The sequence below is a fragment of the Kitasatospora sp. NPDC059160 genome (genome assembly GCF_042755465.1).
GTDB lineage: Bacteria > Actinomycetota > Actinomycetes > Streptomycetales > Streptomycetaceae > Kitasatospora.
Genome location: NZ_JBHZCN010000025.1, coordinates 1 through 93544, shown reverse-complemented (window position 1 = coordinate 93544; position 93544 = coordinate 1). Strand labels below are relative to the sequence as shown.

The following is a 93544-nucleotide window of genomic DNA, read 5'->3' as shown; positions in this document are numbered from 1 at the left end:
GGTGTGCGGGCGTGGCTGATGCGTCACAGCGGGCTCCGCCCGGGAGGGCCCGGAACGCGCCGCGGCCCCGTCCGGGAGTCCCGGACGGGGCCGCGGCGCTCGGCGCCCTACCGCTGCTCGGCGCCGCCGGGCCGCGGCTCAGCGCTTGGGCCGGCCGATCAGCTGGCCGATGTTGTCCAGCAGCGGGATCTCCAGCCACGGGTTCGGCTGCGCGACCAGGGTCAGCAGCACGATCGAGGCGCCCAGGAAGGCCAGCACGATCACGTCGGTGAAGCGGCTGCGCACGGCCAGCATCCCGACCTCGGGCAGCACCAGCCGCAGCACCGCGCCGAGCAGCACGCCGGTGCCGAGGATCAGCAGCCCGTACTTGAAGCCGTCCTTGAAGTCGGCGAGCCAGGTGACCGCGAGGCCGGCGCCGACCACCGACAGGACCAGCGTTATCGGCCACTGCCGGACCGGCAGGGCGTGGTCGCGCCCGAGGGCCGGGGCGGCCCCCTCGGGCGGCAGGGTGCCGGTGGTCTTGACCGGCCGTTGCCGGGACCGCGCCGGACGCGGTTCAGTCATGCTCGCCGTCCCTCGGGGGTCAGACGCCGGCGCGGCGCTCGGCCGCCTCGACGATGTTGTTGAGCAGCATCGCGCGGGTCATCGGGCCCACGCCGCCGGGGTTCGGGGAGATCCAGCCGGCCACCTCGGCCACCCCCGGGTGCACGTCGCCGACGATCTTGCCCTCGCTGCGGCTGACGCCGACGTCCAGCACCGCGGCGCCCGCCTTGACGTCCTCCGGCTTGACCAGGTGCGGCACGCCCGCGGCGGCCACGATGATGTCGGCCTTGCGCAGGTGCGCGCCGAGGTCCCGGGTGCCGGTGTGGCACAGGGTCACGGTGGCGTTCTCGCTGCGGCGGGTCAGCAGCAGGCCGATCGAGCGGCCGACGGTGACGCCGCGGCCGACCACGACGACCTCGGCGCCGTCGATCTCGACCTCGTGCCGGCGCAGCAGCTCGACGATGCCCAGCGGGGTGCAGGGCAGCGGGCCCTCGATGCCCAGGGCCAGCCGGCCGAGCGAGGTCGGGTGCAGGCCGTCGGCGTCCTTGTCCGGGTCCATCAGCTCCAGGACCGGGTTCTGGTCCAGGCCCTTGGGCAGCGGCAGCTGGACGATGTAGCCGGTGCAGGTCGGGTCGGCGTTGAGCTCGCGGACGACGTCCTCGACGTCCTGCTGGGTGGCGGTGGCGGGCAGCTCGCGCTGGATCGAGGCGATGCCGACCTCGGCGCAGTCCTTGTGCTTGCCGTTGACGTACCAGCGGCTGCCCGGGTCGTCGCCGACCAGGACGGTGCCGAGGCCGGGCGTGACGCCCTTCGCCTTGAGGGCCGCCACGCGGGCGGCGAGTTCGGACTTGATCGCGGCGGCGGTGGCCTTGCCATCGAGAATCTGGGCAGTCATGACCCCATTCTCCCGGATCGCGGCCGCCTCCCGTACCGGGGCCGCCCCGGCGACCGGACGGGCACGGAAGGCCCGCACCACGTTGCGGTTGCGCCACAGTCTCCGCACCACGCCCACAACCGGCTGGACAGCGCGCTGCCGTCCGGTTGACGATATGCGGGCATCCCCTGCCGCGACCGGGCCCGGTGACGGGCCGACGGTCCCGCAGCAGGGCGTACCCGGGGGAAAGAGCCAGTGATCCGACCACAGCACACCGCGCAGCCAGACCGCCACGGCGCCCTCACCGCGCCGTGCCCGTCCTCGCGTTCGATCACTGGCCCGTCACAGCACTGAGCCGGCCGCGCCCGTCACCGCCGCCGGGCTGTCACCGCGCTCCGATACCGTCCCGTTCCGTCGGCGACCCGACTCGCCGGCCGCAACCGGGCCCTCCGCCGTCCCGTCCCCGCGTTCCCGCAACTGCCCGGAGGCATCCATGAGTTACCCGCCCGACCCGAACAACCCGTACGGCCAGCAGCCGCCCGCGCCGGGCTACGGCTACCCGCAGCAGGCCCCGCCGCAGCCCGCGCCGGGCTACGGCTACCCGCCCCAGGCGGCCCCCGGTTACGGCTACGCGCCGGCCGTGCCGCAGTCCATGCCGGGCCTGGTGACGACCGCCCGGGTGCTGCTGTTCATCGTGGGCGGTGTGCAGGCGATCCTCGCGCTGGTCTACCTGCTCATAGGCGCCGCCGCCAAGGACGTCACCAACACGGCCAAGGCGACCACCAGCGACAACCCGTTCACCGCGCTGGGCGACGCCGCCGCCGGCATCCTGATCGTCGTCGCGGTCCTGTTCGCGCTGTTCGCCGCGCTCTCCATCACGCTGGGCGCCAAGTTCGGCAAGGGCGGCAACAACGTCCGGATCACCACCATCGTGTACGGCTCGCTCGGCAGCCTGGTCGGCCTGCTGATCCTGGCGGGCGCCGTCAGCGCCGGCACCGCCATCGGCTATGTGATGGCCGGTCTGTGGCTGGCCATCAGCATCATCTGGATCACCGCCATGTGCACCCAGGAGGGCTCCGGCTGGTTCAACCGGCCGCGCTACTGAGCACACGGCACGACCACGACGAAGCGGCCCGGCCCCTCGACCGAGGGACCGGGCCGCTTCGTGCCGCTCAGTGGAAGAAGTGGCGGGCGCCGGTGAAGTACATCGTCACGCCGGCCTCCCGGGCCGCCTCGACGACCTGCTCGTCACGGATCGAACCGCCCGGCTGGACGATCGCCCGGACACCGGCGGCGATCAGGATCTCCGGGCCGTCCGGGAACGGGAAGAAGGCGTCCGAGGCGGCGTACGAGCCCTTGGCCCGCTCGCCGGCCCGCTCGACCGCGAGCTTGCAGGAGTCGACCCGGTTGACCTGGCCCATGCCGACGCCGACCGAGGCGCCGTCCTTGGCCAGCAGGATCGCGTTGGACTTGACGGCCCGGCAGGCCCGCCAGGCGAAGGCCAGCTCGGCCAGCTCGGCCGCGGACAGCGCCTCGCCGGCGGCCAGCGTCCAGTTCGCCGGGTCGTCGCCCTCGGCCTGCACCCGGTCCGCGTCCTGGAGCAGCACGCCGCCGGAGATCGGGCGGACCTCCTGGTGGTTGGCCGGGGCCCCGGGGGCGACCAGCACCCGCAGGTTCTTCTTCCGGGCCAGCACCTCGACCGCGCCGTCCTCGTACCCGGGGGCCACCACGACCTCGGTGAAGATCGGGGCGATCTGCTCGGCCAGCTCGACGGTGACCGGGCGGTTGACCGCGATCACGCCGCCGTACGCGGAGACCGGGTCGCACTCGTGCGCCTTGCGGTGCGCCTCGGCGACGTCGGCGCCGGTCGCGATGCCGCACGGGTTGGCGTGCTTGATGATCGCGACGGCCGGCTCGGCGTGGTCGTACGCGGCGCGGCGGGCGGCGTCGGTGTCGACGTAGTTGTTGTACGACATCTCCTTGCCGTGCAGCTGCTGGGCACCGGCCAGGCCGCCGGTGCCGTCGCTGTACAGCGCGGCGCCCTGGTGCGGGTTCTCGCCGTAGCGGAGCACGTTCTGGCGCTCCCAGGTGGCGCCCAGGAACTCGGGGAACCGCTCGTCGCTGGGGGCGTAGCCGGCCTCGAACCAGGAGGCGACGGCCACGTCGTAGGCGGCGGTGTGGGCGAACGCGGCACCGGCCAGGCGCTTGCGGGTGGCCAGGTCGAAGCCGCCCTCGCGGACGGCGGTCAGCACGTCGGCGTAGCGGGCCGGGTCGACCACGACGGCCACCGACGGGTGGTTCTTGGCGGCGGCGCGGACCATGCTCGGGCCGCCGATGTCGATCTGCTCGACGCACTCGTCCGGGGTGGCGCCCGAGGCGACGGTGGCCTTGAACGGGTAGAGGTTCACCACGACCAGGTCGAAGGGCTCGACACCGAGCTCGGCCAGCTGCGCGCGGTGCGACTCCAGGCGCAGGTCGGCGAGCACGCCGGCGTGCACGCGCGGGTGCAGCGTCTTCACGCGCCCGTCCAGGCACTCCGGGAAGCCGGTCAGCTCGGAGACCTCCGTCACCGGGACGCCGGCGGCGGCGATCCGGCCGGCGGTGGAGCCGGTGGAGACGATGGCGACCCCGGCGGCGTGCAGGCCCTGGGCCAGCTCCTCCAGACCGGTCTTGTCGTACACGCTGATCAGCGCGCGACGGATCGGACGGATGTTCTCCGAAACGGGGGGCGTGGTGGAGCTCGCGCTCATGCCGGGATCCATACCTTTCGGTCCTCGATGCGGTGACCTTCGCGGGCCAGCCGGCCCACGACGTCGACGAGCAGCTTGCGCTCGACAGTCTTGATGCGCTCGTGCAGCGCGTCGCCGCCATCGGCGTGGTCGGCGTCGAGCACCTCGACGACGCCCTGCGCGATGATCGGCCCGGTGTCCACTCCGGCGTCGACCAGGTGGACGGTGCAGCCGGTGACCCTCACCCCGTACGCGAGCGCGTCGGTGACGCCGTGGGCGCCGGGGAAGGACGGCAGCAGTGCGGGGTGGGTGTTGACGATCCGCCCCGCGAAGGCCGCGATGAACTCGGGGCCGAGGATCTTCATGAAGCCGGCCGTGACCACCAGGTCGGGCTGGTGGGCGGCGACGGAGGCGGTCAGCGCGCGGTCCCAGTCGGCCCGGTCCGCGAAGTCCTTCACCCGGTGGACGAAGGTCGGCAGGCCCGCCCGCTCGGCACGCTCCAGGCCGGCGATCCCGTCCCGGTCCGCGCCCACGGCCACGATCCCGGCGCCGTACGCCGGGTCGGCGGCGGCGTCGATCAGGGCCTGGAGGTTGGTGCCGGAGCCGGAGACCAGCACCACCAGGCGGGCCGGTCCGGGCGTACGGGGCGGGAAGAGCTGGGCGGGGGCGGCGGCCACTGCGCGATTCTCCGTAGGTCGGGCGCCGCCCGCTGGTACGTCCACCGGCGGTGGGGCCACTACGAACGGCAGGTCGAGCGAGGGGGAACACCAGGAGAACCCGCCGCGACGCGGGACCGGGGGAACCCGTGGGAGCTGCTGACCGTCACCACGATAACGGCTGGTCGGAGGCCCCCTGCACCCTCCCTCCGGCGCTACGCGCGTAGTTGAGACGGGGATCTCCTCGGGCCCTCCGCACCGGAGTTGCGGGCGACCGGCCCCGGTACGGGCAGGCCCCCGACGGGCCCTCGAACGCTTGCGGGATCATTGGGGCGGAGGAGACCGCCCCCGAGCGCGACCCTCCGCACGAGCCCCGACCGAGAAGGAACGGCTGAACCCATGAGCAGCGGCGACGACACCGACGAGCGCAACCCCTTCGCGCCGCCGCCCGCGGACGCCCCGGACCAGCCGTGGCGGCCGCGCAGCCCCTGGCCCGGCCAGGGTCCGGAGGGCGACGGCGGCCAGGCCGGCGGTCCCGGCGGCGACCGCCCGCCGCACCCCCAGCAGTGGGGACCGGGCCCCGGCGAGGGCGGGCCCGGCCGTCGCCCCCAGGGTCCGCAGCCGCCCCGGCTCGACCTGGCGAACCCGGCCCACCGCAAGGCGCGCAACGCCGCGCTGGCCGGACCGTTCGCGCTGGTCTGCCTGTTCACCGGCTTCCACTGGATCGCCCTGCTGGCCGGCGTGCTCGGCATCGTCTGGGGCGTCGGCGCGCTCCGGGCCGGGCGGACCGCGACCGCCCCGGCTCCCGCGGCGGCACCGGCCGGGGCCTACGGCCAGGCCGGCCCGTACGGTCAGACCGGCCCCGTCGGTGCCCCGGCGCCGAACCCGCTCACCCCGGCCGCGCTCGCCGGGATCCTCACCGGCGCGATGACCGTCATGGTCGCCACCTCGGTGATCGGGCTGAGCGTCCACTACCGGGACTACGTCACCTGCGTGCGGGACTCGCTCACCAACGTCGGCGCCGAGAACTGCGACCGGTACGCGCCGCAGTGGTACGTGGACTTCAGCGGGAACGCCGAGTAGCGGGAACGCGCCGAGTAGCGGGAACGCCCAGGAGCGGGAACGCCGAACGGCCGGCCCGACCGGGGTCAGTCGGCGGGGCGCCGGCCGGACAGCCTCAGCACGAGGGCGTGGGCACCGGCGCGCAGCCGCAGCGCGCTCCCGCGCGTCCGGGTCGCGAGCCGGGCGTAGGCGCCCGCGACGGACGCCGGGGCCCGGGCCAGGTCCCCGGCCGGAGCCCCGGCCAGGTCGTCGTCCAGTGCCTCGGCCGGGTCCTCGGCCGGGGCGGGGCCGAGCGCGCGGTACCGCACCAGCAGGGCGCCCGGCACCGCCACCAGGGCGAGCCAGCCCGCCGCCGCCAGGCCCGTCCACCACGGCACCGGCCCGAGCCGGGCCATCCGCTCGGCCGCCAGCGCCCCGCCGGACAGCCAGCCCAGCACCGTCGCCCCGGTGCCGAGCAGCAGCGCGGCCGCCAGGGCCGCCGTCGCCGTCGCCGCGGGCGGCCACGGTCCGCCCCCGCCCGCCGGGGAGGGCCGGCCCACAGCCGCCCGGCCCAGCAGGAGCGCGGGCACCAGCCCCGCCAACAGCGGGAGCAGCAGCGCGGCCAGCCGCCAGCCGCCCGGGCCCTCCTGGGGCAGCAGGGCGAACAGCGGGAACTCCGGCACCGCACCGAGTTCCGTCCCGCCCGGCGACACCAGCGACCCGGCGCCGACCTCGAAGCCCGGGCCCAGCGCGTAAGCGGCGCCCCACAGCACCGCGTTCGGCAGCAGCACCACGGTGACCAGCAGCAGCCCGACCAGCGCGGCGGGCCCGCCGCCGAGCAGCGCCATCCCGCGCCCGCCCCCGGCCACCGCGTCCAGCACCGCCGCCACCGCCACCAGCAGCCCGCCCGCCGCGAGCAGCCCCGCCGCGGCCGCACCCGCCGCCCGGCACACCGCGGGCGTGCCCCCGGTCGGCCGCCAGCCCGGCGGGAGCCGGTCGAACAGCGCCTCGGCATGGATCCGCGCCGCGCCCCCGGCCCCCTCCGTCCCGGCGGCTCCGCCGGACCGTGCGCCCGCCGCCGTCGCCAGCCCGGCCACCAGGCCCACCACCAGCAGGTCCGGCAGCACCCGGCTGCGGAACAGCCCGGCGCCCGCGCTGTGCAGCGCCACCACGACCGCCACCGCGCAGTACCCCGCCCAGAGCGCCAGCGGGCCGCCCCAGCGCGAGCGCAGCCCCCGCCGTGCCGCCACCCCGGCCCCCGCCCGGTACAGCCGCACCACGGCCAGGGCCCCGAGCAGCAGCGGAGTGACCGTCAGCGGGGCGTCCGCGCCGCCGCGCAGGACCGGCGCGCCGTGCCCGAGCAGCCAGAGCGCACCCGCCAACCGGGTGGCACCGGCCGCATCGGAGTCCGCGTACGGCGTCGCCACCCAGAGCCCGAGGACCGGCACCCCGACCACCGCGAGACCGACCAGCGCCGTCCGCACCCCCGCCAACAGGTCGGCCAGCGCCGGGCGTCCACCCAATTCGCCGGGCACTTCCAGGAGCGGACGGCCCATCAGCTGCGTCATGCGCCTCATGGTGCCAAGGCGACTCGCCATGCTCCGTGAACCGGCAAACCGCCGCCGTGTCCCAGATTATTGTCTTATGCGCCTTTTCAGACCCTGCCCCCAAGCCGCCGCCGCCCCGGCCCGGAGCGTCTGATGACCACGCCACCCGCCCGTGCCACCGATCCCCTGCGGAAGCTGACCCCCCGTGAGGCCCAGGCCCTCACCCACCTGGCCGCCGGACACGGCCTCGATCACACCGCCGCCGCACTCGGCGTCACCACCGCGACCGCCCGCAGTTATCTGCACCGGGCCATGCGCAAACTCGGCTGCCCCACCGAAGCCGCCGCGATCGCCCTGCTCAGGACCGCACCCCCGACCGGCCCGGGCCGGCGCCCCCCGGCCGCCCCCACCGGCACCGACCGTACGCGAGTGGCCCCCACTGCCCCGGGAGAACGCAGCGGCATGACCAAGACCACCCCGACCGGCGGGAAGCCCGGCACCGACAGCGACCGCCGCCACCGCTCCCCCGGCGTCGGCAGCGGACCCGGCACCGGCCCCGGCCGGTCGACGGCGCACGGCGAGCCCGGCACCCCGGCGGCCTCCGGGCCGGGCCAGCAGTCCGGCCAGCACCAGGGCCAGCCGCAGGGCCCGTCCGCGCGCCCCGGGCCCGCCCCGGGCAAGCCCGAGGGTCGGCGCCGTCGTCCCGCGGACGGCACGCGCGGCCCACAGGGGGCCGGGCGCAAGCCGGGCACCCCCACCGCCCCCACCGCCGCCGCGGTCACCGCCCCGACCGCCGCCCCGGGCCCGGCCGCTCCCCAGCCACCTGCGGCCGCCCGGCCCGCGGCCGCGTCCGTGGCCGGTCCCGGTTCCGGTTCCGGTTCCGCCCCCGGCGGGCGCGACGCCGCCGACTCCCGTGAACGGATCAGCGCGGCCCTCAGCGAGGCGGGCCACGGACGGGACCTGACGGAGAGCTTCGAGGAGCTGTACGAGGCCGCGCACACCCGGCTGGTGCAGCAGGTGTTCCTGCTGACCGCCTGCCGACACCGCGCGGTGCACTGCGTGCGGCGGGCGTTCGGGGAGGCCCGGCAGGACTGGGGCGGGGTGGTCGGCTCGGGCGATCCGGAGGGCTGGGTGCGGGTGCGGGCCTGCGAGCTGGCGCTGTCGCCGTGGCGGCGCGGCGGCCCCCGGCGGGTGCACGCGTGGACGCTGCCGCACCGGCGGATCCGGGTCCGGCCGGCCGACGAGGCCCAGTCGGTGCTGCCGGACCACGACCGGCTGACCGACCGGGACAAGGCGCTGTTGAAGGCCCTGCGGCGGCTGTCCCGGCCGCAGCGGCGGGCGCTGGTGCTGCACGACGGGCTGGGGCTGCCGGCGGCGGCGGTCGCGGTGGAGGTGGAGTCGACCCGGGCGGCCGCCGAGGGGCGGGTGTGGGCGGCGCGGGCGGCGCTGGCGCAGTGGGTGCCGGAGCTGGTGGGGCCGGACCCGGCGGCGCCGGGGTTCGCGGACGGGCTGAGCGGGCTGCTTCACCGGGCGGCGGTGCGGGGCTGCCCGGAGCCGCACCGGGCGCCGGTGCCGGTGCTGCGGGCCAAGCACCGGATGGGCACGGCCGCCCGGACGGGCGCGGCGGTGCTGCTGACGGTGGCCGTGGGCGGGGCGACGGTGGCGACGCTCTCCGGGCTGCGTCCGGCGGCGCTGTTCCACCGGCCGGAGCAGCCGGTCCCCGCGCTCTGCGTGCCGGCCCCGACGGCGGAGGTGGAGGCCCCGGGCGTGCCGCTGCTGCCGGGCGGGGCGCCGAACGGCATCACCAGCCTGTGGTGCAGTCCGACGCCGGGGCTGGAGGCGGTGGTGGCGGAGCCGCAGGCCCAGGCGGTCGCGCGCTGGGAGCTGCCGGCCGCGGCCCGGGGCGTGGCCCCGCCGCCGCAGCAGGACCCGGCGGTGTGCCCGACCTGGTCGCCGCTGCCCTGCGCCACCGGTCCGGGGCACTGACGCGCCGACGGCACCGGGAACGGCGAGCGCCCCCGCCCACAGGGGCGGGGGCGCTCGGCGCGCGGGTGACCGGGATCAGCCCTTGGCGGCGATGATCTCGCGGGCCAGGCGGGCGGTCTCGGACGGCGTCTTGCCGACCTTGACACCGGCGGCCTCGAGGGCCTCCTTCTTCGCCTGGGCGGTGCCCGAGGAGCCCGAGACGATGGCGCCGGCGTGGCCCATGGTCTTGCCCTCGGGGGCGGTGAAGCCCGCGACGTAGCCGACGACCGGCTTGGTGACGTGCTCGGCGATGTAGGCCGCGGCACGCTCCTCGGCGTCGCCACCGATCTCACCGATCATGACGATGATCTCGGTCTCCGGGTCCTCCTGGAAGGCCTTGAGGGCGTCGATGTGGGTGGTCCCGATGACCGGGTCACCGCCGATGCCCACGGCCGAGGAGAAGCCGATGTCGCGCAGCTCGTACATGAGCTGGTAGGTCAGGGTGCCCGACTTCGAGACCAGACCGATCTTGCCGGAGGTGGTGATGTCGGCCGGGATGATGCCGGCGTTCGACTGTCCGGGGCTGATCAGGCCGGGGCAGTTCGGGCCGATGATCCGGGTCTTGTTGCCCTTCGAACCGGCGTGCGCCCAGAAGGCGGCGGTGTCGTGCACCGGAACGCCCTCGGTGATGACGACGGCCAGGCCGATCTCGGCGTCGATGGCCTCGATGACGGCGGCCTTGGTGAAGGCCGGCGGCACGAAGAGGACGGAGACGTCGGCGCCGGTCTCCTTCATGGCCTCGGCGACGGAGCCGAAGACCGGGATCTCGGTGCCGTCGACGTCGACCGTGGTGCCGGCCTTGCGCGGGTTGACACCGCCGACGATCTGGGTGCCGGAGGCGAGCATGCGGCGGGTGTGCTTCATGCCCTCGGCGCCGGTCATGCCCTGGACGATGACCTTGCTGTCCTTGGTAAGGAAGATAGCCATGGTGTTAAGTCCCCTTCCTTACTTGTTGGCCAGCTCGGCGGCGCGGTCAGCGGCGCCGTCCATGGTGTCCACGCGCTGGACCAGCGGGTGGTTGGCGTCGTCGAGGATCTTGCGACCCAGCTCCGCGTTGTTGCCGTCCAGGCGGACGACCAGCGGCTTGGTGACGTTCTCGCCCTTGCTCTCCAGGAGCGCGAGGGCCTGCACGATGCCGTTGGCGACCGCGTCACAGGCGGTGATGCCACCGAAGACGTTGACGAAGACCGACTTGACGTCGGGGTCGCCCAGGATGATCTCCAGGCCGTTCGCCATGACCTCGGCGGAGGCGCCGCCACCGATGTCCAGGAAGTTGGCGGGCTTGACGCCGCCGTGGTTCTCACCGGCGTAGGCGACCACGTCGAGGGTGCTCATGACGAGGCCCGCGCCGTTGCCGATGATGCCGACCTGGCCGTCGAGCTTGACGTAGTTCAGGCCCTTGGCCTTGGCAGCGGCCTCCAGCGGGTTGGCCGCGGCCTTGTCCTCGAGCGCCTCGTGCTCGGGCTGACGGAACTCGGCGTTCTCGTCCAGGGAGACCTTGCCGTCGAGCGCGATGATCTTGCCGTCGCCGGACTTGATCAGCGGGTTGACCTCGACGAGGAGGGCGTCCTCCTTGATGAAGACGGTCCACAGCTTCTGCAGGACGTCGGCGACCTGGTCGGCGACCTCGGCCGGGAACTTCGCCGCGGCGACGATCTCGGCGGCCTTCTCCGGGGTGCAGCCCTCGTTGGCGTCGACCGGGATCTTGGCGAGCGCCTCGGGGTTCTGCTCGGCGACGACCTCGATCTCCACGCCGCCCTCGACGCTGGCCATGGCCAGGAAGGTGCGGTTGGTGCGGTCCAGCAGGAACGAGACGTAGTACTCGTCCTTGATGTCCGCGGTCTGGGCCAGCATCACCTTGTGAACGGTGTGGCCCTTGATGTCCATACCGAGGATCGCCTCGGCCTTGGCGACGGCGTCGGCCGGGTCGGCGGCGAGCTTCACGCCACCGGCCTTGCCACGGCCGCCGACCTTCACCTGAGCCTTGACGACGGCGCGTCCGCCGAAGCGCTCGGCGATGGCGCGAGCGGCTTCGGGGGTCTCGATGACATCACCGTCAAGCACGGGCACGCCGTGCTTGGCGAAGAGGTCCCTCGCCTGGTACTCGAACAGGTCCACGTGTGTTCGTCCTTGTTCGTGGTCGCGGATTGTGTCTCTACGAGCGTGCCACGGCAGGATCTTCGCTGCGGGTCGTCGAAGCGGTGCGGGTACGCAGAGGTACGGCCTTGCGGCCCACACAGCCACGGGCGCACACGTCAATCAACACGCGCGTCACGTCCGTCTGGCAGGTTATCCCCGTGGGACGGGACTGTTCCGCCCGGGGCCTGTCCGCCATGGGTGAGAACCGTCACAGATCGGCCTCCGGCCGTCGACGGCACCCGCGGTCCACCGATCGAGTGATTCACACGTTCGAGTGAAGTCGTCACCCCCCGGTCAAAGCTCCCGGTCAGGGGCTCCCGGTCAGGGCTCCCCGTCGGCCGCCCCCGTCGGGTGCTGCGGGATCGGACGCTTCTCGATCGCCGCCGCCATGATCCCGGGGAAGGCGTCCGGGGTGCAGGCGAAGGCCGGGGCGCCGAGCGCGGCCAGGGCGGCGGCGTGGGCGTGGTCGTACGCGGGGGCGCCCTCGTCGGACAGCGCGAGCAGCGCGACGAACTGGACGCCCGCCGCCTTCATCGCGGCGACCCGCCGCAGCATGCCGTCCCGGACACCGCCCTCGTACAGGTCGCTGATCAGCACCACGACGGTCTCCGACGGCCGGGTGATCCTCGACTGGCAGTAGGCGAGGGCCCGGTCGATGTCGGTGCCGCCGCCGAGCCGGGTGGCGAACAGGACGTCCACCGGGTCGGTCAGCTGCTCGGTGAGGTCGACCACCGAGGTGTCGAAGACGACCAGCCGGGTGTCCAGGCTGGGCATCGAGGCGAGCACCGCGCCGAACACCGCGGCGTGGACGACGGACGGCGCCATCGAGCCGGACTGGTCGACGCAGAGGATGACGTCCTTCCTCACCGCCCGCCGGGCCCGGGCGTGGCCGACCAGCCGCTCGGGCACGACGGTGCCGTGCTCGGGCAGGTAGTTCCTCAGGTTGGCCCGGATCGTCCGGTCCCAGTCGATGTCCCGGTGGCGCGGCCGGTTCACCCGGGCGCTGCGGTCCAGGGCTCCGCCCAGGGTGGTCCTGGTCCGGTCCGCCAGTCGGCGCTCCAGGTCGGCGACCACCTTGCCGACCACGGCCCGGGCGGTCTCCCGGGTGGTCTCGGGCAGCGCGTGCCGGAGCGACAGCAGGGTGCCGACCAGGTGCACGTCCGGCTCGACGGCCTCCAGCATCTCCGGCTCCAGCAGCAGCCGGTCCAGGCCGAGCCGGGTGATCGCGTCCTGCTGCATCAGCTGGACGACGGTGGACGGGAAGTACTCCCGGATGTCGCCCAGCCAGCGGGCCACCTGCGGGGCCGAACCGCCCAGCCCGGCCGCGCGGCGGCCGCCCCGGGGCGGCCTGCCGCCCTCCTCCGGCGCACCCCGGTAGAGCGCGGCGAGGGCGCCGTCCATCGCGGCGTCGCGACCGCGCAGGGTGCAGCCGGTCCCGTCGGCCGCGCCGCCGAGCACCAGGCGCCAGCGGCGCAGCCGTTCGTCGGTCGGGGTCGCTGCCATCGGGTCCTCCTGGTGCGGCGGGCGGGTCGGGGGCGGGCGGGGTCAGGTGTCGCGGCCGGCGGGCTGGCGGGGGATCCGCGGGCGGACGCCGAGCAGGACGGCCAGCACCGGGACGGCCGCGTCGGCGCGGTCCGGGTCCAGTGCGTCGCCGGTCCCGGGCGCCGCCGGGGCGGCGTCCAGCGGACCGGCCGCGACCCGGGCGCCGATGGTGGTGCGCACGCCCGCCTCCAGCCCGGCGAAGGTGCGCCGCAGCAGTGGCAGGACATCGGTGAACACCTCGCCGCCGACCCCGCAGAGCCACTCGTCCAGCAGGGCGAGCAGCCGGGGGTCGTGCAGCAGCAGGGCGCCGCCGCCGGCGAGGAAGCCCTCGACCCAACCGGCCGCGTCGGCCGGGGCGTTGGCCGTCGACAGCACCAGCCGGAGCCGTCGGCCGACCTCCTCCGCGTCCAACCGGCCGTCGTCGAGCAGCAGCCGGACGGCGCGGCCGCGCAGCAGGCCGGGGACGCCGGTGGCCGGGGAAGCGGCGGGCTCGCGGCGGGCCAGCGAGCGCAGGGCGGTGGCCCAGCGCTCGGGCAGTCCGTCGGGCAGTCCGTCGGGGGCCCCGGCGGCATCGGCGGCAGCAGCGGTACCGGCAGCGGCGGGGCCGGCGGCGGCCGGGCCCGGGCCGAGCAGGGCGATCGCGCCGTGCACCTCGTCGATCCGGGCCCGCATCGCCGCCGCCCCGTCCGCGTCCAGGCCGACGCAGGCGGGTGGCAGCCCGACGCAGACCCGCTCGGCCAGCCCGGCCGCGGCCCCGGCCAGCGCGCCGTGGTCGGTGCCGCGCACGTCGCCGTAGCGCAGCGCCCGGACCAGCGCCGGCAGCGCGGCCGCCAGGTGCGCGACATCGGTGTCCAGGGCCGCGCAGTCCGCCAGCACCCGCATCACCGCGGGCAGCGCACCGGACAGCCCGGCCAGCAGGCAGGTCTCCACCAGGCCGGTCAGCTCGGCGAGTTCGACGGCGGCGCGGGCGGTGCCGACCGCCTTGCCGACGGCGGCCTGCTCCACCGTGGTGCCCCACTGGGCGGCCTCGGCGATCCGGACCGCGAACTCCGGCTGCCAGCAGAGCCGCCAGCTCTCCCGGAAGGTGCCGGTGGAGTGGACCGGGGACCGGGCCGGCACGCCCCACCCGACGCCCAGCAGCCGCAGCCGGTGCAGCAGCCGGGAGCGGGCCGCGTCGGTGTCCTTGCGCAGGTCGAGGTCGAGGTCCCGGGGCGCGGCCTCCGGTCTGAGCCGCAGCGAGCGCTGCAGCCGCGCCAGGTCGCGCTGCAGCGGCACCGCCGGTGCGCCGTCCGGCACCTCGCCGAGCGCGTCGCCGACCACCAGGCGGTCCCGGACGAGTTCCAGCGCGACGTCCGAACCCTCGCAGAGCACCGCGCGGACGGCGTCCAGGGTCTCGGTCAGCCCGGCGAGCGGGCGGCCGCGCAGCACCGCGAGGGTCTCGGCGAGCCGGACCGCCTCGATCACGTGGGCGGAGGAGACCGGGTGGTCCTCGGCGCGCAGCAGGTCGGCGGCCCGGGTGAGCCAGCGCGGCACCGGGTCGCCCTCGGTGCTGAACAGGTGGTGGTACCAGCCGGGCGACCGGACGCCCGCGCCGTAGCCGGCGGCCTGGGAGAGCCGGCGGTGCGTCCACGGGATCCAGGTGATGTCCGCCCGCACCCTCTTCGGCAGCCCGGCGAGCAGGGCCCGGTCGTGCGCGACGGTGGGCGCGGTCGCCAGCGCGGGCACGTGGAAGGCGCCGCAGACCACGGCGATCCGGCGGTGACCGGCCCGCCGGGCGGCCCGGATCCGCTGACGCATGTGGGCCTCCCGCAGTTCGTCCCGGCGGGACTCGCCGAGGCCCTCGGCGCGCAGCGCCGCCATCGCCTCGGCGACGGCGGCGAACGGTGCCAGCGCGTCCGCGCCGGGGGCGCGGTGCTCGACCACGTCCTCCCACCAGCGCTCCGGGTCGTCGTGGCCGGCGGCCCCGGCGAGCAGCGCCAGCGGGTCCGCGGGCGGTTCCTCGGCGGCCTCCCCGCCCTCCTCGGCCGGGTCGTCCGCCCGGTCCCAGGGCCGGTCCCCCGCGGCCGGTACGAAGGCGTACCCGGCGGGCAGGTCGATGAAGTGCACCGGCAGGCCGTGGTCCACCGCGTACCGGATCGCCACCCACTCCGGGGAGAACGCGGCGTACGGCCAGAACGCGGCCCGCGACGGGTCGTCCACCGCGTGGGCGAGCAGGGCGACCGGCGGCACCAGGTCCTTCCCGGCCGCCAGGTGGACGACGGCGTCGGCCTCCACCGGGCCCTCGATCAGCACCGCGTCCGGCCGCCACTGCGCCAGCGCGGCCGCCACCGCCCGGGCCGAGCCGGGGCCGTGGTGCCGGATGCCCAGCAGGGCGACCTCCGAGGTCACGCCGTCACCTCGCGGGCCGCGCGGTAGAAGTCCTTCCAGCCGTCGCGCTCGCGCACCACCCCTTCGACGTACTCGCGCCACACCGCCCGGTCCGCCACCGGGTCGCGGACGACCGCGCCGAGGATGCCGGCCGTCACGTCCCCGGCGCGCAGCACGCCGTCGCCGAAGTGGGTGGCCAGGGCCAGGCCGTTGGTCACGACCGAGATCGCCTCGGCGGTGGAGAGGGTGCCGCTCGGGGTCTTGACCTTCGTCCGGCCGTCCACGGTGAGACCGGCCCGCAGCTCCCGGAAGACCGTCACCACGCGCCTGATCTCCTCGGCGCCGCCGGGCAGTTCGGGCAGGTCGAGGGAGCGGCCGAGCTGGTTGACCCGGCGGGTGACGATGTCGACCTCCTCGTCCAGCGAGCCGGGCAGGGGCAGCACCACGGTGTTGAAGCGGCGGCGCAGCGCGCTGGACAGCTCGTTGACGCCGCGGTCCCGGTCGTTGGCGGTGGCGATCACGTTGAAGCCGCGCACGGCCTGCGTCTCGCCGCCCAACTCCGGTACCGGCAGGGTCTTCTCGGACAGGATGGTGATCAGGCCGTCCTGCACGTCGGCCGGGATGCGGGTGAGCTCCTCGATCCGGGCGAGCTTGCCGTCCGCCATCGCCCGCATCAGCGGCGAGGGCACCAGGGCGTCCCGGCTGGGGCCTTGGGTCAGCAGCCGGGCGTAGTTCCAGCCGTACCGGACGGCCTCCTCGGGGGTGCCCGCGGTGCCCTGCACCAGCAGCGTGGAGTCGCCGCTGACCGCGGCGGCCAGGTGCTCGGACACCCAGGTCTTCGCGGTGCCGGGCACGCCGAGCAGCAGCAGCGCGCGGTCCGTCGCCAGGGTGGTGACGGCGACCTCGACGATCCGGCGCGGACCGATGTACTTGGGGGTGATCCGGGTGCCGTCCGGCAGCTCGCCGCCGAGCAGGTACGTCGCCACGGCCCACGGCGAGAGCTTCCAGCGCTCGGGGCGCGGGCGGTCGTCCTGGGCGGCCAGCGCGGCCAGTTCGCCGGCGAACGCGTCCTCGGCGTGCTGCCGCAGAACGTCGGTCATGGGGGCTCCTTGAGGTCGGCCGCCGGGCCCGCGGGTGCCCCGGTGGTGAGGTGAACGGAGGGAGCCAGGTCGGCGTCCCGGCCTGTGGAAACCACCTTGCAACGCGGCACTGACAACCGCCGGACGGGCGCCGGACGGGCCGTCAGCCACTGTCAGTGCCCCCGCCTACCGTCGGTCGCATGGAGGAACGCTGGAGCACCGAACACGTCCTGTCGCTGGCCCCTGACGCCACGTCGCGCAAGGCCGCGGGCGAGCTGTCCGCGCCCGCGCCCTGGACCGGCACGGGCACCGACGGCGCCGCCCTCTGGGGCGAGTGCCGGGGCGGCGGCCGCACGCCGTACCGCACCGTGATCGAACTCGCCACGCCCGCCTACCGGTGCAGCTGCCCCGGCCGGAAGCTCCCGTGCAAGCACGCGCTCGGACTCCTCCTGCTGTGGAGCGGCGCCCCCGAGGCCGTACCGGCCGGCGAGCCCGCCGACTGGGCGGCCGAATGGCTGGAGGCCCGGCGGGAACGGGCCGAGAAGCGCGCGAGCGCCCCGGCCGACCCGGAGGCCGCCCGCCGCCGGGCCGAGCGGCGCGGCGCCCGGGTCGCGGCCGGCGCGGCCGAACTGCGGCTGCGGCTCGCCGACCGGATCCGGCACGGCCTGGCCGACCAGTCCTCGGCCGGCCCCTGGGAGGAGGTCGCGGCCCGGATGGTCGATGCCCAGGCCCCCGGACTCGCCGCCCGGGTACGGGAGTTGGACACCCTGCCGGAGGACCGGCTGCTGGAGGAGTACGCGATGCTGCACCTGCTGGCCACCGCCGCCACCCGGGTCGACGAGCTGCCGGCCGCGCTGGCCGCCACCGTCCGCGCCCGGGTCGGCTACACCCTGGACGCCGCCGAGGTGCTCGCCGGCCCGACCGTACGGGACCGCTGGCTGGTGCTCGGCAGCCGCACCGTGCCGATGGAAGGGGCGACCGACGAGCGGCTCACCACCCGCCGGGTCTGGCTGCGCGGCGCCAAGACCGGCCGCCCCGCCCTGCTGCTCGCCTTCGGCCGCCCCGGCCGGGCCCCCGACCTCGCCCTGCCCACCGGCCACCTGCTGGAGGCCGAACTCGCCTACCACCCCGGCGCCCGCCCGCTGCGCGCCGTGCTCGGCACCCGCTACGGCGCCCCCGGGCCGGGCCCGGCCGCCCCGCCCGCCGGGCTCACCGTCGCCGAGGCGGTCGCCGGGTACGGCGGCGCGGTGGCCGACGACCCGTGGCTGGACAGCTGGCCGACCGTGCTCGCCGGGGTCGTCCCGGTCCGCGCCCCGGACGGCTGGCACCTGACGGACGGCCACCACACCGTCCCGGTACGGCCATCGGCCGTCCCCGAGGCCGCCCTGTGGCGGCTGGCCGCGGTCTCCACCGGCCGCCCGCTGACGGTCTTCGGCGAGTACGGCCACCAGGGTTTCGCCCCGGTCACCGCCTGGACCGCCGAGCACCGCCCGGTCGGCCTCACGTCCGTCTAGGCCCTGTCCGGCCGATCCCGCCGGGCGCGCCCCAAGGAGAACCCGACGTCCCAGGAGAACCGACGATGACCCTCACCCAGGACCCGTGGGAGCCGCTGCGGACCAGCGCCCTGCTCGGCACCGACCGGCGGCCGCTGCCGCCCACCGCGCTGCCGCTCGCCGAGGCCGTGGACCCGTCCGATCCGGCCACCGCCCTGCTGGAGCTGGCCGCGCTGGCCACCGTCCGCCGCCGGGCCGGCGCCCTGCCGGTACCGGCCGCCGGGCCGCCCGGGCCGCCCGCCCCCGAGGACCCCCGCCCCGAACTGCCCGAGGCCGCCGCCCGCCGGCTGGCCGTCCTGCTCGGCGGGCGCACCGGCGGCACCGGCGGCGCCACCCTGGCCAACCTCGCCGAGCTGCTGCCGCAGTGGCTCGCCGCCGCCCGGGCCGCGGGCCTGCGGCCGCCCGCCGCGCTGATCCCCGGACTGCTCGACGCCGCCCGGGCCCGCAGCGAACTGCGCTCCGACGCCGTCGCGCTGGCCGGCCCGCCGGGCCGCTGGCTGGCCGCGCAGAACCCCGACTGGCGGTTCGTGCTGCGCACCACCGCCGCCGGGCCGGCCCGGCGACCGGCGGACCCGGGCACCCCGGCCGACCCGGCGGACCCGGCCGACCACCGGCTGTGGCACGAGGGCCTGTTCGCCGAGCGGGTCACCCACCTGACCCTGCTGCGCCGCCACGACCCGGCCGCCGGACTGGAGCTGCTGCGCAGCACCTGGCCCACCGAGCGCGCCGAGGACCGGCTGCTCTTCCTGGACGCCCTCCAGGACGGCCTCTCCCCCGCCGACGAGCCCTTCCTGGAGGCCGCCCTGGGCGACCGCAGCAAGAACGTCCGCGCCACCGCCGCCGAACTGCTCTCCACCCTGCCCGACTCGGCGCTCGCCCGGCGGATGGCCGAGCGGGCCCGGGCCGCCGTCCGGCTCGCCGACAGCGGCACCCACCTGCTGGTCACCCCGCCCACCGAGTGCGACGAGCGGATGCAGCGCGACGGCATCGCCCCCAAGTCCCCCACCGGGCGCGGCGAACGTGCCTGGTGGTTCGGCGAGTTGGTGGCCGCCGCGCCGCTGTCGGTCTGGCCGGCCGACACCGGTCTGACGCCCGGGCAGCTGCTCGCGCTGCGGGTCGGCGACAGCCTGGACGAGACCAGCAGCAGCTGGGCCGACGACCTGCGGGAGGCCTGGGCGCGCGCCGCCGTACGCCAGCACGACGCCGACTGGGCCCGCGCCCTGCTCGGCCCGGCCCCCGCCCCGCCGACCCGGGGCGCCGGGCGGGCCCGGGGCGCGCGGGTGACCGGCGCCCCGGCGAAGCTGCTGGCCGTGCTCCCGCCCGAGGAGCGGGCCGCCTGGACGGCCGCCTTCGTCGAGGTGCACGGCCTGGCCGAGGCCTTCCAACTGCTCGGGGCCTGCGCCACCCCGTGGACGCCGCCGCTGTCCACCGCCGTGGTGACGGCGCTGGCCCGGGCCGCCGCCTCCGGCGCGTACCCGTGGAGCCACAGCGGGGTGCTCGGGATGACGGAGCGCGCGCTCGCCCCCGGGACGGCCGCCGCGGTGGAGGAGCTGGCCGCCGGGGCCCCGCCCGACTCCGCCTGGTCGGAGACCTTCGCCCGGCTGGCCGGGACCCTGCGCTTCCGGGCGGCGATGCTCGACGAACTGACGGTCACGCCGGGTTGACGCACCGGCGGGCCGGGCAGCCGGTACGGCCGGGCGGGCAGCACGGCCGTACCGGAGCGCGCCCCGGGAACGCCCGAGCGGGCCGGTCCAGGACGGACCGGCCCGCTCGGCGCGCGGCGGAGCTCAGCCGGCGGTCCGCAGGTTGGCCTCGACCCAGGCGACCACGTCCCGGGTGGTGGTGCCCGGGGTGAAGATGTCGGCGATGCCCATCGCCTTGAGCTCGGCGATGTCCTCGTCCGGGATGATCCCGCCGCAGAAGACCTTGATGTCCTCGGCGTCCCGCTCCTTCAACAGCTCCAGCACCCGGGCGCACAGGGTCATGTGGGCGCCGGAGAGGATCGACAGCCCGATGCCGTCCGCGTCCTCCTGGATCGCGGTGTCGACCACCTGCTCGGGGGTCTGGTGCAGCCCGGTGTAGATGACCTCCATACCGGCGTCGCGCAGGGCGCGCGCGATGACCTTGGCGCCACGGTCGTGACCGTCGAGCCCCGGCTTGGCGACCACCACACGGATCGGCCCCGACACACTCATCACTGCCTCCTGGACCTCGTCGTCCATCATCCGACCGGGCTTCGTGGGCCCACGGTGCGGTTGACGCGGTTAACGCTCGATAACCAACCAACCTGAGGGGAGATTAGCGCCACCCGCCCCGGTTGGCCGAGCCACCTCCCAAGAGGAGGGCAAAGTCACAGCGCCGGGCCTTGCTACCAGCGGGTACGCCCGTCGACGGGCCCCCGGACACCGCGCGGACCCCCGTGCGCCCCCTTGACAACCGGCGGTTTTTCCGGGGTGTCGGCCGTGGGGCTACAGTCACGCCTGTTTACCTCGCCCGACGACGTGACCGAGGCCCACCGAGGAGGCAGCCCCCGATGGCTCCCGAAGCAGCCGCCCGCCCCACCCGTGCGGAGCTGCGCCTCGCCGCCCGCGAGCAGTCCCGCGCCCAGCGCCGCGGCGCCGCCAAGGCGGCCACCCGGGCCGCCCTGTTCCGGGTCGCGGTGCCCTCGGTGGCCGCGCTCGGGGTCGCCGGGGCGGCGGGCGCGGCGGTGGTCCAGGAACAGGCCGACCGGGCGCCGGCCCAGGCCTCGGCGCCCGACGCCCCCACCGGACCGGCCGCAGCGCAGAGCGCCCGGCAGGCGCTCGCCCACACCGACCAGGACCAGGCCTCGCGCGGCGACGCCCGCGGGCCGCTGACCGGCACCCAGCCCGGCGACGGCACGCCCACCGCCACCCCGACCGCCCAGCCGACCCCCGAGCCGGTCAAGCCCAAGGTGGTCATGCCGGTCGCCCGGCACGGCCTGGGCGAGCTGTTCGGCGCCTCCGGCGAGCACTGGGCCAGGCGGCACACCGGCATCGACTTCCCGGTGGACGGCGGCTCCGAGGTGTACGCCGTCACCGACGGCACGCTCCGGACGCAGTGGAACCCGTTCTACGGCTACATGTCGATGCTGAAGATGCCGGACGGCACCGAGGCCTGGTACTGCCACCTGCGCAGCTACAAGGTCCGCAAGGGGCCGGTGAAGCAGGGCGACGTGATCGCCTTCGTCGGCAGCAGCGGCAACAGCACCGGACCGCACCTGCACTTCGAGATCAGGCCGAAGGACAGCGGGCCGATCGACCCGCTGCCCTGGTTCCTCGCGAACGGGCTGGACCCGAGGTAGCCCCCGGGGCCCGCCGCGGACGCCCTACAGCTTCTCGACCGGCGCGTAGCGCAGCACCAGCCGCTTGCGCCCGCCCGAGCCGAAGTCCACCTCGGCCTGCGCGTTGTCGCCGGCGCCCGTCACGCCCACCACGGTGCCCAGCCCGAAGGTGTCGTGGGTGACCCGGTCTCCGACGGCGAGCGAGGCGACCTCGCGCTCCACGACCTTGCCGCCGCGCCGCACCGACTGCCCCCAGCCCGCCTTCGGCGCGGCCGAAGCGGACGACGAGGACCGCGAACTCCCGCCCCCGGACGAGGACTTGCCCCAGGAGGAGCCCGAGGAGAAGCCGCGCTGGACCGGCGCCTGGGCCGCCCCCGTCCGCTTCCACTCGACCAGCGCCCCCGGGATCTCCTCCAGGAACCGCGAGGCCGGGTTGTAGGCCGGCTGCCCCCAGGCGCTGCGCAGCACCGAGCGGGTCAGGTAGAGCCGCTCGCGGGCCCGGGTGAGGCCGACGTACGCGAGCCGGCGCTCCTCCTCCAGCTCCTTGACCTGGTTGAGCGCCCGCATGTGCGGGAAGATCCCGTCCTCCATGCCGGTCAGGAAGACGACCGGGAACTCCAGGCCCTTGGCGGTGTGCAGGGTCATCATCGTGATGACGCCCTGACCCTCCTCGTCGTCGTCCGGGATCTGGTCGGAGTCGGCGACCAGCGCGACCCGCTCCAGGAAGTCGGCCAGCGAGCCGACCGGCGGCGCGCCGTCCTCCCCGGCGTCCGGCCGCTCGCCCGGGTCCTGCTCGTACTCCAGCGCCACCGACGCGAGTTCCTGGAGGTTCTCCACCCGGGTCTCGTCCTGCGGGTCGGTGGAGGCCTGGAGCTCGGCCAGGTAGCCGGTCTCCTCCAGGACGGCCTCCAGCACCGCCGCCGGGCCCGCGCCCGACTCGACGACCTGGCGCAGCCCGGCCATCAGGACGTTGAACTTCTTGACGGCGTTGGCCGAGCGCGCGGCCATCCCGTACGCCTCGTCGACCCGCACCAGCGCCTGGGCGAAGGAGATCCGCTCCCGGGCGGCCAGCGCGTCGACCATCGCCTCGGCCCGCTCACCGATGCCGCGCTTGGGCACGTTGAGGATCCGGCGCAGCGGCACGGTGTCCTCCGGGTTGGAGAGCACCCGCAGGTAGGCCAGGACGTCCCGGACCTCCTTGCGCTCGTAGAAGCGCACCCCGCCGACCACCTTGTACGGCAGGCCGACCCGGATGAACACCTCCTCGAACACCCGGGACTGGGCGTTGGTGCGGTAGAAGATCGCGACGTCGCCGGGCTTGGCCTCGCCCTTGTCGGTGAGCCGGTCGATCTCGTCGGCGATGAACTGGGCCTCGCCGTGCTCGTCGTCCGCGACGTAGCCGACCACCTTCTCGCCGTGGTCCCCGGCCGTCCAGAGCTTCTTCTCGCGCCGGTTGGCGTTGCGCTCGATGACGGCGTTGGCGGCGCTCAGGATGGTCTGGGTGGAGCGGTAGTTCTGCTCCAGCAGGATCGTGGTCGCGTTCGGGTAGTCCTCCTCGAACTGGAGGATGTTGCGGATGGTCGCGCCGCGGAAGGCGTAGATCGACTGGTCCGCGTCACCGACCACGCACAGCTCGGCGGGCGGCACCTCGGCGAGGTGCGCGGCGGCCGGGTTCACGAACTCGCCGTCCACGGTGCGCCTGGGGGCGGCGGCGACCGAGCCCCCGCTCAGCTCGCGGACCAGCATGTACTGGGCGTGGTTGGTGTCCTGGTACTCGTCGACCAGGATGTGCCGGAACCGGCGGCGGTAGTGCTCGGCGACGTCCGGGAAGGCCTGCAGCAGGTTCACCGTCGTCATGATGATGTCGTCGAAGTCGAGCGCGTTGGCCTCGCGCAGCCGCCGCTGGTAGAGCGCGTACGCCTCGGCGAGCTTCTTCTCCATCGGGTTGGCGGCCTGGTCGGCGAAGGTCTCCTCGTCGATCAGCTCGTTCTTGAGGTTGCTGACCTTCGCCGTGAAGGACTTCGGCGGGAACTGCTTGGGGTCCAGGTCGAGGTCGCGGCAGACCAGCGACATCAGCCGCTGGGAGTCGGCCGAGTCGTAGATCGAGAAGCTGGAGGTGAAGCCCAGCAGCTTGGACTCGCGGCGCAGGATCCGCACGCAGGCGCTGTGGAAGGTGGACACCCACATCGCCCGGGCGCGCGGGCCGACCAGCGCCTCGACGCGCTCGCGCATCTCGCCCGCGGCCTTGTTGGTGAAGGTGATCGCCAGGATCTCGCCCGGCTGCACCCCGCGGGCGCCCAGCAGGTGGGCGATCCGGTGGGTCAGCACCCGGGTCTTGCCGGAGCCGGCGCCGGCCACGATCAGCAGCGGCGAGCCGGCGTGCAGCACGGCCTCGCGCTGGGGGTCGTTCATCCCCTCCAGCAGCTGCGCCGGGTCGACCACCGTGCGCGCGGCGCCGTTGCGGTACCAGGCGTCCCGCTCGGCCTCGGCGGCGCCACCCGGCTGATTGAAAGCAGTCGTGTGGAACAGCCCGTCCGGGATCGCCTCCTCGTACGCGTCGTACGGGACTTCGTCCTCGTACGGCGGGGGCTCCTCGTCGGCGGCGTCGACGGGCACGGCGGGCTGCTTCGACCCGGCGGCGGGTGCCTCGAAACCGGGGAGCGGGAGGTCGTCAAAGAGGCTACTCATGGCAATGACGAGTCTATGGCCACCCACCGACAAGCCCGCCCGCCCCGGGGGATCCGGGGCGGGCGGGCTCGGCCGGCAGGTCAGACCAGGCGGCGGGCGGTGGCCCAGCGGGTGAGCTCGTGGCGGTTGCTGAGCTGGAGCTTGCGCAGGACGGCGGAGACGTGGCTCTCGACGGTCTTCACCGAGATGAAGAGCTGCTTGGCGATCTCCTTGTAGGCGTAGCCGCGGGCGATCAGCCGCAGCACCTCGCGCTCGCGCTGGGTGAGCCGGTCCAGGTCCTCGTCCACCGGCGGGGTGTCGGTGGCGGCGAAGGCGTCCAGGACGAAGCCGGCCAGCCGGGGCGAGAAGACCGCGTCGCCGTCGCCGATCCGGAAGATCGCGTCGACCAGGTCGGTGCCGGTGATGGTCTTGGTGACGTAGCCGCGGGCTCCGCCGCGGATCACGCCGATGACGTCCTCGGCGGCGTCCGAGACGGAGAGCGCCAGGAACTTCACTCCCCCCTGCTCGCCCATCACGCCGGCCGAGCGGCGCAGCACCTCGACGCCGCCGCCGCCGGGCAGGTGGACGTCGAGCAGGACGACGTCCGGCCTGGTCTCGGCGACCACCCGGACCGCCGAGTCCACGTCGTCGGCCTCGCCCACCACGTCGATCCCGGTCACGTCGGTGCGGCCGATCTCGGCCCGGACCCCCGTCCGGAACATCCGGTGGTCGTCCACCAGCACGACCCTGGCCGTCCGCCCCGGCTCTGCCTCAGTCATTCGTTCTCTCCATCTCCAGCTCGACCTCGGTGCCGCCGCCCGCCGCCGGCCGCACCCGCGCGGTGCCGCCGTGCCGCTTCATCCGGCCGATGATCGACTCCCGTACGCCCATCCGGTCCTCGGGCACCGTGTCGGGGTCGAAGCCGGGTCCGTGGTCGCGGATGAACACCGACACCGTCCTCCCCTCCACCTCGGCGTAGACCTGGACCGGTCCCCCGCCACCGTACTTGGCCGCGTTGACGGTCGCCTCCCTCGCGGCCTGCATCTGTGCCGCGACTTTCTCGTCCATCGGGCAGTCGCCGACGATGACCAGCTCGACCGGGACGCCGTGCCGGTCCTCGACCTCGGCGACGGCGGCGCGCAGGGTCTCCGCCATGGTGTCCGGCGCGGCCTCGGCGGCGGCCTCCGGGCGGTACAGCCACAGCCGCAGCTCGCGCTCCTGGGAGCGGGCCAGCCGGAGCACCTCCTTGGGGTCCTCGGCCCGGCGCTGGATCAGGGTGAGGGTGTGCAGCACCGAGTCGTGGATGTGCGCGGCGATCTCGGCGCGCTCCTGGGCCCGGATGCGGGCGGTGCGCTCGGCGCCGAGGTCCTGCCAGAGCCGCAGGCCGTACGGGCCGAGCAGCACCAGCACGCCGGCCAGCACGGCGAGCGAGGCCTCGATCACCGAGCCGAGGGTGGAGCCGCTGCCCTGCATGGCGAGCAGCGCGATGGTGCCGACCACCGCGAGCAGCACGCCCGCGCCGACCCGGGTGTAGGCGCTGCGGCGCTTCTCGCCCTCCTCGATGCCGAACCAGCGCTGCCAGCGCGAGTCGTCGGCCTGCCGCCAGACCAGCGCGACGCCGACGCCGATCGCCAGCAGCGGCCAGGTGTACGGCTTGGCGGTCTGCCAGCCGAGCACGTTCAGCAGCGCGATCAGGCCGATCACGACCATGACCAGGGCGGCGAGCTGGCCGATGCCGCCCTGCCCGGTCCGGCCGCCGGGCCGGGTGCCGGCCTCGCCCTCGCCCTCCGCGGCGGTGGCGGTGGCGGCCGCGACCGGCTCGCCCTGGAGCGCGTGCTGGAGCAGTTCGCGCAGCCGGCCGACCCACCCGCCGCCGCCGCCCGACTTGGTCACCGGGGTGCCCGGCCGCAGCCAGGGCGAGGTCGGGACGTAGACGCCGTTGACGTTCACCCAGTGGGTGCCGCCGCGCTGCGAGGGCTCGCCGATGCCGATCGGCACCACGAACCAGAACGCCGCGTACAGCAGCGCCCCGATCCCCTGCGCGAAGAACAGCAGCACGAAGGCCAGCCGGACCCAGCGGACGGGCAGCCCGAGGTGCACCGCCAGGCCGTGCGCGACGCCGCCCAGCATCCGCCCCTGCGGGCTGCGGTAGAGCCGGCGGTAGGGCGGCCGACCGTCGGCGGGCGCGTTCGGGTCGGCGCCGGCCGGCGCCGCGGCGTCGGGGGCGAGGGGGCGGGGATCGGTACCGGGTGCTGCCACGTCACCGATGGTTCCACGCGGGCGCCTCCGGGCGCATCAGGGTGGTGCCCCCCAGTCCTCTCAGGGAGAAGTCAGGGTAGGGACAGGGCCCTACCCGGTTGGGTCCGCCCGCCCGCTGCCGGAAGGATGGTGCCCATGACCGAGGACCACATCCAGGAGGCCGGGCCCACCGCCCCGCCGGAACCGGAGCGCCCGCCGCTCACCAGGACCGAGCACCACCGCGTGGTGGCCGGCGTCTGCGGCGGCCTCGGACGGCACCTGGACATCGACCCGGTGGTGTTCCGGGTGGTCACCGTGGTGCTCTGCCTCTCCGGCGGCCTCGGACTCTTCCTGTACGGCCTGGCCTGGCTGATCGTCCCGACCGAGGCCGGCGAGGGCAAGGGCCGCGGCGGGCGCACCGAGCTCCAGCGGGTACTGACCGGCCGGGTCGACGGCCAGTCGATCGGCGCGGTCCTGCTGACCGTGATCGGCACCGGGGTGTTCTTCTCCTCGATGGGCGACGGCGACCAGCTGTTCCCGCTGCTGCTGCTCGGCGGCCTGGTCTTCCTGGCGGTGCGCTACGACCCGGAGCGCCGCCGCGGCGGCTTCCGGGGCCGCGGCCGCCGCCGCGGCGGCCCGTACGACCGGCACTTCCCCGATGCCGAGGGCCAGGGCTGGCCGTCGGACGAGGCCCGGGCCCGGCACGCCGCCGCGCAGGCCGCCGGGACCGTCCCCGCCGACTCCCCCGCCCCCGGCCCGAGCGGCTACCTGTGGGACCCCCGCCACCCCGAGCGCAACCCGTACGGCGCCACCGACCAGGGCGGCACCCCGCCGCCCGGTGCGGGCCCCAAGGTGCCGCCGCCGGGCGGCCCGGCCCAGGCCTGGTGGCAGCGGGCCGACCTCCCGGCCGGCGACCCGCTGCGCAAGGAGCGTCCGGAGCGGCGCGAGCCGGCCGTCGTCCGGCACCCCAAGGAGCGCTCGCCGCTCGGCTTCTTCGGCTTCCTGCTGGCGATCGGCGCCGCCACCGCGGTCTGGTCCGCCTCGGTCGGCCACACCGACGTCACCAGGCTGAGCACCGTGGTGCTGGCCACCGGGCTGCTGGTGATCGGCCTGACCCTGCTGCTGGCCGCGAAGTTCGGCAAGGCCCGCAAGCTCGCGGTGCTGGGCCTGCTGACCACGCTGGCGCTGGCCTTCGCCGGCCACTCGCCGCACACCGTGCAGGACGCCGTCGGCGACCGCACCTGGACGGTCGCCGCGGCCACGGACCTCAAGGACCGCTACAACCTCGGCGCCGGCAACATCCGGCTGGACCTCTCCCGGCTGGACCCGGCCGGCGGCACCGTCGCCACCAAGGTCGACCTCGGGGCCGGCGAACTGGTGGTCACCGTGCCGGCCGACGTCACGGTGGACCTGGTCGCCCGGGTCGGCCTGGGCAACGTGACCGTCCCCGGCGGCCAGGGCGGCGGCACCGGACGGCACGTCTACCAGCTCGGCCCGGTGGACGGCCGCCCGTCCAAGGGCACCATCGACCTCCAACTCGGCATCGGCATCGGCGACATCAAGGTGGTCCAGCAGTGAGGAAGCACCGGCTCGACCTGTTCTCGCTGATCGCGGGCGGGCTGTTCACCGTGATCGCCGTGCTCTACCTGGTGGCGGCGCTCAACGACCGGTCGGTGAACGGACGCGTCGTCGTCCCGGTCACCTTCATCGTGCTCGGCGTCGGCGGCCTGGCCGGCGCGGTCGCCGCGGTGGCCCGGCGGGGCCGGCCGGACCGCGACGAGTAGGGCGTGCCGTGCGGCTCAGCTCTGCTGCGGGCCCAGGGTCAGCTTGTCGCCGTTCCGGCTGACGGCGTAGCGGGGCAGCGGCTTGACCGCCGGGCCGTTGACCACGGCGCCGGTCGCGGCGTCGAAGCGGGAGCCGTGGCAGGGGCAGTACAGCTGGCCGTTCTTCGGGGCGTCCACCGCGCAGCCGGAGTGGGTGCAGACGGCGGAGAAGGCGCAGTACTGGCCGGCCTTGGGCTGCACGATGTAGACGCCGTCCCCGGTGGCCGGGTCCTTGACCTGGGCCGAGCCGCCGACCGGCACGCTCGCCGCGGCGACGCTGGGGGCGGGCGCGGCGGGCGCCGTCGCGGTGCCGCCGGTGGCCGGGGCCGCGGACTGCTTGGGCGCGGCCTTGCCGCCGCGGCCGAAGGTGCGGGTGAGCGAGCCGGTCAGCAGCCCGGCGCCGCCGATCGCGACCGCCGCGATGCCGCCGTCCACCAGCGCCCGGCGCTTGACGTGCTCCTCGGTCAGCCCGCGCTCGCGGTCCCGGCCGGCCCGGCGGGCGAGGTAGCCGTCCACCGACAGGTACGGCGTGCCGGCCAGCAGCAGCGGGGTCCAAGCCATCAGGTAGCCGAGGTCGTTGCCGAGGTAGTACGGCGAGACGTTCCAGCTGACGGTCAGCCACAGGCTGAGGTTGATCAGCGCGCCGCCGAGCGCCGCGATCCGGCCCCAGAGGCCGAGCAGGGTGCCGAGGCCGACCGCCAGTTCACCGAAGGCGATGGCCAGCGCGGACAGCGTCGGCGAGTCCAGCGCGGGGCCGAGCAGGAAGCCGATCGGGCTGCCGCCCGCCTTGGCGGCCTGCGTCTGCGAGACGAAGGAGGCCGGGTCGCCGGCGCCGGCCAGGAAGTGCGCGTCGGAGAGCTTGTCCAGGGCGGCGTAGACGAAGGTGACGCCGAGGAACAGCCGCAGCGGCAGCAGCGCGTACCTGGACGCGAACGCCCGCCGCTGGGCCGCCCGGTCGGCCCGGCCGGCCGGCCCTCCCTCGATCGCCTCGGAGTCGCTGACCTCCGACATCCCGCACACCTTCCCTCGCGGCCTGCCACTCCCTGACAGGTCCGGTCCGCATTCTGCCCGCTCCTGCACGCTTTCGGTGGGACGTACCGGGGCCGGGGCCGAGAACGGCCGCGCCGCCGTTCCCTTCACTACGGGAACGACGGCGCGGCTGTTCAGGCTTCGCGGGGAGTGCTCACTCCCACTCGATGGTGCCCGGCGGCTTGCTGGTGACGTCGACGACGACGCGGTTGACGTCGCGGACCTCGTTGGTGATCCGGGTGGAGATCTTCGCCAGCACGTCGTACGGCAGGCGCGACCAGTCGGCGGTCATGGCGTCCTCGGAGGAGACCGGACGCAGCACGATCGGGTGACCGTAGGTGCGGCCGTCGCCCTGCACGCCCACGCTGCGCACGTCGGCGAGCAGCACGACCGGGCACTGCCAGATCTCGCGGTCCAGGCCGGCCGCGGTCAGCTCCTCGCGGGCGATCGCGTCGGCGTCGCGGAGCAGGTCCAGGCGCTCCTGGGTGACCTCGCCGACGATCCGGATGCCCAGGCCCGGGCCCGGGAACGGCTGGCGCTGGACGATCTCCTCCGGCAGGCCCAGCTCCTGGCCGACCATCCGGACCTCGTCCTTGAACAGCTTGCGCAGCGGCTCGACCAGCTGGAACTGGAGGTCCTCGGGCAGGCCGCCGACGTTGTGGTGGGACTTGATGTTGGCGGTGCCGGTGCCGCCGCCGGACTCCACCACGTCCGGGTACAGGGTGCCCTGGACCAGGAAGTCGACCGACTCGCCGTTGGCGCCGGCCTCGGCCACGATCTCGGCCTGGGCCTGCTCGAAGACCCGGATGAACTCGCGGCCGATGATCTTGCGCTTCTCCTCGGGGTCGGTGACCCCCTTGAGCGCACCCAGGAAGCGCTCCGAGGCGTCGACGACCTTGAGCTGGACGCCGGTGGCGGCCACGAAGTCCTTCTCGACCTGCTCGGTCTCGCCCTTGCGCATCAGGCCGTGGTCGACGTAGACGCAGGTCAGCCGGTCGCCGATGGCCTTGTTGACCAGGGCCGCGGCGACCGCGGAGTCCACGCCGCCGGACAGGCCGCAGATCGCGCGCTTGTTGCCGACCTGCGCGCGGATCAGGGCGATCTGCTCCTCGACCACGCTGCCGGTGGTCCAGGTCGGGGCGATGCCGGCGCCGCGGTAGAGGAAGTGCTCCAGGATCTGCTGGCCGTGGTCGGAGTGCAGCACCTCGGGGTGGTACTGGACGCCGTACAGCCGGGCCTCGTCGTTCTCGAAGGCCGCGACCGGGACCACCTCGGTGGACGCGGTGACGGTGAAGCCCTCGGGGGCGGCGGAGCAGGCGTCGCCGTGCGACATCCACACCGAGTGCTCCGCCGGGACGCCCTCGAACAGGGTGGAGCCGGTGCGGGAGACCTTCAGCGGGGTGCGGCCGTACTCGCGGGCGCCGCTGTTGTCGACGGTGCCGCCCAGGGTCTTGGCCATCAGCTGGAAGCCGTAGCACATGCCGAAGACCGGGACACCGGCCTCGAAGATCGCACGGTCGAGCTGCGGCGCGCCCTCTTCGTAGACCGACGACGGACCGCCGGAGAGGATGATCGCCTTGGGGTTCTTGGCGAGCATCTCGGCGACCGGCATGCTGCTCGGCACGATCTCGCTGTAGACCCGCGCCTCACGCACCCGACGGGCGATGAGCTGGGCGTACTGGGCACCGAAGTCGACCACCAGGACGGTGTCGTTGTCCGGCACGGACTGGACGGGAATTGCAGAGGACACAGACGGCCTTCCGGCAGCGGTATCAGCGGTATCGAGGTGTCGCGCGCAGCCGCCTCCCCGACGGAGGGCAGCGGCGGCGGACGGGTGTGGGTGTCTGGACACCGATTCTACCGGGCTGTCCGGTTTCACTCGTCTGCACGTCCAAAGGACCGTGACCGGGCGGGGCCGCCCTTCGTTGCTTCTGACGACCGCACGAGTGCGCCGCGTCCGCCAGACGCGCCGCCACCGCCCCGACCGGGGCACCGCCGTGCGGGTGCAGGACCACGCGTGGAGCTTCACCCCAGTCCACCGGCGCATGTGGCGCCGCCGCCCCGGCCCGCCGGGGAGCGGCTCCGTGGGACCGTGCGCGGGTGCCGCGGCCGGCCAGCAGGGGACAGCGACCCCGGCCGCGACTGGGCCGAGAGGTGGGACGGCCGGCTCCCCGGGGACGCCCGGGACCGGCCGTCGCACCGCCCTTCGATCCGCCCTTCGATCCGGGCCGCGCCCCGGGCGCACCACCCCCGCCGTCCCGCGCTGCTACGCGCGTCCCCGTGCGCCGCAACCCCCCAGATCACTACTCACCGTGATCATTCGACGCGGTGCCGCCGGTAAATGGACTGTGCCGAACTGTGCCGAATCGGTTGCAGAACGGCCCCTCCGTCCACCACGATGCTCGGTGTGACCGGTTCTCCCGGCGGCCGGCAGGCCTCCCGTGGGGCCCCGGACCATGGCCTCCGCAGTCGCCGTCCGGAACGACGACAGCGGTCGTCACCTCACGCTCCGTGAGCAAGGGACCGGCGCAGACCTGCCCGCCGACCACGCCGCACGGAGCCGCGCGTCCCGCGCCACCGGCCACCCACGCCGGCGCCGCACGGGCGCACCACGAGCCGACCGACCCGACGGCGCTCCTCCCCCGGCGCCGTCACCCCCCAGCACCGGCGCAGCCCTGACGCCGCGTGCTGAGCGACAAAGGGCCCCGTTCCCCCGCGGGGCCCTTTGCCCTTTCCGCGGCACGCTTCTCCGCCGCGCGCTTCCCCGCCGCGCGCCGGCCCTAAGGGTGGTCGCGCCAGACCGTCGGGTCCACCGGCTCCTCGCCCGGCCGCGCCTCGGCGGGGGCCGGGGCCGGCGGCACCTCGTGCGAGCCGATCACCTCGCTGACCCCGGCCACCGCCGACGCCTCCGCCACCGGCGCGTCCGCCACCGGCCCGGGCGGCGGCGCCTGGGCCGGCACCGCTCCGTAGGGCGGCCCCGCCGGGTGCGGCGCCTCCGGCGGCACCGTCCCGTGCGTCCCGTACGCCGCCGAGCCGTACGGCGCCGAGCCGTACAGCGCCGCGTCGCGACCGCCGAGCGCCGCCAGCAGCGCGGGCACCAGCAGCGCACCCACCGCCGCCCAGACCGCGCTGGCCACCAGCACGCCGAGGAACACCAGGCCGACCGAGGTGTCCTGGGTGGTGACCGAGCGGTTCGAGCCGCCCCAGCCGCTGGAGTCCGGTGCCAGGAAGGACATCGCCGAGCTGGTCAGCCCGCCGGACGCCGCCGTCAGCCCGGTCAGCAGCACGGCGTACACCACCGCCAGCCGGACCCGGTCGGCCGCGTCCAGCCGCCGCCGGTGGGCCGTCCAGCCGAGCAGCACCGCCCCGGCGAGCGCCAGCAGGGCGGCCCAGCGCCAGTCGGCGCTCTGGTCGTGCAGGTCGAAGAAGGAGAACTCCGTCCGGCGGCCGCCGGGATCGCCCCAGCCCGGGGCGTCCCCGCCCAGGCTGGTGCCCGCCCGGAGGGTCGCGCCCGAGCCCAGGCCGAGCAGCCCCAGGCCGAGGTTGGGCAGGAAGGCCAGCGAGACCGCCGTCTGCCAGCCCCGGTCGCTGTTGGCCGCGACCAGCACGAAGGCCGTCACCGAGGCCAGGCCCAGGGTCAGCGCCAGCGCCTGGCCGGCCGTCAGCGCCGCGACCGCCCAGCCGCGCACCGAGCGGTTGCGCCAGGCGGCCCAGCGCAGCGCGTCGGTGCCGTAGACGGCGAAGGCCAGCAGCCCGCCGAGCAGGACGGTCCAGCCGACCGCCCAGAGCCAGCCGGAGCCGGTGCTGTACGTCGGCTTCCCCAGGCTCAGCGCGGTGCCGTAGTAGTCCGGGTTCCGTGCGGCCGTCGCGGGCTGCCAGCTGGTGCTGCCGACCAGGCCGAGCACCGCGGTCACCAGGCCGAGCACCACCGCCGTGCGCAGCGCCTCGCCGCCGGCCTGGCCGCGGGTCAGCTGGGTGCCGTCCGCCTTGCGCCGGCGCCGCCCGGCCCGCAGGCCGAGCCAGAGGGCCAGGCCCCACAGGACGGTGACGGTCATCGGCACCACCCAGAAGGTGACGTCCAGGCCCTCCGAGCGGCCCCGGCCGACCGGGCTCCGGAGGCCGAGCCGGAACGGCGCCCCGAGCGCGTTCAGCGCCATCGCCAGGGTGGCGAGGAGGCGGTCGCCGAAGTCGGGCGTCGGGAAGGTCCGGTCGTAGGTGTAGTCGCTCGGGATCGCCGCGACCAGCGCGGCCAGCAGCAGCACCAGGGTCGGGGCGACGGCGGCCCGCAGGGCGGGGCGCCAGTCCGGGCCGGCCAGCAGCCGCCGGCCGGGCGAGGACGGCTGGTACGGCCGGCCGGCGCCCCAGCTGCCCAGCGCGGGCGGGCCGCCGACCGGCGGGTACCCGGCGCCCGGCGGGTACCCGGCGCCCGGCGGCGGGGGGTACCCGGCCGGCGGCACCGGCGGCGCGGCAGGCGGTACCGGCGGTCCGAGCGGCACCAGCGGCGCGGCAGACGGCGGGGGCGGCGGCGCCCACGGCCGACCGCAGGAGCCGCAGGCGGGCGCCCCCACCACCCGAGTCGCGCCGCACGATGCGCAGTTGGCCATGGCCGCAGTCCCCCCGCTCGACGAGTTCCTGGTCCCCCAGGGAGCCCGTTTATCCCATCGGACCCGAACGACTGTCAACCGGGAAGCGGCACAGGTGGGTTGGCCCCCCCGGGCGGGTTCAGCCCTGCTTCTTCGGGACCTCCGGGACGGGCAGCAGCGGCAGTCGCAGCGCGCCGAACGCGCCCTCCGGCACGGCCGGCCGCACCGGTGCGACCGGCGCGACCCGGTGGTAGGACCCGCCCTGCTCCGGGCGCCGGTCGGCCTCGCCCTTGTTGGGCCACATCGACATCGCGCGCTCGGCCTGCGCGGTGATGGTGAGCGAGGGGTTGACGCCGAGGTTGGCGGAGACCGCCGAGCCGTCCACCACGCTGATCCCCGGGTACCCGTACAGCCGGTGGTACGGGTCGACCACGCCGGTCTCGGGGGCGTCGCCGATCGGGCAGCCGCCGAGGAAGTGGGCGGTCATCGGGATGTCGAAGATCTCGCCGACGGTGCTGCCCGCGAAGCCGTTGATCTCGTCGGCCAGCGCCTGGGCGCCCTTCTCGGCGGCCGGGATCCAGGTCGGGTTGGGGGTGCCGTGGCCCTGGCTGGAGGTGAGCCGGGGCTTGCCGAGCGGGCCCTTCTTGAGCGAGACGGTGATCGAGTTGTCGAGCGACTGCATCACCAGGCCGATGATCGTCTTCTCGGACCAGCCGCGCTGGTTCATCGACCGGGCGAAGGTCACCGGGTGGAGCGCCGAGTTGCCCAGGTAGCGCAGCCAGCGCGGGCCCTTCCCACCGCCCTTGACCTGGGCGATCGACAGCGCGCCCATCGCGTTGGAGCCCTTGCCGTAGCGGACCGGCTCGATGTGGGTGTTGGCGTCCGGGTGGATCGAGGAGGTGATCGCCACCCCCTTGGTGAAGTCCGCCTTGGCGCCGTAGCGCCGGTCGGTGGTCTGCGCGCCCACCAGCGCCTCGGAGTTGGTGCGGGTCAGCTCGCCGAGCCGGGCGGAGATCCGGGGCAGGTGGCCGGCGTCGCGCATCCGGTGCAGCAGCGACTGGGTGCCGTAGGTACCGGCCGCGACCACCACCCGGGCCGCGGTGAGGGTCCGCGCGCCCGCCTTGACCCGGTCGGTCCTCGACCGGGAGTCGGTGCGCCGCACGTCCACCGCGAAGCCGCCCCCGGACTCCCGGATCCGGGCCACGGTGGTGAGCGGGTGGATCTCCGCGCCACCCTGCTCGGCCAGGTACAGGTAGTTCTCGGTGAGCATGTTCTTGGCGCCGTGCCGGCAGCCGGTCATGCACTCGCCGCACTCCACGCAGGCCTTGCGGGCCGGGCCGGCCCCGCCGAAGTACGGGTCGGCGACCTCCTCGCCGGGCGCGCCCTTGGCGGTGCCGTCGGTGTCCTTGCCGTCCCCGAAGAAGACCCCGACCGGCGCCATGTGGAAGGTGTCCCCGACGCCCATCTGCTCGGCCGCCGCCTTGAGGTGGACGTCGGACGGCGTGACGGTCGGGTTCAGCCGGACCCCGAGCATCCGCTGCGCCTGGTCGTAGAACGGCGCCAACTCCTGCTGCCAGTCGGTGATGTGGCGCCACTGGCGATCCTCGAAGAAGGCCTTCGGCGGCACGTACAGGGTGTTGGCGTAGTTCAGCGAACCGCCGCCGACCCCGGCGCCGGCCAGGATCAGCACGTTGGCCAGCAGGTGGATCCGCTGGATGCCGTACAGCCCGAGCTGCGGCGCCCACAGGTAGTTCGGCAGGTCCCAGGAGTTGCGGGGCAGTTCGTCCCGCTCGAAGCGCCGCCCGGCCTCCAGGACGGCGACCCGGTAGCCCTTCTCGGTCAGCCGCAGCGCCGCGACCGAACCGCCGAAGCCGGAGCCGACCACGACCACGTCGTAGTCGAACTCCGCCGCACCGCCGGACTCCACCATCTGCCTCTGCTCCTCGGGGTCGAAAAAGGGGGTCGGACCGGTCGGGGGAACCCCGGCCGGGGGCACCGCTACTTGAACCGCAGCGCCTTGAGCGCCCGCAGCCCGCCGGTCATCACGGCGGCGAACTGCTTGTCGTCCAGGCCGAACGAGGGCGCGATCGGCATCAGCCGCTGGGTCGAGACGGTCTGCGCCTCGGTGAACCGCAGGATGCCGTCGGCGCCGTGCCGCCGGCCCAGACCGGAGTCGCCCATGCCGCCCATCGGCGCGGCGACCGAGCCGTAGGCGGCCGCGTAGGCCTCGTTGACGTTGACCGTCCCGGTGCGCAGCCGGGCCGCGACCGCCCGGCCGCGCCGCAGGTCCCTGGTCCAGACGCTGGAGTTCAGGCCGTACGGCGTGGAGTTGGCGGCGGCCACCGCCTCCTCCTCGGTGTCGAAGCGGTAGACCGAGACGACCGGGCCGAAGGTCTCCTCGCCGCACACCGCCATCTCCGGGGTCACCCCGTCCAGGACGGTGGGTTCGTAGAAGTACGGGCCGAGGTCGGGCCGGGCCCGCCCGCCGGCGAGCACCACGGCACCGGCCTTGACCGCCTCGTCCACGTGCCGGGTGGTGGTGTCCAGCTGCCGGGCGGAGACCAGCGAGCCCATGTCGGCGCCGTACGCCAGACCGCCGCCCAGCCGCAGCGCCTTGGTGCGGGCGACGAACAGCTCCAGGAAGCGGTCGGCCACCGAGCGGTGCACCAGCAGCCGCTCGATCGAGATGCACAGCTGCCCGGCCGAGGAGAAGCAGGCCCGGACGGCGCCCGCGGCGGCGGCCTCCAGGTCGGCGTCGGAGAGCACCAGCATGGCGTTCTTGCCGCCGAGTTCGAGCGAGGCGCCGACCAGCCGGGCGGCGGCGCGCTGGGCGACCTCGCGGCCGGTGCGGGTGGAGCCGGTGAAGGAGACGTAGTCGGCGTGCTCCACCACGGCGGGGCCGATCACCGGGCCGTCGCCGATCACCACCTGCCACAGGTCGGCCGGCAGCCCCGCCTCGATCAGCAGTTCGCGGGCCCACAGGCCGGTCAGCGCGGTCTGGGTGTCGGGCTTGTTGACGACGGCGTTGCCGGCCACGAAGGCGGGCAGCAGGTCGCCGACGCACAGCTCCAGCGGGTAGTTCCACGGCGAGATGTGGCCGATCACGCCCTTGGGGCGGCGGGCCTCCACGGTGTGGGTGAGCACCGGCAGCGCACCGCCGCGGCGCCGGTCCTTGAGGTAGCCCTGCGCGGCGCGCCCGTAGTGCCGGGCGGCCATGGCGACGGCCAGCACCTCCTCGAAGGCGTGCAGCCGGGCCTTGCCGGTCTCCGCCTGCACCAGGTCCAGCACCTCGTCCTGCCGCTTGAGCAGCAGGTCGTGGAAGCGCAGCAGGACGGCGGCCCGGCGGCGCACCGGCAGTGCGGCCCAGGCCGCCTGGGCGCGGCGGGCCAGCTGGAAGGCGACCTCGACGTCGGCCGGGGTGGACTGCGGCAGACCGGCCAGCCGCTCACCGGTCAGCGGGGCGACGGTCTCCACCAGACTGGGCTCGCCGGTCGCGGTGACCCCGCCGGCCAGCCGCTCGACCAGGGACCGGGGCACGGCCGTCGCGACGGTCCGGCCCCCGCCGGGGGCGGCCGGGTTGCCGTCCGCCGGGGCGGCGCCGGAGTGTTCGGTGGCCACTGCATCTGCTGTGAGGTCCGACATACGGCGCAGCCTAGGCCTTCGGGCCCCGGTGCGGTACCCGTCGGTAACAAGAATCTGCCGCAGTCGGGCGAAAGCGGGGCGCTCCGCCCGTACGGCCCGCTCCCCCCTCCCGGGCCCAGCGGGTCGGGCTCAGCGGGTCGGGCTCAGCGGGTCGGGCTCAGCCGGTCGGGCTCAGCGGGTCGGCGTGAAGTGGTTGAGCACCGTGGTGAAGCGCTGCTCGGCCTGCTGCCACTCGCCGTCCTTGTCCGGGCTGGACGCGTAGACCGCGTAGGCGGTGCCGTCCTCGTCGATGAACTCGGTCTCGATCGCCCGCCGGCGCCCGCCCTCCTTGGCCGCGTAGCTGAACTCCCAGGTGGCCGCCTCGTGGCCGTTGACCACGGAGCTCGCCATCCGGAGCTGCTTGTAGTCCTTGAGCGACTTGGAGACGCTGCCCTCCATCTGCCGCATGTGGTCCAGCGGCTTGACGGACTGGCCGACGGTGACCGCGAACTGCAGGTAGTGCACCCGGTTGTCGGGGCTGTAGAAGATCTGGTTGGCGTCGGTGCCGAGGCTGCGCTGCCAGGCCGGACCGCCGGTCGGCAGCGGGAAGCGGAAGCCGGCCTGGTCGTCGACCCAGCGGTAGCCGGCCGGTGCGGGCGCCCCCGGGGCGGGGGTGCCGGTCTGGTCCGGTTCGGTGGGCCCGGCGGTGTCGGGCTGGGTGGTCGGGGTGGGGTCGGCGGTCGAGGAGCCGACCACGTGCCGGGTCGCGAGGAAGGTCGCCGCGGCCGCCAGCAGGCCGACCGCCACCGCGACGGCGACCAGCTTCATCCAGTTGCGGCGCTTGGCCGGACCGCGCACGGGCGCACTGGGGTGCGCGACCGGCGCGCCGACGGCGGTGTGCGCTCCCCCGGGGGCTTCGGGCCCGACCGGGGGTACGGTGGCCGCCACCGCGGTCCCGGCCGGTCGCGGGTCCGTCGGCGCCTCCGAAGCGGCCGGGGCGTCCGAGCCCTCCGGCGCCGAGGCCACCGTCCCCTCCGGCCCGGCCGGGCGGTCCACCACCGGCACCGACTGGGTGGGCGTCCGCACCGGGCCGACCGTCGACCCGACCGTCTTGAGCCCCATGGTGTGCCCGGCCTGGACCTCGGCCAGCATCCGGGCCGCCTCGTCCGCGTTCGGCCGGTCGGCCGGGTCCTTGGCCATCAGCGCGGCCAGCACCGGGCCGAGCGGACCGGCCCGGCGCGACTCCGGCAGCGGCTCGTCGACCACCGCGGCCAGCGTGGTGATCGGCGAGTCCCGGCGGAACGGCGACTGGCCCTCGACCGCCGCGTACAGCGTCGCCCCGAGGCCCCACAGGTCGGAGGCCGGCCCGGGCCGCTCGCCCTGGGCGCGCTCCGGGGCCAGGTAGTCCGGCGAACCGACCAGGTCACCGGGCCGGGTCAGCTCGGTCGAGCCCTCGTACTTGGCGATGCCGAAGTCCAGCAGCACGACCCGCCCGGTGCCGCGCTCCAGCAGCACGTTGGCCGGCTTGACGTCCCGGTGCAGCACGCCCAGCTGGTGGCCGCGGTGCAGCGCGGCGAGCACCTGGCTGCCGACCTCGGCGGCGGCCCGCGGCGGCAGGGTGCCGTCCTGGCTGATCACGTCGGCCAGCGAGCGGCCGTCGACCAGCTCCATCACGATCCACGGCCGGCCGTCCTGCTCCAGCACGTCGTGCACGGTGATCACACCGGGGTGCTTGATCCGGGCGGCGGCGCTGGCCTCGCGCTTCATCCGGGTGTGCAGGATCTGCAGGTCCTCCTCGGGAAGGTGGTTGACGGTCAGCTCCTTGACCGCGACCTCGCGGTCCAGCATCCGGTCCCAGGCCCGCCAGACCGTCCCCATCCCGCCCCGGCCGAGCCGCTCACCGAGCTCGTACCGCCCGGCCAGCAACCGCTCCGCCTCGGCCGCTTCCGGCCGGTCCTGCACGCCCATCGGCGACCGCTCCCCCTCTCCGCTTCCACCCGCGCCACGACGGCCGAACGACCGCCGCAGACCGCTGTTCGAACAAATCCCACGGACACATTAGGCGCACCGTGCCGAGCCCGGTAATCTCGCCCACCCGCCGGACCGGCGGACCGGCGCGAACCGGGGCCGTCAGCCTGCGAACAGGACCACGGCGACCACGGCCAGCACCAGCAGCAGGAACACTCCTCCGACCAGCAGCGGACCCAGCAGCGCCGGGCGTATCCGGGGGCTCCTCGCACTCCCCGCCCCGGTCTCCGGCGCCGCCGCCGGCCGGGCGCGCCGCCGACGCAGCGGCACCAGCGGCGCGTCGGGCTTCAGTTCGACCTCCCGGGCCGCCCGCTCCCCGTCGGCCGGCTCCGGCGCACCCACCAGCAGCGCCGCCAGCTCCTCCCGCAGCTCCGCGGCGGTGGGCCGCAGCGTGGGGTCGGGCTGCACCAGCCGCTCGACCGCCGGCGCCACCGGCCCGCAGACCACGGAGGGTTCGCGCCGCCCGTCCCGCACGGCCGTCACCAGCTCGGGCACGCCGAGCTCCGGGAACGGCGAGCGCCCGGTGACCATCCGCTGCAGCAGCACCCCGAGCGCCCAGCAGTCCCCGGCCGGGCCGCCGTCCAGCGGCCAGCGCTCGGCCACCGGACCGGCCAGGGTGGCCCGGACCTCGTAGCGGCGGCGCCCGCCGGGCCCGCCGAGGTCCTCGGCCAGCGCCTCCTGCGCCACCCCGTCCAGCAGGCCGCCGAGCATCGCCGCGCCGTCCTCGCAGACCAGCACCGACTCGGCGGTCACATTGCCGTGGGCGAGCCCGGCCTCGTGCAGCGCCCGCAGCGCGCCGGCCAGGTCGGCGGCCAACTCGGCCGCCCGGTAGGGCGGGAGCGGTCCGGCGGTGAGCAGTTCGGCCAGCGTCCGGCCGGCCGGGCGCTCCTCGACCGTCCACAGCAGCTCGCCCTCGACGAAGGCGCCGACCCCGCGCAGCAGCCGCGGGTGCCACGACGGGGCGGCCGCGCCGACCGCCGCCACCCGCCGCACCAGGCGGTCCCCGTGCCCGGAGTTCGGCTCGTCCGGGTCCTGGCCCGCCGTCAGCAGCGCGGGCAGCTCCACAGCGCGCAGCAGGACCGTTTCACCGGTCCGCTCGTCCACCGCGCAGGCGCGCAGCAGTTCGGGACGGTCCGTCAGCCGGTACCGCCCCGCCAACAACTGGCCCGGGCCGCCTCGCATGCCAGTTCCTCTCGCTCACCGAGCAGCCTACTGATCGGCTCCTTTACGCTCGGCCCCATGGACTGGACCGATCTGATCGACACCGCCTTCAAGATGGCGGGCAACAGCAACCAAGCCAACCGGGCCGAGGCGGTCCGCACCGTCGAGGCGTCCGTCATCGGGGGCGAGAAGCCCGTCGCCTCCACGGCCGGGCGCCATCCCGACCACTTCCGCAAGGGGGTGCTGGTCCTCACCACCCACCGGCTGCTCTTCCTGAAGGACGGGAAACCTCCGGTACCGGTTCCGCTCGCCGCCGTCACCGACGCCACCGTCGCCCGGACCAAGCTCAACGGCGAGGTGCTGACCGTCGTCGCGCTGACCGGCTCCCACCGCTTCGAGGACGTGGCGAAGGCCGAGGTCTTCGCCGAGCAGGTCCGCGAGGCCGCCCGCCTCGCCCGTACCTCCCCGCCCGCCCCGGCACCCGCTCCCGGGTCCCCGGCCGGCGAACAGCTCATCGGCCAGCTGGAGCGCCTGGCCGCCCTCCGGGCCTCCGGCGCGCTCACCGACGAGGAGTTCACCCTCGCCAAGCAGCGCCTGCTCGGCTGAACCGGACCTACGGCGCCGGCTGGAAGGTGTTGAAGACGACGTCCCGGGCCGGGGCCTGCGCGGCCCACTGCGCGTCCGGGACGATCCAGTAGATCGAGTAGCCGTACTTGGCCGGACTGCCCGTCACGAAGCCGCGGTTGAGCGAGTGGCTCTTGGGCGTGCCGTTGGTCCACTCCCAGTCCGCCGCGTTGGTCCACTGCCGGTAGGTGATCGCCGCCAGGTTCACCCGCTGGTAGTTGGTCACCTGGCCGCGCACGTTCGGCTCGGACTCCTGCCAGTCGGCCAGGGCGCTCTCGCCGGGCGTGGTGGTCCACTCGATCCGCAGCTGGCTGCCGTCGGCGGAGTTCTTGAAGATCCGCCGGTTGGCCTCCGACCCGGCCGGCTGCAGCCAGTCCGGCAGCACGACCGAGAAGCCGCTCGGGTCCTGGTACGCGTGGAACCCGGCCGGCACCGCCCCACCGGGCGGGGTCGGCGCCGGGTCGCTCGACGCGGACGACGCCGACGGCTGCGGCTGCGGCTGTGCCGGGGTGGTGGCGGCCGGCGGCGGCACCGCGGCCGAGGACGGCGCCTCGGTGGGCGTGCCGCCCGGAGCCGGCGCACTGCCCGTCGCCGCCGGCCCCGCGCTCGGCGTGGCCTCCCCGGTGGTCGCGGCCGGCGAGGTGGCGCCCGCACTGTGCGTGCCGGCCCCCTTCGCCCCGGTGTCCCCGCTACCGACCGCCCGGACCACCGCGACGATCCCGGCGATCAGCAGCAGCACGACCACCACGGTCGCGATGGCCAGCCGCCGCCGCCCCTTGCGCGGATCGGCCCCGGCCGCCTGGGTCGCGCCCATCGTCCACTCACTGGTCACCGGCCGGATCGGCTCGGTCGCCGGCGCCGACGCGGCCGGATCGGCCGCCTCGGCCGGCCCGGCTGCCTCCGCCACGGGCTCCACGGCCTTGGCCCGGCTCCCCACCCGGACCGTCCCCAGCAGCCCGCCCACGGTCCGCTTCGGCGTCTCCTCCGGAGCCGGGGCCTCCGGCGCGGCGCCCTCCCCGGCGGCGTCCTTCTGCTCCGCCTTCTCCCCGCCCGCGACCGGCACCGCGTGCTCGGTGGTCGACTCCGCCCGCGCGGTCGCCTCCGCCACCACCCGCTTGAGCATGGAGCGGGTCTGCGTCGCGTCCAGCCGCTTCGCGGGGTCCTTCTCCAGCAGCCCCTCGATCACCGGCAGCAGCGGCCCGGCGTTCACCGGCGTGGTCAGGTCCTCGGTCATCACCGCGGTCAGGGTGGCCAGCGCCGACCCCCGGTCGTACGGCGGCCGCCCCTCGACCATCGCGTACAGCGTCCCGCCCAGCGACCACAGGTCGGCCGGCGGACCGGGCTTCTGCCCGCGCGCCCGCTCCGGGGATATGTACGAGGGCGCGCCGACCAGCATCCCGGTGGACGTCACCGAGGCGTCGCCCTCGACACTGGCGATCCCGAAGTCGGTGAGCACGACCCGGCCGTCCTCGCCGATCAGCACGTTGGACGGCTTGACGTCCCGGTGCAGGATGCCCAGCGCGTGCGCCGCGATCAGCACGCCCAGCACGTCCAGCGCGATCTCCGCCGCCCGGGCGGGCGCCAGCGGCCCGTCCTCCCGCACGACGTCGGCCAACGAGCGGGACTCGACCAGCTCCATCACGATCCACGGCCGGTCGTCCTCGTCGACGACGTCGAAGACGGTCACCGCCGAGTTGTGCCGGATCCGCGCGGTGGCCTTCGCCTCGCGCAGCGTCCGGACGATCAGCCGGTGCTTCTCCTCCTCCTCGACGCTGGCGTTCATCCGCAGTTCCTTGACCGCGACGGTCCGGCCCAGCATCTCGTCCTCGGCGCGCCAGACAGTGCCCATGCCACCGCGTCCGAGCACGCCGTTCAGCCGGTAGCGGCCGGCCAGGAGGCGGCCGGTGGAACCCTGCGCCTGGGTCATTCGGAACGTTCCCCCATGTGCTGCTGGCGGTCGTGGTGACGGCGCGTCGGCCCGGCCCGGGCCCGAACGCCCAAGCCTCCATCATCCCCTGTCCGGGAAGGTGGCGGCCACCCGCCCCCCGTCCCAAGCCGGGACGAACCGGAACGGGTGCGACGCTCCGTGCCCGATCTGTGATCGAAAACTCGCCATGATCTGCCCGGAGCGCTGCTACCGTTCGGCAGCTCATCGTTTTTCCGGGGGGACTCGATGCCCATGACCGCACCCGCACCGGGCGCTGACGGCCCGTCGCCACGCCCGCGCACCGCCCAGCACTTCTCGGTGGCCCCGGTCCTGGACACCCCCGAGGGCTACGTCGCCCCCGGCATGCCCGGCGTCCCGGTCACCGGCTACACCCCCGACACCCCCGCCCCCCGCCGCGGGGCCCCCCGCCGCCGCACCGCCCTGGCCCTCGCCCTCGCCCTGCTCGCCACGCTCCTCGGCGGCCTCGCCTACGGCTGCGCGCCCCTGCGCGCCGCCGACAGCCTCGGCTGGCTCACCATCGCCCAGGCCGGCCTGGTCGCCCTCCCCCTCGGCCGCCTGGGCGGCCGGAACCCGCTGCTCCCGCCCCTGGGCGCCCTCCTCGCCGCCGGCGCCCTCCTGCTCGGCCAACTCACCCAGCACCTGCGCCTGCTCCTCGCCACCACCCCCACCCCCCACCCGCTCCTCCCCCAGACCCTCACCGGCTGGCGCGGCGACCTCCGCCCCCTCGACCTGGCCTTCTACGCCATCGCCCTGATCGGCGGCTTCCTCCTCACCCGCCGCTCCGCCAACGGCACCTGATCCCCACCCCCGGGAACACCGACGGCCCGCTCCCCCCGGAGGGAGAACGGGCCGTCGGCCGGGGACCGGACCGTCAGCGGTGGTCCAGCGCCGGGTTGACCGTCACCTCGACCCGCTGGAACTCCTTCAGCTCCGTGTAGCCCGTGGTGGCCATCGCCCGCCGCAGCGCCCCGAACAGGTTCATCGTCCCGTCCGGAGTGTGCGAGGGCCCGGTCAGGATCTCCTCGGTGCTGCCGACCGTCCCGAGGTCGACCCGCTTCCCGCGCGGCAGCTCCTCGTGGACCGCCTCCATCCCCCAGTGGAAGCCCTTGCCCGGAGCGTCCGTCGCCCGCGCCAGCGCCGCCCCGATCATGACCGCGTCGGCACCGCAGGCGACCGCCTTCGGAATGTCGCCGCTGTACCCGACGCCGCCGTCCGCGATCACGTGCACGTAGCGCCCGCCGGACTCGTCCATGTAGTCCCGACGCGCGGCCGCGACGTCCGCCACCGCGGTCGCCATCGGCACCTGGATCCCGAGCACGTTCCGGGTGGTGTGCGCGGCGCCCCCGCCGAAGCCCACCAGCACGCCGGCCGCGCCGGTCCGCATCAGGTGCAGCGCGGCGGTGTACGTGGCGCAGCCGCCGACGATCACCGGAACGTCCAGCTCGTAGATGAACTGCTTGAGGTTCAGCGGCTCGGCGGCGCTGGAGACGTGCTCGGCCGAGACGGTGGTGCCGCGGATGACGAAGACGTCGACCCCGGCGTCCACGACGGCCTTGGAGAACTCGGCGGTCCGCTGCGGGGAGAGCGCGGCGGCGGTGACGACGCCGGAGTCGCGGACCTCCTGGATCCGCTGCTTGATCAGCTCGGCGCGGATCGGCGCGGAGTAGATCTCCTGGAGGCGGCGGGTCGCGGTGGCCTCGTCGGTGATCGAGGCGATCTCGTCCAGCAGCGGCTGCGGGTCCTCGTAGCGGGTCCAGAGGCCTTCGAGGTTCAGCACGCCCAGGCCGCCGAGGCGACCGATGGCGATGGCCTGCTGCGGCGAGACCACGCTGTCCATGGGGGCGGCCAGGAACGGCAGCTCGAAGCGGTAGGCGTCGATCTGCCAGGCGATCGAGACCTCCTTCGGGTCACGCGTACGCCGGCTGGGGACGACGGCGATGTCGTCGAAGGCGTACGCCCGGCGGCCGCGCTTGCCTCGCCCGATCTCGATCTCAGTCACTTCGAGCCCTTCTGGTTTGTTGCTCATGCCCGCCGGGTCACCCCGGCCGCCCCCAGTATCCCGTACCAGCGCTGGTGGCGCCCCGACGGCCCGGTCCCCGGACGCGCGGAAGGGCCCGCCGTGGCGGGCCCTTCCGGGGTCGAGCGGGTCAGCGCGACGAGTAGTTCGGCGCCTCGACGGTCATCTGGATGTCGTGCGGGTGGCTCTCCTTGAGGCCCGCCGAGGTGATCCGGACGAAGCGGCCCTTGCTCTCCATCTCGGCGATGGTGGCGGCACCGACGTAGCCCATGGTCTGGCGCAGGCCGCCGACCAGCTGGTGCAGCACGGCCGACAGCGGGCCGCGGTACTGGACCTGGCCCTCGATGCCCTCGGGGACGAGCTTGTCGTCCGAGGCGACCTCGGCCTGGAAGTAGCGGTCCTTGGAGTAGGAGCGGCCCTGGCCGCGGGACTGCATGGCGCCCAGCGAGCCCATGCCGCGGTAGGACTTGAACTGCTTGCCGTTGATGAACAGCAGCTCGCCCGGGGACTCCTCGCAGCCGGCCAGCAGCGAGCCCAGCATCACGGTGTCGGCACCGGCGGCGAGCGCCTTGCCGATGTCGCCCGAGTACTGCAGGCCGCCGTCGCCGATGACCGGCACGCCGGCCGCCTGGCAGGCCAGCGCGGCCTCGTAGATGGCGGTGATCTGCGGGACGCCGATGCCGGCGACCACGCGGGTGGTGCAGATGGAGCCGGGGCCGACGCCGACCTTGACGCCGTCCACGCCGGCGTCGATCAGCGCCTGGGCGCCGTCGCGGGTGGCGACGTTGCCGCCGACCACGTCGACCTTGACGGCGGACTTGATCTTCTCGATCCAGGCCAGCGCGTTGTGGCTGTGGCCGTGCGAGGTGTCGACGACCAGGAAGTCCACGCCCGCCTCGACCAGGGCCTGGGCCCGGTCGAAGGCCTCGGCGCTGGCGCCGACGGCGGCGCCGACCAGCAGACGGCCCTCGGCGTCCTTGGCGGCGTTCGGGTACTGCTCGGCCTTGACGAAGTCCTTGACCGTGATCAGGCCCTTGATCCGGCCCTCGTCGTCGACCAGCGGGAGCTTCTCGATCTTGTGGCGGCGCAGCAGCGCCATCGCGTCCTCGCCGGAGATGCCGACCTTGCCGGTGATCAGCGGCATCGGGGTCATGATCTCGCGGACCCGGCGGGTGCGGTCCGACTCGAAGGCCATGTCGCGGTTGGTGACGATGCCGAGCAGCTTGCCGGACTCGTCGGCGATCGGGACGCCGGAGATGCGGAACTTGGCGCACAGCGCGTCGGCCTCGGCGAGCCTGGTGTCCGGGCCGACCGTGATCGGGTCGGTGACCATGCCGGACTCGGAGCGCTTCACCAGGTCGACCTGGTTGGCCTGGTCCTCGACCGACAGGTTGCGGTGCAGCACGCCGACGCCGCCCTGGCGGGCCATGGCGATGGCCATCCGCGCCTCGGTGACCTTGTCCATCGCCGCGGACAGCAGCGGGATGTTGACGCGGACGTTCCGGGAGACCCGCGAGGAGGTGTCGACCTGGTTCGGCAGCACCGCGGAGGCCCCGGGCAGCAGCAGGACGTCATCGAACGTGAGCCCGAGCATGGCGAACTTCTCGGGTACGCCTGCGGCGTTGTAAGACATTTGGGGGTACCTTCCGTGGCCGGCCTTATCCGCTCGCGCCCAGAGGGAGGGGGCGCGTTGATCGCTCACTCGCGCAGACGGCCGAAAGCCGGGTGGCTTGGAGGAAGCTCCAACGGAACCCCGTGTGCACCCGCAAAACTTTGGCAACCTGCCCAGGCGCCGATACCCCATGGTACTGGCACCGCGAATGTGCCCTCGTGTGCCCTTGACAACAAGCGCCCCCGCGGGCTCATTCCGCCCGGCCGGGCCCCCTGGCCTGCGCCTCCGGTCAGGAGGAGGCGGCGCCCGGCCTCAGGAGGACTCCTCCGCGAGCGCCCGCAGCCGGCTGAGCGCGCGGTGCTGGGCGACCCGGACGGCCCCCGGCGACATCCCGAGCACCTCGCCGGTCTCCTCCGCCGACAGCCCGGCGGCCACCCGCAGCAGCACCAGCTCGCGCTGACGGGCCGGCAGGTTGGAGAGCAGCTCCTTGGCCCAGGCCGCGTCGCTGCTCAGCAGCGCCTGCTCCTCCGGGCCGAGCGCCTCGTCCGGCACCTCCGGCAGGTCGTCCTGCGGCACGACGGTGGAGCCGGGCCCGCGCATCGCGGCCCGCTGCAGATCGGCGATCTTGTGCGCGGCGATGCCGTAGACGAAGGCCTCGAACGGCCGTCCCTGGTCCTTGTACCGGGGCAGCGCGCACAGCACCGCGACACAGACCTCCTGGGCCACGTCGTCCACGTGGTGCCGGGCCCCGCCGGGCAGCCGGACCAGCCGGGCGCGGCAGTACCGCAGCGCCAGCGGGTGGACGTAGGCGAGCAGCGCGTCGATCGCCGGGCCCTCGCCGCGCACGGCGGCCGCGACCAGTTCGCCCACCAGGGGGGAGCCGCCCGTGCCGAGCACCGGCGGGCGGCCCGGACCGTCCCCGGTCACGGAGTCGCCGGATTCCGCGTACGCGTCACGACCCGGGTCGGAGGGCTCGGCCTCACCCGGGTCCGCCTGGCCGGCCGCACCGGCGACATCGTCGCGCATCGGTCCATGGTGCCTGGTCGATCGGGAAAACGCGGCACCGCGTCCGGAGTTGTGCACCGGAACGTTATGCGCTGCGGCACCGTGCGGCGTGCCGCGCACCACCGGCCCCTCCTGCACCGTGCCGCCTCCCGCCGCGCCGCCGTGGGTGGTCCTGTCCGTCGCGCCGTCCGCCGAGTGTCCTGCGGCTGCGTGGTTCGCCGCAGTGCCTGTCCGCTGGTCCCCGAGGTGCTCCACTCCTCCATGGTGCAACCTCGGGACCGTAACGTCACACGCCCGTGCGGCGTCCGCTCCGGAATTCGAGGGCGGCGCGCCGCGGCCGGCGGCGCCGCCGACGGTCAGCGGACCAGGCCCCAGCGGAAACCCAGCGCCACCGCGTGCGCACGGTCGGAGGCGCCGAGCTTCTTGAACAGCCGTCGGGCGTGGGTCTTGACGGTGTCCTCGGACAGGAACAGCTCGCGCCCGATCTCGGCGTTGCTGCGCCCGTGGCTCATGCCCTCCAGCACCTGGATCTCACGCGCCGTCAAGGTCGGTGCCGCGCCCATGTCGGGGCTGCGCAGCCGGCGCGGGGCGAGCCGCCAGGTCGGGTCGGCGAGGGCCTGGGTGACGGTGGCCCGCAGCTCGGCGCGCGAGGCGTCCTTGTGCAGGTACCCGCGGGCACCCGCGGCCACCGCGAGCGCGACCCCGTCGAGGTCCTCGGCGACGGTGAGCATGATGATCCGCGCGCCCGGATCGGCGGACAGCAGCCGCCGGACGGTCTCGACCCCGCCGAGGCCGGGCATCCGGACGTCCATCAGGACGAGATCGGAGCGGTCGGCCACCCAGCGGCGGAGGACCTCCTCCCCGTTCGTCGCGGTGGTGACCCGGTCCACACCGGGTACGGTCGCGACGGCGCGGCGAAGCGCCTCGCGGGCGAGCGGGGAATCGTCGCAAACGAGAACGGAAGTCATGACCGTCGTCCTCCGCAGCTGATCCGCGTCACGTTGAGCCTCCTGGCTGGTACGAACCTCTCCGACACGGCCGATCGGCGACGGACTTCGTCCTGATCGCCCCGACTTGCCCGCGATCGTTCCCGACGTCCGGCGCCCGCTAACCGCCTCCGCACTACCAACGACCGTCACTCGAATGAGTTACGGCCTTCGGGCCATCTCCACCACTGTACGTGGCCAACCCATTACCGATCAGCCGCATCGCGGTGCACACGCCGCACTTTTACGCAGCTCGCGCGCGGTGGGCGCACGACCCGCACGCCGGTACGGGTCGTCGCGCGCCCGTCGACCACCCGATTGCCACACCTCGCGCCCGCCGAACCCCTTGCCCACTTTGCCCGTTTTTATAGCTTTCGTATGGTCATTGACTGTTGTGCCAGTGTGTGGGTGACTTGTCCATGGAGTTGCCTTAAGTCATATTTCCAGGTGTCCACACCAGCGCGGGACGCCCCGCCGGGCACCGTTCGGCAGCAGCCCGCCGAACCGCCCGGCCGCCGCCGACCGCCTCTGAAGGGAATGAGCCATGGCAGATTTCTCCCGCCTCCCCGGTCCCAACGCGGACCTCTGGGACTGGCAGCTCTCGGCGGCCTGCCGCGGCGTGGACAGCTCGCTCTTCTTCCACCCGGAGGGTGAGCGCGGAGCGGCCCGCAGTTCGCGCGAGACCAGCGCCAAGGAGGTCTGCATGCGCTGCCCGGTGATCGCCGAGTGCGCGGCGCACGCCCTGGCGGTCCGCGAGCCGTACGGGGTCTGGGGCGGGATGACCGAGGACGAGCGCGAGGAGATGCTGGGCCGCTCGCGGCACCGCCTGGTGGAGGTCCCGTTGACCCCGCCGGCGGTCGCGCACCGTTAGACCCGCGCTCGCGGCGCGCCGTGAAGAAACGTTCCTTCGCGGCGCATCAGGCCGCTCCGCCCCCCTCTGGGGAACCCGGTCACCGATCGTCAGCGATCGGCGGCCGCACCCGCCAGCCGCTCCCGCATCAGCGCGACGGCCGGCACCTCGGCCAGGTCCGGCAGCGTGAGCGCCACCACCTGGCGCACCGCCGGCGCCCCCGAGGCCGTCCGCACCGGAACCGTCGACACGCCGTCAGGACGCACCGACTGGAGGGCCAGCCGGGGCAGCACCGCCACCCCGAGCCCGGCCGCCACCAGGCCGACCACCGCCGGGTAGTCGTCGGTCGCGAAGTCGATCCGGGGCTCGAAACCCGCCCCCGCGCACAGCTCCACCAGGTGCCCCCGGCACTGCGGGCAGCCGGCGATCCACTGCTCCCCCGCCAGCTCCGCCAGCTCCACCGGACCGCCCCGCCCGGCCAGCGGGTGGGCGGCCGGCAGCAGGCCCACCAGCGGGTCGTCCAGCAGCGGGGTGACCACCAGGTCGGACCAGTCGGTGCCGGCCGACAGCTGCTGGGCCTCCAGGTTCGCCTCGGCCCGGGCCTCGCGCGGCGTGCCGTGCGCGGGGGCGGGCGCCGCGGCCGCACCGTCGGACTGCGGGTAGCGGAAGGCCAGCGCGATCTCGCACTCGCCGCCGCGCAGCATCGCCAGCGACTCCGGCGGCTCGGCCTCGACCAGCGACACGCGCACCCCCGGATGGCTGTCCCGCAGGCGGGCGACCGCGGGCGGCACCAGGGTGGAACTCGCGGTCGGGAAGGAGACCAGCCGCACCCGGCCGGCCCGCAGCCCGGCGATCGCGGCCACCTCCTCCTCGGCGGCGGAGAGCCCGGCCAGGATCCCGGTGGCATGCTTGAGCAGCACCCGCCCGGCCTCGCTGAGCTGCATCCCGCGGCCCGAGCGGACCACCAGCGGGGTGTCCACCGACTTCTCCAGGGCCTTCATCTGCTGGCTGATGGCGGGCTGGGTGCACCCCAGCTCGCGGGCGGCGGCGGAGAAGGAGCCGGTGCGGGCGACGGCACGCAGGACGCGCAGGTGGCGGGCCTCGATCATGCCTCAGTTATAAGGCAATCTTTGCATTCTGCAAAATTCTACTGATAGTTGAAGCATCAAGCGCACCCACCGAACAACGGCCGGAGGCCCGGTCCGACTCCCCGAGGGAGTGGACCGGGCCTCCGGTCAGGCGTCGGTGCCTCAGTGCGAGTGGCCGTGGCCGCCGTGCGAGTGACCGGCGTCGGCCTCCTCCTCCTTCTTCTCCACCACGAGGGTCTCGGTGGTGAGGAGCAGGGAGGCGATCGAGGCGGCGTTCTCCAGCGCGGAGCGGGTGACCTTGACCGGGTCGATGACGCCGGCCTTCAGCAGGTCGCCGTACTCGCCGGTGGCCGCGTTGAAGCCGTGACCGGCCTCCAGCTCGGCGACCTTGTGGGTGATGACGTAGCCCTCGAGGCCGGCGTTCTGGGCGATCCAGCGCAGCGGCTCGTGCAGCGCCTTGCGGACCACGGCGACACCGGTGGCCTCGTCACCCGACAGGCCCAGGCCGTCGTTCAGCACCTTGGCGGCGTGCACCAGCGAGGCGCCACCGCCGGCGACGATGCCCTCCTCGACCGCGGCGCGGGTCGCCGAGATGGCGTCCTCCAGGCGGTGCTTGCGCTCCTTGAGCTCCACCTCGGTGGCGGCGCCGACCTTGATGACGCAGACGCCGCCGGCCAGCTTGGCCAGGCGCTCCTGCAGCTTCTCGCGGTCCCAGTCGGAGTCGGTCGCGGCGATCTCGCCCTTGATCTGGGCGACGCGGCCGGCCACGGCCTCGGAGTCACCGGCACCGTCGACGACGGTGGTGTCGTCCTTGGTGATGGTCACGCGGCGGGCGGTGCCCAGCACGTCCAGACCGGCCTGGTCGAGCTTGAGGCCGACCTCCTCGGAGATGACCGTGCCGCCGGTGAGGACGGCCAGGTCGCCGAGGATCGCCTTGCGGCGGTCGCCGAAGCCCGGGGCCTTGACGGCGACGGCGTTGAAGGTGCCGCGGATCTTGTTCACGACCAGGGTCGACAGCGCCTCGCCGTCGACGTCCTCGGCGATGATCAGCAGCGGCTTGGAGGCACCGCTCTGCAGGATCTTCTCCAGCAGCGGCAGCAGCTCCTGGATGGAGGAGATCTTGCCCTGGTTGATCAGGATGTACGGGTCCTCGAGGACCGCTTCCTGGCGCTCGGCGTCGGTGACGAAGTACGGCGACAGGTAGCCCTTGTCGAACTGCATGCCCTCGGTGAAGTCCAGCTCCACGCCGAAGGTGTTCGACTCCTCGACGGTGATGACACCGTCCTTGCCGACCTTGTCGATCGCCTCGGCGATCAGCTCGCCGACCTGGGTGTCCTGCGCGGAGAGGGACGCGACGGCGGCGACGTCGTCCTTGCCCTCGATCTCGCGGGCGATGGACAGCAGGTGCTCGGAGACGGCGGCGACGGCCTTGTCGATGCCCTTCTTGAGGGCGGCCGGGCCGGCACCGGCGGCGACGTTGCGCAGACCCTCGTTGACCAGGGCCTGGGCCAGCACGGTGGCGGTGGTGGTGCCGTCACCCGCGACGTCGTTGGTCTTGGTGGCGACCTCCTTGACGAGCTGCGCGCCAAGGTTCTCGTACGGGTCGTCCAGCTCGACCTCACGGGCGATGGTGACACCGTCGTTGGTGATGGTCGGGGCGCCGAACTTCTTGTCGATGACGACGTTGCGGCCCTTGGGGCCGATGGTCACCTTGACGGTGTCGGCCAGCTTGTTGACACCGCGCTCCAGCGAGCGGCGGGCGTCCTCGTCGAACTGCAGGATCTTCGCCATGTTCCCTATTCCCTCGGGGCTGCGGCCGGCCGGCCGCCGAACTACGTGAACCAACAACCACGCCCCGGGCCCCTGTCACTAGGGACACGGATCCGGGGCGGGTCGGAACGACTTACTTCTCGATGATGGCGAGAACGTCGCGGGCGGAGAGGACGAGGTACTCCTCGCCCTGGTACTTCACCTCAGTGCCGCCGTACTTCGAGTACAGGACGATGTCACCCACGGCGACGTCGAGCGGCAGACGCTGGCCGTCCTCGAAGCGGCCCGGGCCGACAGCCAGGACGACGCCCTCCTGGGGCTTCTCCTTGGCGGTGTCCGGGATAACCAGGCCGGAGGCCGTGGTGGTCTCGGCGTCGAGCGGCTGGACCACAATGCGGTCCTCGAGCGGCTTGATGGCAACCTTGCTGCTGGTGGTCACGTCCGAGCTCCCCTTCGGAGATTACGGGGTTTTCTAACGGGTAGGGGCGAACCTGCGTACCTGCCGTCGCGGGGGTCAGGCACACGTCTTCGCATTAGCACTCCCCCAGTGGGGAGTGCCAAGGACGACCATAGGCTGCCGTTAGCACTCAGTCAACCAGAGTGCCAACGACGCGCCCTGCGGGCTCGACCCGCGGACGAGCGGCCACACTCCGGATCCACTCCCAGGGCCCCGCCGGCGACGCCCTTCGCGCCGGCGCTGCCGGCCCTGCTGACGGGCCGACCGGTCAGAATGACCTGGTGGACACCGAGAACCTCCAGCCCCTGCTGACCCCCGAGGGTCAGGCCCTGCTCGCCGAGCTGCGCGAGTTCACCCCCGAGGAGGAGCTGGCGCTGGCCACCCGGCTGCGGCGGGAGCACCCGGCGGAGCTGGTGTCGGCGGCGTTCGGCCAGGCGCGGCTGCGGCAGCGGGCGCGGGCGAAGTTCGGGGCGGACGCCGACCTGATGTACTTCACGCCCAACGGGGTCGAGCAGTCCACCCGGCGCAGCGTGGCCGAGTGGCGGGCCCGCCGCTTCGCCGAGCTGGGCGTACGGCGCCTGGCGGACCTCTGCTGCGGCATCGGCGGGGACGTGCTGGCCCTGGCCCGGGCCGGGATCCGGGTGCTGGCCGTCGACAAGGACCCGGCGGCCTGCGCCGCCACCGCCGCCAACGCCGCCGCGCTGGGCCTGTCGGAGCTGGTGGAGGTGCGCTGCGCGGACGTCGCCGAGGTGGACGTCACCGGCTACGACGCGGTGTTCACCGACCCGGCGCGGCGCACCTCGCGCGGCCGGGTGTTCGACCCGGAGGCGTACGCCCCGCCGCTGTCCTGGGCGGTCGAGGCCGGGCGGCGGACCCCGATCGGCGCGTTGAAGGTCGCCCCGGGCATCCCGCACGAGGCCGTCCCGGCGGACGCCGAGGCCGAGTGGGTCTCCGACCACGGGGACGTCAAGGAGGCGGTGCTCTGGTTCGGCACCGGGGCGGTCCGCCCGCACCGCGCGACCCTGCTGCCGCACGGCGACAGCCTGACCGGCGGCGACCTGCCCGACCCGCCGGCCGGCCCGGTCGGGCGCTACCTGTACGAGCCGGACGGCGCGGTGATCCGGGCGCACCTGGTGGCCGAGGTGGCCGGGCAGGTCGACGGCCGGCTGATCGACCCGAAGATCGCCTACGTGACCTCGGACCGCCTGGTCGCCACCCCGTACGCGCACGCCTTCGAACTCACCGACGTGCTCCCGTACAACGTCAAGAAGCTGAAGGCGCTGCTGCGCGAGCGCGCGGTCGGCACGGTGGTGATCAAGAAGCGCGGGATGGCGATCACCCCGGAGGAACTGCGCCGCCAGCTCAAGCCCTCCGGGCCGAACTCCGTCACGGTGATCCTCAGCCGCACCGACAACGGGCCGCTGATGATGCTGGGCCGGCCGGTCTGAGCGGACAGGGCCTAGGAGGCCGGCGCCTGGATGTAGTCCTCCAGCCGGGCCACCGAGAAGCCCTGCTCCTGGATCCGGGCCAGCAGGTCCGCGAACATCTGGGTCATGGTGGCGCCCTTGAGCTCCTTGGGGCCGCGGAAGTGCGCCAGGATGATGTCGCCGGACTTCAACTTCTTGTCGCCCGCCTGGTACTGCATGTCGTGGATCTGCATCGACTCGCGCCACAGCACGATCGCGCGCGGGCCGCACTGCTGCACCGAGGTGTTGAGCATCGGGGTGTTGGCGCCGTCGCCGAACGGCGGGCGGAACAGCAGCGGGGCGGTGCCGTACTGCTGGGTGAGCGCGGCCTGGTCCTCGCAGATCTCGGACTTCTGCTTGTCGGCCGACAGCTTGCTCATCACCGGGTGGGTGACGGTGTGGTTCTGGATGTGGTTGCCCAGCGCCTGGAGCGGCTTGAAGTAGCCGTAGTCGTTCTTGACGATGTCCTTGGTCAGGAACATCGAGATCGGCACCTTGAGGTCGGTCAGCATCTCGACGAACTTCGGGTCCTTCTCGGCGCCGTCGTCGATGGTGATGAAGACGACCTTGTCGGTGGTCTTCACGTCGCTGAACACCGGTACGGTGCCGGTGCGTTCGAGCTTGACGGGCTTGTCGGCGGGCGGCGCGGGGGCCGGGGCGAGCGGCTTGAGGTTCCACTTCGCCCAGGCCGCGGCGTCGCCCTGGGCCGGGGCCGCGCCGGGCGTGGTGGCCGCGGCGCTGGGGGTGCCGCCGGCGGGCGGCCGGGTCTGCTCCGCCGTCCCGGCCGTGCTCGCGGCCGGGGCGGCGCTGCCGCCGCCCCCGTTGTCGCCGCACGCGGTGGCGAAGGCCAGCAGGGCCACCGCCCCCGCCACGTACGTCCTGGTCCTGCTCCGCCCGTCCCTGTTCACCGCACCGCGCTCCCGGTCCCGTCCAGCGTTCTCTCAGCTATGCACGGTAGCGCCGCCGCGGCGGTTCCCGTTCGGGCCCTACTCGACGTGGTCGCTGGTGAAGGACCAGCGGTGCACCGGGCGGCCCAGCAGTTCGGCCGGCGGGTCGGCGACCGGCACGGGCGCACCGCTCCACCAGGTGATCAGCAGCACCCGCTCACCGGGGGCGGAGAGCAGTTCGAGGCGCTCCAGCCCGGCCGCGCCGCGCAGCGCGGGAAGAGCGGACTCCCTTGCCCAGGCGGCGAGTTCGGCCCCGCAGCCGTCCGCCGCGCGGGCCTCCCACATCGCGGCGACGGTCACGCGGCGCCGCCGCCGAGGGCCTGGTAGGCCTGGCCGTGGACGTCGCCGTGCCCGGCTCCCCCGGCCGGGACGTGGACGTCGGTGACGGGCAGCGAGGAGTCCGCGGACAGCTCGAAGGCGGAGGGGGTGCGGCCGCGCCACACCATCTCGGAGCCCAGCGCCGCCACCATCGCGCCGTTGTCGGTGCACAGGCCCGGCCGGGGCACCCGCAGCCGGATGCCGGCCCGGTCGCAGCGCTGCTGGGCCATCTCGCGCAGCCGGGAGTTGGCCGCGACGCCGCCGCCGATCATCAGGTGGTCGACGCCGCTGTCCTTGCAGGCCTTGACGGCCTTGCGGGTGAGCACGTCGGTGACCGCCTCCTGGAAGGAGGCGGCGACGTCGGCGATCGGCACCTCCTCGCCGGCCCGGCGCTTGGCCTCCACCCAGCGGGCGACGGCGGTCTTCAGGCCGGAGAAGGAGAAGTCGTACGCGGGGTCGTTCTTCCCCGTCAGGCCGCGCGGGAAGGCGATCGCCTTCGGGTCGCCCTCGCGGGCCTTCCGGTCGACGATCGGGCCGCCGGGGAAGCCCAGGCCGAGCACCCGGGCGACCTTGTCGAAGGCCTCGCCGGCCGCGTCGTCGATGGTCGCGCCGAGCGGGCGGACGTCGGTGGTGATGTCCTCGCTGAGCAGCAGCGAGGAGTGCCCGCCGGAGACCAGCAGGGCCATCGTCGGCGAGGGCAGCCGGCCGTGCTCCAGCTGGTCGACGCAGATGTGCGAGGCGAGGTGGTTGACCCCGTACAGCGGCTTGTCGAGCGCCCAGGCGTACGCCTTGGCCGCGCTGACGCCGACCAGCAGCGCGCCCGCCAGGCCGGGGCCGGCGGTGACGGCGATGCCGTCCAGGTCACTGGCCTTGATGCCGGCGGTGTCCAGGGCGCGCTGGATGGTCGGGACCATCGCCTCCAGGTGGGCGCGGCTGGCGATCTCCGGGACGACGCCGCCGAAGCGGGCGTGGTCGTTGACGCTGGAGGCGACCGCGTCGGCCAGCAGCGTGGTGCCGCGCACGATGCCGACGCCGGTCTCGTCGCAGGAGGTCTCGATGCCGAGGACGAGCGGTTCGTCAGCCATGGGGGGTGTCCTTCGGTTCCTTCGGGTCAGTGCTGGGGTGTTCGAGGCGCATCACCAGCGCGTCGACGTTGGCGGGCTGGTAGTAGCCGCGCCGGATGCCCACCGGTTCGAAGCCGTGGCGCTCGTACAGCCGCTGGGCGCGCTGGTTGTCCACCCGCACCTCCAGCAGCAGGTCGGCGCAGCCGCGCCGGGCGGCCTCGTGGATCAGGTCGGTGAGCAGGGCGGTGCCGAGGCCGGCGCCCTGGTGGCGCTCGTCCACGGCGATGGTCTGGACGTCGCCGTCACCGGCGACGGCCATCAGGCCGGCGTAGCCGACGATCGTGCCGTCCGCGGCGGTGGCGACCGAGTAGTGGCGGGTGCCGCCGGGGTGGGCCTCGGCGAGCTCGGACCAGAACATCCCGGAGGACCAGGCGTCCTCGGGGAACAGCCTGAGCTCCAGGTCCAGCACCGGCTCGATGTCCCACCAGCGCATCGGGCGCAGGGTGGTGCCGTGGTTCACGCCGGGAGCACCGCCTTGCCCCCCAGAACGTTCTTGTAGCCCGCCGGGACCTGGGCGTCCGGGCGGCGCAGGTACAGCGGCACGTTCGGCAGCAGCTCGCGCCCGGCGGCCAGCTCGGCGGCGGCGAAGCCGGCCAGGGCGCCGGCCGAGACGTGCTCGGGGCCGCCGGCGCCCGGGAAGGCCTCGGGGTAGAGCAGCGCGCCGGCGCCCACCGAGCGGGCGGCGGGCGTCAGCTCGGCCGGGCGGTCCACGCCGGGGCCCTCGGTGCGGTTGCCGTCGGCGTCGTAGGAGGCCCAGTAGACCTCCTTGCGGCGCGCGTCGGTGGCGACCGTGAACGGCTGTCCGGTCAGGCCCTCGGCGCGGGCCTGGAAGGCGATCGCGTCCAGGGTGCAGACGCCGTGCACCGGCAGGCCGAGCGCGTGGCCGAGCGCGGCGGCGGTCACCAGGCCGACCCGCAGGCCGGTGTACGGGCCCGGGCCGACGCCGACCGCGATGCCGGTGAGCCGACTCTTGTCCACTCCGGCGGCCCGCAGGACCTGGTCGATCGCGGGCAGCAGCAGTTCGCCGTGGCGCCTGGCGTCGACCTGGTGGGTCTCGGCGAGGACGGCCGTGCCGTCGTGGACGGCGGCGGTGACGGCGGGGGTAGCGGTGTCGAACGCGAGCAGCAGCACGGGTCAAGGTTAGACCGACGTTGGGCCGACCGGACGATCGAGCTGGTGTCCCCATCCGGAACACACGTACTGGCCACTGCCGACCCGCCCCGGGGACCTGGCACGATAAGGGCGGTACGTACAGCGGACGGCGGCGGGAGCGGGCACGTGGCGAAGATGGGTCCTGGAGTGGTGGTCACGGGGTTGACCCTGGGGGCCCTGGCAGTGGTGAGCCTGCTGGCCTTCCAGGCCAACGGCGCCCAGGACCGCGCGGGCGGCGCCAAGCCGACCGTCGCCTCGACGTCCTCCGGCCCGGCCGCCTCTGCGACGCCGAGCGCCTCCGCCACCCCGACCGTCCCGCCGCTGCCGGCCACCTCGGGCAGCGGCACCCGGGTCGTCTACTCGGCCGGCGGCCACTTCGTCTGGCTGGTCGACCCGAAGAAGAACCCGCAGGTCGCGGCCGCCTTCCCGGTCACTCCGGGCTCGGTCGAGCCCACCCCGGGCAGCTACTCGGTGTACAGCCGCACCCAGACCGCCACCGGGACGGACGGCAAGCAGATCGAGCACGTGGTGCGCTTCGCGCAGCAGAACGGCGTGGTGTTCGGATTCAGCGCGGCACTGGACGGCAGCACGCCGACCGCCGACCCGAAGGCCAAGACCGGCGGCATCCGCAGCGGCCGCTCCGAGGGACAGCTGCTCTGGGACTTCGCGCCGAACGGCACCAAGGTGGTCGTGGTCCCCTGAGGCCCGGCGCGTTACGCGGCCCGGGGCGTCCCCGCCTCGGGCTCCTCGGCCTGCCGGGCCTTCGGTTCGGGCGGGGTGGACACCGCCTCGGCGGCCGCGCAGGCGGCCAGCAGGGCCCGCATCGGCGCGCCCGGAGCGCGGTGGGCGGACTCTCCGGCCCCGGTGGCACGCACGGCGCGCTCCGGGGCGGGGGTGGTGCTCGACATGGCGCCTCCCTAGTTAGGCAGACCTAACCGCAGCACCCATCCCACCACGCCCGGCGCCCCGCCCGCAACACCTTGCCGACGGCCTGTCGGCAAAACGGTGGAACCCGATCGACCGGGGCCCGGCAAGCCCGCAGCACACGCCCCGTGCGCGGCCCTGGTCGCGCCCTAGGCCAGCTCGGCCAGCGGGACGTCCGCCCAGCGCGCCCCGATGCCGGTGAGCAGCACCCGGCGCGGGTCGTGGTCCTCCCCGGCGGTGTCACCGATCGCCCGCTCGATCCGGACCTCCAGGCGCTCCTCGGACAGCCGCTCGACCTTGCCCTCGCCCCACTCGACCACGACCACCGACTCCGGCAGCGAGACGTCCAGATCGAGGTCCTCCATCTCGTCGAGGTCCCCGCCGAGGCGGTACGCGTCCACGTGCACCAGGGCCGGGCCGCCGACCAGCGAGGGGTGCACCCGGGCGATCACGAAGGTCGGCGAGGTCACCGCCCCGCGGACCTGCAGCCCCTCCCCCAGGCCCCGGGTCAGCGTCGTCTTCCCCGCCCCCAGCTCACCGGAGAGCAGCACCAGGTCCCCCGGCCGCAGCAGCGCGGCCAGCTCCCGGCCGAGACGGCCCATCCGCTCCGGAGTGGGGACGGTCAGAGTGGCGTGCGAGCCCATGCGCGTGTCTTGCCCTTCGGTCCGTAGCGGCGCACCGACCACCGGCCGCCACCGCTACCGTGCCACATCACCGCACCCCGCCGTGGCGCGCGGGTGCCCGGGCGGGCCCGGGCCGGTCTCAGGCGGGGTCGGGGGCCGGATCCGGGTCCGCGTCCGGGGTCGCGCCCGGGGTCGCGCCCGCCGGAGCCCGGTCCTCCCGGGGCGGTTCGGCCGCGAGTTCGAGGACGGCCGGCGGCAGCGGCGCGGCACCGGCGAAGTCGGCGGCCCGGCGCAGCAGCCGCGCCAGCTCGTGGTCGACCAGCTCCGGGCGCTCCAGCAGCACCAGGTGCCCGGCGCCCTCGGCCAGCACGAGTTCGGCCCCCGGCAGCCGCTCGGCCATCGCCTCGCTGTGCGCCGAGGGCGTCAGCAGGTCCTTCGTCCCGGCCAGCACCAGAGCCGGCAGGCCGCGCAGGGCGGCCAGCGCCCCGTACTTCTCGTGCGCGCCGAACACCGGGTAGAACTCGGCGACCACGTCGATCGGGGTGGCGTCCAGCAGTTGTTCGGCGAAGCGCACCACGCCGGGATCGACGTCCCGGCCGCCGAAGGAGAACCGCCGGTAGAACACGGCGGCCACGTCCGAGCCGATCCGCCGGCTCGCCTCCACCAGGTCGACCTGACGGCCGAGCAGCTTCACCACCCCGGGCGCGACCCTCTTGAACAGCTTGGCCCCGGCCTTCGGCAGGCCGAGGCTCACCTCGTTCCAGTCCCCCGCCAGGGTGCCGACCAGCGCGACCCCGGCGACCCTCGTCCGGAACAGCTCCGGGTGCTGGTCGGCCAGGGCCATCACCGTCATGCCGCCCATCGAATGGCCCACCAGCACCAGCGGACCGGTCGGCGCGACGGCGTCGATCACCGCCTTGAGGTCACCGCCCAGCTGGTCGATGCTGGCCGGCTCGCCCGCCAGGTAGGAGCGGGAGCGCTCGGAGCGGCCGTGGCTGCGCTGGTCCCAGAAGACCAGCCGCAGGCCCTCGCGCAGCGCCGCCCGCTGGAAGTGCCAGCTGTCCTGGTTGAGGCAGTAGCCGTGGCTGAACACCACGGTCAGCGGCGGCGGAAGGAGGCTGCTGTTCGCCCGCTCGCCTCCGGCCTGCTCCGCCGCGTCGCCGTCCGGCTCGTCCCAGCCGGTGCCGTCCAGCTCGACGTACAGCTCGGTGCCGTCCGGCGCGGCCACCGTCAGCGGGCGCCCGCGCAGCGAGCCGTACGGGGCGGTCGCCTCCAGCTCGGCCCGGGCCCGGCGGCGCATCGCCCGGCCGACCGTCAGCCGCTCGATCGCGACGCCCGCGGCCGCGCCGGCCGCCAACACGCCGACCGAGATCCCGATCACACCGGCCCGGCTCACCCCGGTGGCCGCGCCGGCCGCCTTGGCCACCGCCGCGACCGGGTTGCTGTCGGCCGGCGTGTCGGTCATGCCGCGCGGCCCCCGTCACGGCCGCCGTCGTGGCTGCCGTCCAGGTAGCGGCGGGGCACCCGCGCGCCGATCCGGGTGATGATCTCGTACGAGATGGTGCCGCAGGCGCGGGCCCAGTCCTCGGCGGTCGGTTCACCGCGTTCGCCGTTGCCGAACACCAGCACCTCGTCGCCGGTCTCGGGGGTGTCGCCGCCCAGGTCCACCACGAACTGGTCCATCGCGACCCGGCCGGCCACCGTGCGCCACTTGCCGCCGATCTGCACCGGGCCGGTGCCGCTGCCGTGCCGCGGGACGCCGTCGCCGTAGCCGACCGGCACCAGGCCCAGCGTGGTCGGACCGGGCGTCACGTAGTGGTGGCCGTAGCTGACCCCGTGCCCGCCGGGGACGTGCTTGACCAGCGCCAGCCGGGCGGACAGCGCCATCACCGGGCGCAGCCCGAAGTCGGCCGGCGAGCCCACCTCGGGCACCGGCGACAGCCCGTACGCGGCCAGGCCGGTGCGGACCAGGTCGAAGTGCGACTCGGGCAGCAGCAGGGTGGCCGGGGAGTTGGCCAGGTGCCGGACCTCGGGGCGCAGCCCGGCGGCCTCGGCCTGCGCCAGCGCGGCGCGGAAGGAGTCCAACTGGGCCTGGATCGACGGGTGGCCGGGCTCGTCGGCGGCGGCGAAGTGCGACCAGACGCCGACGACCCGCAGCAGCCCCTCCGCCTCGGCCCGCCGGGCCTCGGCGACCAGCTGCGGCCAGTCGTGCGGCTGGCAGCCGTTGCGGCCCAGGCCGGTGTCGGCCTTGAGGTGGACGCGCGCCGGAACGCCGGTCTGCCGAACGGCCGTCAGCAGCTCCTCCAGCGCCCACCGGCCGCTGACCGAGATGTCCAGGTCCGCACGCAGCGCCTCGCGCCACGGCCCGCCCGGCGTCCACAGCCAGCACAGGATGCGGGCCTGCTCGGGGCGGATGCCCGCGGCCCGCAGCGCCAGCGCCTCGTCCGGCGTCGCACAGCCGAGCCAGCCGACCCCGTTCGCGACCGCTTCGCGGGCACACTCGACCGCGCCGTGGCCGTAGGCGTCCGCCTTGACCGCGAGCATCACCGCCGTGCTCCCGACGCGTTCCCGCAGGGAGGCGAGGTTGCCGCGCAGGGCGGCGAGATCGATGGTCGCCTCGGCCCGTACGCCGTCGGTGAGGGTGGCCGTGCCGGTCGTGTTCGCAGTTGTCATCAGGGTCAGTCTCCCAGACGTCCCGGAGTCCTCGCCGAACGGGCCTTCGGCGCGGCGGTCGGCACCGCGACCCCCCGCACCCCGCCGACCTGCGGCGGACGGCTCGTCCGCCCAGTTCAGGACGCGGTGAACGGACGTCCCGGTTCCGGCCCGGGCGGGGCGGCGGGCCCGGCTACGGCTACGGCTACGGCTACGGCTACGGCCGCCGGACGGCCCGCCAGACCGTGGGCAGCGCCCCGGCCACCGCGAGCGCCGGCACCGGCGCCCCGGGCTCGCCCGCCGCCTCCCGGCCCGCCAGGCCGTGCAGGTAGGCGGCCACCGAGGCGGCGTCCAGCGGCGGCAGGCCCGCGGCCAGCAGCGAACCGGCCAGCCCGGCGAGGACGTCCCCGCTGCCCGCGGTGGCCAGCCAGGAGGTGCCGGTGGGGTTCACCCGGACGGCCCCGCCCGGGTCGGCGACCACCGTGGTGGAGCCCTTGAGCAGCACGGTGGCCCGGTAGGCGGCGGCCAGTCGGCGGGCGGTGGCCAGCCGGGTGGCCGCCAAGTCGTCGGCGGCGGGCGGCGCGGTGCCGTCGGCGCCGGCCAGCAGCCGGGCGGCCTCGCCGGTGTGCGGGGTCAGCAGGGTGGGCGCGGTGCGGCCGGCCAGCGCCCGCGGACCGAGCCGGCCCAGCTCGGTCAGCCCGTCCGCGTCCACCAGCACCGGGACGTCGCTCGCCAGCGCCTCGACCAGCGCCTGCCGCGCCCCCTCGCCCCCGCCCGGCCCGACCACCCAGGCCTGCACCCGTCCGGCCCCGGCCGGGCCGCCCTCGGTGACCAGCGTCTCCGGGAAGCGGCGCACCACCTCCTCGGCCGCCGTGCCGACGTACCGGACGGCGCCCGCACCGCCGTGCAGCGCACCGGCGACCGCGAGCAGGGCCGCCCCCGGGTACCGCGCCGAGCCGGCCGCCACCCCGACCACACCGCGCCGGTACTTGTCGCTCTCCGCGCCCGGCAGCGGCAGCAGCGCCGCCACGTCCGCGTGCTGCAGGGCCCTCACCTCCGGCTCCGGCGGTTCCAGGCCGATGTCCACCAGTTGCACGGTGCCCGCGTAGGAGGCCCCGGGGTCGATCAGCAGCCCGGGCTTGTAGGTACCGAAGCAGACCGTGACGTCCGCGCGCAGCGCCTCCCCGGGCACCTCGCCGCTGTCCGCCTCGACCCCGCTGGGCAGGTCCACCGCCACCACGGTGCCGCGCCGCCCGGCCCGGGCGTACGGCACGGCCTCGGGGCGCAGCCCGCCCCGGCCGCCGATGCCGACGATCCCGTCCAGCACCAGGTCCGCGCACGAGAAGTCGGCCAGGCCGACCTCCTGCTCCGCCGTCACCCGCCCGCCGGCCGCCCGCAGCGCGGCCAGCCCGCCCGGGTGCGCCTTCGCCGGCGCCAGCAGCACCGCCGTCACCCGCGCCCCGCGCCGGGCCAGCGCCGCCCCGGCGTACAGCGCGTCACCCCCGTTGTCCCCACTGCCCGCCAGCACCGTCACCCGACTGCCGTACACCCGCCCCCGGCCCCCGACCAGCAGCCGCGCACACGTCGCCGCCAGCCCGGCCGCCGCCCGCTGCATCAGCGTGCCCTCCGGCAACCGCGCCATCAGCTCCGCCTCCGCGGCCCGGACGGTTTCCACAGGGTGTGCATGACGCATGGGGAGAACTCCTTCGGCAGTCGGCTACCGCCGACGCTAGCCCGCGTCCCGGCCCCGCGGGAGCCGGGCCTGCGGCACACTTTCGGGTGACACCCACTTCGATCCCCCACCGGTGTCGGTCCGTACGCCTACCTTGTGGCTCGGCACGGACCCACAGGAGGGAGAAGGGCCATGGTCGCCATGCCGGCAATCGAGCACCCGCTGGGCGAGGACAGCCTCCTCCAGGCGTTTTTGGAGCTGGACACGCCGCTGGGAAGCAAGGCCGAATTCATCGAAGGGGAGATCGTCGTGACGCCGCCGCCGGACGGGGCCCACGAGACCGCGTTCTCGCTCATCAACAGGCAGTTCATGCGCAAGGCCGAGACCGAGTTCGACCTGTCAGGCACCAAGGGTCTGATCACGCCCAAGGGCCGTTTCATCCCCGACGGCGTGGTGAGCCCGGTCGGGCATTTCGAGCACTCGGACTCCTGGGCCCAGGCGGCGGGCGTACTGCTGGTCTTCGAGATCACCTCGACCAACCCGTACAAGGACCGCGAACCGAAACGCCTGGGCTACGCCGCTGCGGGAATCCCCTGCTACCTGCTGGTCGACCGCACCGACGGCACGGTCACGCTGTTCACCGAACCCGACGGCGGGGACTACATCACCCGGACCAAGGTCGAGTTCGGCAAGTCGATCGACCTGCCCGCCCCGTTCTCCTTCACGCTCGACACGGCGCCCCTGCGGTAGGGCACAGCCACCGCAGGGGCGCCGCGAACGGCCGGGCGTCTACTCGACGGTGACCGACTTCGCCAGGTTGCGCGGCTGGTCGACCTCGTGGCCCTTGGCCGTGGCCAGCTCGCAGGCGAAGACCTGGAGCGGGACGGTGGAGACCAGCGGCTGGAGCAGGGTCGGGGTGGCCGGGATGCGGATCAGGTGGTCCGCGTACGGCACGACGGCCTCGTCGCCCTCCTCGGCGATCACGATCGTGCGGGCGCCGCGGGCCCGGATCTCCTGGATGTTGGAGACGATCTTGTCGTGCAGGATCGACCGCCCGCGCGGCGAGGGCACGACCACCACGACCGGCAGCCCCTCCTCGATCAGCGCGATCGGACCGTGCTTGAGCTCGCCCGCCGCGAAGCCCTCGGCGTGCATGTAGGCGAGCTCCTTGAGCTTGAGCGCGCCCTCCAGGGCCACCGGGAAGCCGACGTGACGGCCGAGGAACAGCACCGAGCGGGCGTCGGCCAGCGAGCGGGCCAGCTCGCGCACCGGCTCCATGGTCTCCAGCACCTGCTCGACCTGCTTCGGCGCGTCGCCGAGCTCGCGGATGATGGTGAAGATCTCGTCGCCCCACTTGGTGCCGCGCACCTGGCCCAGGTACAGGGCGACCAGGTAGCAGGCGACCAGCTGGGTCAGGAACGCCTTGGTGGAGGCGACCGCGACCTCCGGTCCGGCGTGGGTGTACAGCACCGCGTCCGACTCGCGCGGGATGGTCGAGCCGTTGGTGTTGCAGATCGCCAGCACCTTGGCGCCCTGCTCACGGGCGTGCCGCAGGGCCATCAGGGTGTCCATGGTCTCGCCGGACTGCGAGATGGCGATGACCAGCGTGCCGGGGCCCATGATCGGGTCGCGGTAGCGGAACTCCGAGGCGACCTCGACCTCGCAGGGGATGCGGGTCCAGTGCTCGATCGCGTACTTGGCGATCATGCCCGCGTGGAAGGCCGTGCCGCAGGCGACGATGACGACCTTGTCGACCGAGCGCAGGTCGGCGTCGGAGATCCGCAGCTCGTCGAGGGTCAGCCGGCCGTCGGTGCCGATCCGGCCGAGGAGGGTGTCGGCGACGGCCTTCGGCTGCTCGGCGATCTCCTTGAGCATGAAGTAGTCGTAGCCGCCCTTCTCGGCGGCGGAGGCGTCCCAGTCGACGTGGTACTCGCGCACCTCGGCCGGGTTGCCGTCGAAGTCGGTGACGGTCACGCCCTCCCGGCGCAGCTCGACGACCTGGTCCTGGCCCAGCTCGATCGCCTCGCGGGTGTGCGCGATGAAGGCGGCGACGTCGGAGGCGAGGAAGTTCTCGCCCTCGCCGCGGCCCACCACGAGCGGGGAGTTGCGGCGGGCGCCGACCACCACGTCGGGCGAGTCGGCGTGGACGGCGACGAGGGTGAAGGCGCCGTCCAGCCGGCGGCAGACGACGCGCATGGCCTCGGCCAGGTCGCCGTCGTAGGCCTCACCGAGCAGGTGGGCGACGACCTCGGTGTCGGTCTCGGACCGGAGGGTGTGGCCGCGCTCGGCGATCTCGGCCCGCAGCTGGGCGAAGTTCTCGATGATGCCGTTGTGGACCACGGCCACCCGGCGGTCGTCGTCCAGGTGGGGGTGGGCATTGGCGTCCGTCGGGCCGCCGTGGGTTGCCCAACGGGTGTGGCCGATGCCGGTGGTGCCGCCGGGGAGGGGGGATTCGGCGAGCGACTTCTCCAGGTTGCCGAGCTTTCCGGCCCGCTTGTCGGTGACCAGACTCCACTGCCCCTGGGAGTCCTGCGCCTGCACCGCGACACCGGCCGAGTCATAGCCCCGGTACTCCAGTCGCTGCAGGCCCGCGATTACTACGTCGAGGGCGGACTGCGCGCCCACGTATCCAACAATTCCGCACATGCGTGCCAGCATAAGGGCGGTTCTGTGGCCGTTTTCCCGTCTTTCCCGGCTCGCCCCAACCCTGCGTGACCGACACCACAACCACGGTGAACACCGCTACGGCTCACAATGGAGCATGTGCTGACCGAACTCTGTACGCGGGGCGCCGCCACGCCCGGCCCGTCCCCGTCCCCCTACGTGGACCTCAGCCGGGCCGAGTGGAGCGCACTGCGCGAGCGTACGCCACTTCCGCTGACCGCCGAGGAGGTGGAGCAGCTGCGCGGCCTCGGCACGGCACTCGACCTCGACGAGGTGCGTGACGTCTACCTGCCGCTGTCCCGGCTGCTGAACCTCTACATCCACGCCACGCACGAACTGCGCGGCGCGCTGGGCACGTTCCTGGACACCCCGGACACCGAGCGCACCCGTACGCCGTTCATCATCGGCGTGGCCGGCTCGGTGGCCGTCGGCAAGTCCACCACCGCCCGCCTGCTCCAGGCCCTGCTGGCCCGCTGGCCCGAGCACCCGCGGGTGGAGCTGGTCACCACCGACGGCTTCCTGCTGCCCAACGCCGAGCTGCGCCGCCGCGGCCTGATGGCCCGCAAGGGCTTCCCGGAGTCGTACGACCGCCGGGCCCTGATGCGCTTCGTCGCGGACGTGAAGGCGGGCAAGGAGCTGGTGACGGCGCCGGTGTACTCGCACCTGGTGTACGACATCGTGCAGGACCAGCGGCTGACGGTGGAGCGCCCGGACATCCTGATCGTCGAGGGCCTGAACGTGCTCCAGCCGGCCCTGCCGGGCACCGACGGCCGGACCAGGCTCGCGGTGGCGGACTACTTCGACTTCTCGATCTACGTCGACGCCCGCACCGACGACATCGAGCACTGGTACCTGGACCGCTTCCGCAAGCTGCGGCAGACGGCCTTCCAGGACCCGAACTCCTACTTCACCCGGTTCACCGAGGTGCCGGAGGAGGAGGCGATGGAGTACGGCCGACAGGTCTGGCGCACCATCAACAAGCCGAATCTGCTGGAGAACGTGCTGCCGACCCGCGGCCGGGCCACCCTGGTCCTGCAGAAGGGCGCCGACCACAAGGTCCGCCGGGCGCTGCTGCGCAAGCTCTGACCGGGCGCAGGACACGGCGAAGGGCCCCCGCGCGGGGGCCCTTCGTGGTCTCCGGGGCGGGCTCAGCCCAGGTGGGTGCGGACCGCCTCGGCGAGGCGCTGCCCGACGGCCTCGGCCTGCACCGGGTCGGCGGCCTCGACCATGACCCGGACCAGCGGCTCGGTGCCGGAGGGGCGCAGCAGCACCCGGCCGGTGGCGCCCAGCTCGGCCTCGGCGGCGGCGACCGCGGCGGCCAGCTCGGTGCTGGTGCCCACCCGGCCCTTGTCGACGCCCTTGACGTTGATCAGCACCTGCGGCAGCCGGGTCATCACGGCGGCCAGGTCGGCCAGCGGCTGCTTGGTGGCGGCCAGTCGGGCGCCCAGCATCAGGCCGGTCAGGGTGCCGTCGCCGGTGGTGGCGTGGTCCAGCAGGATGACGTGGCCGGACTGCTCGCCGCCCAGCGCGAAGCCGTGCTCCTTCATCGCCTCCAGCACGTAGCGGTCGCCGACGGCGGTCTCCACCAGGTCGATGCCCTCGCGCTCCATCGCCAGCTTGAAGCCGAGGTTGGACATCACGGTGGCGACCGCGGTGTTGCGGCGCAGGGTGCCGGCCTCCTTCATGGCGACGGCGAGGATGGCGATGATCTGGTCGCCGTCCACCTCGTCGCCCTCGGCGTCGGCGGCCAGGCAGCGGTCCGCGTCGCCGTCCAGGGCGATGCCGAGGTCGGCCCGGTACTCCTTCATCGCGACGCGCAGCCGGTCCAGGTGGGTGGAGCCGACGCCGTCGTTGATGTTGAGGCCGGTGGGCTCGGCCCCCAGGGTGTGGACGACCTCGGCGCCGGCCCGGGCGAAGGCCTCGGGGGCGACGTAGGCGGCCGCGCCGTGGGCGCCGTCGATGACGACCCGGATGCCGTCCAGGCGGTTGGGCAGCACACCGATCAGGTGGGCGACGTACTTGTCGAAGCCCTCGGTGTACTCGCGGACCCGGCCGACGGCGGCACCGGTCGGGCGGTTCCAGTCCTCGCCGCCGACGGTGTGCTTGCGGTAGTGGGCCTCGATCGCGTCCTCGATCCGGTCGTCCAGCTTGTGGCCGCCGCGGGCGAGGAACTTGATGCCGTTGTCCGGCATGGCGTTGTGGCTGGCGGACAGCATCACGCCGAAGTCGGCGCCGAGCGCGCCGGTGAGGTACGCCACGGCGGGGGTGGGGAGGACGCCGACCCGGAGCACGTCGACGCCGGAGCTGGCCAGGCCCGCGATGACCGCGGCCTCCAGGAACTCGCCCGAGGCACGGGGGTCACGGCCGACCACCGCGACCGGCCGGTGCCCGTCGAACGCGCCGGCCTCGCCGAGCACGTGGGAGGCCGCGACCGACAGGCCGAGCGCCAGCTCCGCCGTCAGGCCCTCGTTGGCCACACCGCGTACGCCGTCCGTACCGAAGAGTCGTCCCACTGTCCCGTCCTCCATCACCATGCTCGGAACCCACCGTTGATCCCGGCCGCCGCACGTTAGCCGGGGAACACGTCGCCCCGGAGTACACGAGGTACTCCGGGGCGACGGTTTGCGCAACCAGGGGGTGCGCCGCCAGGGCGGTACGCACCCCCGGGGACGCGATTAGCGCTTGCTGTACTGCGGCGCCTTGCGGGCCTTCTTGAGACCGGCCTTCTTGCGCTCGACGGCACGGGCGTCACGCATCAGGAAGCCGGCCTTCTTGAGGGCGGCGCGGTTGTTGTCCACGTCGGCCTCGTTCAGGGCACGGGCGACGCCGAGGCGCAGCGCGTAGGCCTGGCCGGAGACGCCGCCACCGCTGATGCGGGCGACGACGTCGTAACGGCCGTCCAGCTCGAGGAGCTTGAAGGGCTCGTTCACGGTCTGCTGGTGCACCTTGTTCGGGAAGTAACCCTCGAGGGTGCGACCGTTGATCTTCCACTGGCCGGTGCCGGGGACGATGCGCACGCGGGCGATCGCCTCCTTGCGACGGCCGAGGCCGGCGCCCGGGGTGGCCTCGCCGAAGCGGCCGGCCAGGGACTCGGAGGTGTAGCTCTCCTCGGAGGTGTACTCGCCCTCGACGGCCTCAACGGCCTCGTCGAAGTCGACCTCAAGGGTTTCAGTGGTCTCGGCCACGATGTTCCTCAGCTCTTTTCAGTGTTGGGGGGCTTGGTGGCCGAATTACTGCGCGACCTGGGTGATCTCGAACGGCACCGGCTGCTGGGCAGCGTGGGGGTGCTGGTCGCCCGAGTAGACCTTCAGCTTGGAGAGCATCTGGCGGCCCAGGCTGTTCTTGGGGATCATGCCCTTGATGGCCTTCTCGACGGCCTTCTCCGGGTTGTTCGCCAGCAGGTCGTCGTAGCGCACCGAGCGCAGACCGCCCGGGAAGCCCGAGTGGCGGTAGGCCAGCTTCTGGGTCTTCTTGTTACCGGACAGGTGCACCTTGTCGGCGTTGATGATGATGACGAAGTCACCAGTGTCAACGTGCGGCGCGTAGATCGCCTTGTGCTTGCCCCGGAGGAGGTTGGCGGCCTGGGAGGCCAGGCGGCCCAGCACGACGTCGGTCGCGTCGATGACGTGCCACTGACGCTGGACGTCGCCGGGCTTGGGGCTGTACGTACGCACGGTCGTAGCCTTCGCTTTTCAGTGAGTGAGTCCTGACAGGAGCACCCGGACGGAAGAGCAGCCTGATCAGCCTTGGACGCAATTCAAGGGTGACCGCTGGTCGTCGACCTGATGTCTCCGGCGTACCGACCTCTCACGTGAGATAGAGCGAGCCAATACGCACATCAAGCGTCCAGGTTACCGGGCGGGCGGGGAGCGGTCAAAAATCGCCGGCCGCCCACCCCGCCGTCACTCAGCGTTCGCGCTCCACCCGGGTGACGTCCCAGACCGGTTCGGACGACTCGAAGACCTTCCCGTCCGCGCCGAACACCAGGAAGCGGTCGAAGGTCTTGGCGAACCAGCGGTCGTGGGTGACGCACAGCACCGTGCCCTCGAAGGCCTCCAGCCCGGTCTGCAGCGCCTCGGCGCTCTCCAGGTCCAGGTTGTCGGTCGGCTCGTCGAGCAACAGGGCCGTCACGCCGGAGAGTTCGAGCTTGAGGATCATCAGCCGGGCCTGCTGTCCGCCGGACAGCGACTCGAACTTCTGCTCCTCCTGGCGGTCCAGCTCGTACCGGCGCAGCGCGCCCATCGCGGCGCCGCGGCTGAGCGCGTGCTCCTCCTCGATGATCGAGCGCACGGTGCGGCCGAACAGCTCCGGATGGGCGTGGGTCTGCCGGAAGTGGCCGGGGACGACCCGGGCGCCGAGCTTCCAGTCGCCGGTGTGCTCGACCGTGGTGTCCCCCGCGAGCAGCCGCAGCAGGTGCGACTTGCCGGCCCCGTTGGCGCCCAGCACGGCGACCCGCTCGCCGTAGAAGACCTCCAGGTCGAAGGGCTGCATCAGGCCGGTGAGCCCCAGCCGCTCCAGGGTGAAGGACCGCATGCCGGTGCGCCCGCCCTTGAGCCGCATGGTGATGCTCTGCTCGCGCGGGGGCTCCTCCGGGCGGCCGGCCTCCTCGAACTTCTTCAGCCGGGTCTGGGCGGCCGCGTAGCGGGTGGCGAGCGCGTGGCTGACGGAGGCGGCCTGGCGCAGGGTGACGACCAGCTTCTTGAGCTTGGCGTGCTCCTCGTCCCACCGGCGGCCCAGTTCCTCGAACCGCGCGAAGCGGTCCTTGCGGGCCTCGTGGAAGCTGTCGAAGCCGCCGCCGTGCACCCACACGCTGCTTCCGGCGGCACCGGACTCGACGCTGATGATCTTGTCCGCGGACCTGGAGAGCAGCTCACGGTCGTGCGAGATGAACAGGACGGTCTTCGAGGTGGCCTTGAGGGCCTCCTCCAGCCAGCGCTTGGCCGGTACGTCCAGGTAGTTGTCCGGCTCGTCGAGCAGCAGCACCTCTTCGGGGCCGCGCAGCAGCGCCTCCAGCACCAGCCGCTTCTGCTCGCCGCCGGAGAGGGTGTTCAGGCCGCGCCACTGGGCCTTGTCGAAGGGCATCCCGAGGGCCGCCATGGTGCAGACGTCCCAGTCGGTCTCGTAGTCGTAGCCGCCGACGTCCGCCCAGTCGGAGAGCGCCTGGGCGTAGGCCATCTGCGTCTTCTCGTCGTCCTGGGCGATCATCGCCAGCTCGGCGGCGTCCACCGCGCGGGCGGCCACGGCGATCCGCTCGGGGGCGACCGAGACCAGCAGGTCGCGCACCGAGGCGTCGGCCGGCAGGGCCCCCGGGGTGGCGCTCTGGTCCTCGCGGCCGGTGGTGCCGACGAACTGGCGCATCACGCCGAGCCCGCCGCTGATCGTCACCGTGCCGCCGTGCGGCTGGATGTCCCCCGCGATCATGCGCAGCAGGGTGGTCTTGCCGGCGCCGTTGGCGCCGACCAGCGCGACCGCGGCGCCCTCGCCGACCCGGAAGGACGCGTCGTCGAACAGCACCCGCCCGTCCGGCAGGTAGTACTCCAGGTGCGAAATCTCGACGTGTCCCATGGGAGCGATTGTCCCAAGCGGACGCCCCGGGCCAAAACGGATTACGCGACGGCCGGCTGCCCGGGCAGCGTGCGCATCCGCCGCGCCTGCCGGTTCCGCTCGGCGAGCTGGTCGTCCGGCGGGTAGCCGACCTCCTCCAGCGTGAGCCCGTACGGCCGGATCACGTTGACGGCCGAGTTGCGCACCCCGCCGGCCAGCACCTCGCCGGGGAACTCCACCGGCCGGTGCCCGTCGCCGACCAGCAGCATCGCGCCGACCAGCGCCCGGACCATGTTGTGGCAGAAGGCGTCGGCCCGCACGGTGGCGACCGCGAGGCTGCCCTCCTGGCTGGCGTAGCCGTCCACCGGGACGCGGTCCCAGTGCAGCTCCAGCAGGGTCCGGATGGTGGTGGCGCCCTCGCGCTTCTTGCAGTACGCGGCGAAGTCGTGCTCGCCGAGCAGCAGCTTCGCGGCCTCGTTCATCCGGTTCACGTCCAGCGGCCGGTCGTGCCACAGCACGTGCCCGCGCAGCAGCGGGTCGACCCCGCCGGGGTGGTCGGCGACCCGGTAGGCGTAGCGGCGCCAGATCGCCGAGAAGCGGGCGTCGAACCCGGCCGGCGCCTCGCCGACCCGGTAGATCCGGACGTCCCCGGGCAGCCGGCCGGCCAGCCGGCGCAGCAGCTTCTCCCGGTGCGCCTCCCACAGCTCGGCCGGCAGGTCGACGTGGGCGACCTGGCCGCGGGCGTGGACGCCGGCGTCGGTGCGGCCGGCCACGGTCAGCGGGAACAGCTCCGGGCTGCGGGTGACGACCTGCAGCGCGGTCTCGATCTCCTCCTGGACCGTCCGGCGGCCGCCCTTCTGGCGGGCCCAGCCGGAGAACTCGGCGCCCTGGTAGGCGAGGTCGAGCCGGACCCGGACGCGGCCCTCGGCCGGGCCGTCCTTCACCGGTGGCTGCTCGGCGCAATCGTTGACCACTTGCTCCTGCTCCTACGAATAAGGAACGGGCCCGCTCCCCCATCGCTGGGAGAGCGGGCCCGCATCACACCTGGAGGTGTCAGGCCTGCTCGGCGGCCTCGGCCTCGTCGGCCTTGGTCTCGACGGCGGCGGCCTGGTCGGCCTCCTTGACGGCACGCTTGGTGGCGCCCTCGGCCTCGCCGACGGCGGTCTGCGCGACGGTCAGCGCCTCGACCAGCTCGATCACGGCCATCGGGGCGTTGTCGCCACGACGGGGACCGATCTTGGTGATACGGGTGTAACCACCCGGGCGGTTCTCGTAGCGCGGCGCGATCTCGGTGAAGAGGGTGTGCAGCACCGAGATGTCGGTGATGGTCTTGCGCACCAGGCGACGGTTGTGGATGTCGCCCTTCTTCGCCTTGGTGATCAGCTTCTCCGCCAGCGGGCGCATCCGACGGGCCTTGGCCTCGGTCGTGGTGATGCGGCCGTACTGGAACAGCTCCCGGCACAGACCGGCGAGCAGCAGCGGCTCGTGGTGCGGGCCGCCGCCGAGGCGGGCACCCTTGGTGGGACGCGGCATGGTGACTCCTTGGATCTCCGACTACGGCCGTACCAGGTACCGCAGCGGGCGTACCGGCACTGTTGCCGGTACGACTTGCCATGACGACGGGGGCGGCTCCGTGGAACCGCCCCCGCGGCCAAATCTCTTAGTACTGCTCGGTCTCCGCGTAACCCGCGTCGTCCAGGTCGTCGGCGCCGAAGGCGTCGGCGGCGGCGGTCGGGTCGAACCCGGGCGGGCTGTCCTTGAGGGCCAGGCCCATGCCGGCCAGCTTCGCCTTGACCTCGTCGATCGACTTCGCACCGAAGTTGCGGATGTCGAGCAGGTCGGCCTCGGAGCGGGCGACGAGCTCACCCACGGTGTGGATGCCCTCGCGCTTGAGGCAGTTGTACGACCGAACGGTGAGCTCCAGCTCCTCGATCGGCAGCGCCAGGTCGGCGGCCAGGGCGGCGTCCGTCGGGGACGGGCCCATGTCGATGCCCTCGGCGTCGATGTTCAGCTCGCGGGCGAGGCCGAACAGCTCCACCAGGGTCTTGCCGGCCGAGGCCATGGCGTCGCGCGGACGCATGGCGGGCTTGGTCTCGACGTCGACGATCAGCTTGTCGAAGTCGGTCCGCTGCTCGACACGGGTGGCCTCGACCTTGTAGGTGACCTTCAGCACGGGGCTGTAGATCGAGTCGACCGGGATGCGGCCGATCTCCTGGCCGGAGGCCTTGTTCTGGACGGCGGAGACGTAGCCGCGACCGCGCTCGACGGTCAGCTCCATCTCCAGCTTGCCCTTGCCGTTCAGCGTGGCGAGGACCAGCTCGGGGTTGTGCACCTCGACACCCGCCGGCGGGGCGATGTCGGCGGCGGTCACGACGCCCGGGCCCTGCTTGCGCAGGTACATCACGACCGGCTCGTCGTGCTCCGAGGAGACGACCAGCTGCTTGATGTTGAGGATGAGGTCGGTCACGTCCTCCTTGACGCCCGGCACGGTGGTGAACTCGTGCAGGACGCCGTCGATGCGGATGCTGGTGACAGCGGCACCCGGGATCGACGACAGGAGCGTGCGGCGCAGGGAGTTGCCGAGGGTGTAGCCGAAGCCCGGCTCCAGCGGCTCGATCACGAACCGCGAGCGGAACTCGTCGACGACCTCTTCGGTCAGCGAGGGGCGCTGAGCGATAAGCATGGGGGGTGTTCCTCCAGTTGTCTTCGGCACCCACTATTTGATGCCGACAGGACCAAGCGTACGGGGTCCCGCAGAAAACAGGACCCCGTACGTGGTTTAAAGCGTTACCCGCGTGCCCGAAGGCGCTGCGTCAGACGCGGCGGCGCTTCGGCGGACGGCAGCCGTTGTGCGGGGTGGGGGTGACGTCCTGGATCGAGCCGACCTCCAGGCCGGTGGCCTGGAGCGAACGGATCGCGGTCTCGCGGCCGGAGCCCGGACCCTTCACGAAGACGTCGACCTTGCGCATGCCGTGCTCCTGCGCGCGACGGGCAGCGGCCTCGGCGGCCATCTGCGCGGCGAACGGGGTGGACTTGCGCGAACCCTTGAAGCCGACGTGGCCGGCGGAGGCCCAGGAGATCACGTTGCCCGCGGGGTCGGTGATCGAAACGATGGTGTTGTTGAACGTGCTCTTGATGTGCGCGTGGCCGTGAGCGACGTTCTTCTTTTCCTTGCGGCGGATCTTCTTCGCGCCGGCAGCCTGACGACCCTTGGGGGGCATAAGTCTGTTCTCCTACTGAGGTGGTCGGTCCGCTGACCCGCGGGCCGGAGGGATGTCCGGTGACGGGACGGACTACTTCTTGCCCGGCTTCTTCTTGCCGGCGATCGCGCGACGCGGGCCCTTGCGGGTACGCGCGTTGGTGTGGGTGCGCTGGCCGCGGACCGGCAGGCCACGGCGGTGACGCAGACCCTCGTAGCAGCCGATCTCGACCTTGCGGCGGATGTCGGCGGCCACCTCACGGCGGAGGTCACCCTCGACCGTGTAGTTGGCGTCGATGTACTGGCTCAGCTTGACCAGGTCGTCCTCGGTGATGTCGCGAACGCGGACATCCGGGTTGACGCCGGTCTCGGCGAGGGTCTGCTGGGCGCGGGTACGGCCGATGCCGTACACGTACGTAAGGGCGATCTCGATCCGCTTCTCACGGGGGAGATCAACGCCGGCGAGGCGTGCCATTCAAGGCTCCTGTGGTTCTTCAGAGGTCTGACGGGCACCTACTCCGACACCTCACGGTGAGGGAGCCCCGGCCTCTGACCGGGGGCGGCAGTCCGTCCCGTCCGGGACGGATCGGGTGACCCGCGTATGACGTTTTCGCGTCGCGCGAAGTACTACGAGAAATGCGGGAGGGAGATCAGCCCTGGCGCTGCTTGTGGCGCAGGTTGTCGCAGATCACCATGACCCGGCCGTGACGGCGGATCACCTTGCACTTGTCGCAGATCTTCTTGACGCTCGGCTTGACCTTCATGTTCAGGTTCTCCGGGTCTAGATCTGACGTTCTTACTTGTAGCGGTAGACGATCCGGCCGCGCGTGAGGTCGTAGGGGCTGAGCTCCACGACCACCCGGTCGTCCGGCAGGATGCGGATGTAGTGCATGCGCATCTTGCCACTGATGTGCGCGAGGACCTTGTGACCGTTCTGCAGCTCGACCTTGAACATCGCGTTCGGAAGAGACTCGATCACGGTGCCCTCGATCTCAATGGCGCCTTGCTTCTTAGCCATGAACTGCGAGATCCACCTTCCGGGACCGGCTACCGTATGCGGAACGCTCGTGCGAACCTGGGTTCACCCCGCCCCCGAGGGGAAGAGGGCGTGCTGAAGCACGCTACGAGTGAGCCGACGGTCCATCCTACGCCAGCGCGTCCCGGGGTCCAAAACGGGGGTACCGGAAGGAGTCCGCCGTCACACCGGCCCCGTCAGACCCCGGTGGGGACGGCCAGCGGGTCGACGTGGGCGGTGCAGGCCGAGCAGCGGCGGGCGGCCTCGGGGATCTCGGTCAGGCACTCGGGGCACGGGCGCTTCGCGACCTTCGGCTTCTTCGGCAGGTAGCGGGCGGTGGCCTTGGTGATCGGCAGCACCACGCAGAAGTACAGCACCGCGGCGGTCATGAAGAAGGCGATCAGCACGTTCAGGAACTGGCCGTACGGGAACTTCACCCCGCCGATCTCCGCCGTGTACGAGCTGAAGTCGCCGGCCGCGCCGACCACCACGCCGACCAGCGGGGTGAGGAAGGCGGACACGAAGCCGGTCACCACCGCGGTGAACGCGGCACCGATGACCACACCGACGGCCATGTCGATGACGTTGCCGCGCATCATGAAGTCGCGGAATCCCTTGAGCACTGCGCTCTCCTGCTCGCTCGTAAGCCACTGGGCCAGTAACTGCCACTGCCAGCCGTTAAAAATAGGACAAAAGCCCTGGAGGTCCAAACCTCCAGGGCTCTGATCCCTTGTCAGCAGCGGCAGTTGACCGCCCGGGCGACTACGCCAGCGGGTCCGGAGCTGCGGTGATGCCCAGCTTGGCGAGCTCGGCCCGGCCGCCGTCGAAGGCGGTCAGCACCAGCGGGCCCTCCTCGGTGACGGCCACCGAGTGCTCCCAGTGCGAGGCCCAGGTGCCGTCGTTGGTGACGACCGTCCAGTCGTCCTCCAGCACCGCGGTGTGCGGGGTGCCGAGCGAGACCATCGGCTCGATCGCCAGCACGGTGCCCGGGACCAGCTTCGGGCCCTTGCCGCGGCCGCGCTCGACGTAGTTCAGCACGTGCGGCTCCATGTGCATCGCGGTGCCGATGCCGTGGCCGCCGTAGCCCTCGGTGATGCCCCACTTGCCCTTGGGCGGCAGCGGCTGGCGCCGGATGTAGCCCTCGATCGCCTTGGAGACGTCCACCAGGCGGTTGTTCTTCTTCATCTGGGCGATGCCGGCCCACATCGAGCCCTCGGTCACCCGGCTGAGCATCTCGACCTCGGGGCGGACCTCGCCGACCGCGACGGTGATCGCCGAGTCGCCGTGCCAGCCGTCCAGGATGGCGCCGCAGTCGATCGAGATGATGTCGCCCTCCTGCAGCACCCGCTCGCCCGGGATACCGTGCACGACCTCGTTGTTCACCGAGGCGCAGATCACGCCCGGGAACCACAGGCCGCCGTGGTGGGCGCGGAAGTTCGAGGTGGCACCGTGGTCGGTGATGACCTTGTCGGCGATGTCGTTGAGCTCCTGGGTGGTCACCCCGGGAGCGACCGCCTCGCGACAGGCCTTGAGCGCCTCGGCGACGACCAGCCCGGCCGCCCGCATCTTCGCGATCTGCTCGGGGGTCTTGATCTCCACCATCAGGTCACGCCTTCCAAGTCCGGATTACCACTGCCTACCACCGTACGACGTCGAAAACGGCCGGGCCGCCCGCTCCACGGGCGACCCGGCCGTCACGCGTACCTCGCCGAGCGAACTCAGCCGTTCTTCTTCAGCGCCTCGATCGCGCGCTGGGTGACCTCGTCCACCTTGCCGAGGGCCGAGATCGTCGCCACCAGGCCCTGCTGGACGTAGTAGTCGATGATCGGCTCGGTCTCCGTGTGGTATACCTCCAGGCGCGTGCGCACCGCTTCCTCGGTGTCGTCCGAGCGCTGGTACAGCTCGCCACCGCACTCGTCGCAGACACCCTCCTCCTTCGGCGGGTTGTACGCGACGTGGAACACGTGGCTGCCGTTCTTGCGGCACAGGCGGCGGCCGGCGATCCGGCGCACCACCTCGTCCTCGGGGACCTCCAGGTCCAGCACGCCGTCCAGCACGATGCCCTGCTCGGCGAGGAACTCGTCGAGCGCCTTGGCCTGGCCCAGGTTGCGGGGGAAGCCGTCGAGCAGGAAGCCGTTGGCCGCGTCGGCCTGCAGCATGCGGTCCTTGGCCATCCCGATGGTGACCTCATCCGGTACCAGGCGACCCGCGTCCATGTAGCCCTTGGCCTCGAGCCCCAGCGGGGTGCCCTGACCGATGTTGGCGCGGAACAGGTCGCCGGTGGAGATGTGGGGGATGGACAGGGTCTTGGCGAGCAGGTGCGCCTGAGTACCCTTCCCGGCCCCGGGAGGACCAACGAGGACGATACGCATCAGCGGAGGAACCCTTCGTAATTGCGCTGCTGGAGCTGGCTCTCGATCTGCTTCACAGTTTCGAGTCCGACGCCGACGACGATGAGCACGCTGGTGCCGCCGAACGGGAAGTTGGTCTGCTGTCCGAAGGCGACCAGGGCGATCATCGGGATCAACGCGATCAGGCCCAGGTAGAGCGAACCCGGCCACGTGATTCGGGTCAGCACGTAGTTCAGGTACTCGGCCGTCGGACGGCCGGCCCGGATGCCCGGGATGAAGCCACCATACTTCTTCATATTGTCGGCAACTTCTTCGGGGTTGAAGGAGATGGCGACGTAGAAGAAGGCGAAGAAGACGATCAGCAGGAAGTAGGTGGCCATGTAGATCGGGTGGTCACCCTTGACGAAGTTCTGCTTGACCCACACCGCCCAGCCCGACTGGCTGTTGGTCAGCTGGACCACCAGCGCCGGGATGTACAGCAGCGACGAGGCGAAGATGACCGGGATGACACCGGCCTGGTTCACCTTGAGCGGGATGTAGGTCGAGGTACCGCCGAAGGCCCGGCGGCCGATCATCCGCTTCGCGTACTGGACCGGGATCCGGCGCTGCGCCTGCTCGACGAAGATGACCAGCATCACAACGATGACGCCGACCGCGACCACGGAGAGGAACTCGACCCAGCCGCCGCCGATGGTGCCGGACTGCTTGATGGCCCACATCGAGGTCGGGAACTGCGCGGCGATCGAGGTGAAGATCAGCAGCGACATGCCGTTGCCGATGCCGCGGTCGGTGATCAGCTCGCCCAGCCACATGATGACCGTGGTGCCGGCCGTCATCGTGAGCACCATGACGGCGATCCGGAACACCGAGGTGTCCGGCACGATCTGGTTGCCCACCGGGCAGCCGGAGAACAGCGCACCGCTGGAGGCCGTCGCCACGATGCCGGTGCCCTGGAGCACGGCGAGCGCGATGGTCAGGTAGCGGGTGTACTGGGTGATCTTCGCGGTGCCGGCCTGGCCCTCCTTCTTCAACGCCTCCAGTCGCGGGATCACGACGGTGAGGAGCTGGAGGATGATGCTCGCGGTGATGTACGGCATGATGCCGAGCGCGAAGATCGTCAGCTGGAGGAGCGCGCCACCGCTGAACAGGTTGACGAGTCCGAAGAGGCCGTTGTTCTTGGTGTCCTTGATGCACTCGTTCACGGCCGTGAAGCTCACGCCCGGAATCGGAATGTGCGAGCCCAGCCGGAACAGCACCATGATGCCCAGCGTGAACAGCAGCTTCTTGCGCAGGTCGGGCGTCTGGAACGCCCGCGCGAACGCACTGAGCACGGTGCCTCCTGCGCCTCCCGCACGTCGTCGGCGGGAGGGTCGGTCCTGAATGGGGAGTTTTTGCGGTACGGGCCCCCGTACAGACGGCACAGGCGAGCCTACGCGCAGCCTACAAGGGAACTCCACGGACTCTAACAGTGCGCGGCCACTCGAAAGAAGCGCGTACCGTCCCTCCCCCACTCACGGGGGTACGGGATGCCCGGTTTTGCCACACAAAAGAACGAGGCCCGGTACCGGCTGATTTCGGCCCCGGAGTGAAAGCCGGGGTAAAAGCACGAGCCCCGCACCTCCCGAAGGAGGTGCGGGGCTCGAAGCCGGTTGTCGGCGGGTTCAGCGGGCTCAGACGAGCTCGGTGACCGTACCGCCGGCGGCCTTGATCTTCTCGGCGGCCGAGCCGGAGACGGCGTCGACCGTCACCTGCAGCGCAACCGAGACCTCGCCGGTGCCGAGCACCTTGACGAGGGAGTTCTTGCGAACCGCGCCCTTGGCGACCAGGTCCTCGACCGTGACGGCGCCACCCTGCGGGTAGAGCTCGGCCAGCTTGTCGAGGTTGACGACCTGGAACGTGATCTTGAACGGGTTCTTGAAGCCCTTCAGCTTCGGCAGGCGCATGTGGAGGGGCATCTGGCCACCCTCGAAGCGCTGCGGAACCTGGTAGCGGGCCTTGGTGCCCTTGGTACCACGACCGGCGGTCTTACCCTTGGAGCCCTCACCACGACCCACGCGGATCTTGTCGGTCTTGGCACCCGGGGCGGGACGCAGGTTGTGGATCTTGATCGGGTTGTCGCCCATGATCAGTCCACCTCCTCAACCGTCACCAGGTGACGGACCGTGTGGGCCATCCCGCGGATCTCGGGACGGTCCTCCTTCACCACGACGTCGTGCATGCGCTTGAGACCAAGCGAACGCAGGGTGTCACGGTGATTCTGCTTGCTGCCGATGTACGACTTGGTCTGCGTGATCTTCAGGCGAGCCATCAGGCGCTCACCCCTGCAGCACGCGCCCGCAGCAGAGCGGCGGGGGCCACGTCCTCCAGCGGCAGGCCACGACGGGCGGCGATCTCCTCGGGGCGCACGAGGCCCTTCAGAGCAGCCACGGTGGCGTGCACGATGTTGATCGCGTTGTCCGAGCCGAGCGACTTCGACAGGATGTCGTGAATGCCGGCGCACTCCAGGACGGCGCGCACCGGACCACCGGCGATAACACCGGTACCGGGGGCGGCGGGCTTCAGCAGCACGACGCCGGCGGCCTTCTCACCCTGGATCGGGTGCGGGATGGTGCCCTGGATACGGGGGACCTTGAAGAAGTTCTTCTTGGCCTCCTCAACACCCTTGGCGATGGCGGCCGGAACCTCCTTCGCCTTCCCGTAACCGACACCCACGGTGCCGTCACCGTCGCCCACCACGACCAGCGCGGTGAAGCTGAAACGACGACCACCCTTGACAACCTTGGCGACACGGTTGATCGCGACAACGCGCTCGACGTAAGCGGTCTTCTCGACGGCGGGGGCGTTGCCCCGGTCGTCACGCTTACGGTCGCGCCGCTCGCCACCGCCGGTGCCACCGCCGGCGCCGCTACCGCGGCGCTGGGGTCCAGCCATTGGAATTACCTCTCTCGATTACGTCCGTCGACTGAGTCGACGAGCGGCTTAGAAGTCGAGCCCGGCCTCGCGAGCCGCGTCCGCCAGGGCGGCGATGCGGCCGGCGTACCGGTTGCCCGCGCGGTCGAAGACGACCGCCTCGATGCCGGCAGCCTTGGCGCGCTCGGCGACCAGGCTCCCGACCTTCTTGGCCAGCTCGGTCTTGTCGCCCTCGGCGCCCTTGATGGACACGTCGAGGGTGGACGCCGACGCCAGGGTGTGACCCTTGGCGTCGTCGATGACCTGGGCGACCATGTGACGGTTCGAGCGCGTCACGACGAGGCGCGGACGCACCTCGGTGCCGACGACGCGCTTGCGAACGCGGATCGCGCGGCGCTTGCGAGCGGCGCTCTTGTAGGCGTTGCCCTTGCCGATCTTGACAGAGACGCTCATCGCTTACTTACCACTCTTTCCGACCTTGCGGCGGATGACCTCGCCCGCGTACTTGACGCCCTTGGCCTTGTACGGGTCGGGCTTGCGCAGCTTGCGGATCTTCGCGGCGACCTCGCCGACCTTCTGCTTGTCGATGCCGTCCACGTGGAACTTGGTGGCCGACTCGACGACGAAGGAGATGCCCTCGGGGGCCTCGACCAGAATCGGGTGGCTGTAGCCCAGCTGGAACTCCATGTCGGAGCCCTTCGCCAGAACTCGGTAGCCGACACCGCTGATCTCCAGCGACTTGCGGTAGCCCGCGGTCACGCCGGTGATCATGTTCGCCACCAGCGTGCGGGAAAGGCCGTGCAGGGCCTTCGACTGACGCTCGTCGTTGGGGCGGGTGACGACCAGGTTGCCGTCCTCGCCCTTACCGATCTCGATCGGCGCGGCGACAACGTGGGTGAGGGAGCCCTTGGGGCCCTTCACCGAGACCGCCTGGCCATCGATGGTGACGTCCACGCCGGCGGGAACCGGGATGGGCAGCCGTCCAATGCGCGACATTGCTGTACCTCCGTTTCCCGAATTACCAGACGTAGGCGAGAACTTCTCCGCCTACGCCCTTCTTGGCAGCCTGCTTGTCGGTGAGGAGACCCGAGGACGTGGAGATGATCGCCACGCCCAGGCCGCCGAGCACCTTCGGCAGGTTGGTGGACTTTGCGTAGACCCGCAGGCCCGGCTTGCTGATCCGCTTGATGCCAGCGATCGAGCGCTCACGGTTGGGACCGAACTTGAGCTCGATGGTCAGCTTCTTGCCGACCTCGCCCTCAGCGGGCTCCTCAACCTTGTAGGAGGAGATGTACCCCTCCTGCTGCAGGATCTGGGCGACGTGCGCCTTGATCTTGCTGGCCGGCATCGCCACAGAGTCGTGGTACGCCGAGTTAGCGTTACGCAGACGCGTGAGCATGTCTGCGATGGGGTCGGTCATGGTCATGATGGCCTCAGGCCTCTCTCGCCGTGGTTTCTCCGCGCCAGGTCCCCCTGCCGCACTCCGGGGAGTGCGGCAGGGGCACAGACGCAGGGGACCTGCGGCGTCGTAAGACTGGGTGCGAGCCCTCCGAAGAGGGTCGACGGCAGCTATGGAGCTACCGCGACAGGGGGCCCGACCTCACTACCCTACGGGATTCCGTACGCAGCCCCAAAAAAGGGGCTCTGTGGGGTCGGGCACACCTGCTTCGCTATGGCGTTACCGCGAGGTCCTGGTTACCAGGAGCTCTTGGTCACGCCCGGCAGCTCGCCGCGGTGCGCCATCTCACGAAGGCAGACACGGCACAGGCCGAACTTGCGGTACACCGAGTGCGGACGGCCGCAGCGCTGGCACCGGGTGTAGGCCCGGACGCCGAACTTCGGCTTCCGCTCGGCCTTCGCGATGAGGGACTTCTTCGCCATGTGTTACGCCTCCTTGAACGGGAAGCCCAGAGCGCGCAGGAGCGCCCGGCCCTCGTCGTCGGTCTGGGCGGTGGTCACGACGGTGATGTCCATACCGCGCTGACGGTCGACCTTGTCCTGGTCGATCTCGTGGAACATGACCTGCTCGGTCAGACCGAAGGTGTAGTTGCCACGGCCGTCGAACTGCTTCGGGGAGAGGCCACGGAAGTCACGGATTCGCGGCAGGGCCAGCGAAACCAGACGGTCCAGGAACTCCCACATGCGGTCACCACGGAGGGTGACGTGGGTGCCGATCGGCTGGCCCTCGCGCAGCTTGAACTGCGCGATGGACTTACGAGCCTTGGTCACGGCCGGCTTCTGACCGGTGATCGCGGTCAGGTCGCGGATCGCGCCCTCGATCAGCTTGCTGTCACGGGCGGCCTCGCCGACACCCATGTTGACGACGACCTTGACCAGGCCGGGCGTCAGCATGACGTTCTCGTACGAGAACTGCTCCTGCAGCTGACCCTTGATCTCGGAGTTGTAACGCTCCTTGAGGCGGGGGGTCACCTTCTCAACAGACGTCTCAGACATCAGATGTCCTCACCGGTTCGCTTGGCAACGCGGATCTTGTTGCCCTCGTCGTCGAAGCGGTAGCCAACGCGGGTGACGACCTTCTTGCCGTCCTTCTCCACGACCAGCTGGACGTTGGAGACGTGCACCGGGGCCTCGACGGTGACGATGCCACCCTGAGTGCCCGGACCCGGCTTGGTGTGCTTCTTGACCCGGTTGACACCCTCGACCAGGACCTTGTTCTCAGCCGGCATGGCCTGGATGACCTTGCCCTGCTTGCCCTTGTCCTTGCCGGTGATGACCTGGACCAGGTCACCCTTCTTGATCTTCATGCTGTTCGCCATGAGTTAGAGCACCTCCGGCGCAAGCGAGATGATCTTCATGAACTTCTTGTCACGCAGCTCGCGGCCCACCGGGCCGAAGATGCGGGTGCCACGGGGGTCACCATCGGTGTTCTTCAGAACGACCGCGGCGTTCTCGTCGAAGCGGATGTACGAGCCATCCGGACGACGACGCGACTTCACGGTACGGACGACGACGCACTTGACGACGTCACCCTTCTTGACCGAACCGCCGGGGATCGCGTCCTTGACGGTCGCGACGATGACGTCCCCGATACCGGCGTAGCGGCGACCGGAACCACCGAGAACGCGGATGCAAAGGATTTCCTTCGCGCCCGTGTTGTCGGCGACACGCAGTCGCGACTCCTGCTGGATCACAGCTTTCTCCTGATCGTCAACGAGAGCTGACGGGCCGACCGCTGCTCACACCAGCGCCCGCGAGGGACCTGGTGCACATACGGCCGTACCGCATCAACTTCGTTACTTGGCCTTCTCGAGGATCTCGACGACGCGCCAGCGCTTCGTCGCGGACAGCGGGCGGGTCTCCGCGAGGAGCACCCGGTCGCCGATGCCGCAGGCGTTCGCCTCGTCGTGCGCCTTCAGCTTGTTCGTACGGCGGATGACCTTGCCGTACAGAGCGTGCTTGACGCGGTCCTCGACGGCGACGACGACGGTCTTGTCCATCTTGTCGCTGACGACGAGACCCTCACGGGTCTTGCGGAAACCGCGCGTCTCGTTGGTGTTCTCAGTCATCAGGCGCTCTCCACCGTCTCGATGCCCAGCTCGCGCTCGCGCATCAGGGTGTAGATCCGCGCGATGTCCTTACGGACGAGCTTGAGCCGTCCGTGGTTGTCGAGCTGCCCGGTCGCCGCCTGGAAGCGGAGGTTGAACAGCTCCTCCTTGGCCTCACGGAGCTTGGCAACGAGACCCTCGTTGTCCAGCTCGCGGAGGTCAGCAGCCTTGGTGCCGGCCGACATCAGCTCTCACCTGCCTCGCGCCGGATGATCCGGCACTTCATCGGGAGCTTGTGAGCTGCGCGGGTCAGCGCCTCACGAGCCACCTTCTCGTTGGGGTACGACAGCTCGAACATGACCCGACCCGGGTGCACGTTCGCGATCCACCACTCGGGCGAACCCTTACCGGAACCCATGCGGGTCTCGGCCGGCTTCTTGGTGAGCGGGCGGTCCGGGTAGATGTTGATCCAGACCTTGCCGCCACGCTTGATGTGACGGGTGACGGCGATACGAGCGGACTCGATCTGCCGGTTCGTCACATAGGCCGGGGTGACGGCCTGGATGCCGTACTCGCCGAACGCGAGCTCGGTGCCACCCTTGGCAGCGCCGCGGCGCTTCGGGTGGTGCTGCTTGCGGTGCTTGACCCTACGGGGGATCAGCATTGGGGTCAGGCCTCCGTTCCGGTGTTCTCGGCAGCCGGAGCCTCGGCGGCCGCGGCCGCGGGGGCCTCGGCAGCGGCGGGGCGACGGCCACGGCCACCGCGCTCGCCACCACGGCGCTCGCCACCGCGGGCGGGACGACCACCCTCGGGACGGGCCGGGCGGTTGCCCGAGCGGGCAGCGGCGTTCTCAGCGCGGACCTCGGCGATGTTCTTGACGTCGCCCTTGTAGATCCAGACCTTCACACCGATGCGGCCGAAGGTCGTCTTGGCCTCAAAGAAGCCGTAGTCGACGTTCGCGCGCAGGGTGTGCAGCGGCACACGGCCCTCGCGGTAGAACTCCGAACGGCTCATCTCGGCGCCGCCGAGACGACCGGAGCACTGGACCTTGATGCCCTTGGCGCCGGACTTCATGGTGCCCTGCATCGACTTGCGCATGGCACGACGGAAGGAGACGCGGGAGGACAGCTGCTCCGCGACGCCCTGAGCCACGAGCTGGGCGTCCAGCTCGGGGTTCTTGACCTCGAGGATGTTCAGCTGGACCTGCTTGCCGGTCAGCTTCTCGAGGTCGCCGCGGATGCGGTCGGCCTCGGTGCCACGACGCCCGATGACGATGCCGGGACGGGCGGTGTGGATGTCGACGCGGACGCGGTCGCGGGTGCGCTCGATCTCGACCTTGGAGATGCCGGCGCGCTCCATGCCCTTCGTCATCATGCGACGAATGGCAACGTCTTCCTTGACGTAGTCCTTGTACAGCTTGTCGGCGTACCAGCGGGACTTGAAGTCCGTGCTGATGCCGAGGCGGAACCCGTGCGGGTTAACCTTCTGGCCCATTACCGGGTCCCTTCCTTGCTGCTGACGACCACGGTGATGTGGCTGGTCCGCTTGCGGATCCGGTAGGCACGACCCTGCGCACGCGGACGGAACCGCTTCAGGGTCGGACCCTCGTCAACGTACGCCTCGCTGATGACGAGGTCGTCCACGTTGGAGTGGTTGTAGTTGTGCGCGGCGTTGGCGATGGCGCTGTCGAGCACCTTGCCGACCGGCACGGTGGCGGCCTGCGGAGCGAAACGCAGGACGGCCTGGGCCTCCGTGGCCGGCAGGCCACGGATGAGGTCCACCACGCGGCGGGCCTTCATGGGCGTGACGCGGATGTACCGCGCCTGGGCCCTGGCTTCCATGGTTGTCCCCTTGCTGGTGTAAGTCATTGAGTCGGTAATCTCGCTGGCGACTAGCGACGCTTCGACTTGCGGTCGTCCTTGACGTGACCGCGGAAGGTACGCGTCGGCGCGAACTCGCCGAGCTTGTGGCCGACCATCGACTCGGTGACGAACACCGGGACGTGCTTACGGCCATCGTGCACCGCGATCGTGTGGCCGAGCATGGCCGGGAAGATCACGGAGCGACGGGACCAGGTCTTGATGACGTTCTGGGTACCCGCCTCGTTCTGAGCGTCCACCTTCTTGAGAAGGTGGCCGTCGATGAAGGGGCCCTTCTTGAGACTGCGCGGCATCTGACCTGCTCCTAGCGCTTCTTGTTGGTCTTGCGGCGGCGCACGATGAGAGCGTCCGACGCCTTCTTCGGGCGACGGGTGCGACCCTCCTTCTGGCCCCACGGCGAGACCGGGTGGCGGCCACCAGAGGTCTTACCCTCACCACCACCGTGCGGGTGGTCGATCGGGTTCATGGCGACACCACGCACGGTCGGGCGGACGCCCTTCCAGCGCATACGGCCGGCCTTGCCCCAGTTGATGTTCGACTGCTCGGCGTTGCCGACCTCGCCGACGGTGGCGCGGCAGCGCGCGTCGACCAGGCGGATCTCACCGGAGGGCATGCGCAGGTGCGCCATCTTGCCCTCACGCGCCAGCAGCTGGATGCCGGAGCCCGCGGAGCGGGCCAGCTTGGCACCGCCGCCGGGACGCAGCTCCACCGCGTGGATGGTGGTACCGACCGGGATGTTGCGCAGCGGCAGGTTGTTGCCCGGCTTGATGTCGGCGCCAGGGCCGTTCTCAATCCGGTCACCCTGCGCGATGCCACGCGGCGCGATGATGTAGCGCTTCTCGCCGTCCAGGTAGTGCAGGAGCGCGATGCGCGCGGTGCGGTTCGGGTCGTACTCGATGTGCGCGACCTTCGCCGGCACGCCGTCCTTGTCGTGACGACGGAAGTCGATCACGCGGTAGGCGCGCTTGTGGCCGCCACCCTGGTGGCGAACGGTGATCCGACCGGCGTTGTTACGGCCGCCCTTGCTGTGCAGGGGGCGAACCAGCGACTTCTCCGGGGTGGACCGCGTGATCTCTACGAAGTCGGCCACGCTGGAGCCACGACGGCCCGGCGTAGTCGGCTTGTACTTGCGGATGCCCATTTGGCTCTCTCGTCCTCGTCCTTATCGACGATCACGATCCCCGTTAGGAGACCGGACCACCGAAGATGTCGATGCGGTTGCCCTCAGCCAGCGTCACGATGGCGCGCTTGGTGTCCTTGCGCTTGCCAAAGCCCGTCTTGGAGCGCTTGCGCTTGCCCTGACGGTTGAGCGTGTTGACGGACTCGACCTTGACCGAGAAGACCGCCTCGACGGCCTGCTTGATCTGGGTCTTGTTGGCACCGGGCGACACGACGAACGTGTACTTGTTCTCGTCGAGGAGCGAGTAGCTCTTCTCCGAGATGACCGGCTTCACCAGGACGTCACGGGGGTCCGTGAACGTCTTGCTCGTGATCTCTGCAGCCATCAGGCGGCGCTCCCTTCGAGCTCGCCCTCAGCAGCCACGGCCTTGGCGGACGCGGCCGGACCGGCCACGAAACGCTCGAAGGCGGCCTGGGTGAAGACCACATCGTCGGAGACGAGCACGTCGTAGGTGTTCAGCTGACCGGCGTCCAGGATGTGGACGTTCGGCAGGTTGCGAGCGGACTTGAGGCCCAGCTCGTCCGAACGCTCGACGACCAGGAGGACGTTCTTGCGCTCGGTGATCTTGCCGAACAGGCCCTTGGCGGCCTTGGTCGACGGCGCCTCGGTCGCGGTCACGTCGGTGATGACGTGAATGCGGTTGTGGCGGGCCCGGTCGGTGAGCGCACCGCGCAGGGCGGCGGCGATCATCTTCTTCGGGGTCCGCTGCGAGTAGTCACGCGGCACGGGACCGTGCACGACGCCACCGCCGGCGAACTGCGGCGCACGGGTCGAGCCCTGACGGGCGCGGCCGGTGCCCTTCTGGCGGTACGGCTTCTTGCCGCCACCGCGGACCTCGGCGCGAGTCTTGGTCTTGTGGGTGCCCTGACGGGCCGCAGCGAGCTGCGCCACGACGACCTGGTGCATCAGCGGAACGCTGACCTTCGCGTCGAAGATCTCGGCCGGCAGCTCGAGGCTGCCGGTCTTGTCACCCGAGGGCGACAGGATGTCAATGGTGCTCATATCCTCACAGCCCCTTCGCCGCGGTGCGGACGAGGATGAGGCCGCCGTTCGGGCCCGGGATTGCGCCCTTGATCAGGAGCAGCCCCTTCTCCGCGTCAACGGCATGGATGGTCAGGTTCTGGGTGGTCACACGCTCGTGGCCCATCCGGCCGGCCATCCTCACGCCCTTGAACACGCGACCCGGGGTGGCGCAGCCACCGATCGAGCCGGGCGAGCGGTGCTTGCGCTGCACACCGTGACCGGCGCCGAGGCCCCGGAAGTTGTGGCGCTTCATGACACCGGCGAAGCCCTTGCCCTTGGAGGTGCCGGTCACGTCGACCTTGACACCCGCCTCGAACAGCTCGGCGGTGATCTCCTGGCCCAGGGTGTACTCGGAGGCGTCCGAGGTACGGAGCTCGACCAGGTGGCGACGGGGGGTGACACCGGCCTTGGCGAAGTGGCCCGCGAGGGGCTTGTTCACCTTGCGGGGGTCGATCTCGCCGAAGCCGATCTGGACGGCGTCGTAGCCGGCCGGGCTGTCGGCGGTGTGGACCTGGGTCACGACATTGGGCCCAGCCTTGACGACGGTCACCGGAACGACCCGGTTGTTCTCGTCCCAGACCTGGGTCATGCCGAGCTTCTCGCCCAGGATGCCCTTAATCTGCTTAGCCATCTTCGGTGCGCCTCTCAGAGCTTGATCTCGATGTCGACGCCAGCCGGCAGGTCGAGACGCATGAGCGAGTCAACCGTCTTCGGCGTGGGGTCGAGGATGTCGATCAGACGCTTGTGAGTGCGCATCTCGAAGTGCTCGCGCGAGTCCTTGTACTTGTGCGGCGAGCGGATGACGCAGTACACGTTCTTCTCAGTGGGCAGCGGCACCGGGCCTGCGACCTGCGCACCAGTACGGATCACCGTCTCGACGATCTTCTTCGCCGAGGAATCGATGACCTCGTGGTCGTAGGCCTTGAGCCGGATGCGGATCTTCTGTCCCGCCATGGCTACTCAGTAGTCCTTTGTCCTTAGTCACTGCACGACCCTCCTCCGACCCCCGCGCTCGGGCGTGTCGCACTCGCGCTTGCAAAAAACCGGCGAAGTACTTCGTCGGTTTCAAACTTTCGGGGTGGGGGTGGCCGGGCCGAGGCCCCGCACACGCTTCCCGGAAGATTCCCGTACTTTCGCCCCGCAGCTGCCGTGGCGTAGAACTCACGCTTGACGGCCATCACGGGAACGACGAGTACATGGGACTCGCTTCCAGTCCTCCCGGCGGGAGGCGCGCAGCATCGGCACTCAACCGAGCAACTTGGACATACTGCCACATGGAGCAGCCCGGATGCCAATCGGGGCCGGTGAGGCGTACCTCACCGGCCCCGAAGGGGTGGAACCGCAGCTCAGCCCTTGCGCCAGAGCACCCAGCCGCGCTCCATGTTGTACTTCGCGACGTGCCAGCCCGGGAGCGGCTTCTGCCAGCTGGACTCCGGCTTGGTGCCCGGGTCCTTGGAGACGGCCAGCAGGATCGCGGTGGCCGACTCCGGCGGGGTGTTGCCGTTCTTCACGTTGCTGGTCCAGACCCGGCCCCAGTAGACCTCGAAGGCCAGCGACATCCGGCTGCCCCAGTCGAGGTCCCAGTCCAGGACCACGTTGTCGCCCTTGCCCAGGCCGGCCTCCTTGGGCAGGCCGACGGCCTCGTACTTGCGGAACTTGGAGTGCGGCTCGGCGATGTTGTTGGTGACGGCGACCGTCGCGTAGGCCGCGAAGAGCGTCAGGCAGCCCACCACGGCCGCGATGATCCGGCGGCCGCCGACCACCCGCAGCAGCAGGCAGGCGCCCAGCACGGCGAGCGCGCCGAAGGTCGTGCGGCCCATGTGCAGGCCGTCGTAGGTCGAGGAGAGGAACTGGGCGTCCGGCACCGTCCACGGGATGATCCAGACGTTGAGCTTGCGCCCCGCGTACTCGGTGACGGCGAGCCCGGTGATCCCGACGACCACCGTGCCGAGCGCGGCCAGCTGCAGCAGCCGGCGCTTCCCGGCCCGGAACAGCACGACCAGGCCGACCACCATGAACACCGGCACCAGCACGGCGCAGTACCGGGCGTACACCCAGTTGTCGACGCGGTTGTCGTCCGCGAGGCCCGCGGCGGAGGCCAGCGCGGTGCCGCACAGCAGGGCGACCATGACGAAGGAGACCACCCGGTCGGCCGCCGTGGAGCGGCGGTGGAACACCGCCACCACGCACAGCACGAAGGCGATCGCGCCCAGGCCGTAGGTGGAGGTCATGAAGTACCACAGCTCGCCGAGGGTCCGGACGACGATCGTGGTGGTGTACTTGCCGTTCTCGAGGTTGTCGAAGACCTTGTTGCCGACCCCCGCGCCCGGGACGTCCTTGAACTGGGCCGTGACGTAACCGTCCAGCAGCTTGGTGCCCAGGTAGGCCACCGCGAGCGCGCCGAGCCCGGCCAGCGAGGCGAGCCGCGGCGCCCAGCCGATGGCGAGCACCACCAGCAGGGCCAGTGCGGTCAGCGCCACGACCACGCCGCCGCGGTCGTGGGTGGCCATCGAGTAGCCGGCGGCCAGGCTCATCGCGGCCGCGTACAGCGCGCGGCGGCGGGTCGATCCGGGCGAGAGCCAGCCGTGCATCGAGATCAGCCAGATCAGCAGGAGCACCGGGAGGACGGCGTCCGTCATCACGAACTGGGAGTAGAAGATCACCGGCGGCACCAGCGCGACGGCGGACCCGGCGAGGAACGCCTGCGGCCGGGACAGCCCCAGGCGGCGGGCCGCCGCGAAGGCCAGCGGGAAGACCAGCGCGTTGAGCACCGCGTTGATCACCATGATCAGGTGGTACGCGGTGTCCGGGTTGTCGGCTATCCGGAGCGCCGGCGAGATCAGCAGCGGGTAGCCGCCGGGGATGATCACGCCGGTGGGCATCTCGGAGGCCGGCTTGCCGGCCAGCACCCGCGCGATCGCGAGGTAGCCGTCCTCGTCCGCGTGCACCGACGGGTAGTAGTTGTGGATCGACAGCGACAGCCGGAACGCCGTCTGCGCGAGGTAGCCGAGCAGCACGGCCGCCGGCCAGAACCAGCGGTGGGCGGCGAGGACCCGCAGCCGCAGGAGCGCGGCCGGAGGAGCCTTCGGCTCGGCGGTCCCGTTCCCGTCACCGCCCTCCTTCAATGTCCGCCCGTCGGTCGCATGGGCAGAATCGATCAGCGGCTGCACCGGGACACTTCCCTCGTTGTTGGAACCAGCACTTGTCATGTCTTTTTCACAGGTGCCCGCGAGTCGCCCACACGCACCCCCAGTCGTTGGATCGCACGGGAAGTCTGCCATGCGGCCCGGTGTGGAGTCATCGTGATCATCCGGTGGACCAGGTGCGTCCGAACCGGTGCCGCCCGTCCGACCGCGTCCGCGAAACGGCCCGCCGGCCCGCGCCGCCCTTCCTTCCGGACAACGCGGAGCCGACGGCCCGGCGTTCAGCACCGCCCCGCCGCGGACCGGGTCAGCTGCTGCGGACGGCGCGGCCGACCATGGCGCCGGCGTGGGCGAAGTCACCCGCGCCGAGGCGCCCGGCGGCGACCATCAGGGCGTGCAGCCGGGAGGAGAGGTGGAGGTCGGCCGAGCGGGCCGCGGCGTTCCAGCCCTTGGCCCGCAGCTCCTTGGCGATCAGGGTGTAGTACTGGAGCTCCTCGTCGAAGCGCTTGCCGTCCTTGACCCGGTTCGAGGAGTCGCTGGCCTGGTGGCGGCGGTAGCGGAACACCTCGCGCTCGTCGACCAGCAGGTTGCCGCCCTCCATCAGCATGTCGACCATGAACGCCAGGTCGTGCACGGCGTCGATGTCCGGGCGGTACGGGATCTTCGACAGCGCGGACTGCCGGTACAGCAGCGACGGGGTGTACAGCCAGTTCCCGGACAGCAGGCTCTTCACCGCGTCCTCGCCGCTGATCAGGCCGGCCTTGCGGGCCGGGGCGGCGATCCGGCGCTTGACCTTGTCACCGATGCCGAGCGACGGCACCAGGTTCCCGTCGCTGTCCATCACCTTGACGCCCGGCTGGACCGCGATCGCCTTCGGGTCGGCCTTCATCCGCTCCAGGACGACGTCCAGGTAGTTCGGCTCCAGCAGGTCGTCGGCGCCCATCATCGAGACGAACTCGCGCTCGGCCAGGGTCGACGCCTTGTAGGTGTTGCCGTTGGGGCCCAGCCGCTCCTCGTTGCGGACGTAGCGGATCCGCTCGTCGTCCAGGCCCTCGATGTACTCCAGCGCCCGGTTGCCCGGGTACTGGTCGTCCACCACGGTCAGCCGCCAGTCCTGCTGGTGCTGCGCCCGGATGCTGTCGATGGTGGCGAACAGGTACTCCGGGTCGCCGTAGTACGGGATGACGAAATCGACGCTCATGACGGCGCCGCACCTCCTGGTCCTGGATCACGCTTCGGTGCCGCCCGGCCGCGGCCGCCGGGCGGGTCAAGTCAACCAGCTTTTTTCGAACGACCGCGTCGGCCGGGGTCGGCAGTGGCGGAGGGCCGGTCCCGAACGGGACCGGCC

Annotated in this window: 93 protein-coding genes and 1 pseudogene; 15 read left to right on the top strand and 79 right to left on the bottom strand. The window is 72.8% G+C overall.

The features are described from left to right. Nucleotides 1-138: 138 nt before the first annotated feature. Together ACFXOZ_RS13560 and ACFXOZ_RS13555 are read right to left on the bottom strand one after the other, a co-directional pair. On the bottom strand, nt 139-564 hold the full coding sequence (locus tag ACFXOZ_RS13560; RefSeq protein WP_380521176.1) for a DUF3017 domain-containing protein: 426 nt from the start codon (nt 562-564) through the stop codon (nt 139-141). A gap of 19 nt (nt 565-583) precedes the next feature. Next, nucleotides 584-1438 (bottom strand): bifunctional methylenetetrahydrofolate dehydrogenase/methenyltetrahydrofolate cyclohydrolase, encoded by an 855-nt coding sequence (locus ACFXOZ_RS13555; protein WP_375882225.1) that lies wholly within the window; start codon nt 1436-1438, stop codon nt 584-586. A 472-nt stretch (nt 1439-1910) separates the two neighbouring features. On the opposite strand from ACFXOZ_RS13555, the gene ACFXOZ_RS13550 reads away from it, so the two are divergent. Beyond that, a complete protein-coding gene (locus ACFXOZ_RS13550; RefSeq protein ID WP_375882223.1) occupies nt 1911-2522 on the top strand; it encodes a hypothetical protein in 612 nt (203 codons plus the stop codon). A gap of 67 nt (nt 2523-2589) precedes the next feature. Here ACFXOZ_RS13550 and purH read toward each other — a convergent pair whose 3' ends face one another. After that, the gene (purH, locus tag ACFXOZ_RS13545; protein WP_375882220.1) at nt 2590-4167 is read right to left on the bottom strand and encodes a bifunctional phosphoribosylaminoimidazolecarboxamide formyltransferase/IMP cyclohydrolase; all 1578 of its coding nucleotides are present in this window, start codon (nt 4165-4167) and stop codon (nt 2590-2592) included. After that, entirely contained in the window at nt 4164-4823 is a 660-nt protein-coding gene (purN, locus tag ACFXOZ_RS13540) for a phosphoribosylglycinamide formyltransferase (protein WP_375882217.1), read from the bottom strand. Before purN ends, purH begins: the two co-directional genes overlap by 4 nt. A gap of 378 nt (nt 4824-5201) precedes the next feature. On the opposite strand from purN, the gene ACFXOZ_RS13535 reads away from it, so the two are divergent. Next, nucleotides 5202-5885 carry a hypothetical protein gene (locus ACFXOZ_RS13535; protein ID WP_380521181.1) on the top strand — a complete coding sequence of 228 codons (684 nt, stop codon included), beginning with the start codon at nt 5202-5204 and terminating at the stop codon, nt 5883-5885. Between the two features lie 65 nt (nt 5886-5950). Here the strand turns inward: ACFXOZ_RS13535 and ACFXOZ_RS13530 are convergent, their stop codons facing one another. After that, nucleotides 5951-7411, bottom strand: a complete 1461-nt coding sequence (locus ACFXOZ_RS13530; protein ID WP_380590054.1) for a DUF6350 family protein — start codon at nt 7409-7411, stop codon at nt 5951-5953. A gap of 132 nt (nt 7412-7543) precedes the next feature. Between ACFXOZ_RS13530 and ACFXOZ_RS13525 the strand changes: the two genes are divergently transcribed. After that, a complete protein-coding gene (locus ACFXOZ_RS13525) occupies nt 7544-9376 on the top strand; it encodes a LuxR C-terminal-related transcriptional regulator (protein WP_380590051.1) in 1833 nt (610 codons plus the stop codon). A 75-nt stretch (nt 9377-9451) separates the two neighbouring features. Here ACFXOZ_RS13525 and sucD read toward each other — a convergent pair whose 3' ends face one another. The 5 genes from sucD to ACFXOZ_RS13500 form a co-directional block, all read right to left on the bottom strand. Continuing rightward, entirely contained in the window at nt 9452-10342 is an 891-nt protein-coding gene (gene sucD, locus ACFXOZ_RS13520) for a succinate--CoA ligase subunit alpha (protein WP_375882209.1), read from the bottom strand. Between the two features lie 18 nt (nt 10343-10360). Further along, entirely contained in the window at nt 10361-11533 is a 1173-nt protein-coding gene (sucC, locus tag ACFXOZ_RS13515; protein ID WP_375882207.1) for an ADP-forming succinate--CoA ligase subunit beta, read from the bottom strand. Nucleotides 11534-11875: 342 nt separating this feature from the next. Continuing rightward, complete coding sequence (locus tag ACFXOZ_RS13510; RefSeq protein WP_380590048.1) at nt 11876-13057, bottom strand: VWA domain-containing protein; 1182 nt, start codon at nt 13055-13057, stop codon at nt 11876-11878. A gap of 42 nt (nt 13058-13099) precedes the next feature. Beyond that, complete coding sequence (locus ACFXOZ_RS13505) at nt 13100-15484, bottom strand: DUF5682 family protein (RefSeq protein WP_380590045.1); 2385 nt, start codon at nt 15482-15484, stop codon at nt 13100-13102. Continuing rightward, nucleotides 15481-16563 carry an AAA family ATPase gene (locus ACFXOZ_RS13500; protein ID WP_380521189.1) on the bottom strand — a complete coding sequence of 361 codons (1083 nt, stop codon included), beginning with the start codon at nt 16561-16563 and terminating at the stop codon, nt 15481-15483. Before ACFXOZ_RS13500 ends, ACFXOZ_RS13505 begins: the two co-directional genes overlap by 4 nt. A gap of 179 nt (nt 16564-16742) precedes the next feature. Between ACFXOZ_RS13500 and ACFXOZ_RS13495 the strand changes: the two genes are divergently transcribed. Together ACFXOZ_RS13495 and ACFXOZ_RS13490 are read left to right on the top strand one after the other, a co-directional pair. After that, the gene (locus ACFXOZ_RS13495) at nt 16743-18056 is read left to right on the top strand and encodes an SWIM zinc finger family protein (RefSeq protein WP_380590043.1); all 1314 of its coding nucleotides are present in this window, start codon (nt 16743-16745) and stop codon (nt 18054-18056) included. Nucleotides 18057-18121: 65 nt separating this feature from the next. Further along, nucleotides 18122-19759, top strand: a complete 1638-nt coding sequence (locus ACFXOZ_RS13490; RefSeq protein WP_380590040.1) for a DUF5691 domain-containing protein — start codon at nt 18122-18124, stop codon at nt 19757-19759. Between the two features lie 123 nt (nt 19760-19882). Here the strand turns inward: ACFXOZ_RS13490 and ACFXOZ_RS13485 are convergent, their stop codons facing one another. Further along, nucleotides 19883-20290, bottom strand: a complete 408-nt coding sequence (locus ACFXOZ_RS13485) for a cobalamin B12-binding domain-containing protein (protein WP_375882192.1) — start codon at nt 20288-20290, stop codon at nt 19883-19885. Between the two features lie 338 nt (nt 20291-20628). Here ACFXOZ_RS13485 and ACFXOZ_RS13480 point away from each other — a divergent pair, with 338 nt between their 5' ends. After that, a complete protein-coding gene (locus tag ACFXOZ_RS13480; protein ID WP_375882190.1) occupies nt 20629-21417 on the top strand; it encodes a M23 family metallopeptidase in 789 nt (262 codons plus the stop codon). 24 nt (nt 21418-21441) lie between these two features. Here the strand turns inward: ACFXOZ_RS13480 and pcrA are convergent, their stop codons facing one another. From pcrA to ACFXOZ_RS13465, 3 genes are all read right to left on the bottom strand, one after another. Then, nucleotides 21442-24084 (bottom strand): DNA helicase PcrA, encoded by a 2643-nt coding sequence (pcrA, locus tag ACFXOZ_RS13475; protein WP_380590037.1) that lies wholly within the window; start codon nt 24082-24084, stop codon nt 21442-21444. Between the two features lie 80 nt (nt 24085-24164). Further along, a complete protein-coding gene (locus ACFXOZ_RS13470) occupies nt 24165-24842 on the bottom strand; it encodes a LuxR C-terminal-related transcriptional regulator (RefSeq protein WP_375882185.1) in 678 nt (225 codons plus the stop codon). Beyond that, nucleotides 24835-26193 carry a PspC domain-containing protein gene (locus ACFXOZ_RS13465; RefSeq protein WP_380590059.1) on the bottom strand — a complete coding sequence of 453 codons (1359 nt, stop codon included), beginning with the start codon at nt 26191-26193 and terminating at the stop codon, nt 24835-24837. The genes ACFXOZ_RS13470 and ACFXOZ_RS13465 overlap by 8 nt, the downstream gene beginning before the upstream one ends. A 264-nt stretch (nt 26194-26457) precedes the next feature. Here ACFXOZ_RS13465 and ACFXOZ_RS13460 point away from each other — a divergent pair, with 264 nt between their 5' ends. Further along, on the top strand, nt 26458-27879 hold the full coding sequence (locus ACFXOZ_RS13460) for a PspC domain-containing protein (RefSeq protein WP_380521195.1): 1422 nt from the start codon (nt 26458-26460) through the stop codon (nt 27877-27879). Then, the gene (locus ACFXOZ_RS13455; RefSeq protein ID WP_375882181.1) at nt 27876-28085 is read left to right on the top strand and encodes a hypothetical protein; all 210 of its coding nucleotides are present in this window, start codon (nt 27876-27878) and stop codon (nt 28083-28085) included. The genes ACFXOZ_RS13460 and ACFXOZ_RS13455 overlap by 4 nt, the downstream gene beginning before the upstream one ends. Before the next feature lie 15 nt (nt 28086-28100). Here the strand turns inward: ACFXOZ_RS13455 and ACFXOZ_RS13450 are convergent, their stop codons facing one another. From ACFXOZ_RS13450 to ACFXOZ_RS13415, 8 genes and pseudogenes are all read right to left on the bottom strand, one after another. Continuing rightward, nucleotides 28101-28385, bottom strand: a complete 285-nt coding sequence (locus ACFXOZ_RS13450) for a ubiquinol-cytochrome c reductase iron-sulfur subunit (RefSeq protein ID WP_375882361.1) — start codon at nt 28383-28385, stop codon at nt 28101-28103. A 222-nt stretch (nt 28386-28607) separates the two neighbouring features. Continuing rightward, nucleotides 28608-29135 (bottom strand): annotated as a pseudogene (locus ACFXOZ_RS13445) (DoxX family membrane protein); the annotation flags it as partial. A gap of 172 nt (nt 29136-29307) precedes the next feature. Next, a complete protein-coding gene (guaA, locus tag ACFXOZ_RS13440) occupies nt 29308-30876 on the bottom strand; it encodes a glutamine-hydrolyzing GMP synthase (RefSeq protein ID WP_375882178.1) in 1569 nt (522 codons plus the stop codon). A gap of 1057 nt (nt 30877-31933) precedes the next feature. Further along, nucleotides 31934-33649, bottom strand: a complete 1716-nt coding sequence (locus ACFXOZ_RS13435; protein ID WP_380590034.1) for a hypothetical protein — start codon at nt 33647-33649, stop codon at nt 31934-31936. Nucleotides 33650-33875: 226 nt separating this feature from the next. Next, nucleotides 33876-35666 (bottom strand): GMC oxidoreductase, encoded by a 1791-nt coding sequence (locus tag ACFXOZ_RS13430; RefSeq protein ID WP_375882172.1) that lies wholly within the window; start codon nt 35664-35666, stop codon nt 33876-33878. A 68-nt stretch (nt 35667-35734) separates the two neighbouring features. Next, nucleotides 35735-37378, bottom strand: coding sequence for a succinic semialdehyde dehydrogenase (locus tag ACFXOZ_RS13425; protein ID WP_380590031.1), 1644 nt, complete (start codon nt 37376-37378; stop codon nt 35735-35737). Between the two features lie 171 nt (nt 37379-37549). Then, nucleotides 37550-39325 (bottom strand): protein kinase, encoded by a 1776-nt coding sequence (locus ACFXOZ_RS13420; protein ID WP_380590028.1) that lies wholly within the window; start codon nt 39323-39325, stop codon nt 37550-37552. A 162-nt stretch (nt 39326-39487) separates the two neighbouring features. Next, nucleotides 39488-40567: a protein kinase gene (locus ACFXOZ_RS13415; protein WP_380590025.1), complete on the bottom strand. Its 1080-nt coding sequence runs from the start codon at nt 40565-40567 to the stop codon at nt 39488-39490. Between the two features lie 57 nt (nt 40568-40624). On the opposite strand from ACFXOZ_RS13415, the gene ACFXOZ_RS13410 reads away from it, so the two are divergent. Then, on the top strand, nt 40625-41152 hold the full coding sequence (locus ACFXOZ_RS13410) for an SHOCT domain-containing protein (protein ID WP_375882160.1): 528 nt from the start codon (nt 40625-40627) through the stop codon (nt 41150-41152). Nucleotides 41153-41159: 7 nt separating this feature from the next. On the opposite strand, the gene ACFXOZ_RS13405 is transcribed toward ACFXOZ_RS13410, so the two are convergent. Beyond that, the gene (locus ACFXOZ_RS13405; RefSeq protein ID WP_380590021.1) at nt 41160-43097 is read right to left on the bottom strand and encodes a serine/threonine-protein kinase; all 1938 of its coding nucleotides are present in this window, start codon (nt 43095-43097) and stop codon (nt 41160-41162) included. Nucleotides 43098-43349: 252 nt separating this feature from the next. On the opposite strand from ACFXOZ_RS13405, the gene ACFXOZ_RS13400 reads away from it, so the two are divergent. After that, a complete protein-coding gene (locus ACFXOZ_RS13400) occupies nt 43350-43916 on the top strand; it encodes a hypothetical protein (protein ID WP_380590019.1) in 567 nt (188 codons plus the stop codon). Between the two features lie 73 nt (nt 43917-43989). On the opposite strand, the gene ACFXOZ_RS13395 is transcribed toward ACFXOZ_RS13400, so the two are convergent. From ACFXOZ_RS13395 to ACFXOZ_RS13380, 4 genes are all read right to left on the bottom strand, one after another. Next, nucleotides 43990-45117, bottom strand: a complete 1128-nt coding sequence (locus ACFXOZ_RS13395; RefSeq protein WP_375882152.1) for a GuaB3 family IMP dehydrogenase-related protein — start codon at nt 45115-45117, stop codon at nt 43990-43992. A gap of 148 nt (nt 45118-45265) precedes the next feature. Then, entirely contained in the window at nt 45266-46768 is a 1503-nt protein-coding gene (gene guaB, locus ACFXOZ_RS13390) for an IMP dehydrogenase (protein WP_375882150.1), read from the bottom strand. 291 nt (nt 46769-47059) lie between these two features. Further along, nucleotides 47060-47773: an RNA polymerase sigma factor ShbA gene (gene shbA / locus ACFXOZ_RS13385; RefSeq protein WP_375882147.1), complete on the bottom strand. Its 714-nt coding sequence runs from the start codon at nt 47771-47773 to the stop codon at nt 47060-47062. Nucleotides 47774-48108: 335 nt separating this feature from the next. Then, nucleotides 48109-48720: a response regulator transcription factor gene (locus ACFXOZ_RS13380; protein ID WP_014136228.1), complete on the bottom strand. Its 612-nt coding sequence runs from the start codon at nt 48718-48720 to the stop codon at nt 48109-48111. A gap of 562 nt (nt 48721-49282) precedes the next feature. Here ACFXOZ_RS13380 and ACFXOZ_RS13375 point away from each other — a divergent pair. Beyond that, nucleotides 49283-49609: a WhiB family transcriptional regulator gene (locus ACFXOZ_RS13375; protein ID WP_375882144.1), complete on the top strand. Its 327-nt coding sequence runs from the start codon at nt 49283-49285 to the stop codon at nt 49607-49609. A gap of 89 nt (nt 49610-49698) precedes the next feature. On the opposite strand, the gene ACFXOZ_RS13370 is transcribed toward ACFXOZ_RS13375, so the two are convergent. The 3 genes from ACFXOZ_RS13370 to groES form a co-directional block, all read right to left on the bottom strand. Further along, a complete protein-coding gene (locus ACFXOZ_RS13370; protein WP_375882141.1) occupies nt 49699-50697 on the bottom strand; it encodes a LysR family transcriptional regulator in 999 nt (332 codons plus the stop codon). Nucleotides 50698-50838: 141 nt separating this feature from the next. Next, nucleotides 50839-52467 (bottom strand): chaperonin GroEL, encoded by a 1629-nt coding sequence (gene groL, locus ACFXOZ_RS13365; protein ID WP_375882138.1) that lies wholly within the window; start codon nt 52465-52467, stop codon nt 50839-50841. 112 nt (nt 52468-52579) lie between these two features. Beyond that, entirely contained in the window at nt 52580-52885 is a 306-nt protein-coding gene (gene groES / locus ACFXOZ_RS13360) for a co-chaperone GroES (protein ID WP_014136232.1), read from the bottom strand. Nucleotides 52886-53181: 296 nt separating this feature from the next. On the opposite strand from groES, the gene ACFXOZ_RS13355 reads away from it, so the two are divergent. Continuing rightward, a complete protein-coding gene (locus ACFXOZ_RS13355; RefSeq protein ID WP_375882358.1) occupies nt 53182-54351 on the top strand; it encodes a methyltransferase domain-containing protein in 1170 nt (389 codons plus the stop codon). An 11-nt stretch (nt 54352-54362) separates the two neighbouring features. Here the strand turns inward: ACFXOZ_RS13355 and ACFXOZ_RS13350 are convergent, their stop codons facing one another. The 5 genes from ACFXOZ_RS13350 to tsaB form a co-directional block, all read right to left on the bottom strand. Beyond that, on the bottom strand, nt 54363-55277 hold the full coding sequence (locus ACFXOZ_RS13350; protein ID WP_375882134.1) for a polysaccharide deacetylase family protein: 915 nt from the start codon (nt 55275-55277) through the stop codon (nt 54363-54365). A 78-nt stretch (nt 55278-55355) separates the two neighbouring features. Next, entirely contained in the window at nt 55356-55616 is a 261-nt protein-coding gene (locus ACFXOZ_RS13345) for a hypothetical protein (RefSeq protein ID WP_380521214.1), read from the bottom strand. Beyond that, nucleotides 55613-56719, bottom strand: coding sequence for a tRNA (adenosine(37)-N6)-threonylcarbamoyltransferase complex transferase subunit TsaD (gene tsaD, locus ACFXOZ_RS13340; RefSeq protein WP_380397377.1), 1107 nt, complete (start codon nt 56717-56719; stop codon nt 55613-55615). The genes ACFXOZ_RS13345 and tsaD overlap by 4 nt, the downstream gene beginning before the upstream one ends. Next, nucleotides 56712-57191 carry a ribosomal protein S18-alanine N-acetyltransferase gene (gene rimI, locus ACFXOZ_RS13335; protein WP_375882355.1) on the bottom strand — a complete coding sequence of 160 codons (480 nt, stop codon included), beginning with the start codon at nt 57189-57191 and terminating at the stop codon, nt 56712-56714. Before rimI ends, tsaD begins: the two co-directional genes overlap by 8 nt. Nucleotides 57192-57214: 23 nt before the next feature. Beyond that, nucleotides 57215-57889 (bottom strand): tRNA (adenosine(37)-N6)-threonylcarbamoyltransferase complex dimerization subunit type 1 TsaB, encoded by a 675-nt coding sequence (gene tsaB, locus ACFXOZ_RS13330; protein ID WP_375882127.1) that lies wholly within the window; start codon nt 57887-57889, stop codon nt 57215-57217. Nucleotides 57890-58045: 156 nt separating this feature from the next. Between tsaB and ACFXOZ_RS13325 the strand changes: the two genes are divergently transcribed. Then, nucleotides 58046-58612, top strand: a complete 567-nt coding sequence (locus ACFXOZ_RS13325) for a hypothetical protein (protein ID WP_380521329.1) — start codon at nt 58046-58048, stop codon at nt 58610-58612. Between the two features lie 11 nt (nt 58613-58623). Here the strand turns inward: ACFXOZ_RS13325 and ACFXOZ_RS13320 are convergent, their stop codons facing one another. The 5 genes from ACFXOZ_RS13320 to ACFXOZ_RS13300 form a co-directional block, all read right to left on the bottom strand. Next, the gene (locus tag ACFXOZ_RS13320) at nt 58624-58818 is read right to left on the bottom strand and encodes a hypothetical protein (RefSeq protein WP_380590016.1); all 195 of its coding nucleotides are present in this window, start codon (nt 58816-58818) and stop codon (nt 58624-58626) included. Nucleotides 58819-58983: 165 nt separating this feature from the next. Next, nucleotides 58984-59478 (bottom strand): tRNA (adenosine(37)-N6)-threonylcarbamoyltransferase complex ATPase subunit type 1 TsaE, encoded by a 495-nt coding sequence (gene tsaE / locus ACFXOZ_RS13315; protein WP_375882122.1) that lies wholly within the window; start codon nt 59476-59478, stop codon nt 58984-58986. 118 nt (nt 59479-59596) lie between these two features. Then, complete coding sequence (locus ACFXOZ_RS13310) at nt 59597-60922, bottom strand: alpha/beta fold hydrolase (RefSeq protein WP_380590013.1); 1326 nt, start codon at nt 60920-60922, stop codon at nt 59597-59599. Continuing rightward, nucleotides 60919-62130 carry an alanine racemase gene (gene alr / locus ACFXOZ_RS13305; protein WP_375882120.1) on the bottom strand — a complete coding sequence of 404 codons (1212 nt, stop codon included), beginning with the start codon at nt 62128-62130 and terminating at the stop codon, nt 60919-60921. Before alr ends, ACFXOZ_RS13310 begins: the two co-directional genes overlap by 4 nt. A gap of 196 nt (nt 62131-62326) precedes the next feature. Beyond that, complete coding sequence (locus tag ACFXOZ_RS13300; protein WP_380590010.1) at nt 62327-63802, bottom strand: NAD(P)H-hydrate dehydratase; 1476 nt, start codon at nt 63800-63802, stop codon at nt 62327-62329. Nucleotides 63803-63973: 171 nt separating this feature from the next. Here ACFXOZ_RS13300 and ACFXOZ_RS13295 point away from each other — a divergent pair, with 171 nt between their 5' ends. Continuing rightward, nucleotides 63974-64531 (top strand): Uma2 family endonuclease, encoded by a 558-nt coding sequence (locus ACFXOZ_RS13295; RefSeq protein WP_380521224.1) that lies wholly within the window; start codon nt 63974-63976, stop codon nt 64529-64531. A gap of 39 nt (nt 64532-64570) precedes the next feature. Here ACFXOZ_RS13295 and glmS read toward each other — a convergent pair whose 3' ends face one another. Beyond that, entirely contained in the window at nt 64571-66427 is a 1857-nt protein-coding gene (glmS, locus tag ACFXOZ_RS13290) for a glutamine--fructose-6-phosphate transaminase (isomerizing) (RefSeq protein WP_375882113.1), read from the bottom strand. A 108-nt stretch (nt 66428-66535) separates the two neighbouring features. Here glmS and coaA point away from each other — a divergent pair, with 108 nt between their 5' ends. Next, entirely contained in the window at nt 66536-67531 is a 996-nt protein-coding gene (coaA, locus tag ACFXOZ_RS13285; RefSeq protein WP_375882109.1) for a type I pantothenate kinase, read from the top strand. A 62-nt stretch (nt 67532-67593) separates the two neighbouring features. On the opposite strand, the gene glmM is transcribed toward coaA, so the two are convergent. The 38 genes from glmM to ACFXOZ_RS13095 form a co-directional block, all read right to left on the bottom strand. Next, nucleotides 67594-68958: a phosphoglucosamine mutase gene (glmM, locus tag ACFXOZ_RS13280; RefSeq protein WP_375882106.1), complete on the bottom strand. Its 1365-nt coding sequence runs from the start codon at nt 68956-68958 to the stop codon at nt 67594-67596. A gap of 162 nt (nt 68959-69120) precedes the next feature. Continuing rightward, complete coding sequence (rpsI, locus tag ACFXOZ_RS13275; protein ID WP_350503556.1) at nt 69121-69630, bottom strand: 30S ribosomal protein S9; 510 nt, start codon at nt 69628-69630, stop codon at nt 69121-69123. Between the two features lie 45 nt (nt 69631-69675). Continuing rightward, nucleotides 69676-70119, bottom strand: coding sequence for a 50S ribosomal protein L13 (gene rplM / locus ACFXOZ_RS13270; RefSeq protein ID WP_030055846.1), 444 nt, complete (start codon nt 70117-70119; stop codon nt 69676-69678). A 232-nt stretch (nt 70120-70351) separates the two neighbouring features. Beyond that, nucleotides 70352-72010, bottom strand: coding sequence for an ABC-F family ATP-binding cassette domain-containing protein (locus ACFXOZ_RS13265; protein WP_380590007.1), 1659 nt, complete (start codon nt 72008-72010; stop codon nt 70352-70354). Between the two features lie 41 nt (nt 72011-72051). Further along, complete coding sequence (truA, locus tag ACFXOZ_RS13260) at nt 72052-72963, bottom strand: tRNA pseudouridine(38-40) synthase TruA (RefSeq protein ID WP_380590004.1); 912 nt, start codon at nt 72961-72963, stop codon at nt 72052-72054. 79 nt (nt 72964-73042) lie between these two features. Next, nucleotides 73043-73522: a 50S ribosomal protein L17 gene (gene rplQ, locus ACFXOZ_RS13255; protein WP_375882098.1), complete on the bottom strand. Its 480-nt coding sequence runs from the start codon at nt 73520-73522 to the stop codon at nt 73043-73045. Between the two features lie 127 nt (nt 73523-73649). Beyond that, nucleotides 73650-74672, bottom strand: coding sequence for a DNA-directed RNA polymerase subunit alpha (locus ACFXOZ_RS13250; protein WP_030055844.1), 1023 nt, complete (start codon nt 74670-74672; stop codon nt 73650-73652). A gap of 130 nt (nt 74673-74802) precedes the next feature. Beyond that, complete coding sequence (rpsK, locus tag ACFXOZ_RS13245) at nt 74803-75210, bottom strand: 30S ribosomal protein S11 (RefSeq protein WP_030232513.1); 408 nt, start codon at nt 75208-75210, stop codon at nt 74803-74805. 72 nt (nt 75211-75282) lie between these two features. Beyond that, nucleotides 75283-75663 (bottom strand): 30S ribosomal protein S13, encoded by a 381-nt coding sequence (gene rpsM / locus ACFXOZ_RS13240; protein WP_316523629.1) that lies wholly within the window; start codon nt 75661-75663, stop codon nt 75283-75285. Nucleotides 75664-75838: 175 nt separating this feature from the next. Beyond that, nucleotides 75839-75952 carry a 50S ribosomal protein L36 gene (rpmJ, locus tag ACFXOZ_RS13235; RefSeq protein ID WP_003956441.1) on the bottom strand — a complete coding sequence of 38 codons (114 nt, stop codon included), beginning with the start codon at nt 75950-75952 and terminating at the stop codon, nt 75839-75841. 32 nt (nt 75953-75984) lie between these two features. Then, nucleotides 75985-76206 carry a translation initiation factor IF-1 gene (gene infA, locus ACFXOZ_RS13230; protein ID WP_003956442.1) on the bottom strand — a complete coding sequence of 74 codons (222 nt, stop codon included), beginning with the start codon at nt 76204-76206 and terminating at the stop codon, nt 75985-75987. A gap of 194 nt (nt 76207-76400) precedes the next feature. Continuing rightward, on the bottom strand, nt 76401-76826 hold the full coding sequence (gene mscL / locus ACFXOZ_RS13225; protein ID WP_375882094.1) for a large conductance mechanosensitive channel protein MscL: 426 nt from the start codon (nt 76824-76826) through the stop codon (nt 76401-76403). A 139-nt stretch (nt 76827-76965) separates the two neighbouring features. Further along, the gene (gene map, locus ACFXOZ_RS13220; protein WP_380521233.1) at nt 76966-77805 is read right to left on the bottom strand and encodes a type I methionyl aminopeptidase; all 840 of its coding nucleotides are present in this window, start codon (nt 77803-77805) and stop codon (nt 76966-76968) included. Nucleotides 77806-77921: 116 nt separating this feature from the next. Then, entirely contained in the window at nt 77922-78575 is a 654-nt protein-coding gene (locus ACFXOZ_RS13215; protein WP_380397400.1) for an adenylate kinase, read from the bottom strand. Next, entirely contained in the window at nt 78575-79885 is a 1311-nt protein-coding gene (gene secY / locus ACFXOZ_RS13210) for a preprotein translocase subunit SecY (protein ID WP_375882088.1), read from the bottom strand. Before secY ends, ACFXOZ_RS13215 begins: the two co-directional genes overlap by 1 nt. Nucleotides 79886-80224: 339 nt before the next feature. Continuing rightward, the gene (rplO, locus tag ACFXOZ_RS13205) at nt 80225-80677 is read right to left on the bottom strand and encodes a 50S ribosomal protein L15 (RefSeq protein ID WP_375882087.1); all 453 of its coding nucleotides are present in this window, start codon (nt 80675-80677) and stop codon (nt 80225-80227) included. Nucleotides 80678-80679: 2 nt separating this feature from the next. Further along, complete coding sequence (rpmD, locus tag ACFXOZ_RS13200) at nt 80680-80862, bottom strand: 50S ribosomal protein L30 (RefSeq protein WP_030055835.1); 183 nt, start codon at nt 80860-80862, stop codon at nt 80680-80682. Beyond that, nucleotides 80862-81485 carry a 30S ribosomal protein S5 gene (gene rpsE / locus ACFXOZ_RS13195; RefSeq protein WP_030055834.1) on the bottom strand — a complete coding sequence of 208 codons (624 nt, stop codon included), beginning with the start codon at nt 81483-81485 and terminating at the stop codon, nt 80862-80864. The genes rpmD and rpsE overlap by 1 nt, the downstream gene beginning before the upstream one ends. 48 nt (nt 81486-81533) lie before the next feature. After that, nucleotides 81534-81917 carry a 50S ribosomal protein L18 gene (gene rplR / locus ACFXOZ_RS13190; protein WP_030232494.1) on the bottom strand — a complete coding sequence of 128 codons (384 nt, stop codon included), beginning with the start codon at nt 81915-81917 and terminating at the stop codon, nt 81534-81536. A gap of 3 nt (nt 81918-81920) precedes the next feature. Next, on the bottom strand, nt 81921-82460 hold the full coding sequence (rplF, locus tag ACFXOZ_RS13185; RefSeq protein WP_375882084.1) for a 50S ribosomal protein L6: 540 nt from the start codon (nt 82458-82460) through the stop codon (nt 81921-81923). Between the two features lie 22 nt (nt 82461-82482). Continuing rightward, nucleotides 82483-82890 (bottom strand): 30S ribosomal protein S8, encoded by a 408-nt coding sequence (gene rpsH, locus ACFXOZ_RS13180; RefSeq protein WP_030280781.1) that lies wholly within the window; start codon nt 82888-82890, stop codon nt 82483-82485. A 269-nt stretch (nt 82891-83159) separates the two neighbouring features. Further along, the gene (locus ACFXOZ_RS13175) at nt 83160-83345 is read right to left on the bottom strand and encodes a type Z 30S ribosomal protein S14 (protein ID WP_030393303.1); all 186 of its coding nucleotides are present in this window, start codon (nt 83343-83345) and stop codon (nt 83160-83162) included. A gap of 3 nt (nt 83346-83348) precedes the next feature. Beyond that, nucleotides 83349-83918 (bottom strand): 50S ribosomal protein L5, encoded by a 570-nt coding sequence (gene rplE / locus ACFXOZ_RS13170; RefSeq protein ID WP_030300393.1) that lies wholly within the window; start codon nt 83916-83918, stop codon nt 83349-83351. After that, nucleotides 83918-84229, bottom strand: coding sequence for a 50S ribosomal protein L24 (gene rplX, locus ACFXOZ_RS13165; protein WP_030232484.1), 312 nt, complete (start codon nt 84227-84229; stop codon nt 83918-83920). The genes rplE and rplX overlap by 1 nt, the downstream gene beginning before the upstream one ends. A 15-nt stretch (nt 84230-84244) precedes the next feature. Next, nucleotides 84245-84616 (bottom strand): 50S ribosomal protein L14, encoded by a 372-nt coding sequence (gene rplN, locus ACFXOZ_RS13160; RefSeq protein WP_030393301.1) that lies wholly within the window; start codon nt 84614-84616, stop codon nt 84245-84247. Nucleotides 84617-84718: 102 nt separating this feature from the next. Then, nucleotides 84719-84991 carry a 30S ribosomal protein S17 gene (gene rpsQ / locus ACFXOZ_RS13155; RefSeq protein WP_030055826.1) on the bottom strand — a complete coding sequence of 91 codons (273 nt, stop codon included), beginning with the start codon at nt 84989-84991 and terminating at the stop codon, nt 84719-84721. Continuing rightward, nucleotides 84991-85215, bottom strand: a complete 225-nt coding sequence (gene rpmC / locus ACFXOZ_RS13150; RefSeq protein WP_049649042.1) for a 50S ribosomal protein L29 — start codon at nt 85213-85215, stop codon at nt 84991-84993. The genes rpsQ and rpmC overlap by 1 nt, the downstream gene beginning before the upstream one ends. Then, nucleotides 85215-85634: a 50S ribosomal protein L16 gene (gene rplP, locus ACFXOZ_RS13145; protein WP_030055824.1), complete on the bottom strand. Its 420-nt coding sequence runs from the start codon at nt 85632-85634 to the stop codon at nt 85215-85217. The genes rpmC and rplP overlap by 1 nt, the downstream gene beginning before the upstream one ends. Nucleotides 85635-85639: 5 nt before the next feature. Then, nucleotides 85640-86464 carry a 30S ribosomal protein S3 gene (gene rpsC / locus ACFXOZ_RS13140; RefSeq protein WP_188301636.1) on the bottom strand — a complete coding sequence of 275 codons (825 nt, stop codon included), beginning with the start codon at nt 86462-86464 and terminating at the stop codon, nt 85640-85642. Beyond that, nucleotides 86464-86811, bottom strand: a complete 348-nt coding sequence (rplV, locus tag ACFXOZ_RS13135) for a 50S ribosomal protein L22 (RefSeq protein ID WP_030055822.1) — start codon at nt 86809-86811, stop codon at nt 86464-86466. Before rplV ends, rpsC begins: the two co-directional genes overlap by 1 nt. Before the next feature lie 50 nt (nt 86812-86861). Next, nucleotides 86862-87143, bottom strand: a complete 282-nt coding sequence (rpsS, locus tag ACFXOZ_RS13130; RefSeq protein WP_030055821.1) for a 30S ribosomal protein S19 — start codon at nt 87141-87143, stop codon at nt 86862-86864. 11 nt (nt 87144-87154) lie between these two features. Then, complete coding sequence (gene rplB / locus ACFXOZ_RS13125) at nt 87155-87991, bottom strand: 50S ribosomal protein L2 (protein WP_375882079.1); 837 nt, start codon at nt 87989-87991, stop codon at nt 87155-87157. A gap of 43 nt (nt 87992-88034) precedes the next feature. Continuing rightward, nucleotides 88035-88355: a 50S ribosomal protein L23 gene (rplW, locus tag ACFXOZ_RS13120; RefSeq protein WP_063348967.1), complete on the bottom strand. Its 321-nt coding sequence runs from the start codon at nt 88353-88355 to the stop codon at nt 88035-88037. Then, nucleotides 88355-89032: a 50S ribosomal protein L4 gene (rplD, locus tag ACFXOZ_RS13115; RefSeq protein ID WP_375882076.1), complete on the bottom strand. Its 678-nt coding sequence runs from the start codon at nt 89030-89032 to the stop codon at nt 88355-88357. Before rplD ends, rplW begins: the two co-directional genes overlap by 1 nt. A 4-nt stretch (nt 89033-89036) precedes the next feature. Continuing rightward, on the bottom strand, nt 89037-89684 hold the full coding sequence (gene rplC / locus ACFXOZ_RS13110) for a 50S ribosomal protein L3 (RefSeq protein ID WP_350503569.1): 648 nt from the start codon (nt 89682-89684) through the stop codon (nt 89037-89039). 14 nt (nt 89685-89698) lie between these two features. Continuing rightward, entirely contained in the window at nt 89699-90007 is a 309-nt protein-coding gene (gene rpsJ / locus ACFXOZ_RS13105) for a 30S ribosomal protein S10 (protein ID WP_012785157.1), read from the bottom strand. 392 nt (nt 90008-90399) lie between these two features. Continuing rightward, nucleotides 90400-92223 (bottom strand): hypothetical protein, encoded by a 1824-nt coding sequence (locus tag ACFXOZ_RS13100; protein WP_375882074.1) that lies wholly within the window; start codon nt 92221-92223, stop codon nt 90400-90402. A gap of 280 nt (nt 92224-92503) precedes the next feature. After that, a complete protein-coding gene (locus ACFXOZ_RS13095) occupies nt 92504-93397 on the bottom strand; it encodes a glycosyltransferase family 2 protein (RefSeq protein WP_375882072.1) in 894 nt (297 codons plus the stop codon). Nucleotides 93398-93544 lie beyond the last annotated feature (147 nt).

Coding starts and splice junctions, on each gene's coding strand:
- ACFXOZ_RS13560 (WP_380521176.1), bottom strand. CDS start 564: ATGACTGAACCGCGTCCGGCGCGGTCCCGGCAACGGCCGGTCAAGACC.
- ACFXOZ_RS13555 (WP_375882225.1), bottom strand. CDS start 1,438: ATGACTGCCCAGATTCTCGATGGCAAGGCCACCGCCGCCGCGATCAAG.
- ACFXOZ_RS13550 (WP_375882223.1), top strand. CDS start 1,911: ATGAGTTACCCGCCCGACCCGAACAACCCGTACGGCCAGCAGCCGCCC.
- purH (WP_375882220.1), bottom strand. CDS start 4,167: ATGAGCGCGAGCTCCACCACGCCCCCCGTTTCGGAGAACATCCGTCCG.
- ACFXOZ_RS13535 (WP_380521181.1), top strand. CDS start 5,202: ATGAGCAGCGGCGACGACACCGACGAGCGCAACCCCTTCGCGCCGCCG.
- ACFXOZ_RS13530 (WP_380590054.1), bottom strand. CDS start 7,411: ATGACGCAGCTGATGGGCCGTCCGCTCCTGGAAGTGCCCGGCGAATTG.
- ACFXOZ_RS13525 (WP_380590051.1), top strand. CDS start 7,544: ATGACCACGCCACCCGCCCGTGCCACCGATCCCCTGCGGAAGCTGACC.
- sucD (WP_375882209.1), bottom strand. CDS start 10,342: ATGGCTATCTTCCTTACCAAGGACAGCAAGGTCATCGTCCAGGGCATG.
- ACFXOZ_RS13510 (WP_380590048.1), bottom strand. CDS start 13,057: ATGGCAGCGACCCCGACCGACGAACGGCTGCGCCGCTGGCGCCTGGTG.
- ACFXOZ_RS13500 (WP_380521189.1), bottom strand. CDS start 16,563: ATGACCGACGTTCTGCGGCAGCACGCCGAGGACGCGTTCGCCGGCGAA.
- ACFXOZ_RS13495 (WP_380590043.1), top strand. CDS start 16,743: ATGGAGGAACGCTGGAGCACCGAACACGTCCTGTCGCTGGCCCCTGAC.
- ACFXOZ_RS13490 (WP_380590040.1), top strand. CDS start 18,122: ATGACCCTCACCCAGGACCCGTGGGAGCCGCTGCGGACCAGCGCCCTG.
- ACFXOZ_RS13485 (WP_375882192.1), bottom strand. CDS start 20,290: ATGAGTGTGTCGGGGCCGATCCGTGTGGTGGTCGCCAAGCCGGGGCTC.
- ACFXOZ_RS13480 (WP_375882190.1), top strand. CDS start 20,629: ATGGCTCCCGAAGCAGCCGCCCGCCCCACCCGTGCGGAGCTGCGCCTC.
- pcrA (WP_380590037.1), bottom strand. CDS start 24,084: ATGAGTAGCCTCTTTGACGACCTCCCGCTCCCCGGTTTCGAGGCACCC.
- ACFXOZ_RS13470 (WP_375882185.1), bottom strand. CDS start 24,842: ATGACTGAGGCAGAGCCGGGGCGGACGGCCAGGGTCGTGCTGGTGGAC.
- ACFXOZ_RS13465 (WP_380590059.1), bottom strand. CDS start 26,193: ATGCTGGGCGGCGTCGCGCACGGCCTGGCGGTGCACCTCGGGCTGCCC.
- ACFXOZ_RS13460 (WP_380521195.1), top strand. CDS start 26,458: ATGACCGAGGACCACATCCAGGAGGCCGGGCCCACCGCCCCGCCGGAA.
- ACFXOZ_RS13430 (WP_375882172.1), bottom strand. CDS start 35,666: ATGGTGGAGTCCGGCGGTGCGGCGGAGTTCGACTACGACGTGGTCGTG.
- ACFXOZ_RS13425 (WP_380590031.1), bottom strand. CDS start 37,378: ATGTCGGACCTCACAGCAGATGCAGTGGCCACCGAACACTCCGGCGCC.
- ACFXOZ_RS13420 (WP_380590028.1), bottom strand. CDS start 39,325: ATGGGCGTGCAGGACCGGCCGGAAGCGGCCGAGGCGGAGCGGTTGCTG.
- ACFXOZ_RS13415 (WP_380590025.1), bottom strand. CDS start 40,567: ATGCGAGGCGGCCCGGGCCAGTTGTTGGCGGGGCGGTACCGGCTGACG.
- ACFXOZ_RS13410 (WP_375882160.1), top strand. CDS start 40,625: ATGGACTGGACCGATCTGATCGACACCGCCTTCAAGATGGCGGGCAAC.
- ACFXOZ_RS13405 (WP_380590021.1), bottom strand. CDS start 43,097: ATGACCCAGGCGCAGGGTTCCACCGGCCGCCTCCTGGCCGGCCGCTAC.
- ACFXOZ_RS13400 (WP_380590019.1), top strand. CDS start 43,350: ATGACCGCACCCGCACCGGGCGCTGACGGCCCGTCGCCACGCCCGCGC.
- guaB (WP_375882150.1), bottom strand. CDS start 46,768: ATGTCTTACAACGCCGCAGGCGTACCCGAGAAGTTCGCCATGCTCGGG.
- shbA (WP_375882147.1), bottom strand. CDS start 47,773: ATGCGCGACGATGTCGCCGGTGCGGCCGGCCAGGCGGACCCGGGTGAG.
- ACFXOZ_RS13380 (WP_014136228.1), bottom strand. CDS start 48,720: ATGACTTCCGTTCTCGTTTGCGACGATTCCCCGCTCGCCCGCGAGGCG.
- ACFXOZ_RS13375 (WP_375882144.1), top strand. CDS start 49,283: ATGGCAGATTTCTCCCGCCTCCCCGGTCCCAACGCGGACCTCTGGGAC.
- ACFXOZ_RS13370 (WP_375882141.1), bottom strand. CDS start 50,697: ATGATCGAGGCCCGCCACCTGCGCGTCCTGCGTGCCGTCGCCCGCACC.
- groL (WP_375882138.1), bottom strand. CDS start 52,467: ATGGCGAAGATCCTGCAGTTCGACGAGGACGCCCGCCGCTCGCTGGAG.
- tsaD (WP_380397377.1), bottom strand. CDS start 56,719: ATGGCTGACGAACCGCTCGTCCTCGGCATCGAGACCTCCTGCGACGAG.
- rimI (WP_375882355.1), bottom strand. CDS start 57,191: ATGCGCTGGTGGGACATCGAGCCGGTGCTGGACCTGGAGCTCAGGCTG.
- ACFXOZ_RS13325 (WP_380521329.1), top strand. CDS start 58,046: ATGGGTCCTGGAGTGGTGGTCACGGGGTTGACCCTGGGGGCCCTGGCA.
- ACFXOZ_RS13320 (WP_380590016.1), bottom strand. CDS start 58,818: ATGTCGAGCACCACCCCCGCCCCGGAGCGCGCCGTGCGTGCCACCGGG.
- tsaE (WP_375882122.1), bottom strand. CDS start 59,478: ATGGGCTCGCACGCCACTCTGACCGTCCCCACTCCGGAGCGGATGGGC.
- ACFXOZ_RS13310 (WP_380590013.1), bottom strand. CDS start 60,922: ATGACCGACACGCCGGCCGACAGCAACCCGGTCGCGGCGGTGGCCAAG.
- alr (WP_375882120.1), bottom strand. CDS start 62,130: ATGACAACTGCGAACACGACCGGCACGGCCACCCTCACCGACGGCGTA.
- ACFXOZ_RS13300 (WP_380590010.1), bottom strand. CDS start 63,802: ATGCGTCATGCACACCCTGTGGAAACCGTCCGGGCCGCGGAGGCGGAG.
- ACFXOZ_RS13295 (WP_380521224.1), top strand. CDS start 63,974: ATGGTCGCCATGCCGGCAATCGAGCACCCGCTGGGCGAGGACAGCCTC.
- glmS (WP_375882113.1), bottom strand. CDS start 66,427: ATGTGCGGAATTGTTGGATACGTGGGCGCGCAGTCCGCCCTCGACGTA.
- coaA (WP_375882109.1), top strand. CDS start 66,536: ATGGAGCATGTGCTGACCGAACTCTGTACGCGGGGCGCCGCCACGCCC.
- ACFXOZ_RS13265 (WP_380590007.1), bottom strand. CDS start 72,010: ATGGGACACGTCGAGATTTCGCACCTGGAGTACTACCTGCCGGACGGG.
- rplQ (WP_375882098.1), bottom strand. CDS start 73,522: ATGCCGCGTCCCACCAAGGGTGCCCGCCTCGGCGGCGGCCCGCACCAC.
- ACFXOZ_RS13250 (WP_030055844.1), bottom strand. CDS start 74,672: ATGCTTATCGCTCAGCGCCCCTCGCTGACCGAAGAGGTCGTCGACGAG.
- rpsK (WP_030232513.1), bottom strand. CDS start 75,210: ATGCCCCCCAAGGGTCGTCAGGCTGCCGGCGCGAAGAAGATCCGCCGC.
- rpsM (WP_316523629.1), bottom strand. CDS start 75,663: ATGGCACGCCTCGCCGGCGTTGATCTCCCCCGTGAGAAGCGGATCGAG.
- rpmJ (WP_003956441.1), bottom strand. CDS start 75,952: ATGAAGGTCAAGCCGAGCGTCAAGAAGATCTGCGACAAGTGCAAGGTG.
- infA (WP_003956442.1), bottom strand. CDS start 76,206: ATGGCTAAGAAGCAAGGCGCCATTGAGATCGAGGGCACCGTGATCGAG.
- map (WP_380521233.1), bottom strand. CDS start 77,805: ATGGTGGAGATCAAGACCCCCGAGCAGATCGCGAAGATGCGGGCGGCC.
- ACFXOZ_RS13215 (WP_380397400.1), bottom strand. CDS start 78,575: ATGCGTATCGTCCTCGTTGGTCCTCCCGGGGCCGGGAAGGGTACTCAG.
- rplO (WP_375882087.1), bottom strand. CDS start 80,677: ATGGGCGACAACCCGATCAAGATCCACAACCTGCGTCCCGCCCCGGGT.
- rpmD (WP_030055835.1), bottom strand. CDS start 80,862: ATGGCTCGCCTGAAGATCACGCAGACCAAGTCGTACATCGGCAGCAAG.
- rpsE (WP_030055834.1), bottom strand. CDS start 81,485: ATGGCTGGACCCCAGCGCCGCGGTAGCGGCGCCGGCGGTGGCACCGGC.
- rplR (WP_030232494.1), bottom strand. CDS start 81,917: ATGAGCGTCTCTGTCAAGATCGGCAAGGGCAACGCCTACAAGAGCGCC.
- rplF (WP_375882084.1), bottom strand. CDS start 82,460: ATGTCGCGCATTGGACGGCTGCCCATCCCGGTTCCCGCCGGCGTGGAC.
- rpsH (WP_030280781.1), bottom strand. CDS start 82,890: ATGACCATGACCGACCCCATCGCAGACATGCTCACGCGTCTGCGTAAC.
- ACFXOZ_RS13175 (WP_030393303.1), bottom strand. CDS start 83,345: ATGGCGAAGAAGTCCCTCATCGCGAAGGCCGAGCGGAAGCCGAAGTTC.
- rplE (WP_030300393.1), bottom strand. CDS start 83,918: ATGTCTGAGACGTCTGTTGAGAAGGTGACCCCCCGCCTCAAGGAGCGT.
- rplX (WP_030232484.1), bottom strand. CDS start 84,229: ATGAAGATCAAGAAGGGTGACCTGGTCCAGGTCATCACCGGCAAGGAC.
- rpsQ (WP_030055826.1), bottom strand. CDS start 84,991: ATGACTGAGAACACCAACGAGACGCGCGGTTTCCGCAAGACCCGTGAG.
- rpmC (WP_049649042.1), bottom strand. CDS start 85,215: ATGTCGGCCGGCACCAAGGCTGCTGACCTCCGCGAGCTGGACAACGAG.
- rplP (WP_030055824.1), bottom strand. CDS start 85,634: ATGCTGATCCCCCGTAGGGTCAAGCACCGCAAGCAGCACCACCCGAAG.
- rpsC (WP_188301636.1), bottom strand. CDS start 86,464: ATGGGCCAGAAGGTTAACCCGCACGGGTTCCGCCTCGGCATCAGCACG.
- rplV (WP_030055822.1), bottom strand. CDS start 86,811: ATGGAAGCCAGGGCCCAGGCGCGGTACATCCGCGTCACGCCCATGAAG.
- rpsS (WP_030055821.1), bottom strand. CDS start 87,143: ATGCCGCGCAGTCTCAAGAAGGGCCCCTTCATCGACGGCCACCTTCTC.
- rplB (WP_375882079.1), bottom strand. CDS start 87,991: ATGGGCATCCGCAAGTACAAGCCGACTACGCCGGGCCGTCGTGGCTCC.
- rplW (WP_063348967.1), bottom strand. CDS start 88,355: ATGGCTGCAGAGATCACGAGCAAGACGTTCACGGACCCCCGTGACGTC.
- rplD (WP_375882076.1), bottom strand. CDS start 89,032: ATGAGCACCATTGACATCCTGTCGCCCTCGGGTGACAAGACCGGCAGC.
- rplC (WP_350503569.1), bottom strand. CDS start 89,684: ATGGCTAAGCAGATTAAGGGCATCCTGGGCGAGAAGCTCGGCATGACC.
- rpsJ (WP_012785157.1), bottom strand. CDS start 90,007: ATGGCGGGACAGAAGATCCGCATCCGGCTCAAGGCCTACGACCACGAG.
- ACFXOZ_RS13095 (WP_375882072.1), bottom strand. CDS start 93,397: ATGAGCGTCGATTTCGTCATCCCGTACTACGGCGACCCGGAGTACCTG.